Annotated in this window: 80 protein-coding genes and 1 pseudogene; 49 read left to right on the plus strand and 32 right to left on the minus strand. The window is 72.1% G+C overall.

The window, feature by feature from the left end:
* Nucleotides 1–1,732 precede the first annotated feature (1,732 nt).
* The 3 genes and pseudogenes from AC07AL_RS17825 to AC07AL_RS17835 form a co-directional block, all read left to right on the plus strand.
* A pseudogene (locus tag AC07AL_RS17825) lies at nucleotides 1,733–2,137 on the plus strand (DUF3710 domain-containing protein); the annotation flags it as partial.
* A 101-nt stretch (nucleotides 2,138–2,238) separates the two neighbouring features.
* Nucleotides 2,239–4,374, plus strand: a complete 2,136-nt coding sequence (gene malQ, locus AC07AL_RS17830; RefSeq protein WP_400986543.1) for a 4-alpha-glucanotransferase — start codon at nucleotides 2,239–2,241, stop codon at nucleotides 4,372–4,374.
* 106 nt (nucleotides 4,375–4,480) lie between these two features.
* Nucleotides 4,481–4,714, plus strand: a complete 234-nt coding sequence (locus AC07AL_RS17835; RefSeq protein ID WP_363580370.1) for a hypothetical protein — start codon at nucleotides 4,481–4,483, stop codon at nucleotides 4,712–4,714.
* A 183-nt stretch (nucleotides 4,715–4,897) separates the two neighbouring features.
* Here AC07AL_RS17835 and pepN read toward each other — a convergent pair whose 3' ends face one another.
* Nucleotides 4,898–7,480: an aminopeptidase N gene (gene pepN / locus AC07AL_RS17840; protein WP_363580372.1), complete on the minus strand. Its 2,583-nt coding sequence runs from the start codon at nucleotides 7,478–7,480 to the stop codon at nucleotides 4,898–4,900.
* 165 nt (nucleotides 7,481–7,645) lie between these two features.
* Nucleotides 7,646–9,364 carry an outer membrane protein assembly factor BamB family protein gene (locus tag AC07AL_RS17845; protein WP_363580374.1) on the minus strand — a complete coding sequence of 573 codons (1,719 nt, stop codon included), beginning with the start codon at nucleotides 9,362–9,364 and terminating at the stop codon, nucleotides 7,646–7,648.
* Between the two features lie 418 nt (nucleotides 9,365–9,782).
* Between AC07AL_RS17845 and AC07AL_RS17850 the strand changes: the two genes are divergently transcribed.
* The 3 genes from AC07AL_RS17850 (at nucleotide 9,783) to AC07AL_RS17860 (ending at nucleotide 14,781) form a co-directional block, all read left to right on the plus strand.
* Entirely contained in the window at nucleotides 9,783–10,961 is a 1,179-nt protein-coding gene (locus AC07AL_RS17850; RefSeq protein WP_063349467.1) for an ROK family transcriptional regulator, read from the plus strand.
* 245 nt (nucleotides 10,962–11,206) lie between these two features.
* Nucleotides 11,207–13,114, plus strand: coding sequence for a 1-deoxy-D-xylulose-5-phosphate synthase (gene dxs / locus AC07AL_RS17855; RefSeq protein WP_363580376.1), 1,908 nt, complete (start codon nucleotides 11,207–11,209; stop codon nucleotides 13,112–13,114).
* A gap of 137 nt (nucleotides 13,115–13,251) precedes the next feature.
* Entirely contained in the window at nucleotides 13,252–14,781 is a 1,530-nt protein-coding gene (locus AC07AL_RS17860) for an ArnT family glycosyltransferase (protein WP_363580378.1), read from the plus strand.
* A 225-nt stretch (nucleotides 14,782–15,006) separates the two neighbouring features.
* Here the strand turns inward: AC07AL_RS17860 and AC07AL_RS17865 are convergent, their stop codons facing one another.
* The 5 genes from AC07AL_RS17865 to AC07AL_RS17885 form a co-directional block, all read right to left on the minus strand.
* Nucleotides 15,007–17,136, minus strand: a complete 2,130-nt coding sequence (locus AC07AL_RS17865; RefSeq protein WP_363618750.1) for a 3-hydroxyacyl-CoA dehydrogenase NAD-binding domain-containing protein — start codon at nucleotides 17,134–17,136, stop codon at nucleotides 15,007–15,009.
* A gap of 2 nt (nucleotides 17,137–17,138) precedes the next feature.
* Nucleotides 17,139–18,383, minus strand: coding sequence for a thiolase family protein (locus tag AC07AL_RS17870; protein WP_363580382.1), 1,245 nt, complete (start codon nucleotides 18,381–18,383; stop codon nucleotides 17,139–17,141).
* 238 nt (nucleotides 18,384–18,621) lie between these two features.
* Nucleotides 18,622–19,866, minus strand: a complete 1,245-nt coding sequence (locus AC07AL_RS17875) for an HRDC domain-containing protein (RefSeq protein WP_363580384.1) — start codon at nucleotides 19,864–19,866, stop codon at nucleotides 18,622–18,624.
* Between the two features lie 163 nt (nucleotides 19,867–20,029).
* Entirely contained in the window at nucleotides 20,030–20,764 is a 735-nt protein-coding gene (locus AC07AL_RS17880) for a response regulator transcription factor (RefSeq protein WP_063349472.1), read from the minus strand.
* Between the two features lie 320 nt (nucleotides 20,765–21,084).
* A complete protein-coding gene (locus tag AC07AL_RS17885; RefSeq protein ID WP_363368843.1) occupies nucleotides 21,085–21,747 on the minus strand; it encodes a DUF3000 domain-containing protein in 663 nt (220 codons plus the stop codon).
* A 146-nt stretch (nucleotides 21,748–21,893) separates the two neighbouring features.
* Between AC07AL_RS17885 and hemE the strand changes: the two genes are divergently transcribed.
* A complete protein-coding gene (gene hemE, locus AC07AL_RS17890) occupies nucleotides 21,894–22,997 on the plus strand; it encodes a uroporphyrinogen decarboxylase (RefSeq protein ID WP_063349474.1) in 1,104 nt (367 codons plus the stop codon).
* A gap of 45 nt (nucleotides 22,998–23,042) precedes the next feature.
* Here hemE and AC07AL_RS17895 read toward each other — a convergent pair whose 3' ends face one another.
* Entirely contained in the window at nucleotides 23,043–24,038 is a 996-nt protein-coding gene (locus tag AC07AL_RS17895; protein ID WP_478317782.1) for a DUF4349 domain-containing protein, read from the minus strand.
* 88 nt (nucleotides 24,039–24,126) lie between these two features.
* Nucleotides 24,127–24,579, minus strand: a complete 453-nt coding sequence (locus tag AC07AL_RS17900; RefSeq protein ID WP_363580388.1) for a 2-thiouracil desulfurase family protein — start codon at nucleotides 24,577–24,579, stop codon at nucleotides 24,127–24,129.
* A 55-nt stretch (nucleotides 24,580–24,634) separates the two neighbouring features.
* Here AC07AL_RS17900 and AC07AL_RS17905 point away from each other — a divergent pair, with 55 nt between their 5' ends.
* Genes AC07AL_RS17905 through hemQ form a run of 3 tightly spaced genes read left to right on the plus strand, consistent with a single transcriptional unit; the run spans nucleotide 24,635 to nucleotide 27,397 of the window.
* Nucleotides 24,635–25,207 (plus strand): Uma2 family endonuclease, encoded by a 573-nt coding sequence (locus tag AC07AL_RS17905; protein WP_363580390.1) that lies wholly within the window; start codon nucleotides 24,635–24,637, stop codon nucleotides 25,205–25,207.
* Between the two features lie 34 nt (nucleotides 25,208–25,241).
* The gene (gene hemG, locus AC07AL_RS17910; protein ID WP_478317783.1) at nucleotides 25,242–26,675 is read left to right on the plus strand and encodes a protoporphyrinogen oxidase; all 1,434 of its coding nucleotides are present in this window, start codon (nucleotides 25,242–25,244) and stop codon (nucleotides 26,673–26,675) included.
* Entirely contained in the window at nucleotides 26,672–27,397 is a 726-nt protein-coding gene (gene hemQ / locus AC07AL_RS17915; protein WP_363580394.1) for a hydrogen peroxide-dependent heme synthase, read from the plus strand. The genes hemG and hemQ overlap by 4 nt, the downstream gene beginning before the upstream one ends.
* Nucleotides 27,398–27,448: 51 nt before the next feature.
* Here hemQ and AC07AL_RS17920 read toward each other — a convergent pair whose 3' ends face one another.
* The 3 genes from AC07AL_RS17920 to AC07AL_RS17930 all read right to left on the minus strand — a co-directional run bounded on the left by AC07AL_RS17920 (nucleotide 27,449) and on the right by AC07AL_RS17930 (nucleotide 30,731).
* Nucleotides 27,449–28,231 (minus strand): TIGR04222 domain-containing membrane protein, encoded by a 783-nt coding sequence (locus AC07AL_RS17920; protein ID WP_363580396.1) that lies wholly within the window; start codon nucleotides 28,229–28,231, stop codon nucleotides 27,449–27,451.
* A gap of 69 nt (nucleotides 28,232–28,300) precedes the next feature.
* Nucleotides 28,301–29,377 (minus strand): TIGR04222 domain-containing membrane protein, encoded by a 1,077-nt coding sequence (locus AC07AL_RS17925; RefSeq protein ID WP_478317784.1) that lies wholly within the window; start codon nucleotides 29,375–29,377, stop codon nucleotides 28,301–28,303.
* Nucleotides 29,378–29,417: 40 nt separating this feature from the next.
* On the minus strand, nucleotides 29,418–30,731 hold the full coding sequence (locus AC07AL_RS17930) for an MbnB/TglH/ChrH family RiPP precursor modification enzyme (protein ID WP_400986532.1): 1,314 nt from the start codon (nucleotides 30,729–30,731) through the stop codon (nucleotides 29,418–29,420).
* A gap of 266 nt (nucleotides 30,732–30,997) precedes the next feature.
* Between AC07AL_RS17930 and AC07AL_RS17935 the strand changes: the two genes are divergently transcribed.
* The 8 genes from AC07AL_RS17935 to AC07AL_RS17970 all read left to right on the plus strand — a co-directional run bounded on the left by AC07AL_RS17935 (nucleotide 30,998) and on the right by AC07AL_RS17970 (nucleotide 38,563).
* Complete coding sequence (locus AC07AL_RS17935; RefSeq protein WP_363580402.1) at nucleotides 30,998–31,918, plus strand: GNAT family N-acetyltransferase; 921 nt, start codon at nucleotides 30,998–31,000, stop codon at nucleotides 31,916–31,918.
* A gap of 116 nt (nucleotides 31,919–32,034) precedes the next feature.
* The gene (locus AC07AL_RS17940; RefSeq protein ID WP_363580404.1) at nucleotides 32,035–32,838 is read left to right on the plus strand and encodes a hypothetical protein; all 804 of its coding nucleotides are present in this window, start codon (nucleotides 32,035–32,037) and stop codon (nucleotides 32,836–32,838) included.
* Between the two features lie 121 nt (nucleotides 32,839–32,959).
* Nucleotides 32,960–33,973 (plus strand): MBL fold metallo-hydrolase, encoded by a 1,014-nt coding sequence (locus AC07AL_RS17945; protein WP_363580406.1) that lies wholly within the window; start codon nucleotides 32,960–32,962, stop codon nucleotides 33,971–33,973.
* Nucleotides 33,974–34,077: 104 nt separating this feature from the next.
* Complete coding sequence (locus AC07AL_RS17950; RefSeq protein WP_478317785.1) at nucleotides 34,078–35,907, plus strand: ATP-binding protein; 1,830 nt, start codon at nucleotides 34,078–34,080, stop codon at nucleotides 35,905–35,907.
* Nucleotides 35,904–36,335 carry a roadblock/LC7 domain-containing protein gene (locus AC07AL_RS17955; protein WP_363580410.1) on the plus strand — a complete coding sequence of 144 codons (432 nt, stop codon included), beginning with the start codon at nucleotides 35,904–35,906 and terminating at the stop codon, nucleotides 36,333–36,335. Before AC07AL_RS17950 ends, AC07AL_RS17955 begins: the two co-directional genes overlap by 4 nt.
* Nucleotides 36,332–36,685 carry a DUF742 domain-containing protein gene (locus AC07AL_RS17960; RefSeq protein WP_350885830.1) on the plus strand — a complete coding sequence of 118 codons (354 nt, stop codon included), beginning with the start codon at nucleotides 36,332–36,334 and terminating at the stop codon, nucleotides 36,683–36,685. Before AC07AL_RS17955 ends, AC07AL_RS17960 begins: the two co-directional genes overlap by 4 nt.
* 55 nt (nucleotides 36,686–36,740) lie before the next feature.
* Complete coding sequence (locus AC07AL_RS17965; protein WP_363580665.1) at nucleotides 36,741–37,376, plus strand: GTP-binding protein; 636 nt, start codon at nucleotides 36,741–36,743, stop codon at nucleotides 37,374–37,376.
* Entirely contained in the window at nucleotides 37,373–38,563 is a 1,191-nt protein-coding gene (locus tag AC07AL_RS17970) for a cytochrome P450 (protein ID WP_363580412.1), read from the plus strand. Before AC07AL_RS17965 ends, AC07AL_RS17970 begins: the two co-directional genes overlap by 4 nt.
* 141 nt (nucleotides 38,564–38,704) lie before the next feature.
* Here AC07AL_RS17970 and msrB read toward each other — a convergent pair whose 3' ends face one another.
* The 4 genes from msrB to AC07AL_RS17990 form a co-directional block, all read right to left on the minus strand.
* Nucleotides 38,705–39,109 (minus strand): peptide-methionine (R)-S-oxide reductase MsrB, encoded by a 405-nt coding sequence (msrB, locus tag AC07AL_RS17975; protein WP_063349491.1) that lies wholly within the window; start codon nucleotides 39,107–39,109, stop codon nucleotides 38,705–38,707.
* Nucleotides 39,110–39,131: 22 nt separating this feature from the next.
* Nucleotides 39,132–40,562: a UDP-N-acetylmuramate--L-alanine ligase gene (gene murC, locus AC07AL_RS17980; RefSeq protein WP_400986526.1), complete on the minus strand. Its 1,431-nt coding sequence runs from the start codon at nucleotides 40,560–40,562 to the stop codon at nucleotides 39,132–39,134.
* Between the two features lie 104 nt (nucleotides 40,563–40,666).
* The gene (locus AC07AL_RS17985) at nucleotides 40,667–41,128 is read right to left on the minus strand and encodes an indole-3-glycerol phosphate synthase (protein ID WP_350885822.1); all 462 of its coding nucleotides are present in this window, start codon (nucleotides 41,126–41,128) and stop codon (nucleotides 40,667–40,669) included.
* A gap of 66 nt (nucleotides 41,129–41,194) precedes the next feature.
* Nucleotides 41,195–41,962, minus strand: a complete 768-nt coding sequence (locus tag AC07AL_RS17990) for a pyrimidine reductase family protein (protein ID WP_363618730.1) — start codon at nucleotides 41,960–41,962, stop codon at nucleotides 41,195–41,197.
* A gap of 102 nt (nucleotides 41,963–42,064) precedes the next feature.
* Between AC07AL_RS17990 and zapE the strand changes: the two genes are divergently transcribed.
* The 6 genes from zapE (at nucleotide 42,065) to AC07AL_RS18020 (ending at nucleotide 47,756) form a co-directional block, all read left to right on the plus strand.
* A complete protein-coding gene (gene zapE / locus AC07AL_RS17995; RefSeq protein WP_363580667.1) occupies nucleotides 42,065–43,111 on the plus strand; it encodes a cell division protein ZapE in 1,047 nt (348 codons plus the stop codon).
* A 4-nt stretch (nucleotides 43,112–43,115) separates the two neighbouring features.
* Nucleotides 43,116–43,256: a hypothetical protein gene (locus AC07AL_RS18000; RefSeq protein ID WP_363627959.1), complete on the plus strand. Its 141-nt coding sequence runs from the start codon at nucleotides 43,116–43,118 to the stop codon at nucleotides 43,254–43,256.
* A 26-nt stretch (nucleotides 43,257–43,282) separates the two neighbouring features.
* Nucleotides 43,283–43,561, plus strand: a complete 279-nt coding sequence (locus tag AC07AL_RS18005) for a helix-turn-helix domain-containing protein (RefSeq protein ID WP_478317786.1) — start codon at nucleotides 43,283–43,285, stop codon at nucleotides 43,559–43,561.
* Nucleotides 43,562–43,604: 43 nt separating this feature from the next.
* The gene (gene uvrB / locus AC07AL_RS18010; RefSeq protein WP_363580420.1) at nucleotides 43,605–45,698 is read left to right on the plus strand and encodes an excinuclease ABC subunit UvrB; all 2,094 of its coding nucleotides are present in this window, start codon (nucleotides 43,605–43,607) and stop codon (nucleotides 45,696–45,698) included.
* 281 nt (nucleotides 45,699–45,979) lie between these two features.
* Nucleotides 45,980–46,558 (plus strand): TerD family protein, encoded by a 579-nt coding sequence (locus AC07AL_RS18015; RefSeq protein WP_363580422.1) that lies wholly within the window; start codon nucleotides 45,980–45,982, stop codon nucleotides 46,556–46,558.
* Nucleotides 46,559–46,775: 217 nt separating this feature from the next.
* Entirely contained in the window at nucleotides 46,776–47,756 is a 981-nt protein-coding gene (locus AC07AL_RS18020) for a TerC family protein (protein ID WP_363580424.1), read from the plus strand.
* A gap of 115 nt (nucleotides 47,757–47,871) precedes the next feature.
* Here AC07AL_RS18020 and AC07AL_RS18025 read toward each other — a convergent pair whose 3' ends face one another.
* Both AC07AL_RS18025 and AC07AL_RS18030 read right to left on the minus strand, forming a co-directional pair.
* Nucleotides 47,872–48,525: an MBL fold metallo-hydrolase gene (locus AC07AL_RS18025; protein ID WP_363580426.1), complete on the minus strand. Its 654-nt coding sequence runs from the start codon at nucleotides 48,523–48,525 to the stop codon at nucleotides 47,872–47,874.
* Nucleotides 48,526–48,573: 48 nt separating this feature from the next.
* The gene (locus AC07AL_RS18030) at nucleotides 48,574–49,308 is read right to left on the minus strand and encodes a maleylpyruvate isomerase family mycothiol-dependent enzyme (protein ID WP_363580428.1); all 735 of its coding nucleotides are present in this window, start codon (nucleotides 49,306–49,308) and stop codon (nucleotides 48,574–48,576) included.
* Nucleotides 49,309–49,576: 268 nt separating this feature from the next.
* Here AC07AL_RS18030 and uvrA point away from each other — a divergent pair, with 268 nt between their 5' ends.
* The 11 genes from uvrA (at nucleotide 49,577) to AC07AL_RS18085 (ending at nucleotide 62,638) form a co-directional block, all read left to right on the plus strand.
* Nucleotides 49,577–52,486 (plus strand): excinuclease ABC subunit UvrA, encoded by a 2,910-nt coding sequence (gene uvrA, locus AC07AL_RS18035; RefSeq protein ID WP_478317787.1) that lies wholly within the window; start codon nucleotides 49,577–49,579, stop codon nucleotides 52,484–52,486.
* Between the two features lie 111 nt (nucleotides 52,487–52,597).
* The gene (locus AC07AL_RS18040) at nucleotides 52,598–53,041 is read left to right on the plus strand and encodes a Rieske (2Fe-2S) protein (RefSeq protein ID WP_478317788.1); all 444 of its coding nucleotides are present in this window, start codon (nucleotides 52,598–52,600) and stop codon (nucleotides 53,039–53,041) included.
* A gap of 111 nt (nucleotides 53,042–53,152) precedes the next feature.
* Nucleotides 53,153–55,234, plus strand: coding sequence for an excinuclease ABC subunit UvrC (gene uvrC, locus AC07AL_RS18045; RefSeq protein WP_363580432.1), 2,082 nt, complete (start codon nucleotides 53,153–53,155; stop codon nucleotides 55,232–55,234).
* 118 nt (nucleotides 55,235–55,352) lie between these two features.
* Nucleotides 55,353–56,237, plus strand: a complete 885-nt coding sequence (gene rapZ / locus AC07AL_RS18050; RefSeq protein ID WP_350885802.1) for an RNase adapter RapZ — start codon at nucleotides 55,353–55,355, stop codon at nucleotides 56,235–56,237.
* A 63-nt stretch (nucleotides 56,238–56,300) separates the two neighbouring features.
* On the plus strand, nucleotides 56,301–57,398 hold the full coding sequence (locus AC07AL_RS18055) for a gluconeogenesis factor YvcK family protein (RefSeq protein WP_350885867.1): 1,098 nt from the start codon (nucleotides 56,301–56,303) through the stop codon (nucleotides 57,396–57,398).
* Nucleotides 57,389–58,369, plus strand: coding sequence for a DNA-binding protein WhiA (gene whiA / locus AC07AL_RS18060; RefSeq protein WP_063349505.1), 981 nt, complete (start codon nucleotides 57,389–57,391; stop codon nucleotides 58,367–58,369). The genes AC07AL_RS18055 and whiA overlap by 10 nt, the downstream gene beginning before the upstream one ends.
* 300 nt (nucleotides 58,370–58,669) lie before the next feature.
* The gene (gap, locus tag AC07AL_RS18065) at nucleotides 58,670–59,677 is read left to right on the plus strand and encodes a type I glyceraldehyde-3-phosphate dehydrogenase (RefSeq protein WP_363580434.1); all 1,008 of its coding nucleotides are present in this window, start codon (nucleotides 58,670–58,672) and stop codon (nucleotides 59,675–59,677) included.
* A gap of 150 nt (nucleotides 59,678–59,827) precedes the next feature.
* Nucleotides 59,828–61,030, plus strand: coding sequence for a phosphoglycerate kinase (locus tag AC07AL_RS18070; protein ID WP_363580436.1), 1,203 nt, complete (start codon nucleotides 59,828–59,830; stop codon nucleotides 61,028–61,030).
* A 5-nt stretch (nucleotides 61,031–61,035) separates the two neighbouring features.
* Nucleotides 61,036–61,821, plus strand: a complete 786-nt coding sequence (tpiA, locus tag AC07AL_RS18075) for a triose-phosphate isomerase (protein WP_350885798.1) — start codon at nucleotides 61,036–61,038, stop codon at nucleotides 61,819–61,821.
* Nucleotides 61,822–61,908: 87 nt separating this feature from the next.
* A complete protein-coding gene (gene secG, locus AC07AL_RS18080) occupies nucleotides 61,909–62,145 on the plus strand; it encodes a preprotein translocase subunit SecG (protein WP_063349509.1) in 237 nt (78 codons plus the stop codon).
* A 205-nt stretch (nucleotides 62,146–62,350) separates the two neighbouring features.
* On the plus strand, nucleotides 62,351–62,638 hold the full coding sequence (locus AC07AL_RS18085; protein WP_063349510.1) for an RNA polymerase-binding protein RbpA: 288 nt from the start codon (nucleotides 62,351–62,353) through the stop codon (nucleotides 62,636–62,638).
* Between the two features lie 68 nt (nucleotides 62,639–62,706).
* On the opposite strand, the gene pgl is transcribed toward AC07AL_RS18085, so the two are convergent.
* From pgl to tkt, 5 genes are all read right to left on the minus strand, one after another.
* Nucleotides 62,707–63,495, minus strand: a complete 789-nt coding sequence (pgl, locus tag AC07AL_RS18090; RefSeq protein WP_363580439.1) for a 6-phosphogluconolactonase — start codon at nucleotides 63,493–63,495, stop codon at nucleotides 62,707–62,709.
* On the minus strand, nucleotides 63,492–64,610 hold the full coding sequence (gene opcA, locus AC07AL_RS18095; protein WP_478317789.1) for a glucose-6-phosphate dehydrogenase assembly protein OpcA: 1,119 nt from the start codon (nucleotides 64,608–64,610) through the stop codon (nucleotides 63,492–63,494). The genes pgl and opcA overlap by 4 nt, the downstream gene beginning before the upstream one ends.
* The gene (zwf, locus tag AC07AL_RS18100) at nucleotides 64,607–66,163 is read right to left on the minus strand and encodes a glucose-6-phosphate dehydrogenase (RefSeq protein WP_363580670.1); all 1,557 of its coding nucleotides are present in this window, start codon (nucleotides 66,161–66,163) and stop codon (nucleotides 64,607–64,609) included. Before zwf ends, opcA begins: the two co-directional genes overlap by 4 nt.
* 64 nt (nucleotides 66,164–66,227) lie before the next feature.
* A complete protein-coding gene (tal, locus tag AC07AL_RS18105; protein WP_063349514.1) occupies nucleotides 66,228–67,367 on the minus strand; it encodes a transaldolase in 1,140 nt (379 codons plus the stop codon).
* Between the two features lie 89 nt (nucleotides 67,368–67,456).
* The gene (tkt, locus tag AC07AL_RS18110) at nucleotides 67,457–69,556 is read right to left on the minus strand and encodes a transketolase (protein WP_478317790.1); all 2,100 of its coding nucleotides are present in this window, start codon (nucleotides 69,554–69,556) and stop codon (nucleotides 67,457–67,459) included.
* Nucleotides 69,557–70,019: 463 nt separating this feature from the next.
* On the opposite strand from tkt, the gene AC07AL_RS18115 reads away from it, so the two are divergent.
* Nucleotides 70,020–70,967, plus strand: coding sequence for a heme o synthase (locus tag AC07AL_RS18115; RefSeq protein ID WP_363580445.1), 948 nt, complete (start codon nucleotides 70,020–70,022; stop codon nucleotides 70,965–70,967).
* A 54-nt stretch (nucleotides 70,968–71,021) separates the two neighbouring features.
* On the opposite strand, the gene AC07AL_RS18120 is transcribed toward AC07AL_RS18115, so the two are convergent.
* Complete coding sequence (locus AC07AL_RS18120; RefSeq protein ID WP_400807447.1) at nucleotides 71,022–71,663, minus strand: DUF2461 domain-containing protein; 642 nt, start codon at nucleotides 71,661–71,663, stop codon at nucleotides 71,022–71,024.
* Nucleotides 71,664–71,735: 72 nt separating this feature from the next.
* Between AC07AL_RS18120 and AC07AL_RS18125 the strand changes: the two genes are divergently transcribed.
* Complete coding sequence (locus tag AC07AL_RS18125) at nucleotides 71,736–72,074, plus strand: hypothetical protein (protein WP_350880471.1); 339 nt, start codon at nucleotides 71,736–71,738, stop codon at nucleotides 72,072–72,074.
* Nucleotides 72,075–72,140: 66 nt separating this feature from the next.
* On the opposite strand, the gene AC07AL_RS18130 is transcribed toward AC07AL_RS18125, so the two are convergent.
* Nucleotides 72,141–72,263: a hypothetical protein gene (locus AC07AL_RS18130; RefSeq protein ID WP_400332509.1), complete on the minus strand. Its 123-nt coding sequence runs from the start codon at nucleotides 72,261–72,263 to the stop codon at nucleotides 72,141–72,143.
* 259 nt (nucleotides 72,264–72,522) lie between these two features.
* Here AC07AL_RS18130 and AC07AL_RS18135 point away from each other — a divergent pair, with 259 nt between their 5' ends.
* Nucleotides 72,523–73,080 carry a GNAT family N-acetyltransferase gene (locus tag AC07AL_RS18135; protein ID WP_478317791.1) on the plus strand — a complete coding sequence of 186 codons (558 nt, stop codon included), beginning with the start codon at nucleotides 72,523–72,525 and terminating at the stop codon, nucleotides 73,078–73,080.
* 14 nt (nucleotides 73,081–73,094) lie between these two features.
* Complete coding sequence (locus AC07AL_RS18140) at nucleotides 73,095–73,499, plus strand: NUDIX hydrolase (protein WP_363627998.1); 405 nt, start codon at nucleotides 73,095–73,097, stop codon at nucleotides 73,497–73,499.
* 44 nt (nucleotides 73,500–73,543) lie between these two features.
* Here AC07AL_RS18140 and AC07AL_RS18145 read toward each other — a convergent pair whose 3' ends face one another.
* Nucleotides 73,544–74,464 carry a COX15/CtaA family protein gene (locus tag AC07AL_RS18145; RefSeq protein ID WP_478317794.1) on the minus strand — a complete coding sequence of 307 codons (921 nt, stop codon included), beginning with the start codon at nucleotides 74,462–74,464 and terminating at the stop codon, nucleotides 73,544–73,546.
* 267 nt (nucleotides 74,465–74,731) lie between these two features.
* Between AC07AL_RS18145 and AC07AL_RS18150 the strand changes: the two genes are divergently transcribed.
* Both AC07AL_RS18150 and AC07AL_RS18155 read left to right on the plus strand, forming a co-directional pair.
* Nucleotides 74,732–76,075, plus strand: coding sequence for a choice-of-anchor A family protein (locus tag AC07AL_RS18150; RefSeq protein ID WP_400986519.1), 1,344 nt, complete (start codon nucleotides 74,732–74,734; stop codon nucleotides 76,073–76,075).
* Nucleotides 76,076–76,376: 301 nt separating this feature from the next.
* A complete protein-coding gene (locus AC07AL_RS18155) occupies nucleotides 76,377–77,081 on the plus strand; it encodes an LAETG motif-containing sortase-dependent surface protein (protein WP_363580455.1) in 705 nt (234 codons plus the stop codon).
* Nucleotides 77,082–77,203: 122 nt separating this feature from the next.
* Here AC07AL_RS18155 and AC07AL_RS18160 read toward each other — a convergent pair whose 3' ends face one another.
* Together AC07AL_RS18160 and AC07AL_RS18165 are read right to left on the minus strand one after the other, a co-directional pair.
* Nucleotides 77,204–77,923 (minus strand): ABC transporter permease, encoded by a 720-nt coding sequence (locus AC07AL_RS18160; RefSeq protein WP_363580676.1) that lies wholly within the window; start codon nucleotides 77,921–77,923, stop codon nucleotides 77,204–77,206.
* A gap of 50 nt (nucleotides 77,924–77,973) precedes the next feature.
* The gene (locus AC07AL_RS18165) at nucleotides 77,974–78,900 is read right to left on the minus strand and encodes an ABC transporter ATP-binding protein (protein ID WP_363580457.1); all 927 of its coding nucleotides are present in this window, start codon (nucleotides 78,898–78,900) and stop codon (nucleotides 77,974–77,976) included.
* Nucleotides 78,901–79,064: 164 nt separating this feature from the next.
* Between AC07AL_RS18165 and AC07AL_RS18170 the strand changes: the two genes are divergently transcribed.
* The 8 genes from AC07AL_RS18170 to AC07AL_RS18205 all read left to right on the plus strand — a co-directional run bounded on the left by AC07AL_RS18170 (nucleotide 79,065) and on the right by AC07AL_RS18205 (nucleotide 85,849).
* Nucleotides 79,065–79,907 carry a helix-turn-helix transcriptional regulator gene (locus tag AC07AL_RS18170; protein WP_350880459.1) on the plus strand — a complete coding sequence of 281 codons (843 nt, stop codon included), beginning with the start codon at nucleotides 79,065–79,067 and terminating at the stop codon, nucleotides 79,905–79,907.
* Nucleotides 79,908–79,916: 9 nt separating this feature from the next.
* Nucleotides 79,917–81,332, plus strand: coding sequence for a Fe-S cluster assembly protein SufB (gene sufB, locus AC07AL_RS18175; protein ID WP_063349524.1), 1,416 nt, complete (start codon nucleotides 79,917–79,919; stop codon nucleotides 81,330–81,332).
* Nucleotides 81,333–81,396: 64 nt separating this feature from the next.
* Nucleotides 81,397–82,629 (plus strand): Fe-S cluster assembly protein SufD, encoded by a 1,233-nt coding sequence (gene sufD / locus AC07AL_RS18180; RefSeq protein WP_363627949.1) that lies wholly within the window; start codon nucleotides 81,397–81,399, stop codon nucleotides 82,627–82,629.
* A 5-nt stretch (nucleotides 82,630–82,634) separates the two neighbouring features.
* The gene (locus tag AC07AL_RS18185) at nucleotides 82,635–82,952 is read left to right on the plus strand and encodes a bifunctional 3-phenylpropionate/cinnamic acid dioxygenase ferredoxin subunit (RefSeq protein ID WP_063349526.1); all 318 of its coding nucleotides are present in this window, start codon (nucleotides 82,635–82,637) and stop codon (nucleotides 82,950–82,952) included.
* A 6-nt stretch (nucleotides 82,953–82,958) separates the two neighbouring features.
* Nucleotides 82,959–83,723, plus strand: a complete 765-nt coding sequence (gene sufC, locus AC07AL_RS18190) for a Fe-S cluster assembly ATPase SufC (RefSeq protein ID WP_030290237.1) — start codon at nucleotides 82,959–82,961, stop codon at nucleotides 83,721–83,723.
* Nucleotides 83,720–84,979 carry a cysteine desulfurase gene (locus tag AC07AL_RS18195; protein WP_350880453.1) on the plus strand — a complete coding sequence of 420 codons (1,260 nt, stop codon included), beginning with the start codon at nucleotides 83,720–83,722 and terminating at the stop codon, nucleotides 84,977–84,979. The genes sufC and AC07AL_RS18195 overlap by 4 nt, the downstream gene beginning before the upstream one ends.
* A 16-nt stretch (nucleotides 84,980–84,995) precedes the next feature.
* Nucleotides 84,996–85,448, plus strand: coding sequence for a Fe-S cluster assembly sulfur transfer protein SufU (gene sufU / locus AC07AL_RS18200; RefSeq protein WP_063349529.1), 453 nt, complete (start codon nucleotides 84,996–84,998; stop codon nucleotides 85,446–85,448).
* A 20-nt stretch (nucleotides 85,449–85,468) separates the two neighbouring features.
* Nucleotides 85,469–85,849 (plus strand): metal-sulfur cluster assembly factor, encoded by a 381-nt coding sequence (locus AC07AL_RS18205; RefSeq protein ID WP_350880450.1) that lies wholly within the window; start codon nucleotides 85,469–85,471, stop codon nucleotides 85,847–85,849.
* An 82-nt stretch (nucleotides 85,850–85,931) separates the two neighbouring features.
* Here the strand turns inward: AC07AL_RS18205 and AC07AL_RS18210 are convergent, their stop codons facing one another.
* Genes AC07AL_RS18210 through AC07AL_RS18225 form a run of 4 tightly spaced genes read right to left on the minus strand, consistent with a single transcriptional unit; the run spans nucleotide 85,932 to nucleotide 90,260 of the window.
* Entirely contained in the window at nucleotides 85,932–86,405 is a 474-nt protein-coding gene (locus AC07AL_RS18210; protein ID WP_478317793.1) for an NUDIX hydrolase, read from the minus strand.
* A 33-nt stretch (nucleotides 86,406–86,438) separates the two neighbouring features.
* The gene (locus AC07AL_RS18215) at nucleotides 86,439–87,233 is read right to left on the minus strand and encodes an SDR family NAD(P)-dependent oxidoreductase (RefSeq protein WP_363627948.1); all 795 of its coding nucleotides are present in this window, start codon (nucleotides 87,231–87,233) and stop codon (nucleotides 86,439–86,441) included.
* Nucleotides 87,211–88,341 (minus strand): hypothetical protein, encoded by a 1,131-nt coding sequence (locus AC07AL_RS18220; RefSeq protein ID WP_363627947.1) that lies wholly within the window; start codon nucleotides 88,339–88,341, stop codon nucleotides 87,211–87,213. The genes AC07AL_RS18215 and AC07AL_RS18220 overlap by 23 nt, the downstream gene beginning before the upstream one ends.
* Nucleotides 88,338–90,260, minus strand: coding sequence for a nucleotidyltransferase domain-containing protein (locus AC07AL_RS18225; RefSeq protein ID WP_363627946.1), 1,923 nt, complete (start codon nucleotides 90,258–90,260; stop codon nucleotides 88,338–88,340). Before AC07AL_RS18225 ends, AC07AL_RS18220 begins: the two co-directional genes overlap by 4 nt.
* Nucleotides 90,261–90,398: the final 138 nt, after the last annotated feature.

Below are 90,398 nucleotides of genomic sequence, written 5' to 3' on the forward strand. Positions count from 1 at the left end.
GCTTCTGTTTTTTTCCTCCCTTCACCCCCCCCCCCCTTCCCTCTCCCCTTTCCCCGCCTCCCTTGTCCCCCCCCTGGCCTCGGGGGGGGGGATCACCCGGGTGCGCAGGGTGGTGGTGGTCCACTGCTGGGAGGCGCCGGTTGGCAGTCCCAGAGCTGCAACTGATTGCCGTTGACGGTGTTCCAGCCGGGCAGGCGGCGGTCCTTGTAGGAAATTCTGGGACTTTTGACGACCATCCGACGCGCCTCCGGGGCGTGGCGTCCGTCAGAAGATCTGGCACTACCTCAGTACAAGGGCCGGTACGCACACAGGGGCGCGTGGGAGATTGCTGTGGATCGCGCATTTTCGGATATCACGATGGACGTTGCAGGACTCCGAGACGATGCGGGTGGCTCGGTCGCAGCCGCAGCGACCGAGCTGCTCCATGAATTGCAGATGGGGCCGGTCTTCAGTAAGTAAGAACTCCCTTGTACATCAGAGCCGCCCGGCGGCCACGCCATCGGGCGTTCTGGTTTCCGGTCGTCGTTCGCCCTGTCAGCAGTGCAGGCCCTAGAACTGCGCCCAGCGCTGGTATGCGCTTGTGGGGCCGCTGGCTCAGCAACCATTGATGGTCCTCAGCTTTCAATCGGGATTCGATTGCCTGAAATTCAGACCCTTTCGAGCTTCGCTCAGTTGCAGTGGGCGCCTTGAGGGATAGCTGATGTCGAATAGGTAAGGGAGTGTTGCCGAGCCCCGTCGGATAACCATCCGGCGGGGCCGCTTGTTGTCCCGACGACAGTAGTTGACGGCAAGCGTGGACGGACGGGGACTGCGTAAAGCGGTGGGGCATCATTGTCGCGGGACTCGCTGAAAGACTTCGGGGATTGGCCGAGAGCACGGCTGAGGAGGTCGATGGCGTCGCGCTGGAGCCGGAGTATGGCGGCGGTGACGCCGATGTGGGCGTGGTCGAGTAACTCCTTGATGACGACGGGCTCGGTGCCTTGTTGAAGAGAAGTGTGGCGAATTCCCCTGAGGGCAAGGCAAGATCGGTCGCGGCACCATCGAGGTGGTCCTGCGGTGGCGATCGCCGTGATGTGTGCCGTCGAGCCGTCCAGAGCGAGGGGGCATGGGTCAGCGGGCCGGATCCGCAGCGCGGGTCCTCCACAAGTTCCGTACGCGCGGCTCTCTGTCCGTCGAGAGCGAGACCGAGGCGGGCTGGGAAGACCGACCGACCCGGGTCACGCCCGCACTGGTCCTGCTGTTTGCGACGAAAATCCTTCTCCAACTGAGGCGGGAGGCCGGTGAGGAGTTCCCGGTGGAGGCGCCCGCGCTCGCCGCGCGTGGTCTCGGCAGGGACGAGACCGGCACGATGGTCGCAGCCCTGGTCGGGGATCTCCGCAGTCCGGGTCGGGCGCGGCGACGGCCTGTTCACGTTGCGGAACACCCTTCTCCTACTGGCGGTTCTGCTGGACGCCGGGACTGTGCGCGAGAGCGAGGTGACCGCGCTGCTCCAGGCTGTGGAGGAGACCACGGACGAGTTCCTCCGTGCCGAGGATCCGTTCCGCCTGGCGGCGCGGGGCGTGGAGGTCGGTCCGTGGGACGTGAGCGAGCGCGGCTGGCAGGGGACGGACCTCATCGACCTCGGAGGGCTCAGGGTTCCCCGGGAGCCGGGCGTCAGGATCGAGTTGAACAGGGCGCCGTCCGGTGATCTCGTGGAGGCCGTCGTCGTGAAGGGGGTCGCCAGACGGGGCTTCAACTCCAGGCGTATCACGCCACCCGGCCGGATGCCTGGGAAAGGGCACGTGAACGTCTGGCGGCCGGCGTCCTGGCGACGGGAGGCGAGGCCTGTGCCTGGGCGGGCCGGGCTGGGGTGGAGCTCAGGTGCGAGGTCCCCGTGGAGAAGGGGCCGGGTGTCAGGGGAGTCTCCGTCAACCGGGTGCTCGGCTGCGACGGCCCGGGCTGGTTGCTGAGGGGGATCGTGACCGGCGAAGGAGGCGCTGCCGAGACCCGTGACGAGTGGGTGTACGAGTTCTTCGAACGGATCGTGGTGGTCCCCTCCTTCCAGCCGCCTTCCGCCGCGCTCCTGTCCCCGAGTGGATTCGTCGGCCTGCAGTCGGTCTCGGACAATCAGCCGATCCCGTTGCGTCGACCCGACTGATCCACCCGCGCGGTCGTGTCGCGCAGCGTCGTCGGGCCGTCACCCGGGTAGGACTGTGGTCGTCCTGACCAGGCGTTGCCGAGACATCGCAGGAGCCGCGAGTGGCCGCTTATCTCGACCGTGACGGAGCCGACGGGCTGAGGGTGCCGACGCAGGACGCGCCGCCGCCACCGCCCGAACTGGTGGCGCTGGCGCAGGCGTACGGGGTGGACACCCGGTACCCCGGGCCGGGGGGTGTGGCCGTGGGGGCGCGAACGCTGGTCGCGGTGCTGGCGGCCCTGGGGGTGGCGGCGGGGACGCCGGAGCAGGCGCGCGAGGCGCTGGATCGTCACCGGGCCGCGCAGCAGGCCCGGTTGCTGCCGCCCTGCGTGGTGGTCCGTCAAGGGCGGCGGACGGCGCTGGACGTGCCGGCCGACGCGCGGCTGCACGTGGAGCTGGAGGACGGCGGGGTGTGGGAGCTGCCGCGCGGCCACTCGCACTGGCTGCCGCCGGACCTGCCGCTCGGGCGGCACGTGCTCAGGGCGGAGTGCGGCGAGGGCAAGGCCCAGGCGGCGCTGATCGTCGCACCGGAGAAGCTCCCCCCGCTGCCCGGCTACAGCTGGGGCTTCCTCGCCCAGCTGTACTCCGTCCTGTCCGACCGCTCCTGGGGCATGGGCGACCTCGGCGACCTCGCCGAGCTGGCCCAGTGGGCGGGCGCCGGCCTCGGCGCGGGCTTCGTCCAGATCAACCCGCTGCACCAGGCGCTGCCCGCCGCACCCGCCGCCCCCACCGACCCGTCCCCCTACCGCCCCTCCTCCCGCCGCTTCGCCGATCCGGTGCACCTGCGGGTCGAGGCCGTCCCCGAGTACGCCTACCTGACGGGCGACCAGCGCGCCGAGGCGGAGGAGCTGGGCCGCCGGGCCGCCCGGCTGCGCGACGAGGTGCTGGGGCACGACGGCCTGATCGACCGGGACGCCGTCTGGGCGCTCAAGCGCGAGGCGCTGGAACTGCTGCACGAGGTGCCGCGCGGCCCCGGCCGCCAGGCCGCGTACGAGGCCTACCAGCGCCGCGAGGGCGACTGGCTGCGCCGGCACGCGCTGTGGAACGCGCTCGCCGAGGTGCACGGCGCCGACTGGCACGGTTGGCCGAAGGGGCTGCGTCACCCGGACGGCCCACAGGTGGGGCACGCCTCCCGGGAGCTCGCCGACCGGGTCGAGTTCCACCGCTGGCTCGCCTGGCAGGTCGACCGGCAGCTCGCGGAGGCCCAGCGCGCGGCCCGGCAGGCCGGCATGCCGGTCGGCCTGATCCACGACCTGGCCGTCGGCGTCCACCCGGACGGCGCGGACGCCTGGGCGCTCCAGGACGTGCTGGCCGGCGGCATCTCCGTCGGCGCCCCGCCGGACGCCTTCAACGCCCACGGCCAGGACTGGGGCCTGCCGCCCTGGCGCCCGGACGCGCTGGCGGCGGCCGGCTACACCCCGTACGCGGAGCTGCTGCGCACGGCGGCCCGGCACGCGGGCGCGGTCCGGATCGACCACGTGATGGGCCTGTTCCGGCTCTGGTGGGTGCCGGACGGCCACCCGCCGACCGAGGGCGCGTACGTCCGCTACGACGCCGAGGCGATGCTCGGCGTGCTGGCCCTGGAGGCGCACCGGGCCGGGACGGCGGTGATCGGCGAGGACCTGGGCACGGTGGAGCCGGGCGTCCGGGAGGAGCTGGCGGCGCGCGGGATCCTCGGCACCTCCGTGCTCTGGTTCGAGCGGGACTGGCAGGGGGCGGGGGAGATCCTCGCCCCGGACCGCTGGCGCCCGGGCTGCCTGGCCACCCTCACCACCCACGACCTGCCGAGCACCGCCGCCCGGCTCTCCGGCGAGCACGTCGAGCTGCGGCACCGGCTCGGGCTGCTGGCCCGTCCGCTGGGCGAGGAGCAGGAGGAGGCGGTGGCCGAGCTGGCGGACTGGCGGGCCGAGCTGACCGCGCGGGGGCTGCTCGCGCCGGGCGAGCCGCTGTCGATGCCGGTGCTGTACCGCTTCCTGCGCGCGACCCCGGCGGAGCTGGTCGGCGTCTGGCTGCCGGACCTGGTCGGCGATCCGCGCCCGCAGAACCTGCCCGGCACCTGGGACCAGTACCCGAACTGGCGCCTGCCGGTCGCAGACGGGGCCGGCGACCCGGTCACCCTCGACCGGCTGGCCGCCACCCCGGCCGCCCGCCTGCTCGCCCACCTGCTGGCCCCGCCCGGCGCCCACCCCGCCGTCTGACCCCGCCGTGCGGCCCCGCCGCCTGACCCCGGCACCGCGGACGGCCCCCTTCCGGAAGGCCGACCCCGACGCGCGGGGGGTCATAAGCGGCGGGTAAGTTGGAAACGTGGACAAGAGGAACGCTTTGCGAGCCGGCGCGGTCTCCGCAACGGTCACGCTGATGATGCTGCTGTCGTCGCCCGCCATGGCCTTCACCAGGGACGACGGCGACGACCCGGGTCCTGGCCTGAGCGTCGGCCAGACCATCGGCCTGTACGTGCTGATCCCGATCGCCGCCTTCGTGATCATCGCCGCCCTCGCGGGCCTGCCGTACGGCAAGGGCAAGGGCAAGAAGAAGTAACCACCGCGTCCACCAGGACCTGCACGACCCTGAAGGGGCACCGGAGATCTCCGGTGCCCCTTCAGGCGTTTCCAGCGCACCTTGACGGCGCCCGACGGCGCCCGACGGCGCCCACCGCGACCCCGAAGGCGCCCACCGGAACCCCGACCGGGGCCCCGACGGGCGCCTCAACAGCTCAGCAGGTCAGCGGCCGGCGCCCGCCGCCCGGTCGACCGCCTGGGCCTTGAGCGCGCGCTCGATCCCGGCCCGGGCCTCGACGACCTGGCGCCGCAGCGCCGGGGCCGGCTCGGCCTCGGCCAGCCACGCGTCGGTCGCGTCCACGGTGGCCTGCGTGACCTGCAGCGCCGGGTACAGCCCGCCGATGATCTGCTGCGAGATCTCGTGGCTGCGGGTCTCCCAGACCTCCTTGACGGCGGCGAAGTACTTGGCCGCGTACGGCGCGAGCAGCTCCTGCTGGTCGGACTGCTGGAAGCCCGCGATGGTCGCTTCCTGGACGTAGTTGGTGAGGGTGTCCGACTCGACGACGGCGGTCCAGGCCTCGGCCTTGGCCTCGGCGGTGGGCCGGGCGGCGCGGCAGGTGGCGGCGTGCTCCTGGCCGGCCGCGGTGTTGTCGCGGGCCAGCTCGGCCGTCACGGCGGCCTCGTCGGCGCGCCCGGTGGCGCAGAGCCGGGTGAGCAGGGTCCAGCGCAGCTCGGTGTCGACGGCGAGGCCCTTGATCTCGGCGGTGCCGTCGAGCAGGCCGGCGAGCAGGCCGAGCTGCCCGTCGGTGCGGGCGACGGAGGCGAGGGTGCGGGCCCAGGAGAGCTGGTGGTCGCTGCCGGGCTCGGCGGCGCGCAGGTGCTCCTCGGCGGCGGCGGCCCACTGGGCGAGGCCCTGCTCGCGCCAGTCGGGGTCGGTGTAGGCGTCGAGGGCGAGCCGGACCTGGCGCTGCACGGACTGCACGACGCCGATGTCGCTCTCCCGCCCGATGCCGGAGAGGGCGAGCGCCAGGTAGTCGCGGGCGGCGAGTTCGCCGTCGCGGGTCATGTCCCAGGCGGAGGCCCAGCACAGGGCGCGCGGCAGCGACTCGGTGAAGCCGCCGAGGTGCTCGGTGACGACGGCCATCGAGTCCTCGTCGAGCCGGATCTTGGCGTACGAGAGGTCGTCGTCGTTGAGCAGCACGACGGCCGGGCGGTGCCGGCCGACGAGCTCGGGCACCTCGGTGCGCGGGCCGTCGACGTCGAGCTCGATCCGGTCGGTGCGCACCAGCGCGCCGTCGGCGAGCTCGTACAGGCCGATGGCGATGCGGTGCGGGCGCAGCACGGCCTCGCCCTTGGCGCCGGTGGGCAGCGCGGGGGCCTCCTGGAGGACGGCGAAGGACTCGATCTCGCCGTCGGTGTTCAGCGTGATGGCGGGCCGCAGCACGTTGATGCCGGCGGTCTCCAGCCAGGCCTGGGACCAGGTCCGCAGGTCGCGGCCGCTGGCCTCCTCCAGGGCCCCGAGCAGGTCGGTGAGCCGGGTGTTGCCCCAGGCGTGGCGCTTGAAGTAGGCCTGCACGCCCTGGAAGAAAGCGTCCTGGCCGACGTACGCCACCAGCTGCTTGAGCACCGAGGCGCCCTTGGCGTAGGTGATGCCGTCGAAGTTGACCTGGACGTCCTCCAGGTCGTTGATGTCCGCCATGATCGGGTGGGTGGAGGGCAGTTGGTCCTGCCGGTAGGCCCAGGTCTTCATCTGGTTGGCGAACGTGGTCCAGGAGTGCGGCCACTTGGAGCCGGGGGCCTCGGCCTGGCAGACGGCCTCGGCGAAGGTGGCGAAGGACTCGTTGAGCCAGAGGTCGTTCCACCACTCCATGGTGACGAGGTCGCCGAACCACATGTGGGCGAGCTCGTGCAGGATCGTCGCCGCGCGGGCCTCGTAGGCGGCGTCGGTGACCTTGGAGCGGAACACGTACTGGTCGCGCAGGGTGACGGCGCCCGCGTTCTCCATCGCGCCGGCGTTGAACTCCGGGACGAACAGCTGGTCGTACTTGGCGAACGGGTAGGGGAAGTCGAACTTCTCCTGGAAGTAGTCGAAGCCCTGCTTGGTGACGGCGAAGATGTCCTCGGCGTCCAGGAACTCGCGCAGCGAGGGGCGGCAGTAGACGCCCAGCGGCACCTTCTGCGCGCCGTTCTCGTAGGTGTCGAAGACGCCGACGTACGGGCCGGCGACGAGCGCGGTGATGTAGGTGGAGATCCGGCCGGTGGGCTCGAACGTCCAGACCTGCGAGGCGCCCTCGCCGACCGGGGTCGGGGTGGGCGAGTTGGAGACCACGACCCAGCCGGTGGGGGCGGTCACGGTGAACGCGAACGCGGCCTTCAGGTCGGGCTGTTCGAAGGAGGCGAAGACGCGGCGGGCGTCCGGCACCTCGAACTGGGTGTACAGGTAGGTCTCGCCGTCGACCGGGTCGACGAACCGGTGCAGGCCCTCACCGGTATTGGTGTAGGCGCAGTTGGCGACGACGCGCAGCTCGTTCTCGGCGGCCAGGTTCGGCAGCGGGATCCGGCTGTCGGCGAAGCTCTCCGGGTCGAGCGGCGCGCCGTTGAGGGTGATCTCCTCGACGCTCGGCGCGACGAGGTCGATGAACGTGTCCGCGCCGGGGGTCGTGGCCGTGAACCGGACCACGGTGGTGGACCGGAAGGTGCCTCCTTCGCGGGCCGAACTCAGGTCGAGCTCGATGTCGTACGCGTCCACGTGGAGGAGGTCGGCCCGGGTGCGGGCCTCCTCGCGGGTCAGGTTGGTGCCGGGCACTCGCTGCACTCCTTCGTCAGGCTGATGGGGCGAATCCTCCCATGACCCAACGGACGGGCTCCCGGAAAAATCGCAGGCGGGGCGGGTCCGGACAGATCGCCCGTTCCCGCCCCGCCAGGACGAGCCGCGAGGGCTCGTGTCCGAGGGGTGCTCAGCCCCCCGCCGTCACTTCTTCCACTTGGTCAGCGGTGCGTCGGAGCTGCCGCGGCGGAAGGCGTACACGGCGCTGCCGTCGCTGGAGAGGACGTACTCGGACATGCTCATCCCGATGTCCAGGCCGTTGGGCATGGCCATGGTGCCGAGGTCGGTCATCGAGCCGTCGGCCGGCGAGAGCGTCACCAGCCGGGCGGGCTTGTTGTAGCCCTGGCTGACGATGGCGCGGACCTTGCCGTCCTTGTCGGTGCCGGACACCAGCCGGATGTCCTGGTTGGACGTGGCGCTGGCGGCGGACCAGATCCGCTTGCCGGTGGTCAGGTCGTACGCGTTGACGGCCGACTTGGCGCCGGTGATCTGGGCGTACAGGGTGGTGCCGCTGACCACGTTCTGGCTGTAGGCGTCGGACTGGCCGGACAGCCGCAGGCTGTCCGCGCCGGGCTCCTTGACCGACATCTGGTTGCCGGGCTTGTTGCTCTTGTCGAACGGCAGGATGTAGTCGCCGTTGGGGCCGCTGCTCATCAGCAGCACCAGCGGCTGGTCCTGGACGACCTTGTCGATCCGCTCGATGCTGCCGGTGAGGGTGATCGGCGTGCTGGCGGCCTTGCCGCTGTCGGCGTCCACGATGACCAGCTGCGACTTCGGGCCGGAGCCGCCGTAGCAGCGGTCGCTGACCGCGATCTGGCTGCCGGCCGCGCGGCCGTAGAGGCTGCAGTCCTTGTCGCGCGGCTGGAACTGCCAGGCGGCCGAGCCGTTGTCGATGTTCAGGCCGCCGACCACGTTGCCGCCGATGGCGACCACCTTGTCGGTGACGCTGAGCGTCGGCGAGGACATCCGGTCGGTGGAGACCTTGACGCTCCAGAGCAGCTTGCCCTGGCTGACGTCGACGGCGCCGATGGTGGAGCAGTCGCTGTCACCGGTGTTGAAGGAGACGGCGGCGATGTTCTTCGAGTTGGCCGAGTAGGAGGCGGTGCACACCTCCTTGCTGCCGGCCGGGACCGGGATGTTCCAGGCCTCCTTGCCGTCGGAGGTGTTGAACGCCCGGATGCCGGTGCTGTCGGCGCGCACCGCGACCTTGTCGCTGCCCCAGATGCCGAGCAGCTGCGAGCCGCTGTCCGCGTTGGCGGCCTTGGGGGCGTTCCAGGCGATGTTGTAGCCGGCCCCGCCGGTGTTGCCACCGGTGGTGCTGCCGCTGGTGCTGTCGGCGGTCGGGGCGTTGGTGACGGTGCCTCCGGAAGTGGCGCCACCGGACGTGGTGGTGCCGCCGGAGCTGGCGTTCGGCGTGGGGTCGGGGTCGTTGCCCTTGAGGAGCACGACCAGCCCGGCGACGATGGCGATCGCCAGGACGCCGCCGATGATCCCGCCCCACAGCATCACGGGGTTGCGCTGCTTGGGCGCGGGGGGCAGCGGCGCGCCCGGGTAGTACCCGGGCTGCTGCTGCGGGTATCCGTAGCCGGCGCCGTAGGCCTGCCCGCCGTCCGGCGCGCCGTAGGCGCCACCGGGCATCGGGTCGTACGGGCCGACCGGCGCCCCGGCCGGCGGCGGCGGAGCCTGGCCGGGGAAGGCGGCCGCGGTCGGCGCGTACGGCTGGTAGCCGGCACCGGCACCGGCACCGGCACCGGCGGCGGGCGGCTGCGCGGGCGGAGCCGGCGGCTGGGCCGGCGGCGGCCCGGCGGGCGAGGCCGGGCCCGGGATCGCCGCGCCGTCGAGCTGTGTCACCTGGTCCGCCACGGCGGCCGGATCCACGCCGCCGGGCGGGCGCCCGAACGAGACGCCCCGATTGTCCTGCGGGCCGCTGCCCGGCACTGCGCCTGCCCCCGGCGTAGGGTGATCCCCTGCCATCTGATTCCCCGTCATTCCTGGAAGCGCCCCCCTGCCGATACCGCCCCGCGGTCCGGGGGGACGCGTGAGATAGGGCACCATGCTAGTGGTGGGTGTTTTTCGGTCGAACCCAGGACTCCGTCGGCCCGTTTCCGTCCGCTCCCCCGCCACCTCCCCCCGCCACTTTCCCCCGCCGCTCCCGGGCCCGCCGCCGGTCCCCGTCGCCCCGTCCCGGCCCGATCAGCGCCGATCCGCGGCACAGGCCCTACCCTTCAGGAGTTGAAGGGGACGTCCCGGCGGAGGGGTCCCCGCCCTGGGAGGGTGGATCATGTCGACGGACACACCGGGCTCGCAGTCGTCCTTGCACCGGGCGAACCTGGAGCGGGTGCTGCGCGCGGTGCGGACGGCCGGCTCGCTGACCCAGGCCGAGATCGCCCGCGGCACCGGTCTGTCCGCGGCCACCGTCTCCAACATCGTGCGGGAGTTGAAGGAGAGCGGCACCGTCGTGGTCGCCGACACCTCCTCCGGCGGCCGGCGGGCGCGCAGCGTCTCGCTCAGCGGGGACGCGGGCATCGTGGTGGGCATCGACTTCGGCCACACCCACCTGCGGGTCGCGGTCGGCAACCTCGCGCACCGGGTGCTCGCCGAGGAGAGCGCCCCGATCGACGTGGACGTCTCCGCCGCGCAGGGCTTCGACCGGGCCGAGGCGATGGTGGAACGGCTGCTCCGGCAGGCCGGGTTCCGCCCGGAGAAGGTGATCGGCGTCGGCCTCGGCGTGCCCGGCCCGATCGACGTGGAGACCGGCGCGCTGGGCTCCACCGCGATCCTGCCCGGCTGGACGGGCATCGCCCCGGGCCGGGAGCTGGCCGAACGGCTCGGCATGCCGGTGCACGTGGACAACGACGCCAACCTGGGCGCGCTCGGCGAACTGGTCTGGGGGGCCGGGCGGGGGCTGAGCGACCTCGCGTACATCAAGGTCGCCAGCGGGGTCGGCGCCGGACTGGTGGTCAACGGCCAGATCTACCGTGGGCCGGGCGGCACCGCCGGTGAGATCGGGCACATCACCCTGGACGAGGCCGGGCCGGTCTGCCGCTGCGGCAACCGCGGCTGCCTGGAGACCTTCGTGGGCTCCCGCTACCTGCTCTCCCTGCTGACCCCGACCCTCGGCCCGGACCTCACCCTGCCCCGGGTGGTCGAGCTGGCCCATCAGGGTGACCTCGGCTGCCGCCGGGTGATCGCCGACGCCGGCCGGCAGATCGGCACCGGCGTCGCCACCCTGTGCAACCTGCTCAACCCGCGCCGGGTGATCCTCGGCGGCGACCTCGCCGAGGCCGGTGAGCTGGTGCTCTCCCCGATCCGCGACTCGGTGGCCCGCTACGCCATCCCGAGCGCCGCCCGCCAGCTCTCGGTGGTCCCCGGCACGCTGGGCGGCCGGGCCGAGGTGCTCGGCGCGCTGGCCCTGGTGATGAGCGAGATGGGGGAGTCCGGGGCGCTGGGGCGGGGCTGAGCCGCTGCGGCCCGGATCTTTCCCGAACGTCCATTCGTCAATCCAGGGTGACGCGCGACCCCCGGGCCGACCTCCGGGAATGGCGGTAACGGGTCGGTGGCACCGGGCGCGCCGCTCGGTGTCCGGCAAGCGGACATTAGACTCGACCGGTCGGCACCGGCCGCGACCGCCGGCCCGCCGCCAGACCGGGCAGCGACGCCCGTCGGACCGCCCGCGGTCCGCGAACACTGAACGAGGAGGAACGGGTGGCCCTGCTGACCCGCATTCGGGGACCGCGTGATCTCGACCGGCTCACGCCGGGACAGCTGGCCGCACTGGCCCAGGAGATCCGGACCTTCCTGGTGACCGAGGTCGCCAAGACGGGCGGCCACCTCGGCCCCAACCTCGGCGTGGTGGAGCTCACCATCGCGCTGCACCGGGTCTTCGACTCGCCGCGCGACCGCATCCTCTTCGACACCGGCCACCAGAGCTACGTCCACAAGCTGCTCACCGGCCGCCAGGACTTCTCGATGCTGCGGATGAAGGGCGGCCTGTCCGGCTACCCGTCCCGCGCCGAGTCCGAGCACGACGTGATCGAGAACTCGCACGCCTCCACCGTGCTCTCCTACGCCGACGGCCTGGCCAAGGCCAACAAGATCCTCGGCAAGCCGGACCCGGTCGTCGCGGTCATCGGCGACGGCGCGCTCACCGGCGGCATGGCCTGGGAGGCGCTCAACAACATCGCCGACGCCAAGGACCGCCCGCTGGTCATCGTCGTCAACGACAACGAGCGCTCCTACTCGCCGACCATCGGCGGCCTGGCCAACCACCTCGCCACCCTGCGCACCACCCAGGGCTACGAGCGCTTCCTCTCCTGGGGCAAGGACGCGCTGCAGCGCACCCCGGTGGTCGGCCAGCAGCTGTTCGAGACGCTGCACGGCGCCAAGAAGGGCCTCAAGGACTTCATCGCCCCGCAGGGCATGTTCGAGGACCTCGGCCTCAAGTACATCGGCCCGATCGACGGCCACGACCTGACCGCCCTGGAGTCCGCGCTGACCAAGGCGCGCGGCTTCGGCGGCCCGGTGATCGTGCACTGCCTCACCGAGAAGGGCCGCGGCTACCACGCCGCGGAGAACAACGACGAGGACCGCTTCCACGCGGTCGGCAAGATCCACCCGGAGACCGGCCTGCCGATCAAGAACGCCGGCGGCCGGAGCTGGACCTCGGTCTTCGCCGAGGAGATGGTCGCGCTCGGCCACGAGCGGGACGACATCGTCGGCATCACCGCCGCCATGCTCCACCCGGTCGGCCTCGCGCCCTTCGCCGAGGCCTTCCCGGACCGCATCTTCGACGTCGGCATCGCCGAGCAGCACGCCGTCACCAGCGCCGCCGGCCTGGCCACCAACGGGCTCCACCCGGTCTTCGCGGTCTACGCGACCTTCCTGAACCGGGCCTTCGACCAGGTCCTGATGGACGTCGCCCTGCACAGGCTGGGCGTCACCTTCGTGCTCGACCGGGCCGGCGTCACCGGCGACGACGGCGCCTCGCACAACGGCATGTGGGACATGTCGATGCTGCAGATCGTCCCGACCCTGCGGCTGGCCGCCCCGCGCGACGCCGACCAGGTCCGCGCCCAGCTGCGCGAGGCCGTCGAGGTCAAGGACGCCCCGACCGTGGTCCGCTACTCCAAGGGCACCGTCGGCCCGGCCGTCCCGGCGGTCGGCCGGATCGGCGGCATGGACGTGCTGCGCGCCGCCGAGGAGCCGGGCGGCACGCACCGCGCGGACGTGCTGGTCGTCTCGGTCGGCGCGATGGCCGCCACCAGCCTGGAGGTCGCGGACCTGCTGGCCGCCCAGGGCATCACCGCCACCGTGGTGGACCCGCGCTGGGTCAAGCCGGTGGACGCCGCCCTGCCGGGCCTGGCGGCCGAGCACCGGGTGGTCGTCACGATCGAGGACAACGGCCGGGTGGGCGGTGTCGGCGCCGCCGTGGCGCAGGCGCTGCGCGACGCGGACGTGGATCTGCCGGTGCGCGACTTCGGGATTCCGCAGGAGTTCCTGGACCACGCGAGCCGGAACGAGATCCTGGCCGAGATCGGCCTGAACGCCCCGGACATCGCCCGAAAGGTGACGGCCCTGGTCGCCGGCCTGGACGCGGCTCGGGTCGAGGCCTGAGAACGGGCCCGGAACGCGTTCCACCGACGACCGTTCGTCGTAACTCCGTAACAGTTCGTCACGAAACAAGCTGACAATCGCACCGAAAGGCGGGACCGGCGCCGCCCGCGCCGATCCCGCCCGGTAGGTTGTCATCCGTGCCCACCCCCACCCGCTTCCGCTTCGCCGGAATGGCCGAGCGCCTGCCCGAGCGCGTCCGTACCCATGTGCAGACCGGGTACTGGACGAGGCTGGTGCCGGTGCTCGCGCTGGTCGCACTGCTCACCCACATCCCGTCCTTCGCCCGGCCCGTCTGGAGCCCCGACGAGGGGTTCCTGGCCACCCAGGCCCGGATGCTGGCCGACGGCGGAGTGCTGTACGACACCGTGGTGGACCGCAAGCCGCCGTTGCTCCCCTGGCTCTACCAGGCCTGCTTCACGATCTTCGGCTCCGCCTCGCTGTGGCCGCTGCGCACCCTGGCGGTGGGCGCCCACCTGGTCACCGCGATCCTGCTGGCGTCCATCGCCCGCGGCCGCTGGGGCAACCGGGCCGGGGCCGGTGCGGGGCTGCTCTACCTGCTGGTCTCCATCGGGCTCTCCCCGGAGGACACCCAGGCGGCGACCTTCGAGGTCTTCATGCTGCCCGCCATGGTGGCCGCGTTCCGGTACGCCGAGCGCCGCCGCTGGCTGGCCGCGGGCATCGCGGTGGCGCTCTGCTCGCTGACCAAGCAGACCGGCGGCGCGGTGCTGCTGCCCGTGCTCTGGATGCTGTTCCAGGACGCCCGCCGGCGCGGGGTGCGCTGGCCGCCCGCCCTGTTCAAGATCGGCTTCGGCTTCATCCTGCCGATAGCGCTGGTCGCGGTCATCCTGACCAAGCCCAAGGGCTTCCTGTTCTGGGTGGTCACCGGCAGCGGGGACTACGCCTCCTTCGGCGGCGCCTGGCTCCAGATGATCGGCCGCGCGCTCGGCAACTCGGCCATCCTGGTCGCGGCCGGGCTGGGCTTCCTGCTCCCGGTCGGGCGCCGGCTCTGGCTCAAGCACCGCCACCGGCCGCTGCCCGTCGCCGGGGAGGAGCACGGCTCCACCGGCGACCTGTGGGTCTGGCTGGCCTCCTCGGTCGTCGCGGTCAGCGTGGGCTTCCACTTCTTCGGCCACTACTACCTACAGCTGATCCCCCCGCTGGTGCTGCTGGGCACCGGGGCGGTGGCCACCTCGGCGGTCCGCTGGAAGCCCGTCCTGGTGTACACCACGGTCGCCTCGACGGTCTTCTGGGCGCTGGCCCTGGCCTGGCCGGGGGAGCGGCTCGACCGCACCACCGAGGTCGCCACCGCGGTCGCCGCCCAGACCACCCCCAAGGACACCGTCCTGGTCTGGGGCATGCACCCCGAGCTGTACTGGCTGGCCGACCGCAAGCCCGCCACCCGCTACCTGACCGCCGGCTTCCTGACCAACTACAGCGGCGGCAAGGACGGCAACGCCAACGTGGGCGAGCAGTTCAGCGTCAGCAACGCCTGGCAGACCTTCGACAAGGAGCTCGCCGACAACCTGCCCGAGGTCGTGGTGGACGACTCCGGCATCGCCCCGTACCAGCCGGTGCTGGTCCCGCGGATCGAGAACCTGCTGGACACCCACTACGAGATGGTCGGCGTCTTCGCCGACACCGTGGTCTACCGCCTCAAGAAGAGCTGACCGCCCCCGCACATGCCGGAGCCCCGGTGACCTGGACGGGGAACGGGGGTCTGGTAGGTGGGGGGGGGGTGGGGGGTCCTCGGGGACCAGGGACAAACAGGGGAGGAGAAAGAGCCTTTATTTCCCCCCCCCCCCCCCCCCCCCCCCCCCCCCCCCCCCCCCCCCCCCCCCCCCCCCCCCCCCCCCTCCCCTCCCCCCCCCCTCCCCCCCCCCCCCCGCTACGCGTTACGCGGGCACCGAGGCCACGCCGGGGGCGAGGAAGCGCTTGCCGTTCACCCGCTCCGAGACGCCCTCACGGTCCAGGTACGGGGTGATCCCGCCCAGGTGGAAGGGCCAGCCGGCGCCGGTGATCATGCAGAGGTCGATGTCCTGCGCCTCGGCGACGACACCCTCCTCCAGCATCAGGCCGATCTCCTGGGCCACGGCCTCCAGGGCGCGGTCCAGGACCTGCTCCTCGGTCAGCACGGTGTCGCCGAAGGTCAGCAGCTCCAGCACCTCGGGGTCGAGGACCTGCTTGCCGTCCACCCAGGTGTAGAAGCCGCGCTTGCCGGCCTTGACCACCTTGCCGAGGTTCTCGGAGACGGCGAACCGCTCCGGGAACGCGCCGTGCAGGGTCTCCGAGACGTGCAGCGCGATGGCCGGGCCGACCAGCTCCAGCAGCACGATCGGGGACATCGGCAGGCCGAGCGGCTCGACGCCCTTCTCGACGGTGGCGATCGGGGTGCCCTCGTCGATGATGGTCTGGATCTCGCCCATGAAGCGGGTCAGGATCCGGTTCACCACGAACGCCGGGGCGTCCTTGACCAGCACCGAGGTCTTCTTCAGCTTCTTCGAGACGCCGAAGGCGGTGGCCAGCGAGGCGTCGTCGGTCTGCTCGCCGCGGACGATCTCCAGCAGCGGCAGGATCGCGACCGGGTTGAAGAAGTGGAAGCCGACGACCCGCTCGGGGTGCTTCAGCTTCGAGGCCATCTCGGTGACCGACAGCGAGGAGGTGTTGGTCGCCAGCACGCAGGTCGGCGAGACCACGTTCTCCAGGTCCGCGAAGACGGTCTGCTTGACGCCCATCTCCTCGAACACGGCCTCGATCACGAAGTCCGCGTCGCCGAAGGCGGCGGCCTTGTCGAGCGAGCCGCTGACCAGGCCCTTGAGACGGTTGGCCTTGTCCTGGCCGATCCGGCCCTTGCCGAGCAGCTTGTCGATCTCGGCGTGGACGTAGCCGACGCCCTTGTCGACGCGCTCCTGGTCGATGTCGGTGAGGACCACCGGCACCTCCAGACGGCGGGCGAACAGCAGCGCCAGCTGCGAGGCCATCAGACCGGCGCCGACGACGCCGACCTTGCTGACCGGGCGGGCCAGCGACTTGTCCGGCGCGCCGACCGGGCGCTTCGCCCGGCGCTGCACCAGGTTGAAGGCGTAGATGCCGCTGCGCAGCTCGCCGCTCATGATGAGGTCGGCCAGGGCCGCGTCCTCGGCGTCGAAGCCGGCCTGGAGGTCGGAGTCCTTGACCTGCTGGATGATGTCCAGCGCCTTGTAGGCGGCCGGCGCGGCGCCGTGCACCTTGGCGTCGGCGACCAGGCGGCCCCAGGCGACGGCGTCGTCCCAGGCCTTGCCGCGGTCGATCTCCTCGCGCTCGACGACGACGTCGCCCTTGAGGACCTTGGCGGCCCACAGCAGCGACTGCTCCAGGAAGTCGGCCGGCTCGAAGATCGCGTCGGCGATCCCCAGCTCGAACACGTCCTTGCCCTTGAGCTGCTTGTTCTGGTTCATCGAGTTCTCGATGATGACCTTGATCGCCTTCGAGGGGCCGATCAGGTTCGGCAGCAGGGTGCAGCCGCCCCAGCCGGGGACGAGGCCCAGGAAGACCTCCGGCAGCGAGAACGCCGGGACGCCCGCGCTGACCGTGCGGTAGGTGGCGTGCAGGCCGACCTCGACGCCGCCGCCCATCGCCGCGCCGTTGTAGAAGGCGAAGGAGGGGACGGGCAGCGCGGCGATCCGCTTGAAGACCTCGTGGCCGCCCTTGCCGATGGCCAGCGCGTCCGCGTGCTCCTTGAGCAGCTCGACGCCCTTGAGGTCGGCGCCGACCGCGAAGATGAACGGCTTGCCGGTGACGGCGACGGCGACGACCTTGCCCTCGGCGGCCTCGGCCTCGACCTGGTCCAGCGCGGTGGACAGCTTCAGCAGCGAGCCCGGGCCGAAGGTGGTCGGCTTGGTGTGGTCGAAGCCGTTGTCCAGGGTGATCAGGGCCAGCTTGCCGGCCTGCAGCGGCAGGTCCAGGTGGCGCACGTGCGCGGTCGTGACGACCTCGCCGGGGAACAGCTCGGCGCCGTGCTGCAGCAGCTCAGTGGTGCTCGTCATGTTCACTTACCACCCTCGAGCTCGGACGACTTTTCCGCTCCGCTCCAGTGCGGGTTCTCCCAGATGACGGTCCCGCCCATGCCGAAGCCGATGCACATCGTGGTGAGGCCGTAGCGGACGTCCGGGCGCTGCTCGAAGCGGCGGGCCAGCTGGTTCATCAGGCGCACGCCGGAGGAGGCCAGCGGGTGGCCGAAGGCGATCGCGCCGCCGTACGGGTTGACCCGCTCGTCGTCGTCCGCGATGCCGTAGTGGTCGAGGAAGGACAGCACCTGGACGGCGAAGGCCTCGTTGACCTCGAAGGCCTGGATGTCGTCGATGGTCAGACCGGCCTTGGCCAGCGCCTTCTCGGTGGCCGGCACCGGGCCGATGCCCATGACCTCGGGCTCCACGCCCGCGAAGGCGTAGGAGACCAGGCGCATCTTGACCGGGAGGCCGAGCTCCTCGGCGACGTCCTCGGCGGCCAGCAGCGAGGCGGTGGCGCCGTCGTTGAGGCCGGCCGAGTTGCCCGCGGTGATGTTGCCGTGCGGGCGGAAGGGGGTCTTCAGACCGGCCAGGCTCTCCATCGTGGTGCCCGGGCGCATCGGCTCGTCCACGGTGGCCAGGCCCCAGCCGGTCTCGCCGACCTCGGGGTTGGTGTTGCGGATCGAGATCGGTACCAGGTCGGGCTGGATGTCGCCGTTGGCGTACGCCTTGGCGGCCTTCTCCTGCGAGCGCACGGCGTAGGCGTCGCAGCGCTCCTTGGTCAGGTGCGGGAACCGGTCGTGCAGGTTCTCCGCCGTCATGCCCATGAACAGGGCGGACTCGTCGACCAGCTTCTCGGAGACGAAGCGCGGGTTCGGGTCGACGCCCTCGCCCATCGGGTGGCGGCCCATGTGCTCGACGCCGCCGGCCACGACCACGTCGTACGCGCCGAAGGCGATGCCGCCGGCGGTGGCGGTCACGGCCGTGAGCGCACCGGCGCACATGCGGTCGATCGAGTAGCCGGGGACGGACTTGGGCAGGCCGGACAGCAGGGCGGCGGTGCGCCCGATGGTCAGACCCTGGTCGCCGATCTGCGTGGTGGCCGCGATGGCGACCTCGTCGATGCGCTCGACGGGCAGGTTCGGGTTACGGCGCACGAGCTCCCGGATGCACTTGACGACCAGGTCGTCGGCGCGCGTCTCGTGGTAGATGCCCTTCGGGCCGGCCTTGCCGAACGGGGTGCGGACGCCATCGACGAAGACGACGTCCCTCACGGTACGAGGCACGGGGGCTCTCCTCCCAGGGACCAACATTTGAGGTGGGCAGGCTGCCGCCGGTGAAGACCCGAGCGGCGCCGCTTCACCGTCATGCTACCGGTCGGTAACCAACCTGCCCAGGCCTCACGGAGGGTTCACCCCGTGTGTCCCGCGACACGTCCGACCGGCGGAGTTCGAAAGACGGACCCCGAATACGCCGAAGGGGGTGTCGTCACGAGGACGGCACCCCCTCCGGACGCGCTCCAGGTCAGTCCTGGGCGGCCGCGGCCTCGGCGAACGCGGCGGCCACCACCGGCGCCACCAGGTCGACCTGCCACTGCCGGGCGCCGAGCCGGCGCAGCGCGGCGGCCACGCCCGCGGCGGCCGGATCGGCCGGCGGCTCCCAGGAGACCCGGCGCACCAGGTCCGGGGTGATCAGGTTCTCGGCCGGCAGGTTGTGCCGCTCGGCGAGGTCCGCGACCGCGGCGCGCGCCCCGGACAGCCGGGCGGCGGCCACCGGGTCCTTCTCGGCCCAGGCCCGCGGCGGCGGCGGCCCGTCGTGCGGCGCGGAGGCCGGCGGCAGCTGGTTCTCCGGGACCTCCCGGCCCCGCTGGACGGCCGCCAGCCACTGCTCCAGCTGGCGCCGGTGCACCCGCGGCCCGAAGCCCTGGACGCCCTGCAGCGCGGCGATGTTCAGCGGCATGGCCAGTGCGGCGTTGACGATCGCGGCGTCCGAGAGCACCCGGCCCGGCGAGACGTCGCGCTCCTGCGCCAGCCGGTCCCGGGCCAGCCACAGCTCGCGCACCACGGCCAGCTGGCGGCGCCGGCGGACCTTGTGCAGCTGCGAGGTGCGGCGCCACGGGTCGGTGCGCGGAGCCGGGCGCGGTGCGGCGGCGATCGCCGCGAACTCCTCCAGGGCCCAGCCGAGCTTGCCCTGGGCGTCCAGCTCCTGTTCGAGTGCGTCGCGCAGCTCGACCAGCACCTCGACGTCCAGAGCGGCGTAGCGCAGCCACGGCTCGGGCAGCGGGCGGGTGGACCAGTCGACCGCGGAGTGCTCCTTGGCCAGGCTCAGCCCGAGCACGCTCTCGGTCATCGGCCCGAGGCCGACCCGGGCGAAGCCGGCGATCCGCCCGGCCAGCTCGGTGTCGAACAGCTGCCGGGGTCTCATGCCGACCTCGGCCAGGCAGGGCAGGTCCTGGGTGGCCGCGTGCACCACCCATTCGGTGTCGGCGAGGGCGTCGCCCAGGCCGCTGAGGTCGGGGCAGGCGATCGGGTCGATCAGCGCACTGCCGGCGCCCGCACGGCGCAGCTGAATGAGGTACGCGCGCTGCCCGTAGCGGTAGCCGGAGGCCCGCTCGGCGTCGACGGCGACCGGTCCGGTGCCCCCGGCGAAGGCGGCGACGGTGGCGGCCAGCGCCTGCTCGTCCGCCACGACGGGCGGGATCCCCTCCTTCGGTTCGAGGAGCGGGACCGGGGCTGCTTCTTCTGGGATGGCTGCTACGGCGTCGGTCACCCACCAAGGGTACGACGGTCCTCGCGGCCGGGAGTGTTGTCGGACTGGTCAGACCGGGTCCGTGACTATGCCACGGGGCCCGGGCGGTGGCCGAGGGGCACGGCTACGGCGGCCGAGGAGGAAACGTTCCTCCTCGACCGCCGTGGCGGGTCCGTCCGAGGACTCAGTGGATGATGCCGGTGCGCAGCGCGACCGCGACCATCCCGGCGCGGTCGCCGGTGCCCAGCTTGCGGGCGATCCGGGCGAGGTGGCTCTTGACGGTGAGCGCGGACAGGCCCATCGCCACCCCGATCGCCTTGTTCGACTGTCCTTCGGCGACCAGCCGCAGCACCTCGACCTCACGGCCCGACAGCTCGCGGTAGGCGGACTGCTGTGTGCCCGGCGCACCGGGCGCACCGGGGGCTCCGTGGGTTCCGTGGGCGCCCGGCGCACCCACGGCGCCCGGCATGCCCGGCATGCCGGGGCGGCGCATCCGCCCGGCCAGCCCGGCGGCGCCGAGCGGCAGACCCGGGCGGCCGGGCATCGCCACGTTGGTGCGGGTGCCCGTGACGACGTATCCCTTGACGCCGCCGGCCAGCGCGCTGCGGACGGCGCCGATGTCGTCGGCGGCGGACAGGGCCAGGCCGTTGGGCCAGCCCGCGGCGCGGGTCTCGGCCAGGATGGTCAGGCCGGAGCCGTCCGGCAGGTGTACGTCGGCGACGCAGATGTCGCGCGGAGTGGAGACCCGGGGGCGGGCCTCGGCGATCGAGGACACCTCGATCACGTCCCGGACGCCGAGCGCCCACAGGTGGCGGGTGACGGTGTTTCGGACACGGGGATCGGCGATGACCACCATGGCGGTGGGCTTGGTCGGCCGGTAGGCGACCACGTTTGCGGGGTGCTCAAGAAGGACCGACACCAGGCCTCCTGCGGGGAGTGGCGGACGGAACCCCGAGGGGGCGGTCGGAGTGTTCCGCGTTCGGAAAGGGTCACAGTCTGCTTCGGCAGCTACCGTGCCCGGCTTTAGCGAAAGATCACGATCTAGTGAGTAACAATACGGACAAATCGCGCATATGAGTGATACGACCCGTCCTGAATTCGCACAAAATCGATCAGATCTGGTGCTGATCGGTCGGTTTCAACCGGTTAATTGACCCAGAGCGGGTTCGAAGTCACACTCCGTCAGCCCTGGGGGTGGCATCGGGGCGGTCGGGGCCGCCCGGCCCGGTGCGCCACTCCTCAGTGCGAACGAGGACGCCGCCGCGCGGGCATCGGGACCACCCCACCGAGTGACGGCACATCGGCCGGCGCCTGCGGGGCCGGCGCGGCCGGCGGCAGGCCGGCGCTGATGCACAGCAGGTCCCCCCAGGCCGCCAGGTGCCGCTCGAACCGGCCGTCGGCCGGCGTCCAGGAGGCCCGGATCTCGATCTCGGTCGAGGACGGGCGGTCCGCCAGCCCGCCGAAGTACTGCGAGGCGCAGTGGCTCACCGTGCCGGACGGCTCCGCGTACCCGGCCCCGTGCGCCTGCAGCGAGTCCAGCAGCCAGGCCCAGCCGACCTCCGAGAGCATCGGGTCGCCGGCCATCTCCGGCTCCAGCTCCGCCCGGGTCATCGTCACCACCCGGAACTCCCCGTTCCAGGCCTCCTGCCCGGCCGGGTCGTACAGCAGCACCAGCCGGCCGTCCGCCAGTTCCTCGCCGTCCACCTCCACCGAGGCGGTCACCGCGAACGCGTACGGGGCCAGCCGGCGCGGGGCCGGCGCGGGGGAGAGCTGGATCTCGGGCCGCAGACGTGCTCCGTCGAGGGCCTCCACGGCGGCCCGGAACTCGCTCGGAGCCCCCTCCCGACCTGTTCCGCCACCTGCTCCGCCACCCTGCGCGGGGTGCCCGCCGACCGCTGCCATGACCCGAAGACTAGGTCGAAAACCGCGGTTAAGGCCGCAACTTCCGTCCGAGCGGCGTGCCGGAACGGCAAACCCGGCCAGATCTTGGAGGAACCGACGAGACCGGCCGGGAGGAGCGCCCCGAGGCGCATGCGAAGATTTGGACCGTGAGCGAGACTACGGCAGACACCACGGCGGCCACCCCCGACGGCAGGCCCACCCCCGCGCGCCGCGGCGCCGCGCACGACTCCGCGTTCCTGCGCGCCTGCCGGCACGAGCCCGTGCCGCACACCCCGGTGTGGTTCATGCGCCAGGCCGGCCGCTCGCTGCCCGAGTACCTGAAGGTCCGCGAGGGCATCCCCATGCTGGAGTCCTGCATGCGGCCCGAGCTGGTCAAGGAGATCACCCTCCAGCCGGTCCGCCGGCACAAGGTGGACGCGGCGATCTTCTTCAGCGACATCGTGGTGCCGCTCAAGGCCGTCGGCATCGACGTCGAGATCAAGCCCAACGTCGGCCCGGTCATCGCCGACCCGATCCGCACCGCCGAGGACCTCAAGCGGCTGCGCCCGCTGGAGCCCGACGACGTCCCCTACATCACCGAGGCCGTCGGCCTGCTGGTGGACGAACTCGGCGAGACCCCGCTGATCGGCTTCGCCGGCGCCCCCTACACGCTGGCCAGCTACCTGGTCGAGGGCGGCCCGTCCAAGAACCACGAGCACACCAAGGCCATGATGTACGGCCAGCCCGAGCTGTGGGCCGCCCTGGTCGACCGGCTCGCCGACATCACCTCCACCTTCCTGAAGGTGCAGATCGAGGCCGGCGCCTCGGCCGTCCAGCTCTTCGACTCCTGGGTCGGCTCGCTGGCCCCCGACGACTACCGCCGCTCGGTCATGCCGTCCAGCACCAAGGTCTTCGACGCCGTCGCCTCCTACGGCGTGCCGCGGATCCACTTCGGCGTCGGCACCGGCGAACTCCTCGGCCTGATGGGCCAGGCCGGCGCGGACATCGTCGGCGTCGACTGGCGGGTGCCGCTGAACGTCGCGGCCGAGCGCGTCGGCCCCGGCAAGGGCCTCCAGGGCAACCTCGACCCGGCCGTGCTGTTCGCCCCCACCAAGGTCGTCGAGACCAAGGCCCGCGAGGTGCTGCACGCCGCCCAGGCCCTCGGCACCAGCGGCCACATCTTCAACCTCGGCCACGGCGTCCTGCCGTCCATGGACCCGGACGCCCTCTCCCGCCTCGTCGCCTTCGTCCACGAGGCCAGCGCCCGCTGACCCCGGCGGCGTGCCCCCTCCCGACCGGGCGGGGGCACGCCGTGCTCAGTCCTCGCTCAGTCCTCCGCGGGCCCTTCCCGCGGGCCCTTCCCGCGGGCCGGACTCCGGGGGCAGCGCGGTCGCCGGGCGGCGCCGGCGCCGCAGCCGGTACACCAGCGCCGCCGGGACGCCCAGCACCAGCAGGAACGGCGCCACCGCCGCGAGCCCCACCGCCAGGGCGCGCACGATCGCCACCAGCACGTGCCAGCCGCCGCCCAGCGCGGAGCCGACCGACGCCCCGAAGCCCTCGCCGCCGCCCTTCGGCGGTGCCGGGGTGGGCGTCGGCGAGGCGGCCGCACGGCGCACGTCCAGCGTGACGGTCGAGAGCGAGGTCTTGCCGGCCAGCTCCTTCTGCTGCTTCTGGAGCGACTCCAGGTCGGCCTCCCGGCGGCTCAACTCGGCCTCCAGCGTGGTCACCTCGCTCAGCGACTTCGCCTGCCCCATCAGCGCCCGCACCCGCTCCACGCTCGCCTGCTGGGTCTGCACCCGGCTCGCCACGTCCGCGACCTGCTGGGTCAGATCGTCCGCCTGGCTCCTGCGGGACACCACCTGGCCCAGCGCGGCCAGCTGGTCCAGCGTCTGCTGGTAGGCGGCGGAGGGGATCCTCAGCGTCAGCTGGCCGCCCGCCTCGCCCCCCGCCGTGCTCCCCGGCCCGCCCTCCACCGCGCCGGAGACCGACTCGGCGCCGACGTAGCCACCCGCGGCCGCCGTCAACTCCCGGGCCTTCGCCAGCACCTGGGCGACGTCCCCGGTCCGCAGCGTCAACTGCGCGGTGTACGCGATCAGCCGGTTGTCCGCGACCGGCTGGGCACTCGCCCCCGCCGCCGGAGCCGTCCCGGCGACGCTCGGCGCGGCCGCCGGTGCCGCCGGTGCCGCCGGGGCGACGGCGTCCGCCTTCGCCGCCTCCCCCGCCCGGCCCGCACCGCCGGCGCTGCACGCCCCGACCAGCAGCACGCCCGCGGTCGCTACCGCCAGCGCCCCCGCTCCTGCCCGTCTCCCCATTCCGAAGCCCTCCCCAAGTCCGCTGTGAGATCTGCCCATTGGACGAAGGAACGCCCCGAGCGGACCCCGCCGGGAGGTCGCGACTCGATCACAGCTCGGCAGCGGACCGGACAACCTCGACGCCCGCCCGCCGCAGCAGCGCCGCCGTCACCCCGTCCCCGGGGCGCAGCTCCCCGGTGAACGTCCCGTCGTACACCCGCCCGCAGCCGCAGGACGGGCTGCGCGCCATCAGCACCGCCCGCCGCGCCCCCGCGGCGTCGGCCGCCGCCAGCGCCGCCCGGGCCCCGGCCACGAACTCCGCCGTACAGTCCGCGCCCGTCGCGTCCACCACCCGGGCCCGCCCGTCCAGCACGTCCGCCCCGTCCCCGCCGACGATCTCCGCCGCAGGGCGCGGGGTCGGCAGCCCGCCGGCCCCCTCCGGGCACACCACCACCGCCCGCCCCGCCTCGACCAGCCCCACCACGTCCGGCGAGGCCTTCGCCCGCCCGTCGTACCGGCACGGCACCCCGGCCAGACACGCACTCACCACGATCGGTTCCATAGCACACAGCCTAGGCAGCGGCTCGCAGGGCCTCGGAACTCGCTATCTTGGGAGCATGAGCGAGCTGCCGGACTGGATGTACGCGCCCAGAGACGAGGGCTGGTTTGCCGATGACCTCGACCACCTGCCGCAGGCGCCGCGCCACACCGAACTGATCGATGGGGCACTGGTCTTCGTGATGTCTCCGCAGCGCTGGTGGCACGGTGAAGTTGTCGACAACCTGAAGATGGCGCTGATTCCCCAGGTCCCGGAAGGGGTCAGGGTCGGGCGGGAGATGTCGATCAAGCTCGACAGGCGGAACCGTCCCGAGCCGGACGTTCTCGTCGTCAAGGCCAATTTCGAGAGAAAGCGCACGCAGTTCACTCCTGATGAAGTCCTGCTCGTCATCGAGGTCGTCTCGCCTGAGTCCGTAGACCGTGACCGTTTCGTCAAGGTCCGCAAGTATGCCGAGGCAGGGATCCCGCACTACTGGATCGTCGAGGAGGAAGAGGGCGGTCGGCCAGCCGTACACGTCTACGAGCTGGACCAGGCGACCTCGGCGTACGTGCCCGCCGGGATCTTCCGGGAGTCGTTGGAGCGCCCGGTGCCGTTCCCGATCATGATCGACCTGAACGCGCTGGCGGATTGAGGGCCCGGTGTAAAGACCTGCGAGACTGCGAGGCATGTCGGATGCACAGGTCGTCGTCGTCGGTGGTGGGATCGCGGGGCTGGCTGCGGCCGCCTTTCTGAGCGGGGCCGCCGGGGGGCCGGTGCGGGCGCGGGTGACGCTGCTGGAGGCGTCGGAGCGGGTCGGCGGGAAGCTGCGGGGCGGCGAGGTCGGCGGGGTCCGGGTGGACCTGGGGGCCGAGTCGATGCTCGCGCGGCGGCCGGAGGCGGTGGAGCTGGCACGGGCGGTCGGGCTGGGCGAGGAACTGGAGCCGCCGACCACCGCGAAGGCCTCGATCTGGACGCGGGGCGCACTGCGCCCGCTGCCGGGCGGGCAGGTGATGGGCGTCCCGGGCGACCTGGACGCGCTGGCGGCCTCCGGAGTGCTCACCGCCGCGGGGCTGGAGCGGGCCCGGCACGAGGGCGCCACCGAGGTCGGGGACGACGTGGCGATCGGCCGCTACGTCGCCGACCGGCTGGGCCAGGAAGTGGTGGACCGGCTGGTCGAGCCGCTGCTGGGCGGCGTCTACGCCGGGCGGGCCGAGGAGATCTCGCTGCGCGCCGCCGTGCCGCAGCTGCTGGCGATCGCGCGGGGCGGCGGCTCGCTGGTCGACGGGGTGCACGAGCTGGCCTCGCGGCCGAAGGTGGTCGGCACACCGGTGTTCCAGGGCCTGCGCGGCGGGCTCGGCACCCTGCCGGAGGCCGTCGCTGCCGCCTGCCGGAAGGCGGGCGTGGACCTGCGCACCGGTACGCCGGTGGACGGGCTGCACCGCACCCCCGGGGGCTGGCGGGTGGTGACCGGCGACGGCGAGGTGCTGCACGCGGACGCCGTGGTGCTGGCCGTCCCGGCGCCGGCCGCGGCCCGGCTGCTGCGCGCGGACGCGCCGGCGGCGGCCGCCGAGCTGGACGCCGTCGAGTACGCGGGCATGGCGCTGGTGACCCTGGCGTTCCGCCGGGCCGACCTGGCGGAGCTGCCGGCCGGCAGCGGGTTCCTGGTGCCGCCGGTGGACGGGCGGCGGATCAAGGCGTCGACCTTCTCCTCCAACAAGTGGGGCTGGCTGGAACGTTCCGCCCCGGACGCGTTCCTGCTGCGCACCTCGCTGGGCCGCTACCGCGAGGAGGAGGCACTGGAGCTGCCGGACGAGGAGCTGGTGGCCCGGTCGCTGGCGGACCTCCGGGAGGCGATCGGCCTGACCGCCCGGCCGTACGACACCGCCGTCTCGCGCTTCCGGGCGGGCCTGCCGCAGTACCCGGTGGGCCACCTGGACCGGGTGGCCCGGGTCCGGGCGGCGGCGGCCGGGGTGGGGGGACTGGCGCTGTGCGGCGCCGCGTACGACGGGGTCGGCATTCCGGCCTGCATCGGCTCGGCGGCCGCCGCGGTGGCCGCCCTCGACAAACTGTTGACCCCGGCAACCGGGGAAGGTTCCACGGAGAGGACAATGGGCGCATGACTGAGACCGTTGAGCGGCAGCCGGAGCAGCAGCCCGAGAAGAAGAAGGCGCGCGACCTGAACCAGGTCATCCGCTACACCATGTGGTCGGTGTTCAAGCTCAAGGGCACGCTGCCCGAGGACCGGACGGCGCTGGCCGCCGAGGTGGACGAGCTGTTCGCCCAGCTGGCCGCGAAGGACGTGACGGTGCGCGGCACGTACGACGTGTCCGGTCTGCGCGCGGACGCCGACCTCATGGTCTGGTGGCACGCCGAGGACTCGGACGACCTGCAGGAGGCGTACAACCGCTTCCGCCGCACCGGTCTGGGCCGTCAGCTGGAGCCGGTCTGGTCCAACATGGCGCTGCACCGCCCCGCCGAGTTCAACAAGTCGCACATCCCGGCGTTCCTCGCCGACGAGCGCGCGCGCGACTACGTCTGCGTGTACCCGTTCGTCCGCTCCTACGAGTGGTACCTGCTGCCGGACGCCGAGCGGCGCGCGATGCTCGCCGAGCACGGCCAGATGGCCCGCGGCTACCCGGACGTGCGGGCCAACACGGTGGCCTCGTTCGCGCTCGGCGACTACGAGTGGCTGCTCGCCTTCGAGGCGGACGAGCTGCACCGCATCGTCGACCTGATGCGCGACCTGCGCCCCTCCCGGGCCCGGCTGCACGTCCGCGAGGAGGTGCCGTTCTTCACCGGCCGCCGCAAGCCGGTCAGCGAGCTGCTCAACGGCCTGGCCTGAGTTCCGCGGGATCGGTGAACGGGGTCCGCTTCGGCGGGCCCCGTTTGCGTGTCACGTCCGGTGGGGGCGGAGGGCGGCGCGCAGGCGGGGGTCGGGGAGGACGGCGGGGCCGTTCATGGCGACGGCGGTGAGCAGTTCGCGCTCCTCGTCGTCCGCGAGGCCGTGCTGGCGGGCCGGGCGGACCTCGCGCAGCACCTCCTGGCCGACCGGGGACGCCCAGCGGGTGTAGGGGTAGACGTCGACCCGGGCCATCAGCAGGGTGCCCGAGGTGAGCACCAGCGGCAGCGAGAACCAGGCGAGCGGGGCGACGGTGTCACCGCCGGTGAAGCCGGTGAGGGTCAGCGCGGCGGCCAGCAGGAGGAGCGTCAGCAGCAGTGCGTGCCGCACCTGCCGGACCACCAGGACGGTGCTGCGCTGGACCAGGGCCGGGGTGGCCAGGCCGGCCAGCGAGAGCCGGGCGCCGATCTCCAGGACGGTCGGGTGCTCGGCCATCGCCCGGCGTAGCCCGTCGGTGCGGCACTGGCCGTCGGGGCCGACGGTGACGATGACCGCGCGCTCCAGGCGGCTGCGGCCCCGGGGGTCGACCACCGTGGTCCAGCCGGTGTGCGCCAGGTGCAGCCGGCCCCGGCCGGCCATCAGGACGAGGGCGAGTTCGACCACCCGGTCCGGGCCGCCGGCCAGGTAGGCCGTCTCGTACAGCCCGATCCCGACGGCCTCGGGCGGGCGCAGGCCGTCCGCCTCGGCCAGGGCGTCGGCGGTGGCGGTCGTCCGGACGAGCCGGAGACACGAGAGGACCGCCGCGACGCACGCCGGTATCAGGAACAGCAACCACATGGGCTTGTTGTATGCCTGGGCCGATGGCGCGGGGAACGGCTTCCCGGACCGCGATACCGAACTGTGACGTCAGGAGCCGCAGCCGCCGCCACCACCGCAGCTCGACGAGGACGACCCGCAGCTCGACGAGGAGGAGCCGCAACTGCTGGAGCCGGAGCCGCAGCTGGAGGACGAGGATCCGCAGCTGCTGCCGCTTCCCCCGCAGCCGGAGGAGCCGGAGTGGGAGGAGCCGCACCAGGCCGTGGAGCCCCCGCAGGAGGACCCGGACGAGCTGCACGAGCTGGGGGGAGAGCTGGTGGAGGAGCCCGTCGAGGAGGAGGCGGCGTAGGAGCTCGCGGCGGCCGACTTCATCGCCTCGTCCTGGGCGGACGCGGCCAGCATCGCGGACCGCAGCTCGTCGTCCTCCAGCCCGGCGGCGGCCAGCCCGCCGAGCGCGAGGGCGCCCAGCAGCACGCCGCCGGTCGCCTTCGGCGACAGGCCGGCGCTCGGCGTCCACGGCGTGCCGACCTTCATCAGGGAGAGCTGGCGCCGCCCGGCCGGGGTGATCCGGCCCTTGGCCGGCCAGGTGACGAGCAGGCTGATCCCGCCGAAGACCAGGAGCACCACCGGGATCCACAGCGCGGGGCGGTCGGAGCCGGCGCCGCCGTCGTCCAGCACGTGGGAGAGGACGGTCGAGACGGCGACGCCGAGCAGCGCGAGCCAGAGCAGCCGCCGGGCGGTGCGGGCCCGCCGCAGCCGCTCGGGGTGGCGCATCAGGCCGCGGTCGGCGAGCCGGTCGCCGATCTCCTGCACGGCGGCGGAGCGCATCACGGCGCGGCGCAGCGGGGCGAGTTCACGGCTGCCTCCCCGGCCGACGGCGTCCAGGACGGCCTGGTCGACGGCGTCGTACGGCTTGTGCCCGGTGAGGGTGACCAGGCCGGCGCGGCTGATCACGGCCCGCTCGGAGAGGTGCATCCGGATCAGGGCGGTGTCGAAGACCCGGCCGGGGCCGCCGGACAGGAAGGCGGCGTCCATCAGCGGCAGGCCGCGGCCCGGCAGGCCCTGGACGTGCGGGACGTGGCCGACCCGCTGCTTGGTCCGGGACGCGTACAGCGAGGCCGCCACCAGCAGGACGGCGGGGATGACGAAGTAGGTGTTGTGCCACATGGGCGGGTTCCCCCCGAAGGTGTGCGGTGAAGGCGGGTGCTCAGCGCCGCAGGGCTCGGCGCAGACGGGCGAACGCGCCGGGCGGCCGCTCGGCGGCCGGGTGGAGCCACTGCTCCAGGGACCGGCGGTGGTCGGCGGCGAGCGGGCCGCCGTCGGCGAGCGCCCAGGCGGCGAAGGCCCGGGCGTCGGCGCGGTAGCCGCCGGTCTGCGGGTGCCGGCGGGCGTAGTCGAGGAACAGCGGCCCGTACGGCCGGCCGAGCAGGCGGGGCAGTTCGGGGGCCACCTTGGCGACGGTGTCCCGCCGTTTGGTGGCCAGGCCGGTGGACTGGGCGCGGACCTGGTCCGGGTCGAAGCCGGGCGGGACGGGCCCGCCGGCCACCAGGGCGGCGAGCAGGTCCTCCTGGCGCCGCGCCAGCCGGGCGCGGGTGCCGCTCGGGCACGCGCCCGCCGCGGTCCCCCGGGGCTCGGCGCGGGGGGCCGGTGGGGCCGTCCGCGGGGTGCTCCCCTCCAGCACCCGGCGGACGGCGTCCAGTTCGCCGGCCAGCTCGCTGGGCGGCGGGAAGTCGGCGTCCCGTTCCAGCAGGACGCCGGGTGGTGCGACCCGTGCGCAGAGTTCGGCCAGGACCTCCAGCACCGGTTCGGTGACGGGGTGGGCGTGGGTGTCGTGCCAGACGCCGTCGACCAGGGTGCCGCCGGCGACGTGGACGTAGGCGAGCGCCTCCAGCGGCAGGCGGTCCAGTTCGGCGGCCGGGTCGATGCCGAGGTTGACCCGGTTGGTGTGCAGGTTGGCGACGTCGATCAGCAGCCGGACGCCGGTCCGCTCGACCAGTTCGGCGAGGAACTGCCCCTCGGTCAGCTCGTCGTCGGGCCAGGCCAGCTGGGCGGCGATGTTCTCCAGGGCGAGCGGCACCGGGAGCTGGTCCTGGGCGATCCGGACGTTCTCGGCGATCACCCGCAGCGAGTCCCGGGTGCGGGGGACGGGCAGCAGGTGGCCGGCCTCCAGGCCGCCGGCCCGGACGAACGCCAGGTGTTCGGTGACCAGCGGGGAGTCGAGGGCGAGTGCCGCCTCGGCGAGCTTGGCGAGCCGGGCGGGGTCGGGCAGGTCGGCGCCGCCGAGGCCGAGCGCCACGCCGTGCGGGACGACGGTGACGCCGCGGGCGCGCAGGACGGTCAGGGACTCGGGCAGGTGGTCGGCGCAGATGTTCTCGGCGACCACCTCGACCCAGTCCAGGCCGGGTTGGCGTTCGACGACGGTGTCGATCTCGCTGCGCCAGCCGAGGCCGACGCCGAGGCGGGGCGCGCCGTCCCGCGCCGGGGTGGCGGAGCCGGGCAGGTCCAGGGCAGGGGAGGTCATCGGTTCGCCCCCTTTCGGAGGGCCGGGTGGGGAGGCCGCCGGGTGGTGCGGGCTTCGTCGCCAGGACCGCGCGGCCGTGTGCTGAGGATGTCCCCGGGTGGGACGGCTGCCAAGCCCCGCCCGGTCTTCTCAGAGCATTATTTGAGCTTGCCGCTGCGGGGGTGAGGGACTTTGGTCCCGAGCCGGGGCCGTTGCCGCAGGTGAGGCGCACCGGCGAGGGGAAATTCGAAGGCGCCGGACGGGCGTCGGGGTTAGCGTGGGAACCCATGACTTCTTTGACGATCCGTGACTTCCGCCCCGACGACGCCGAGGCCGTGGCCGCCGCCCACCGGGCCGGGCGCGAGCACCTGGTGATGACCTCCGAGGCCCTGCTCTGGCTTAACGGCCGGCAGAGCCCGGGCGAGCACTTCCGCACCTTCGTCGCCGAGCTGGACGGCCGGGTGGTCGGCGCGGTGCGCTGCGCGGTGGTGCTCGGGACGACGACCACCGGCGTCGGGTACGCCAACGGCAGCGTGCTGCCGCAGTTCCGGCGGCGCGGCGCGGCCACCGCGCTGCTGGCCGCGGCCGAACGGCACCTGGCCGGGCACGGAGTGAGCGAGCTGCACACCTGGCTGGACGACGAGCCCGCCTCGCTGGCCTTCGCCGCCGCCCGTGGCTACGAGCTCGGGCGCGCGGCGCAGTTCGGCGGACGGGACTTGGCGCTGCCGCTGCCGCAGGCGCCCGTACGGCCGGCCGGCGTCGAGCTGCGCCCGGCCGGAGACTGGGCGGCCGACCCGCGCCCGCTGTTCCTGGTCGAGGCGGACGCCATCCAGGACGAGCCCGGCGAGGTGCCGATGGACGCCCTGGACTACGAGGACTGGCTGCGGGGCGACTGGGCCCGGCCGGACCTGGACCGGGCGCTGACCGTCGTCGCCGTGGTGGACGGCGAACCGGCCGCGTTCAGCATGGCGCAGACCGACGGGGTGGACCGCTACTGGTCCGCGTTCACCGCCTGCCGCCGGGAGTTCCGCGGGCGAGGGCTGAGCAAGCTGGCCAAGCTGGAGTCGCTGCGCCTGGCGGCCGCGGCGGGCTACCGGCGCGCGTACACCTCCAACGACGAGACCAATGCGCCGATGCTCGCGATCAACGCGTGGCTGGGGTACGAGCGGTGCGCGGGGGAACGCAAGGGGATCAAGCGCTTGAAGTGACACCGGGTGCGGCGATCCTGACGGTGGGAATTGCCGCGAGGGGGGTATTTCCGGCCACGGAGGGGACTTAACCAGGGCACACAGTTCGTGGTCGAGTCTTCCTCCGTGGGGATGATATGGAGATCCTGCTCCAGGTGTTCATCGCATCGGTTCCGGCCGTGATCGGATTCCTCGCGGCCCGCTCCCTCGCCCGGACCAGACTGTTCCTGCGCTACGGCTTCCTGCGGGCGCTGCTGGCGCCGTACAGCCGGGTGCAGATCATCACGCCGAGCATCGAGGTCGCGGAGTTCGCCTTCACCACGGACGGCTGCCAGCTGACCAGCCGCGGGCCGAAGAACGTGCTGTTCATGCCGATGGCCGAGGCCAGGGCGATAGCGGGGCTCACCGACCTGCTGCGGAAGGTCAACCGGAAGGCGACGATCGAACTGGTGGTGGCCGGCGCGCAGGATCCCCGGATGCCGACGTTCTCGATCGGGGGCCCGAGCGTCAACTCCTATTCCGGCGGCGTGCTGGACGCGGTGTTCCCGGATTTCGCCATCGAGTACCCGGACGAGGCCCGCGCCCGGTGGGGCGGAATGACCTTCGAGGCGCTGTACAACCCGGCCGGGGAGCTGATCCGCGACCACGGCTTCATCTTCGTGACCCGCACGCCCCGGCAGGCGCCCTGCATCGTGCTCTGCGGGGTGTTCGCCTTCGGCTCCGCGATGGCGGTGGAGGCGTTGACCGCGGCGAGCCGCAACTCCCCGCTGGCGGCGCTCTTCCGCTCGGGGGAGAAAGGATTCGTCGCGGTGGAGGGGCGGGTGATAGGCCTGGACACCGTCGACGTCACGGTCGAGGTCTGCCGCACCCTGCCCGCGCCCCGGTCCGACGTCCCGTCGGGATTCCGGGGCGAGGTGTCCACGGGTCGTCCCGACGGTTGAGACGATTGGTCTCGACCACGAGGGGCGAAACCGGACAGCTCGGGAGAGTCTGGGGCAGCAACTCCTGGCAGCCGTACAGGTTTTGCCCCGCCCCTGACACACTTTGGGCATAATCGCGCACATGACGATCAACCGTGCGAACGTGAGCGCGATTGCCGAGGACCTGTACGTGTGGCTCCCCCCGAAGCGGGGCTGGGGCCTGGCCAACTGCGGGCTGCTGGCCTCGGCGAAGACCGCGCTCTGGATCGACACCCCCTACGACCCCACCCTGGCCGGGGAGTTCCTCGCCGCCAGCCGCCGCCTGCTGCCGGCCGGGGTCGAGGTCGACCGGGTGATCGTCACCCACGCCAACGGCGACCACCTGTGGGGCGCCGGAGTCGTCCCGGACGCCGAGGTGATCTCCACCCGTGAGGCGCTGGAGCACATCCACTACGAGCCCACCCCGCAGCAGCAGCACGCCCTCGTCGTCGGCGGCGACCCGGACTCCCCGCTCGGCGGCTACCTCAGGGAGCACTTCGGACGGTTCGACTGGTCCGCCACCGACCCCGTGCACCCCGACACCGTCTTCACCGGCGAGCTGGAACTGCGGGTGGGGGAGTACCCGGTGCAGGTGACCGGCCTGCCCGCCGCCCACACCGGCGGCGACCTGATCGTCCACCTCCCGTACCAGCGCGCCGTCTTCACCGGCGACGTGATCTTCGGCTCGACCCCCGAGTACCCCGGCGACCACCCGGTGCACTGGGCCGGCCCGCTGGAGAACGTGATCACCGCCTGTGAGCGGATCCTGGCCACCGGCGCCGAGATCTTCGTCCCCGGCCACGGCCCTGTGCTCGACCGCGACGGGGTTCGCCACCACATCGCCTACCTGACGTACGTCCGGGAGCGCGCGCACGCCCTGCACACCGCCGGGATCCCCGCGCTGGACGCCGCCCGGCGGGTGATAGCCGAGCAGCGCCACCCCGAACTCGGCCTGCCCGAGCGGCTGGTGCTCACCGTCGCCGCCGAGTACCGACACCTGGACGGCACCGAGGTGCCGAACGTCCTGGTGGCCATGGGCCAGGTCGCCCAGGTGGCCCGCGAACTGGCCGAGGACGCCGCCCGCAGCCCGCGCCCGCGCGCCGCCGCCCGGGACTGACCGCCCGGGACCGACCGCCCGCCGCGCCCGGGCCGGACCACCGCCGGCCCCGGCCCCGGCAGCAGCCGACCAACCGGACCCCCAGAGGACTTCCGAGGACTTCGATGACGCAGATCGCGCAGATTGCGCTGATCGCCCTGGCGCTGGTCGCCGCCGCGACGGCGGGCGTGCTCGCCCGCGGCCGGGCCCGGGCCCTCACCCGGGCGGTCGCCGCCGAGACCGCCCGCGGCCACGGCGAGGAACGCGCCCGCGCCGCCGAAGGCCGGCTGGCCCGCGCCGAGCAGCAACTGCGCGAGGCGCAGGACGCCGCCCGGCGCGCCACCGAGGAGACCCACCACGCCGAGAGCCGCTACCGGGCCGCCGAGGAGCGCACCCGGGAGGCCGAGAGCCGGGCCCGCACCGCCGAGGGCGCCACCCGGGAGACCGACCAGCGGGCCGCCGCCGCGAACACCCGGGCCGGGGAGGCGGAACGGCGGCTCACCGCCGCCGAGGAGCACACCGCCGCCGTGCTCGCCGAGATCGGCCACCTCGCCCAGGAACGGGTGGCCGCCACCGCCGTCCGGCTCAGCCACGCCAACGCCCCGCTGGTCGGCCCGCTGGACGGGCAGGCCGTCGGCCCCGAGGCCGTCCGGGCGCTGCAGTCCGTCCTGGACGCCGCCTCCGCGGCCCTCACCGACGAGCGCGAACGCGTCGACGCCGCCGCCCGCGCCGCCATGCGCGGCGCCACCTCCCGGATCCAGACCCTGCTCTACCAGATCCAGAGCCTGGTCCAGCAGCTCCAGCACGACAACGACGACCCCCGGCTGCTGGAGGTCGACTTCCGCAACGAGGTCGCGCTGCGCCGGATCCAGACCGTCGCCGTGCTCTGCGAAGCCTGGCCCGGCCTGGCCCGCACCGACTCGCCGCTCGCCGAAGTGGTGGTCGGCGCGCTCTCCCGGGTGCCCGGCTACGCCCGGATCAAGGTCGCCAACCACCTGCGCGAGCAGCGGCTCGCCGTGGTCGCCCGGGCCGCCGAGCCGCTGGCCATCACCGTCGCCGAACTCCTCGCCAACGCCTCCGCCTACTCGCACCCGGAGACCGACATCCCGGTCACCGTCCAGCAGGGCGGCCGCGGCGCGCTGGTGATCATCGACGACAGCGGCATCGGCATGGACGACGACCAGCTGCGCCGGGCCCGCCGACTGCTGACCGGCCCGCCCGACGTCCTGCTCACCGAACTCGGCAACCCGCCCAAGACCGGCTTCGCGGTGATCGGCAAACTGGCCCGCCAGTACGGCTTCTCCTGCCACATCGAGCCCTCGCCGTACGGCGGGATGCGCACCATCCTGCGCATCCCGGCCGCGCTGGTGACCGTCGTCGACGACGAGCAGCCGCTGTCGGTGCTCACCCCGCTGCCGCTGCGGGCCGGCGCCGGCCCGGCCCCCGCGCCCACCGTCCAGGCCGTCCCGCCGATGCGCGACGCCGACGAGGGCGACGGGCCGCCCCCGCTCGCCGACCGGCACAACCAGCCGGGCCCGCACCCCGCGCCCGCCATCCACGCGGTGCCCGACGCACCGGCCGGCCCCGCCGACCCGGTCGATGACGGCACCGGCCTGCCCAGTCGGCGACGCCGCCGACCGGTCACCGCCGACGGCCCCGGAGCCCCCGAGCCCGCCGCCGGGCCGTCCGCCGCACCGGCCGAGCCGCCCGCCCGGGCCCCCGAGCGGACGCCCGAGCGCGCCGCCGCCCACTGGCAGGCGCTCCAGGAGGGCACCGACTCCGGCCGCGCCGCCGTGGCACAGGCCGCCCGCGGGACCAGCACGACCGGCGAGTCCAGCGCGACCGCCGGGACAAGCGCGACCGGCGGGAGCGGCCCGACCGCGGCCGCCCGCGACACCGGTGCCCGCACCACCGTCCGCCCGACCGCCCCGACCCCCGAAGGAGCCGAGCAGTGACCAGCACGCCCAGCCCGACCACCGCCGACGAGATCTCGTGGGTGCTGACCCCGCTGCTGGAGCTGCCGGGGGTGCTGCACGCGGTCATCGCCACCGGTGACGGCCTCGTCGAGGGAGCCTCGGACGGGCTCGACCGCGCCTCCGCCGAGCGGGTCGCCGCGATGACCGCCACCGTGCACGCCGCCGCCCGCGCGTTCACCAGCGCCTTCACCGACACCGAACGGCCCCGGCTGGCCCAGACCGTGGTCGAGTCCGACCTCGGCTACGCCGTCGTCGTCCCGGCCGGGGAGAACACCTCGCTTGCCGTGTTCACCTCCCCGGAGGCCCAACTCGGCAACGTGGCCTACCAGATGCAGGTACAGGTCGCCGCCCTGGGCCGTGCCCTCGCGAGTCCGACCCGGCAGCAGGACACCACCGTCCGATCATGACCGCCGTACCCCGCAGGCGGATGGTGCCCGCCTACCTGGCCACCGGCGGCCGCAGCCGCCCCGGTACCGCCGGCTTCGACCGGCTCACCGTGCTGTTCGCGGACCGCGTCGAACCGCCCCGCGAGCTGGAACCCGAACACCAGCGGCTCTGGGAACTGCTGCGGCCCGGCGCGCTGACCGTGGTGGAGGCCGCCGCGCACCTGCGCCTGCCGGTCAGCGCCACCGTCTTCCTCGCGGCCGATCTGGTCGAGGCGGGCTGCCTGCGCGCCCGCGCGCCGATCCCGCGCGCCCAGCAGACCGACCGCTCCATCGTCGAGAGGCTCCTCGTTGGACTCCGTGCGCTCCGGTAGCCCGGCCGACCGGCCGAGCCGGGTGGGCTACCTGCCCGACCGGGACCAGACGCTGATGAAGCTGGTGGTGGCCGGCCCGTTCGGGGTCGGCAAGACGACGCTCATCCGCACCCTCTCCGAGATCGCCACCCTGCACACCGAGGAGGCGATGACCGAGACCGGACGGCCGGTGGACGACCTGGCGGGCCTGCCCGAGAAGGCCACCACCACGGTCGCCGTCGACTTCGGCCGGCTGACCCTGCCCGGCAACCTCGTGCTCTACATGTTCGGCACCCCCGGCCAGCGCCGCTTCTTCCCGCTCTGGCAGGACATCGCCCGCGGCGCCCTCGGCGCGCTGGTGCTCGCCGACACCCGCCGGCTCGCCGACTCCTTCGAGATCATGGACATGGTCGAGGAGCAGGGCCTGCCCTACGCCGTCGCCGTCAACTGCTTCCCGGACGCGCCGGTCCACTCGATCGAGGTGCTGCGCGCCCACCTGGACCTGCACCCCACCACCCCGCTGCTGCTCTGCGACGCCCGCGAGCGCGGTGCCAGCCTGGACGCGCTGATCGCGCTGGCCGAGCACGTCCTCGACGGCCTGCCCGCCGCCCCCGCGGACGCCGCCGACCTCGCCACCCCGGCGGACGTCACCGAGCCCGCCGTCCCGGCAGCGACCGCCCCTGCCGCCTCCGCCGCCGAGGAGCGCCCGTGACCACCGACACCCGCCCGACCCCCATCTACGGCCCGGTCTTCGCCGCCGACCCGCAGCTGGTCTACGACCGGCTGCGCCGCTACGGCGCGGTCGCCCCGGTGGAGATCGCGCCCGGCGTCGAGGCCCTGCTGGTCACCGACTACCAGGCCGCCCTGGACCTGCTGCGCGACACCGACACCTTCTCCAAGGACTCCCGCGCCTGGCAGCGCACCGTCGCCCCCGACAACCCGCTGCTGCCGGTGCTCGGCTACCGCCCGACCGCCCTGTTCAGCGACGGCGAGGTGCACGCGCGCTACCGCGCGGTGATCACCGACGGCCTCGCCCTGCTCGAACCGCACCGGCTCCAGCGCCGGGTCGCCGAGGTCGCCCACCAGCTGGTCGACCGCTTCGAGGCGGCCGGCACCGCCGACCTGATCGCCGAGTACGCCCGCCAGCTGCCGGCCTTCGTCCTCACCACCTGGTTCGGCGTGCCGGGGGAGCACAGCGCCCGGCTGGTCGCCGGGATCGCCGGGATGATCGAGTCCACCGAGAAGGCCGTCGTCGCGTACGGGGACCTCGTCGCGGTGGTCACCGCCATGGTCGCCGAGCGGCGCGAGCGGCCCCGGCACGACCTCACCTCCTGGTTCGTCACCCACCCGGCCGGGCTGGAGGACGACGAGGTGATCCGGCAGATCACCCTCACCATGATCGCCGGGCACGAGCCGACCACCAACCTGATCGGCAACGCCCTGCTGCGCCTGCTCACCGACGCCCGCTACGCGGGCTCCCTCATCGGCGGCGCGATGACCGCCTACCAGGCGATCGACGAGGTGCTCTGGCACGAGCCGCCGCTGGCCAACCTCTCCGCCCACTACCCGCGCTACGACATCACCTTCCACGGCCGGGAGATCCCGGCCGGCACGCTGGTGCTGGTCTCCTACGCGGCCGCCAACTCGCAGGCCGCGCCGCCCACCGACGGCACCGAGCTGCGCAGCGGCGAGAGCGCCCACCTGGCCTGGGCGGCCGGCCCGCACGGCTGCCCGGCCCGCGACCCGGCGCTGCTGATCGCGATCACCGCGATCGAGCAGCTGACCAGCCGGCTCAGCGACCTGGAGCTGGCCACCCCGGCCGAGGACCTGCTCTGGCGCCCCGGCCCGTTCCACCGGGCCCTGGTCCACCTCCCGGTCCGCTTCGCCCCGACGGCCTGAGCCCCGGCGGCCTGAGCCCCGGCGGCCCGCCCCTCGGCGGCCCGGACCCTGCTGGTCCGGGCCCCGGCGGCCCGGGACGCACGAGGGCCCGGGCGTCCGTCCGTACGGAAACCCGGGCCCTCGCGGCGCGACCGGCCGGCCCTACTCGGCCGGCTTCAGCGTCAGCGAGACGCTGTTGATGCAGTACCGCTGGTCGGTCGGCGTGCCGTAGCCCTCGCCCTCGAAGACGTGGCCCAGGTGCCCGCCGCAGCGGGCGCAGCGCACCTCGACCCGGCGCATGCCGAGCGTGGTGTCCTCGATGTACTGGACCCGGTCCCCGGCCAGCGGCGCGTAGTACGACGGCCAGCCGCAGTGGCTGTCGAACTTGGTCTCGGAGCTGAACAGCTCCGCGCCGCAGGCCCGGCAGCCGTAGACGCCGACGGTCTTGGTGTCGGTGTACTCACCGGTGAACGGGCGCTCGGTGCCGGCCTCGCGGAGCACGTGGTACTCCTCGGGGCTCAGCTCGTCCCGCCACTCGGCCTCGGTCTTCTCGATCTCGTAGCTCATCACGGCTCCCGGTCGGGGTACGTCAGACGTTGGAGGCAACGTTCGAGAGGTGCTGCACGCTTCCCCGGATCTCCTCCAGGATGGCGGGGCCCAGGTTGGTGACGTCGCCGGCACCCATGGTGAGCAGCAGGTCGCCGGGGCGGGCCAGGCCGGCCAGCACGGCGGGGGCGGCGGCGAAGGAGTGCTCGGCGGTGACGTCGGCGCCGGCCCGGTGGGCGGCGTCGATGATCAGCTCGCTGGTCACGCCGGGGATCGGGTCCTCGCGGGCCGGGTAGATGTCCAGCACCACCGAGGCGTCGGCCAGCGCCAGGGCCCGGCCCATCTCCTCGGCGAGCTGCTGGGTGCGGCTGAACAGGTGCGGCTGGAAGACCACCAGCACCCGGCCCTCGCCCTCCAGGCCCTCCCGGATCGCCTCCAGGTCGGCGGTCATCTCGGTGGGGTGGTGGGCGTAGGAGTCGATCACCTGGACGCCGCCGGCCTCGCCCTTGAGCTGGAGGCGGCGCCGCACGCCGGTGTAGGCGCCCAGGGCCTTGGCCAGGTCGGCGGCCGGGACGCCCAGTGCGACGCCGGCGGCCAGCGCGGCGACCGCGTTGTGCGCGTAGTGCCGGCCGGGCACCGAGACGGTGAAGGACAGCTCGGCGCCGTCCAGCTCGACGGTGACCTCGCTGGTCATGCCGCGGGCGACCACCGAGCGGACCCGGACGTCGGCGTCCTCGGCGGCGCCGACGGTCACCACGGTGAGGCCCTCGCGGCCGGCCACCCGGGCGGTCAGTTCGCGGGCGCCGTCGTGGTCGGCGGAGACCACCAGGGTGCCGCCGGGGGTGATCCGGCCGACGAAGGTCTCGAAGGACTCGTAGATCTCCTCGATCGAGGCGTAGTTGGCGTGGTGGTCCAGCTCCACGTTGAGCACGATCGCCACCTCGGGCGCGTACTTGTGGAAGCTGCGGTCGCTCTCGTCGGCCTCGGCGACGAAGATCTCGCCGGCGCCGTGGTGGGCGTTGGAGCCGGGCGTGTCGAGGTCGCCGCCGATCGCGTAGGACGGGTCCAGGCCCAGTTCGCCGAGGGCGACGGCGAGCATGCTGGTGGTGGTGGTCTTGCCGTGGGTGCCGGCCACCGCCAGCGCCCGGCGGCCGCCCATCAGGGCGGCCAGCGCGTCGGAGCGGTGCACCACCGGGATGCCGCGCTCGTGGGCGGCGGCCAGCTCCGGGTTGTCGGCGCGGATCGCGCTGGAGACCACCACGCTGCTGGTGCCGTCCGGCACGTGCTCGGCGGCGTGGCCGACGTGCACGGTCGCGCCGAGGGCGCGCAGCGCGAGGACGGTCTCGGACTCCTTGGAGTCGCTGCCGGAGACGCTGGCGCCGCGCACCGCGAGGATCTTCGCCAGGCCGGACATCCCGGCGCCGCCGATGCCGATGAAGTGCGGGGCGTGCAGGTCGTGCGCGGCGTCGTTCAAGGCGGGGCTCCGTAGGGCGGGGGCGGAATGGTCGGGCGGACGGGATGGGGAATCGTCCTCGCGGGCGGACCGCAAGGACGATTCTGCACCACCGGCCGGGATCCCTAGGAGTCGCTGGCGAACAGCCGCAGCACCGGGACCCCCACCTTGTGCCGGGCCTGGGAGGCCCAGTCGCGGTGGAAGAACTCCTCGACGAAGTGCGGTGAGGTGAGCACCACCACCTCGTCCGCGCGGTGCTCCTCGACCGCCGCCCGCAGCCGGTCCAGCGGCTTCTCCTCGACCAGCTCGCCGACCGCCTCGGCCCCGGCCGCGCGCAGGTGGCGCAGGCTGTGTTCGAGCGACTCGGAGGCCACGGTCGGCCCGGACTCGGACTCGTCGTGCTCGTGCACCACCTTGTCGAGGTGGCCGAGCGCCACGTCGTCCAGCGCCCGCAGCAGCTCGTCCTGCTTGCCGCGCGGCTGCATCAGGACGACGAAGGAGACCTTCTCGTCGCTGTGGAGCGTGGTGACGAGTTCCACGTCCGCGTCGGAGAGAGCCTTTTCGATCATCAGTACCGTCTTGAACACGTGAGTCCCTTCCAGTGGCCGGCCCCCGGGCCCCGGCATCGCATTAACGGGATCACGACCCGTCGGTCACGGGGTCGGCGGACGCATGTAGCGGGTGAAGAGGAATCCTTTCTGCTCGATCAATGAGACCAGCCGCATCCGCTGCACGTCAGGCATTTCCGCATCGCGGATGATGCGCGGCGCGTCGCCGCCCGTGATCAACGGAGCCAGCGACAGGCACAACTCGTCCAGCAGACCCGCCGCCGCCAGCTGCCCCAGCAGCCGCGGGCCGCCCTCGCTCAGCAACCGCGTCCAGCCCCGCTCCGCCAGCGCCGACACGCCCGCCCGCAGGTCCACCGACCCCTCCCCGGCGAGCACCAGGTCGGCCACCTCGGCGACCGCCCGGCGGCGCTCCTCGGGCGCGTCCGCGGTGGTGATCACCACCGTTCTGACCAGCGGGGCGGTGAACAGCGGCGCGGTCAGGTCCAGGGTCAGCGAGCGGCTCACGATCGCGATCGCCGGAGCCGGGGCCTGCCCGGCCGCCGCCCGCGCCGCCGCGAACTCGGCCCGGGCCCGGGCCGGCCGGTAGCCCTCCGCGCGGACCGTCTCCGCGCCCACCAGCACCACGTCCGACAGCGCGCGCAGCACACCGAAGATCCGCTTGTCGGCGTCCCCGGACAGGCCCTCCGAGAGGCCCTCCAGCCTCGCCCCGCCGTCCAGACCGGCCACCATGTTGGCGCGCAGCCAGGGCCGCCCCCGATTCACCTGGTCGGGGTACGCGTAGACGGCGGCGAGCGACTCCAGCGAGGCCGGGTCCACGACCGGCTCGCCCAGCGGGCTGATCAACTGTTGCATGCCCTCAGTCTTCCACCGGCCGCCGTCCCGAGGGGCCTGGGACCAGGCGTACCCTCTACTAACGTGCCAGCAGCCCCCCGCCCCGACACCGCGACCGAGTCCATAGCCGCCGCGAGCGCGGCCGGCTCCCCGATCGCGCTCGCCGACCGCCGCCCCGTCGTGCCCGCCGAGCGGCTGGTCGCCGAGATGGTCCCGCCGCCCCGGTTCTCCGACGTGAGCTTCGGGACGTACATTCCGGACCCGAACCAGCCCAGCCAGTACGAGGCCGTCCAGGTCCTGGAGCAGTTCGCCACCACCCTCGGCGGGGGAAACGGTTCCGCACCCAAGCGCAGCTGGTTCCGCCGCTCCGCCCCGGCGCCCACCGGCCCGGCCGGTGTGTACCTCGACGGCGGCTACGGCGTCGGCAAGACCCACCTGCTCGCCTCGCTCTGGCACGCCGCCCCCGGCCCCAAGGCCTTCGGCACCTTCGTCGAGCTGACCAACCTGGTCGGTGCGCTCGGCTTCCAGCAGGCCGTCCGGACCCTCTCCGGGCACACGCTGCTGTGCATCGACGAGTTCGAGCTCGACGACCCGGGCGACACCGTCCTCGTCTCCACGCTGCTCGGCCGCCTCGTCGACAACGGCGTCAAGCTCTGCGCCACCTCGAACACCCTGCCGGAGAAGCTCGGCGAGGGCCGCTTCGCCGCCGCCGACTTCCTGCGCGAGATCCAGGGCCTGTCCGCGCACTTCCGCCCGATGCGGATCGACGGCCAGGACTACCGCCACCGCGGCCTCCCGGACGCCCCGCCGCCCTACCCCGACGCGGCCGTCGACGCCGTCGCCGCCCGGACCCCCGGCGCCTCCCTGGACGACTTCGACACCCTCCTCGCTCACCTCTCCGCCGTCCACCCCAGCCGCTACGGCGCGCTGCTCGACGACGTCACCACCGTCTGCCTGCGCGGCGTCCGCCAGGTCGACGACCAGTCCACCGCCCTGCGCCTGGTCGTCCTCGCCGACCGCATGTACGACCGCGAGCTCCCCATCACCGCCTCCGGCCTCCCCTTCGACCAGGTCTTCCCCGACGACATGCTCCGCGGCGGCTACCGCAAGAAGTACCTCCGCGCCATCTCCCGCCTGGTAGCCCTCGCCCGCGACAGCGCGAAGACCTGAGCCCGTGACCCCCGCCCCGGCCGGGCGCTGCTCCCGGGCCCTGTCCGGCAAGATCAGCCGGACAGGGCCCGGCGGAGCAGAGCGTGAGGCCGAGCATCTGCCCGCTGCCGACCACGACGTCTACGACCGGGAGGAGCAGCGGTGAGCAGCGGTTGTCACACGCGGTGGGTCGTGCCGCCGGAGCATCGGGAGAGCGAGCAGTACCGGCCGGCCGGGCGGCGGATGGCGCTGGCCGAGGCCGTGTACGCCCGCCGCTCCGCTCTCGGCTGGACGCTCGCCGAACTCGCGGAGCGGTCCGGGCTGGACGAGGCGACGGTCGAGAGCATCGAGGAGAGCGGCGTCGATCCGGCCCTGCCGCTGATCGAACGCCTCGCCGCCGCCTTCGACTCGGTCGTCCGCATCGACCCGGCCCGCGAGCCGGCCATGAGGTTCGAGGGGCACGCGGCCTGAGGGAGCCGCACCGCTTGTCGGTGGTGGGTCGTACGGTGGACTCGTGCGACCCATCACGAGTATTGAGCGGTCAGTGGCGCCCTTCGAGGTCGTCAGTCCCTTCCAGCCGAACGGGGACCAGCCGGCGGCGATCGCCGAGCTGGAGCGGCGGATCAAGGGCGGGGAGAAGGACGTCGTCCTGCTCGGTGCCACCGGTACCGGGAAGTCGGCCACCACGGCCTGGATGATCGAGCGGCTGCAGCGGCCCACCCTGGTGATGGCGCCGAACAAGACGCTGGCCGCCCAGCTGGCGAACGAGTTCCGCGAGCTGCTGCCGAACAACGCGGTCGAGTACTTCGTCTCGTACTACGACTACTACCAGCCCGAGGCGTACGTCCCGCAGACGGACACCTACATCGAGAAGGACTCCTCGATCAACGAGGAGGTCGAGCGGCTGCGGCACTCGGCGACCAACTCGCTGCTGACCAGGCGGGACGTGATCGTGGTCGCGTCGGTGTCCTGCATCTACGGCCTCGGCACCCCGCAGGAGTACGTGGACCGGATGGTCCCGCTCAAGGTCGGCGAGGAGATCGACCGGGACGTCCTGCTGCGCCGTTTCGTGGACATCCAGTACGCCCGCAACGACGTGGCGTTCACCCGGGGCACCTTCCGGGTCCGCGGCGACACCATCGAGATCTTCCCGGTCTACGAGGAGCTGGCCGTCCGGATCGAGATGTTCGGCGACGAGATCGAGGCGCTGTACACCCTGCACCCCCTCACCGGCGAGATCATCAGCCAGGACGAGTCGGTGTACGTCTTCCCCGCCTCGCACTACGTGGCCGGCCCGGAGCGCATGGAGCGGGCGATCACCGGCATCGAGAAGGAGCTGGAGGAGACGCTCGCCCGGCAGGAGAAGCAGGGCAAGCTGCTGGAGGCCCAGCGGCTGCGCATGCGCACCACCTACGACATCGAGATGCTGCGCCAGATCGGCACCTGCTCGGGCGTCGAGAACTACTCGATGCACTTCGACGGCCGCGAGCCCGGCTCCCCGCCGAACACCCTGCTCGACTACTTCCCGGAGGACTTCCTCCTGGTCATCGACGAGTCGCACGTCACGGTCCCGCAGATCGGCGCGATGTACGAGGGCGACGCCTCGCGCAAGCGCACCCTGGTGGAGCACGGCTTCCGGCTGCCCTCCGCGATGGACAACCGCCCGCTGAAGTGGGAGGAGTTCCTGGGGCGGATCGACCAGACGGTGTACCTGTCGGCGACGCCCGGCCCGTACGAGCTGTCCCGCGGCGACGGCCAGGTCGAGCAGATCATCCGCCCGACCGGTCTGATCGACCCGGAGGTGATCGTCAAGCCGACCGAGGGCCAGATCGACGACCTGGTGCACGAGGTCCGCAAGCGGGTGGAGCGGGACGAGCGCGTCCTGGTGACCACGCTGACCAAGAAGATGGCCGAGGACCTCACCGACTACATGCTCGGCCTGGACATCCGGGTCCGGTACCTGCACAGCGACGTGGACACCCTGCGCCGGGTGGAGCTGCTGCGCGAGCTGCGCGCGGGCAGGTACGACGTGCTGGTCGGCATCAACCTGCTGCGCGAGGGCCTGGACCTGCCGGAGGTGTCGCTGGTGGCGATCCTGGACGCGGACAAGGAGGGCTTCCTGCGCTCCGGCACCTCACTGATCCAGACGATCGGGCGGGCCGCCCGAAACGTCTCGGGCCAGGTGCACATGTACGCGGACCGGATCACCCCGTCGATGGAGAAGGCGATCGACGAGACCAACCGCCGCCGGGTCGTGCAGCAGGCGTACAACAAGAAGCACGGGATCGATCCGCAGCCGCTGCGGAAGAAGATCGGCGACATCCTGGACACCCTCGCCCGCGAGGACGTGGACACCGACGAGCTGCTGTCCACCGGCTACCGCGGGGCCGCCGGGAAGGGCAAGGCCCCGGTGCCGGCCCTGGGCATGGAGCGCAAGCAGGGCGAGAGCCTGCCGGCCGCCGAGCTGGCGGAGCTGATCCAGTCGATGACGGACCGGATGCACGCGGCCGCCGCCGACCTCCAGTTCGAGGTCGCGGCCCGGCTGCGCGACGAGGTGAAGGAGCTGAAGCGGGAGCTGCGCCAGATGAGGGAGGCCGGCGTGGCCTGAGCGGGGGCCGAGGGGCCGACGGGGGTCTGAGGCGGGTCGAGACGGCCGCCGGGCCGGGCCGGTGTGACACCGGTCAAGCCCGGCGGTGTCTCAGCCTTGCCACAATGCGGCGACCGCCGGGAGGTGCGGGGTGCCGCAGGCCCTAGGCTGGCCTGCGGCATCGACCTCGGGACGGGGTGGTGCGACAGCAACAGGGGGCCTCAGCCGGGGGACGGCACGGGGTGTTCCACCGTGGCGCCGCGCGGGGAGCGACCGCGTGGCCGGGTAGAGAGGACAACGCCGTGTCGGTGAACCTTGCCAAGGGACAGCGGGTCAGTCTCCAGAAGGGGCCGGGCGGCGCGTTGACCGTGGTCCGGATGGGGCTCGGCTGGCAGGCCGCGCCGAAGCGGGGCCTGTTCGGCAGCCGCACCAGGACGATCGACCTGGACGCGTCGGCGCTCCTGTACGCCGAGAAGACCCCGTCCGACGTGGTGTTCTTCCAGCACCTGGAGAGCACGGACGGTTCCGTCCGGCACACCGGGGACAACCTGGAGGGCGGCTCGGGCACGGAGGACGACGAGGCGATCCTGGTGGACCTGCTGCACGTGCCGGCGCACATCACCCAGGTGGTGTTCACGGTGAGCTCGTACACCGGGCAGACCTTCGCGGAGGTGCGGGGCGCCCACTGCCGGCTGGTGGACGAGACCACGGGCGAGGAGCTGGCCCGGTACGAGCTGGCCGGGGGAGGGTCGCACACCGGGCAGATCATGGCGAAGGTGTTCCGTGACGGGGCCGGCGGCTGGGAGATGCAGGCGATCGGCGCGCCGGCCAAGGGGCGGACCTTCCAGGACCTGCTGCCGGCGATCGAGCCGTACCTCTGACGGTTCTTTACCTTCTTTACCTTTCTTTGGGCTTCCTGTTACTCTCGATGGCAGCGGAGGGGAGTATTCCCCCGCAGTTGTCCCCGTCATCACGGGCGCCCACGAGCGGCGCCCCGGGGCGCTGGTCCGTGCGGACGCCCCGAGAGCGGGCCCGACGGGCGGAAGAGACCTCCGGCAGTGACGATGACTGTCTCGCCTACCTGCCGGAGGAGCAGTAGTGGACGTTTCCATAGCCATGTGGGTCACCACGATCGGTGTGTTGATCGCACTGATCGTGGCGGACTTCTTCATCGGAGGGCGCAAGCCGCACGAGGTCTCGGTCAAGGAAGCCGGGATCTGGACCGCGGTCTGGATCGTGCTGGCGCTGATCTTCGGCGGGTTCCTCTGGTGGCACTCCGGCGCGCAGCCGGCCGGTGAGTTCTTCGCCGGTTACATCACCGAGAAGTCGCTCAGTGTCGACAACCTGTTCGTCTTCATCCTGATCATGGGCAAGTTCGCGGTGCCGAGGATCTACCAGCAGCGCGTGCTGATGTTCGGTGTGATCATCGCGCTGGTGCTGCGGGCGGTCTTCATCGCCGGCGGCGCGGCGCTGGTCACCCAGTTCTCCTGGGTGTTCTTCATCTTCGGCGCCTTCCTGATCTGGACCGCCTGGAAGCTGATCAAGGAGGCCCGGGCGGGCGAGGAGGAGGACGAGTTCGAGGAGAACCGCCTGCTCAAGTCGATCGAGCGGCGCTTCCCGTCCACCGACACGTACCACGGCACCAAGCTCTTCATCCGGGAGAACGGCCGCCGGCTGATGACCCCGATGCTGATCGTGATGCTGGCGATCGGCACCACGGACGTGCTGTTCGCGCTGGACTCCATCCCGGCGATCTTCGGCCTCACCCAGGACCCGTACATCGTCTTCACCGCCAACGCCTTCGCCCTGATGGGCCTGCGCCAGCTGTACTTCCTGATCGGCGGCCTGCTGAAGAAGCTGGTCCACCTGTCGTACGGCCTGTCGGTGATCCTCGGCTTCATCGGCGTGAAGCTGGTGCTGCACGCGGCGCACGAGGCGGGCGCGAACGTGCCGGAGATCGGCATCCCGCTCTCGCTGGGCGTCATCGTGGTCGTGCTGGCCGTCACCACGGTGACCAGCCTGATCGCCTCGAAGAAGCAGGAACGGGCCGAGCGCGAGGCCCAGAAGCTGGACGCCTGACCCCCGCGTGACGGCCGAGGCCCCCGCGACCCGAAAGGGGTCGCGGGGGCCTCGTCGTGCCCGGTGCCCGGTGCCCGGTGCCCGGTGCCCGGTGCCCGGTGCCCGGAGGCCGAGGTCACCAGCCGCGCTCGCGCCACTCGTCGAGGTGCGGGCGCTCGGCGCCGAGGGTGGTGTCGTTGCCGTGGCCGGGGTAGACCCAGGCCTCGTCCGGCAGCACGTCGAAGACCTTCTCGGTGACGTCTCGCAAGAGCGTGCGGAAGGCCTCCGGGTCGCCCCAGGTGTTGCCGACGCCACCGGGGAAGAGGCAGTCGCCGGTGAAGACGTGCGGGTGGCCCTGCGGGTCGTCGTAGACCAGCACGATCGCGCCCGGGGTGTGTCCGACCAGGTGCCGGACGGTGAGTTCCACGTCGCCGACCCGCAGCTTGTCGCCGTCCGCGAGCAGCAGCTCGGTGGGCACGTCGACGCCCTCGGCGTCGTGCGCGCCGGCGGCGGTGCGAGCCCCCGTCACCGCGACCACCTCGGCGAGCGCGGCCCAGTGGTCGTGGTGCCGGTGGGTGGTGACCACGGTGGCCAGCTCGTCGCCGATGGTCTCCAGCAGCACCGGGGCGTCGGCGGCCGCGTCGATCAGCAGCTGCTCGTCGGTGGCCCGGCAGCGCAGCAGGTAGGCGTTGTTGTCGTACGGGCCGACGGCCACCTTGGTGATGATCAGGTGCGCCAGCTCCCGCACGTCCGGCGGCCCGCCGACCTTGACCGCTCCGTGGTACGTCATCCGTCCGCTCCTCGTCCGGTGAAGGGGTTCAGGATCATCTTCGCGCCGTCAGCCCAGCGGGGGAAGCTGGGGGAGGGCGGTGTCGGGGGTGGCCCGGAGGTCGGCGCCGTCGGAGCGGCCGGAGAGCCAGGCGAGCAGGGAGCGGAGGGGGCCCCGGACGGTGAGGGCGGGCTCGCCGGTGCCGATCAGGCCGATGTCCCCGGTGTCCTCGGCGACGAGCTCGACGCCGGGCAGGGCGGCGCCGTGCAGCTTGTTGGCGATCTTGTGGAACTCGGTGACGGCGAAGACCTCCGGCCAGTGCGCGGGGGTGTGGCCGGCGTCCAGGTCGACGTGGTGGTACTCGACCTCGGCGAGGCGCTTCCACGGGAGGTCGTGGGCGGGGAAGACGTAGCCGGTGCGGTGGCGGACCTCGACCGTCCAGGCATCGGCGGGCAGCAGCGCGGCGGCCGCGGCGAAGCGCTCGCGGGAGTCGCGCAGGTCGGCGAGCTGGACGTCGACCGGGCGGGGCGCGCCCTCCTCGATCTGCCGGTCGCGGGCCTCGGTGCTGGCGTACTGCGGGATGTCGGTGCCGGTGCGGGCGCCGTCCAGCAGGTTGACCAGGGAGTCGGCGTTGCGGGCGAGGTGGGCCAGCACGTGACCGCGGGTCCAGCCGGGCAGGGCGGAGGGCTCGGCGACGGCCTCGGGCTTCAGCTCGGCGACGGTGTGCAGCAGGTGCCGGGTGCTCTCCTCGACCAGGGCCAGGTACTGCGCGGCGGCCTCGGCGGCGGTCTGCGGGTCGGTCATCGGATCGGCCTTCTGTGGGAGACGGCGCGTTGCCCGCGGGGGGCTCCGCTCGTTGACCAGCTGACGCTATCGCCGAATCCGACCGCTGAGCAGGGCCTTTTTCGGTCCGGGTACGGAGGGTCCGAGAGGCGCTCTCACTCGTTCGGGTGGACTCCACTGGACACGGTCGATATTCGAACGTCTGAGCTAGTAGGCTGGCTGCCGCATCCTGGAAGAAGCACACATCTCCCCGCAAGTCCTCTCGCCCCGGAGAAAGGCGCCAGAAGCAGTGGCCGACCGCCTCATCGTCCGCGGTGCTCGCGAGCACAACCTCAAGAACGTCTCGCTCGACCTGCCCCGCGACTCCCTCATCGTCTTCACGGGCCTCTCCGGCTCCGGCAAGTCCTCGCTCGCCTTCGACACGATCTTCGCCGAGGGCCAGCGCCGCTACGTCGAGTCGCTGTCCTCCTACGCCCGCCAGTTCCTCGGGCAGATGGACAAGCCCGATGTGGACTTCATCGAAGGCCTCTCCCCGGCCGTCTCGATCGATCAGAAGTCCACCAACCGCAACCCCCGTTCGACCGTCGGCACGATCACCGAGGTCTACGACTACCTGCGCCTGCTGTTCGCCCGGATCGGCAAGCCGCACTGCCCGCACTGCGGTCGCCCGATCGCCAAGCAGTCGCCGCAGGCGATCGTCGACAAGGTGCTGGAGCTCGCCGAGGGCACCCGGTTCCAGGTGCTCAGCCCGGTGGTGCGCGAGCGCAAGGGCGAGTTCGTCGACCTCTTCGCCGACCTCCAGTCCAAGGGCTACTCGCGCGCCCGGGTGGACGGCGAGACGATCCAGCTCGCCGAGCCGCCGAAGCTCAAGAAGCAGGAGAAGCACACCGTCGAGGTGGTCATCGACCGCCTGACCGTCAAGGAGAGCGCCAAGCGGCGGCTCACCGACTCGGTGGAGACGGCCCTGCGGCTGTCCGGCGGCATGGTCGTGCTCGACTTCGTCGACCTCGCGGAGGACGACCCGGAGCGCGAGCGGATGTACTCCGAGCACCTCTACTGCCCGTACGACGACGTGTCGTTCGAGGAACTGGAGCCGCGCTCGTTCTCCTTCAACTCGCCGTTCGGCGCCTGCCCGGACTGCTCGGGCCTGGGCAACCGGATGGAGGTCGACCCGGAGCTGGTCGTCCCGGACCCCGAGCGCTCGCTGGAGGAGGGCGCGATCCACCCGTGGTCGGCGGGCCACGCCAAGGAGTACTTCCAGCGGCTGATCGACGCGCTCGCCGGGGAGCTCGGCTTCCGCACCGACATCCCGTGGGCCGGGCTGCCGGCCCGCGCCAAGAAGGCGCTGCTGTACGGGCACAAGCACCAGGTGCAGGTCAGCTACCGCAACCGCTTCGGGCGCGAGCGCTCGTACAGCACCGGCTTCGAGGGCGCCGTCCCGTTCATCCAGCGCCGGCACACCGAGGCGGAGAGCGACAGCAGCCGCGAGCGCTTCGAGGGCTACATGCGCGAGGTGCCCTGCCCGACGTGCGAGGGCACCCGGCTCAAGCCGGTGGTGCTCGCAGTCACCGTCGAGGAGAAGTCGATCGCCGACGTCTCGGCGATGTCGATCAGCGACTGCGCCGAGTTCCTGGGCGCGATGAAGCTGAACGACCGGGACAAGCAGATCGCCGAGCGCGTCCTGAAGGAGGTCAACGAGCGGCTGCGCTTCCTGGTCGACGTCGGCCTGGACTACCTCTCGCTGAACCGCGCGGCCGGCACCCTGTCCGGCGGCGAGGCCCAGCGCATCCGACTGGCCACCCAGATCGGCTCCGGCCTGGTCGGCGTGCTGTACGTGCTGGACGAGCCGTCCATCGGCCTGCACCAGCGGGACAACCACCGGCTGATCGAGACGCTGGTGCGGCTGCGCGACATCGGCAACACGCTGATCGTGGTCGAGCACGACGAGGACACCATCAAGACGGCGGACTGGGTGGTCGACATCGGCCCGGGCGCCGGCGAGCACGGCGGCAAGGTGGTGCACTCCGGCTCGTTGAAGGGGCTGCTGTCCAACAAGGAGTCGCTGACCGGCCAGTACCTCTCCGGCAAGCGGGCCATCCCGATCCCGGCGGGCCGCCGCGACCGGGACAAGAAGCGCCAGCTGACCGTCCACGGCGCCCGCGAGCACAACCTCAAGGACGTCACGGTCGGTTTCCCGCTCGGCACCTTCACCGCGATCACCGGCGTCTCCGGATCCGGCAAGTCGACGCTGGTCAACGACATCCTCTACACCCACCTCGCCCGGGAGCTGAACGGCGCCCGCAGCGTGCCCGGCCGGCACACCCGGATCACCGGCACCGACCTGGTGGACAAGGTGGTGCACGTCGACCAGTCGCCGATCGGGCGCACCCCGCGCTCCAACCCGGCCACCTACACCGGGGTGTTCGACCACGTGCGCCGGCTCTTCGCGGAGACGCAGGAGGCGAAGGTCCGCGGCTACCTGCCCGGCCGGTTCTCCTTCAACGTCAAGGGCGGCCGCTGCGAGAACTGCTCGGGCGACGGCACCATCAAGATCGAGATGAACTTCCTGCCGGACGTCTACGTGCCGTGCGAGGTCTGCCACGGCGCCCGGTACAACCGGGAGACGCTGGAGGTCCACTACAAGGGCAAGTCCATCTCCGAGGTGCTGGACATGCCGATCGAGGAGGCGCTGGCCTTCTTCGAGGCCGTCCCGGCGATCGCCCGGCACCTCAGGACGCTCAACGACGTCGGCCTCGGCTACGTCCGGCTCGGCCAGTCCGCGCCGACGCTCTCCGGCGGCGAGGCGCAGCGCGTCAAGCTCGCCTCCGAGCTGCAGAAGCGCTCCACCGGGCGGACGGTCTACGTGCTGGACGAGCCCACCACCGGCCTGCACTTCGAGGACATCAGCAAGCTGATCAAGGTGCTCAGCGGGCTGGTGGAGAAGGGCAACACGGTGATCGTCATCGAGCACAACCTCGATGTGATCAAGACCGCCGACTGGGTCGTCGACATGGGCCCCGAGGGCGGTTCCGGCGGCGGCATGGTGGTCGCCGAGGGCACCCCGGAGCAGATCGCCGCCGTCCCGGAGAGCCACACCGGCAAGTTCCTCCGGGACATCCTTCCGGGCGAGTTCGCGGACGCCCCGGTCGCCCCGGTGAAGAAGGCGCCGCGCAAGCGCGCCGCCGCGGCGAAGAAGTAGCGAAGAGGGAGAAGCGACCCGCTCCGCCGCCCCGCCCCCCGGGGCGGCGGAGCGGGTGCCGCATAGACTTCCGTGGTCCCTCGTAGGAAGCCGAACCGCAGGAGCGCACCGATGTCAGAGGCCCCCGAGACCAGCCCCGCCACCTCCCGCCGCACCGTGCTCTGCGGCGCCGCCGCCGTACTGGCGGCCGGCGGCACCGTGGCGGTCGCCGGCTGCGGTTCCTCCTCGGGCTCCTCCGGCGCCAGCAGCGCGGCCAAGAGCCCGGTGGACCTCGGCCCGGCCTCGGCGGTGCCGGAGGGCGGCGGCAAGGTCTTCCGCAACCAGAAGATCGTCGTGACCCAGCCGACCGCGGGGGAGTACAAGGCCTTCAGCGCCGTCTGCACCCACGCCGGCTGCGTCGTCGACCAGGTGAAGAGCCAGCAGATCCAGTGCCCCTGCCACGGCAGCCGGTTCGCCATCACCGACGGCGCCGTCCAGGACGGCCCGGCCCCCAGGCCGCTGCCCGCCTACGCCGTCACGGTCGACGGCGGGAACCTCAAGGTGACCCCGAGCTGAAGCAGTCGATCCCCGCCCAGTCGATCCCCGCCCCGTTGATCCCCGCCCCGTTGATCCCCGCCCCGTCGATCTCTCCTTCGCGGCCCCGGCCCCACTCGGTACGGTGGACCCATGGCTGACCCGAGCACCTACCGCCCGGCGCCGGGCGCGATCCCGACCTCACCGGGCGTCTACAAGTTCCGTGACGCCCACGGACGGGTCATCTACGTCGGCAAGGCCAAGAGCCTGCGGCCGCGCCTGTCGTCCTACTTCCAGGACCTGGCCGGCCTGCACCCGCGCACCGCGACCATGGTCACCACCGCCGCCTCGGTGGAGTGGACGGTGGTGGCCACCGAGGTCGAGGCGCTCCAGCTGGAGTACTCCTGGATCAAGGAGTTCGACCCGCGGTTCAACGTCAAGTACCGCGACGACAAGAGCTATCCGGAACTCGCCGTCACCCTCGACGAGGAATACCCGCGGGTCCAGGTGATGCGCGGGGCGCACAAGAAGGGCGTGCGCTACTTCGGCCCGTACGGGCACGCCTGGGCGATCCGCGAGACGGTCGACCTGCTGCTGCGCGTCTTCCCCGTCCGCACCTGCTCCAACGGCGTGTTCAAGCGCGCCCGGCAGGTCGGCCGGCCCTGCCTGCTCGGCTACATCGGCAAGTGCGCCGCGCCCTGCGTCGGCAAGGTCTCGCCGGACGAACACCGGGCGCTGGCCGAGGACTTCTGCGACTTCATGGCCGGGCGCACCGGCAACTACCTGCGCCGGCTGGAAGAGCAGATGCGGGAGGCCGCCGAGGAGATGGAGTACGAGAAGGCGGCCCGGCTGCGGGACGACATCGGCGCCCTCAAGCGCGCGATGGAGAAGAACGCCATCGTGCTCGCCGACGCCACCGACGCCGACCTGCTGGCCGTCGCCGAGGACGAACTGGAGGCCGCCGTCCAGATCTTCCACGTCCGCGGCGGCCGGGTGCGCGGCCAGCGCGGCTGGGTCACCGACAAGGTCGAGGACGTCGACACCGCCGGCCTGGTCGAGCACGCCCTCCAGCAGCTCTACGGTGGTGCCGGCGGCCCGGACGAGCGCAACGAGTCCGTCCCGCGCGAGGTGCTCGTCCCCGCGCTGCCCGAGCCGGCCGGTCCGGTCCGGGACTGGCTGAGCGGCCTGCGCGGCAGCCAGGTCGACCTGCGGATCCCGCAACGCGGCGACAAGAAGGACCTGATGGCCACCGTGCAGCGCAACGCCCAGCAGGCGCTGGCACTGCACAAGACCAAGCGCGCCTCCGACCTCACCACCCGCAGCCGCGCCCTGCAGGAGATCGCCGACGCGCTGGAGCTGGACTCGGTGCCGCTGCGCATCGAGTGCTTCGACATCTCCCACCTCCAGGGCGAGGACGTGGTCGCCTCGATGGTCGTCTTCGAGGACGGCCTGGCCCGCAAGAGCGAGTACCGGCGCTTCCAGATCAAGGGCTTCGAGGGCCAGGACGACGTCCGCTCGATGCACGAGGTGATCGGTCGGCGCTTCCGCCGCTACCTCCAGGAGCGCGAGCAGACCGGCGAGTGGGTCGTCCCCGAGGCCGACGACCCGGGCGCCGCCGCCGACGGCACCGGGGCCCCGGCCGGCCCGATCGACCCGGAGACGGGCCGTCCGCGCCGCTTCGCCTACCCGCCCCAACTGCTGGTCGTCGACGGCGGCCAGCCGCAGGTCGCCGCCGCCAAGCGCGCCCTGGACGAACTCGGCATCGACGACGTCGCGCTGTGCGGCCTGGCCAAGCGGCTGGAGGAGGTCTGGCTGCCCGGTGAGGACGACCCGGTCGTGCTGCCGCGCTCCAGCGAGGGCCTCTACCTGCTCCAGCGGGTCCGCGACGAGGCCCACCGCTTCGCGATCACCTACCAGCGCAGCAAGCGTTCCAAGCGACTCACCGCCGGGGAACTGGACTCCGTCCCGGGCCTCGGCGAGACTCGCCGCCAGGCGCTGCTCAAGCACTTCGGCTCGCTGAAGAGGCTCCGGGCCGCCACCGTCGACGAACTCTGCGCCGTACCCGGCATCGGACGCCGCACGGCGGAGACTGTTGCGGCGGCGTTGTCCTCCCGTACACCCGTCGCACCAGCGGTGAACACCGCTACCGGCGAGATCATCGAGGACGGGGCCGAACCGGCCGCCGAGCCGGTGGTCGCAGCATCCCAGACCGCACCATCCCAGGAGACGCCATGACGGTCGACGCCGACCGTCAGACGGCGCGCCCAGCCCCCGCCCGCCTGTCCGGGCAGGGGAAGGGCGGTCGCGCCGTGCGCGTTCTCCCCAGCAGAAAGACCGAGAGCGGGGAACCGAAGTGACCGTGTCAGACGTGGCCGAGAACGCGCCGGAGCTGGTGATCATCTCCGGCATGTCCGGAGCCGGCCGCTCCACCGCCGCGAAGTGCCTGGAGGACCTGGGCTGGTTCGTGGTGGACAACCTGCCACCGGCCCTGATCCCGACCATGGTCGACCTGGGCGCCCGCTCCCAGGGCAACGTCGCCCGGATCGGCGTGGTCGTGGACGTCCGGGGCCGCCAGTTCTTCGACGACCTGCTCACCTCGCTCGACGAGTTGGAGAAGCGCGGCGTCCGGCTCAGCGTGGTCTTCCTGGACTCCTCCGACGACGCGCTGGTCCGCCGCTTCGAGAGCGTGCGCCGCCCGCACCCGCTGCAGGCCGACGGCCGGATCGTCGACGGCATCGCCCAGGAGCGCGACCTGCTGCGCGACCTGCGCGGCGAGGCCGACCTGGTGATCGACACCTCCAACCTCAACGTGCACCAGCTGCGCGCCAAGCTGGACGCCCAGTTCGCCGACCACGACGAGCCCGAGCTGCGCGCCACCGTGATGTCCTTCGGCTTCAAGTACGGCCTGCCGGTCGACGCCGACCTGGTGGTGGACTGCCGCTTCCTGCCCAACCCGCACTGGGTGCCCGAGCTGCGCGCCCGCACCGGCACCGACGCGGACGTCGCCGACTACGTGTTCCAGCAGCCCGGTGCCAACGAGTTCCTGGACGGCTACGCCGAGCTCCTGCGCATCATCACCGAGGGGTACCGCCGCGAGGGGAAGCGCTACATGACGCTTGCCGTAGGCTGCACCGGTGGCAAGCACCGCAGCGTCGCGATGTCCGAGCGCCTGACCAAGCGTCTCATCGCCGACGGAGTGGAGACGGTGCTCGTCCACCGTGACATGGGACGGGAGTGACCGCCGCCTCCTAGCCGGGCCGCCGGCGGGGCCGGCGGCCGCGGCGAGGAACGCGAGGTGAGTGTGGCGGGATATGTGCCCGGGCGGCAGCCGCAGAACAGGAGTGCCGACCGGGCGGGTGGCCCGGCCCGGCCGCCGGTCCCGAGCCGGCCGCGCAGCAGCCCCGCCCGGGCCAACCCGGCCCCTCGGATCACCGCGCTCGGCGGCGGCCAGGGCCTGTCCGCCTCGCTCTCCGCGCTGCGCCGGCTCACCAGCGACCTGACCGCCGTGGTCACCGTCGCCGACGACGGCGGCTCCAGCGGCCGGCTCCGCACCGAGCTGGGCGTGCTGCCCCCCGGCGACCTGCGCAAGGCGCTGGCCGCGCTGTGCGGGGACGACGACTGGGGGCGCACCTGGTCCGAGGTGATCCAGCAGCGCTTCACCGGCACCGGCGAGCTGGGCGGCCACGCGGTCGGCAACCTGCTGATCGTCGCGCTCTGGGAGAAGCTCGGTGACCCGGTGGCCGCCCTGGACTGGGTCGGCCGGCTGCTGAACGTCCAGGGCCGGGTACTGCCGATGTCGGCGGTGCCGCTGGACATCGAGGCGACCGTGCGCGGCCACGACCCGGAGCGCCCCGGCGAGCTGTCGGCCGTCCGCGGCCAGGCCAGCGTCGCGGTCACGCCCGGCACCGTGCAGTCGATCCGGCTGCTGCCGGACGGGCCGCCGGCCGTCCCGGAGGCGGTCACCGCCGTCCGGGAGGCGGACTGGGTGGTGCTCGGTCCCGGCTCCTGGTTCACCAGCGTGCTGCCGCACCTGCTGGTCCCGGAGCTGGCCAAGGCGCTCACCGAGACCCGCGCCCGCCGCCTGCTCACCCTGAACCTGGCCCCCCAGCCCGGCGAGACCGAGGGCTTCACCCCGCAGCGCCACCTGGAGGTCATCGCCGACCACGCCCCGGGCCTCGCGGTGGATGCGATCCTGGTGGACGAGCGCGCCGTCACCGGCGGCGCCTTCGGCCAGGCGGATCTGGCCGGTCTGGAGAAGGCCGCCGAGCGGATGGGCGCCGCCCTGGTCCTGGGCCGGGTGGCCCGCACCGACGGCACCCCGCGACACGACCCGGAGCTGTTGGCGGCAGCGTACGACCGGATTTTCCGGACACATGGAAGGATCGGGCCATGGCGATGACTCCAGCGGTGAAGGACGAGATCAGCCGGCTCCCGGTCACCAGGGCCTGCTGCCGCAAGGCGGAGGTGTCGGCGATCCTGCGGTTCGCGGGCGGGCTGCACATCGTGAGCGGCCGGATCGTGATCGAGGCGGAGCTGGACACCGGCGCGGCGGCGCGGCGGCTGCGCAAGGACCTGCTGGAGATCTTCGGACACTCCTCCGACCTCGTGGTGATGGCCCCCGGCGGACTGCGGCGCGGCAGCCGCTTCGTCGTCCGGGTGGTCAAGGACGGCGAACTGCTCGCGCGCCAGACCGGCCTCGTGGACGGCCGGGGCCGGCCGATCCGGGGGCTGCCCCCGGCAGTCGTCTCCGGGGCCACCTGCGATGCCGAGGCGGCCTGGCGCGGGGCCTTCCTGGCGCACGGCTCGCTCACCGAGCCGGGCCGCTCCTCCTCGCTGGAGATCACCTGCCCCGGCTCCGAGGCCGCCCTCGCCCTGGTCGGCGCGGCCCGCCGGCTCGGCATCCCGGCCAAGGCCCGCGAGGTGCGCGGCGTGGACCGGGTGGTGATCCGCGACGGCGACGCTATCGGCGCGCTGCTGACCCGGCTCGGCGCGCACGAGTCGGTGCTCGCCTGGGAGGAGCGCCGGATGCGGCGCGAGGTCCGGGCCACCGCCAACCGCCTGGCCAACTTCGACGACGCCAACCTGCGCCGCTCGGCCCGCGCCGCGGTGGCGGCCGGCGCCCGGGTGGCGCGGGCGCTGGAGATCCTCGGCGAGGAGGTGCCCGAGCACCTGGCCGCGGCCGGTCAGCTGCGGATGCAGCACAAGCAGGCCTCGCTGGAGGAACTGGGCGCGCTCGCCGACCCGCCGCTGACCAAGGACGCGGTGGCCGGCCGGATCCGCCGCCTGCTGGCGATGGCGGACAAGCGCGCCTCCGAGCTCGGCCTGCCGAGCACCGAGGCCAACCTCACCGACGAGATGGCGATGAACTGACCGCCGCACCGAGTGGCTGTTCCGCGGCCGGTGTCCGGATTCCGGGCACCGGCCGCCGCCGTGTCCGGAGGGGATACCCGGACGCGCCCGGTGTGCGCAAATTGGTAGAGACCACTGACCGGGACCAACTGCCCTGACGGCCAAGGACGGTCGGCCTGATTTCGCGCCACGCCAGGTCGTCGCACGTGGCGCGATGTGCCCTCCCAGGCCTGGGAGGGGTAGGGTCATAGGCGGTCGGGGACTTCCCAAATCTCACCCCCGTCGGCTTAGCTCCGGCGTACCTAACGAGGAGATCGGTTCGTGACGATCCGGGTAGGCATCAACGGATTCGGCCGCATCGGCCGCAACTTCTTCCGCGCGGTCAAGGCGCAGGGCGCGGACATCGAGATCGTCGGTGTCAACGACCTCACTGACACGAAGACCCTGGCTCACCTGCTCAAGTACGACACCACCCTGGGCACCTTCCCGGGCGAGGTCTCGCACACCGAGGACAGCATCACCGTCGACGGCAAGACCTTCCAGGTCAGCGCCGAGCGTGACCCCGCCAACCTGCCGTGGGCCGCCCTGGGCGCCGACATCGTCGTCGAGTCCACCGGCATCTTCACCAAGGCCGAGGCCGCGAAGAAGCACCTCACCGCCGGCGCCAAGAAGGTCATCATCTCGGCGCCCGCGAGCGACGAGGACGTCACCATCGTCCTGGGCGTCAACGAGGACAAGTACGACGCCGCCAACCACTCGATCATCTCCAACGCCTCGTGCACCACCAACTGCGTGGCGCCGATGGCCAAGGTGCTGCACGAGAACTTCGGCATCGTCAAGGGCCTGATGACGACCGTCCACGCGTTCACCAACGACCAGGTGACCCTGGACTTCCCGCACAAGGACCTGCGTCGCGCCCGTGCCGCGTCGCAGAACATCATCCCGACCTCGACCGGTGCCGCCAAGGCGACCGCCCTGGTCCTGCCGGAGCTGAAGGGCAAGCTGGACGGCACCTCGCTGCGCGTCCCGGTCCCGACCGGCTCCATCACCGACCTGGTCGTCACCCTGGAGCGCGAGGTGACCAAGGACGAGGTCAACGCCGCCTTCCAGAAGGCCTCGCAGGAGGGCCCGCTCAAGGGCATCCTGACCTACACCGAGGACCCGATCGTCTCCTCGGACATCGTCAACGACCCGGCCTCCTGCATCTTCGACTCCCAGCTCACCATGGTCCAGGGCAACCAGGTCAAGGTGCTCGGCTGGTACGACAACGAGTGGGGCTACTCGAACCGCCTCGTCAACCTGACCTCCCTCGTCGGCGGCCAGCTCTGACGCAGCGGGAGCTGACGTGATGTAGGGGCGAGGGCCCGGCTGGCGCACTGTGCCGACCGGGCCCTCGCTCTGCGCACCAGGACTTCCCAGGCGGCCCCTGCGCCGTGCCGCCTCTGCGCATCAACCATCTCCCCAGGAGAGCCAATCCCCGTGAAGACCATCGAAGACCTCGACGTCGCCGGCAAGCGCGTGTTCGTCCGTGCCGACCTGAACGTCCCGCTGGACGGCACCACGATCACCGACGACGGCCGGATCCGCGCCGTCGCCCCGACCATCGCCAAGCTCGTCGAGCGCGGCGCCCGGGTCGTCGTCGCCTCCCACCTCGGCCGCCCCAAGGGCGCGCCGGACCCGCAGTTCTCCCTCGCGCCGGCGGCCGCGCGCCTCGGCGAGATCCTCGGCAAGAACGTCGCCTTCGCCACCGACACCGTGGGTGAGAGCGCCGAGTCCACCGTGGCCGCGCTGGGCGACGGCGAGGTCGCGCTGCTGGAGAACCTGCGCTTCAACGCCGGCGAGACCAGCAAGGACGACGCCGAGCGCAAGGCCTTCGCCGAGCAGCTGGCCGCCCTCGCGGACCTGTACGTCGGTGACGGCTTCGGCGCCGTGCACCGCAAGCACGCCTCGGTCTACGACCTGCCCGGCCTGCTGCCGCACGCGGCCGGCGACCTGATCGCCACCGAGGTCGGTGTGCTCAAGAAGCTCACCGAGGAGGTCGCGCGCCCGTACGTGGTCGTGCTCGGCGGCGCCAAGGTCTCCGACAAGCTCGGCGTGATCGACAACCTGCTGAAGAAGGCCGACCGGATCCTGATCGGCGGCGGCATGGCGTACACCTTCCTCAAGGCCAAGGGCCACGAGGTCGGCATCTCGCTGCTGCAGGAGGACCAGATCCCGGTCGTCCTGGACTACCTGAAGCGCGCCGAGGAGACGGGCGTCGAGTTCGTCCTGCCGGTGGACGTCCTGGTGTCGGTGGACTTCCCCGACCTCAAGACCAAGGCCCCGGCCAACCCCTCGCTCGTCGCCGCGGACGCGATCCCGGCCGACCAGGAGGGCCTGGACATCGGCCCGAAGACCCGCGAGCTGTACGCGGCGAAGCTGGCCGACGCGGGCACCGTGTTCTGGAACGGCCCGATGGGCGTCTTCGAGCACCCGGACTACGCGAACGGCACCAAGGCCGTGGCCCAGGCGCTGCTGGACAGCGACGCGTTCACCGTGGTCGGTGGCGGCGACTCCGCCGCGGCCGTCCGCATCCTGGGCTTCGACGAGAACGCATTCGGACACATCTCGACCGGCGGTGGCGCCAGCCTCGAGTACCTGGAGGGCAAGACCCTCCCCGGTCTCGCCGCCCTGGAAGGCTGAAAGCAATGACTGAGCGTCTCCCGCTGATGGCGGGCAACTGGAAGATGAACCTCAACCACCTTGAGGCCATCCAGCACACCCAGAAGCTGGCCTTCGCGCTGGCCGACAAGGACTACGAGGCCGTCGAGGTCGCCGTCCTGGTGCCGTTCACCGACCTGCGTTCGGTGCAGACCCTGGTCGACGGCGACAAGCTGAAGATCAAGTACGGCTCGCAGGACATCTCGCAGCACGACTCCGGTGCCTACACCGGCGAGGTCTCCGGCCCGATGCTGGCCAAGCTGAAGTGCACCTTCGCGGTGATCGGCCACTCGGAGCGCCGCCAGTACCACGGTGAGGACGAGGCGATCGTCAACGCCAAGGTCAAGGCCGCCTACCGGGCCGGGATCACCCCGATCCTGTGCATCGGCGAGCCGCTGGACGTCCGCAAGGCCGGCACCCACGTCGAGCACACCCTCGCCCAGCTGGACGGCGCCCTGGCGGACATCCCGGCCCACCAGGCCGAGTCCATCGTGGTCGCCTACGAGCCGGTCTGGGCGATCGGCACCGGCGAGGTGGCCACCCCGGAGGACGCGCAGGAGGTCTGCGCCGCCATCCGCAAGCGGATCGCCGAGCTGTACGACGCCGAGCTGGCCGACAAGGTCCGCGTGCTGTACGGCGGTTCGGTGAAGTCGTCGAGCGCGGCCGGTCTGATGGCCAAGCCCGACATCGACGGCGGCCTGATCGGCGGTGCCTCGCTGGACGCCGACGAGTTCGTCAAGATCGTGCGCTACCGTGAGCAGGCAGTAGGCTAACGCCGCTGCAGCAACGTAGGCTTTGGGGCCGGACCGCCGTCAGCGGTCCGGCCCCGTCGCCGAAGATACGAGAGAGTTGGTCCCGTCGTGGTTCTCGGGTTCTCGATTGCCCTGATCATCTTCAGTCTGCTGATGATCCTGCTGGTGCTGCTGCACAAGGGGAAGGGCGGCGGCCTGTCGGACATGTTCGGTGGCGGCGCGATGTCCACCGGCGGCGGCTCGGCGGTGGCCGAGCGCAACCTGGACCGCATCACGATCGTGGTCGGTCTCGCCTGGTTCGCCTGCATCATCGTGCTGGGCCTGGTGCTGAAGTACAAGAGCTGACGTAACCCTGACGCCCCGTCGCCCGAGCGCCTATCCTGGGACGGTCGGGGGCGGAGGCGATGGCGGTGGACGCTTAACTCCTGCTTACACTAGGACGACTTTCGCCACCGACGCGCACCGCGGAGGGTCGGCGCACCAGCACGCAGGGAGTCAGACCGTGGCAAGTGGCAACGCCATCCGTGGCAGCAGGGTCGGAGCGGGCCCGATGGGCGAGGCGGAGCGCGGCGAGTCCGCCCCGCGCAACCGGATCACCTTCTGGTGTGCCAACAAGCACGAGACCCGGCCGAGCTTCGCCGCCGAGGCCGTCATCCCGGACACCTGGGACTGCCCGCGGTGCGGTTTCCCGGCCGGACAGGACGAGCACAACCCGCCCGCGCCCTCGCGCAACGAGCCGTACAAGACCCACCTCGCCTACGTCCGCGAGCGGCGCACCGACGCCGACGGCGAGGCGATCCTCGCCGAGGCGCTGGCCAAGCTGCGCGGCGAGATCTGACCCGGACGACAGACAGCGAAGGGCGCCACCGTCGAGGACGGTGGCGCCCTTGTGCGTTGCCGGGCCCGTTACGCCGAGGCCGGCGGGTACAGCTGGGGCGGGATCTGCTCCGCCGCGGCCCGGTCCAGCAGCCACAGGGTGCGGCTGCGGCCGTACGCGCCGGAGGCGGGCGCCTGGAGCTCGCCCGGGCCGGACAGGGCCATCGCGACCGCGTCCGCCTTGTCCGCGCCGGCCGCCAGCAGCCAGACCTCGCGGGCCGCCCGGATCGCCGGGAGGGTGAGCGAGATCCGGGTCGGCGGGGGCTTGGGGGCCCCGCGCACGCCGATCACGGTCAGCTCGGTCTCCCGCACGCCCGGGTGCTCGGGGAAGAGCGAGGCGACGTGGGTGTCCGGGCCGACGCCGAGCAGCAGCACGTCGAAGGCCGGGACGCCGAGCCGGTCACCCGGGCCGGAGGCCTTCGCCAGCTCCTCCGCGTAGCGGGCGGCGGCGGCCTCCACGTCCGAGCCGTCCGCACCGTCCGAGGCGGGCATCTCGTGCACCCGCGCCGGGTCGAGCGGGACGGAGTCCAGCAGTTCGGCGCGGGCCTGGACGGCGTTGCGGTCCGGGTCCCCGGCGGGGACGAAGCGCTCGTCGCCCCACCAGAGGTCCAGCCGCGCCCAGTCGACCGCGTCGCGCGCCGGGGAGGCGGCGATCGCGGCCAGCAGGGCGTTGCCGTTGCGCCCGCCCGTGAGCACCACCGAGGCGGTGCCGCGGGCGGCCTGGGCGTCCACGATCCGGGTGATCAGCCGGGCCGCGGCCGCCTGGGCCATCAGCTCCTTGTCCCGGTGGACGACCAGCTGCGGGGTCGCGTTGGTCATGCGCTCCCCTTGGCGGCGCGCTTGGCGGGCTTCTTGGCGGGAGCCTTCTCGGCGGCCTCGGCCTCGGCCATGTCCTCGGACGCGGCCTCGGACGCGACCTTGGCGGTCACCCGGGCGGGGTTGGCCACCGCGGCCTCGGTGACCGCCGCGCGGGCGATCCGCTCGGCCGCCGCCGTCTCGGCGGTGTCCGGCTCGCGCAGCCGGTCGACGGGCGTGCGCACGGCCGTCGCGTAGATGTCGTCCGGGTCGAGCCGGCGCAGTTCCTCGGCGATCAGCTCCGAGGTCTCGCGCCGCTTGAGCGCCACCTGGCGGTCCGGGGAACCGACCATGGAGAGCGTGCCCATCAGGCCGTCCGGGCGGTCCAGGGTGATGTCGCCGTCCTTGGTGCGCAGGTGCACCGCGGTGATGCCGGGGCCGCCGGTGACGATCCGCTCGACCGGCACGTGCAGCCGGTTGTGCAGCCAGAGGCCGAGCAGTTCGACGCTGGGGTTGTAGGACTCGCCCTCGACCACCGCGGAGGTGATCGTGACCGGCCGCTGGTCCAGCGCGGCGGCCAGCATCGAGCGCCAGCCGGTGATCCGGGTCCAGGCCAGGTCGGTGTCGCCCGGGGTGTAGCTCTGGGCCCGCTGGGCGAGCTGGCCGACCGGGGACTCGGCGGTGACGGCGTCGGTGATCCGGCGCTGGGCGAGCGCGCCCAGCGGGTCCTGCGCCGGGTGCAGCGGCGCGTTGTCGGGCCACCAGACGACGACCGGGGCGTCCGGGAGCAGCAGTGGCAGGACCACCGACTGCGCGTGCGCGGCGAGTTCGCCGTGCATGCGCAGGATGACCGTCTCTCCCGAGCCGGCGTCGGTGCCGACGAGGATCTCGGCGTCCAGCCGGGTCTCGGCGCGGGCCCGGGGCGAGCGCCCGGCGCGCTTGATCACCGCGAGGGTGCGCGAGGGGTGCTCGCGGGAGGCGTCGTTGGCGGCCTTGAGGGCGTCGTACGCGCTGCCCTCGTCGGTCACGATCACCAGGGTGAGCACCATGCCGGCGGCGGTGGAGCCACTGGCCCGGCGCGCCTCCATCAGCGCGGCGTTGATCTTGCTGGACGTCGTGTTGGTGAGGTCGATCTTCATGGCCGGCGCCAGCTCCTGCCGTCTCGTGCGAGCATCTCGTCCGCCTCGGCCGGGCCCCAGGTCCCCGCGGAGTACTGGGCGGGCTTGCCGTGGGTGTCCCAGTACTTCTCGATCGGGTCGAGGATCTGCCAGGAGAGCTCGACCTCCTGGTGACGCGGGAACAGGTTGGCGTCGCCGAGCAGCACATCGAGGATGAGCCGCTCGTACGCCTCCGGGCTGGACTCGGTGAAGGACTCGCCGTAGGCGAAGTCCATCGTGACGTCCCGGACCTCGAAGGAGGTGCCCGGCACCTTGGAGCCGAACCGCACCGTCACGCCCTCGTCCGGCTGGACCCGGATGACCAGGGCGTTCTGCCCCAGCTCCTCGGTCGCGTAGGAGTCGAACGGCAGGTACGGGGCGCGCTGGAAGACCACCGCGATCTCGGTGACCCGGCGGCCCAGCCGCTTGCCGGTGCGCAGGTAGAACGGGACGCCCGCCCAGCGGCGGTTGTTGATCTCCAGCTTGATCGCCGCGAAGGTGTCGGTCTTGGAGTCCGGGTCGATGCCGTCCTCGTCCAGGTAGCCGACCACCTCCTCGCCGCCCTGCCAGCCGGCCGCGTACTGGCCGCGCACGGTGTGCCGGCCGAGGTCGGCCGGGAGCTTGACGGCGCTGAGCACCTTGAGCTTCTCGGCCACCAGCGCCTTCGGGTGGAAGGACGCCGGCTCCTCGATGGCGGTGAGCGCCATCAGCTGGAGCAGGTGGTTCTGGATGACGTCGCGGGCGGAGCCGATGCCGTCGTAGTAGCCGGCCCGGCCGCCGATGCCGATGTCCTCGGCCATGGTGATCTGCACGTGGTCGACGTACGACCGGTTCCAGATCGGCTCGAACATCTGGTTGGCGAAGCGCAGCGCCAGGATGTTCTGGACCGTCTCCTTGCCCAGGTAGTGGTCGATCCGGAAGACCTCGTCCCGGGGGAAGACCTCGTGGACGATCCGGTTCAGCTCCTGGGCGCTCTCCAGGTCGTGGCCGAAGGGCTTCTCGATGACCGCGCGACGCCACGAGCCCTGCGGGGGGTCGGCCAGGCCGTGCTTCTTGAGCTGCTGGACGACGGTCGGGAAGAACTTCGGCGGGACGGACAGGTAGAAGGCGAAGTTGCCGCCGGTGCCCTGCGCCTTGTCCAGCTCGTCGATGGTCTCGCGGAGCTTGTCGAAGGCGTCGTCGTCGTCGAAGGTGCCGTGGACGAAGCGCATGCCCTTGGCGAGCTGCTGCCAGACCTCCTCCCGGAACGGGGTGCGGGCGTGGTCCTTGACCGCGTCGTGGACCTCCTTGGCGAAGTCCTCGTCGTCCCACTCGCGCCGGGCGAAGCCGACGAGAGAGAAGCCCGGCGGCAGCAGACCGCGGTTGGCCAGGTCGTAGATGGCCGGCATGAGCTTCTTGCGGGACAGGTCGCCGGTGACTCCGAAGATGACCAGACCGGACGGCCCCGCGATGCGCGGGAGCCGTCGGTCGGCCGGGTCACGAAGCGGGTTGACGGGGGCCGGCGGGAGATCGTCCGCGTCCGACTCCGAGGTCAACTCGGGGAAATCAGTGCTCACTTGTTGGGCTCCGCTTTCGTGCGCTGGCTGTGTGAGCGAACGGTCACTTCTCGCCGGCGAAGGAGGCGAGCGAGGCGGTGACGGTGTCGAGCAGCTCGTTCCAGGACTGCTCGAACTTCTCCACGCCCTCGTCCTCCAGCACCTGGACCACGTCGTCGTAGTCCACGCCGGCGGCGGCGATGGCGTCCATCACGGCCTTGGCGTCGGCGTAGTTGGGGACGATGGTGCCGCCGGTGACCACGCCGTGGTCGGCGGTGGCCTCCAGGGTGGCCTCGGGCATGGTGTTGACCGTGCCGGGGGCGACCAGCTCGGTGACGTACAGGGTGTCCGGCAGAGCCGGGTCCTTGACACCGGTGGAGGCCCACAGCGGGCGCTGCGGCTTGGCGCCGGCGGCCTCCAGCGAGCGCCAGCGGGCGCTGCCGGCGGACTTGCCGTCGACCGAGCCGAAGACCTCCTCGTACGCCTGGTAGGCGAGGCGGGCGTTGGCCAGGGCGGCCTTGGAGCGAAGGTCCCGGGCGTCGCCGCCGATCTTCTCCAGGCGCTTGTCGATCTCGGTGTCCACGCGGGAGACGAAGAAGGAGGCGACCGACTCGATCTGGGAGAGGTCCAGGCCCTTGGCCTTGGCGGCCTCCAGGCCGGTCAGGTAGGCGTCGATGACGGCCTTGTAGCGCTCCAGCGAGAAGATCAGCGTGACGTTGACGCTGATGCCCCGGCCGATCACCTCGGCGATCGCGGGCAGGCCGGCCTTGGTGGCGGGGATCTTGATGAAGACGTTCGGGCGGTCGACCAGCCACCACAGCTGCTTGGCCTCGGCCACGGTGGCCGCGGTCTCGTGCGCCAGGCGCGGGTCGACCTCGATGGAGACCCGGCCGTCGCGGCCGTTGGAGGCGTCGTAGACCGGGCGCAGCACGTCGGCCGCGTCGCGCACGTCCGAGGTGGTGATCATGCGGACGGCCTCGTCGGTGGTGACCTTGCGGACGGCGAGGTCGCGCAGCTGGCCGTCGTAGGAGTCGTCGCCGCCGCCGATGGCCTTCTGGAAGATGGTCGGGTTGGTGGTAACGCCCACCACGTGCTTGTTCTGCACCAGCTCGGCGAGGTTGCCGGTGTTCAGCCGCTTGCGGCTGAGGTCGTCCAGCCAGATCGCCACGCCTTCGTCGCTGAGGCGCTTCAGTGCGTCAGTCATGGTGCTTCAGTCCTTTTTTGTTCTGCTTCGTGGGGTAGTCAGAGGGGGCCGTGCGCCCGCGTGCGGGCGGGCGCACGGCCCAGGGGGCGTCAGCGGTTGACGGCCTCAAGGGAACGGAGGGCGTTGTGGGCCTCGGCCACCACGCGCTCGGCGGTCAGGCCGAACTCCTCGAAGAGCACCTTGTAGTCGGCGGAGGCGCCGAAGTGCTCCAGCGAGACGATCCGGCCGTGGTCGCCGACCAGCTCGCGCCAGCCCTGGCCGATGCCGGCCTCGACCGACACCCGGGCCTTGACCGACGGCGGCAGCACGCTGTCACGGTAGGCCTGGTCCTGCTCCTGGAACCACTCGAAGGACGGCACCGAGACCACCCGGGTGGCGATGCCCTCGGCCTCCAGCACCTCGCGGGCCTTGACGGCCAGCTGGACCTCGGAGCCGGTGCCCAGCAGGATCACCTGCGGGTCGCCGCTGGAGGCCTCGGCCAGGATGTAGCCGCCCTTCGCGGTGCCCTCGGCGGAGCCGAAGACCTCGCGGTCGAAGGTCGGGACGTTCTGGCGGGTGAGCGCCAGGCCGACCGGGCCGGGGTGGGTGGTCTGGCGCTCGATGACGGTGCGCCAGGCGACGGCCGTCTCGTTGGCGTCGGCCGGGCGGACCATGGCCAGGCCCGGGATGGCGCGCAGCGAGGCCATGTGCTCGACCGGCTGGTGGGTCGGGCCGTCCTCGCCGAGGCCGATCGAGTCGTGCGTCCAGACGTAGGTGACCGGCAGCTTCATCAGCGCGGCCAGGCGAACGGCCGGGCGCATGTAGTCGGCGAAGACCAGGAAGGTGCCGCCGTACACGCGGGTCTTGCCGTGCAGGGCGATGCCGTTCATGGCCGAGCCCATGGCGTGCTCGCGGATGCCGAAGTGGATCGTCCGGCCGTACGGGCTGGCGCTCTTCAGCGGGTTGCCCTCGGGGAGGAACGAGCTGTCCTCGTCGATGGTGGTGAGGTTGGACTCGGCGAGGTCGGCCGAGCCGCCCCACAGCTCCGGGATGACCGCGCCGATCGCCTTGAGGGTCTCGCCGGAGGCCTTGCGGGTGGCGACGTCCTTGCCGGCGGGGAAGACCGGGACGGTCTTCTTCCAGCCCTCGGGAAGCTCGCCGGCCTGGATGCGGTCGAACTCGGCGGCGCGCTGCGGGTCGGCGGCGCGCCAGGCCTCCAGGGACTGCTCCCACTCGGCGTGGGCGGCCTTGCCGCGCTTGATGACCTCGCGGGCGTGCTCGATCACCTTGTCGGAGACCTCGAAGGTCTTCTCCGGGTCGAAGCCCAGGACCTTCTTGGTGGCGGCGATCTCGGCGGCGCCGAGCGCGGAGCCGTGCGCCTTGGCGGTGTTCTGGGCGTCCGGGGCCGGCCAGGCGATGATCGTGCGCATCGCGATGATCGACGGACGGGTGGTCTCGGCCTTGGCCGCGGCCAGCGCGTCGGCCAGGACGGCCACGTCGATGTCGCCGTTGGCCTTCGGGGCGACCCGCTGGACGTGCCAGCCGTACGCCTCGTAGCGCTTGAGGACGTCCTCGGAGAAGGCGGTCTCGGTGTCGCCCTCGATCGAGATGTGGTTGTCGTCGTACAGGGCGACCAGGTTGCCCAGCTTCTGGTGACCGGCCAGCGAGGAGGCCTCGGCGGAGATGCCCTCCTCCAGGTCGCCGTCGGAGACGATGGCCCAGATGGTGTGGTCGAAGGGGGACTCGCCGGCGGCGGCGTCCGGGTCGAACAGGCCGCGCTCGTAGCGGGCGGCCATCGCCATGCCCACCGCGTTGGCGATGCCCTGGCCGAGCGGGCCGGTGGTGGTCTCCACGCCCGCGGTGTGGCCGTGCTCCGGGTGGCCCGGGGTGCGGCTGCCCGCGACGCGGAAGGCCTTGAGGTCGTCCAGCTCCAGGCCGTAGCCCGACAGGTACAGCTGGGTGTAGAGGGTCAGGCTCGTGTGCCCGGGGGACAGCACGAACCGGTCGCGGCCGACCCAGGAGGGGTCGGTCGGGTCGTGGCGCAGGAAACGCTGGAAGATCAGGTACGCCGCGGGGGCCAGCGACATGGCCGTCCCGGGGTGTCCGTTGCCGACCTTCTGGACGGCGTCCATGGCCAGGACCCGCGCTGTGTCAACCGTGCGCTCATCCAGTTCGGACCACTCGAATGCGTTCGTCGGCGTCGTGCTCACCCTGTCTCAGGGCTCCTTCCGTTGTGAAGAGTGACCCCGTGAAAGGGGACCGGGTCGGCCACGGCGCTGTGGTCTCGACGCTGGGTGGTGCCGGTCACGGAGGGTAGATCCCGCTTCTGCGTGCGAGCCTACCGTCCGGCCCGGGGCTCACCCTCCGTGCTGGGACAACCAGGAAATCCGGATGGTGATTCCCACCAGGGCGGTCTGCCTGATTTTGTCCCAGGCTCTCCTGTTTTACGGCACCCTGCCGCTCCGGTGGTCAGGACGGGTTGCGGCGGCGCGCCGGAACGGCTCCGTGGCTTCACCCGGTCGGTTCACCCGGGGGTGTGCCATCGGCCTCGCCGGGGGACCCCGGAGCCGGATGGGATATATGGAGCGTCTAAGGTGGCGTGGTACGCGCAGAGCGGACGATTTGGGACCCTTCGTTCCTGTGGACGCCTGCGAGGATTCATCTTCAGTTGGGGTGTTAGTGACCGCCGTCGAAACCCGTCCCGCCGGGGTCACCGGGGCGACTCCTGCGCACCGGCCCATCGGGGCCCGTGTCGGCGCCTTCGTCGCACTGACCAAGCCACGGATCATCGAACTGCTGCTGATGAGCACGGTGCCGGTGATGTTCCTCGCCCAGCAGGGCGTCCCGAACATGCTGCTGGTGCTGAAGGTCGTGGTCGGCGGCTACCTCTCGGCGGGCGGCGCCAACGCCCTCAACATGTACATCGACCGCGACATCGACGCGGTGATGTCCCGCACCGAGCGCCGGCCGATCGTCACCGGGATGGTGTCGCCGCGCGAGGCGCTGGTGTTCGGCATCGCCCTCGCGATCGTCTCGACCCTGCTGCTGGGCTTCGGCGTCAACTGGCTCTCCTCCGGACTGGCGCTCGGCGCGCTGCTGTTCTACGTGTTCGTCTACACGCTGGGGCTCAAGCGGCGCACCTCGCAGAACATCGTCTGGGGCGGCATCGCCGGCTGCATGCCGGTGCTGATCGGCTGGTCCTCCGTCACCAACTCGCTGTCCTGGGCGGCGGTCGCGCTGTTCCTGGTGGTGTTCTTCTGGACGCCGCCGCACACCTGGGTGCTCTCGATGAAGGTGCGCGAGGACTACGAGCGGGCCGGCGTGCCGATGCTGCCGGTGGTCAAGGGCAACGTCGCGGTCGGCAAGCAGGTCGTCGCCTACTCCTGGGTGATGGTGGCGACCTCGCTGGCGGTGTGGCCGCTGGGGCACATGAGCTGGCTGTACCCCGTCGCGGCGGTGCTGCTCGGCGGGTTCTGGCTGCGCGAGGCGCACGCGCTGTACGGCCGGGCCAAGGCCGGCGTGGTGGGCGCGAAGCTGAAGGAGATGCGGCTGTTCCACTGGTCGATCACCTACCTGTCGCTGCTGTTCGTGGTGTGCGCGATCGACCCGTTCGTGAAGTAGGGCCCGTCCGACGTCGAAGAGCCCCGGTCCGGTGGACCGGGGCTCTTCGCGTTCTCACCGGGCCGGCAGCTCGGACGGGCCGACGTGGTCGTCCAGCCAGTCCCGGAGCGGCTGGGAGGCGCGCAGGAAGGTGGTGATCCGGGTGTGGGCGCCGCGGGTGCCGAGCCACTTCGCGGGCGCCCACTCCTGCCAGGCGACCAGGCCCTTGTGGCGCAGCAGCTCGATCCTCGGGTGGTCCTTGGGGAAGCCGCGCGGAGCGGTCTTGAGGGAGTCCCGGCCGTGCACCTGGGGGCCGTCCTGCTCCACCGCGGCGATCACCCGCTCCAGTTCGGCGCCGCTGACGTCCTCGGCGACGGCGGCGCGGTAGCGGTCCAGTTGGTCGGGGGCGAGCTGGTACATCCCGTTGCCGCAGGCCAGGCCGTCGGCGGAGAGCTGGACGTAGCCGCCGGTCTCCAGGTGGGCGCCGATGTGCGTCTTGTACGGAGACTTGTCGGCGCTGAACCGGACGTCGCGGTTGGGACGGAAGATCTTCCCAAGCCCGAACTCCGGCTCCAGCTCGGCGAGCAGCAGCTCCATCGGGGTCCGTACGTCGTTGTCGTACTGCTCCTTGTGGGCCTGCCAGAAGGTCTTGGAATTGTCGGCTTCGAGGTGCTCGTAGAAGTCGAGCGCCGCGGCCGGCCAGCCGGAGAAGGTCACGCCTCCAGTATGTGGCCCGGTGCACAGGGCGCTCCCGTCGCCAGCTCGACTACCGGTGGGTAGCATGCGGGCATGAGCAGCGCAGAGACCGCCACCGCCACCGCGCCGGACGCCCGTACCGAGCGCCGCGCCAAGCGCATCGCCAAGCACCTCAGCAGCTTCGCCCGCCAGCACGGGGGCGGCGCCGACGCGGTCGTCGAGTACGTCGGCGCCGTGGCCACCCGGATCGTCGTGGTGGGCGCGGACGGCGCCTGGGGCGACCAGGTGGCCCCGAGCTACGCCGTCGGTCGCCGGGCCGCCGAACTGGCCGGGCTGACCCTGCACGACGACTTCGAGGGCGAGCTGGCCCTCAAGGTGAAGACCGGCCCGTACGAGTGGAAGCGCATGGCCGGCATCCAGCTCGGCGGCTGATCACTTCGGCGCCCACGGCGACGGCCCGGCTCCCTCAGGCGGGGGAGCCGGGCCGTTGCCGTGGGCTCAACGGGGCAGCTCCTCGCGGTCGAGCACCCGGACGAGTCGGGCCGGTTGGTCCAGCCAGCCGGTGCCGGTGCCGATCTCCAGGACGTTCATTCCGGGTCGGACGTCGAGGTCGCGGAGCATGCGGACGACGATCGAGGGGCGGAGGCGGAGGAGGAGCGCCAAACGTCGGCTGGGTCGGGCGGATCGGCCGATGCCTGGCCGTCATTGACCTGGGTGACGACGGGGGCGTCGGTGTAGGCCGCCTCGAACCAGCGCTGGTGGTCGGTCGAGAGGCCGCAGGGCTCGTAGCCGCTGGTCGTCCTGTTGATACGGCGATGGCGCGAGACTGCGTCGAGGAACTTCGATCGCTCGGGGTTTCGGCCCGGAAACAGAGGACGGTGTGACGGTGGTGGTTCGGCTGTTGGACGGCGAGCAGGCGGTCGAGCTGGAGGGCCAGTTGAAGGAGGTGTTCTCGGAGGCGTTCGCGGAAGCCCCCTACGGCGAGGGGCCGACCGACGTGGAGCGGGCGTTTCGCCGGTTCCGCTCGCAGGCGCGTCGGCGGGGGTTCCAGGCGGCCATCGCCTTCGACGGCGACACCGTTGTGGGCATGGCGTACGGCTACCCGCTGTCGGCGGACACCGGATGGTGGGACACCCTGATCGATCCCGTGCCCGAGAACCCCAGGCATGAGGACGGAAAGCGCACGTTCGGTCTCTTCGAGTTGGCGGTTCGGCCCCGGTGGCGGCGCCAGGGCGTCGCCACTCGCATGCATCGCGTCCTCATCGAGGGCATCGACAACGCCCGGGTGATGCTGAACACCCGACCAGAGGCGGCTGCGGCCCGGGCGTCCTACCGAGTGTGGGGCTACCGGCGCGTCGGGTCGGCGATCCCGTGGGACGGCGCGGCTCGGCACGACGTGATGCTCCTCGATCTGATCCACCCGGTGGTGCGAGCGTGACGCCACTCCACTTGGTGTCCGTCGCGGGGGTGGTGGTGCGGGAGGACGGGCGGGTGCTGGCGATTCGGCGGGCTGACAACGGGGCTTGGGAGCCGCCGGGGGGCGTGCTGGAGCTGGGCGAGGGCATCGAAGACGGCGTGTGCCGGGAGGTCTACGAGGAGACCGGGATCCACGCCGGCGTGGAGCGGCTGACCGGTGTCTACAAGAACCTGCGTCGAGGGGTTGTCGCGCTGGTCTTCCGGTGTCGGCCTGAGGGCGGACAAGTACGGCTCTCGGATGAGTCGGTCGAGGTCGACTGGCTCACGGCGGACGAGGTCTCCGTGCGCATGGCGGAGGTCTATGCCGTGCGGGTGTTGGACGCGCTTCGGGGGGACACGTCGCCGAGTATCCGGAGCCACGACGGGCGGCGGCTGTTGTGACACGTCGAAGGCCCCCATCCGAGGATGGGGGCCTTCGACGAGGCTCAGACGGTGGCAGCCTGTGGGGTCTGGGCGGGCAGGGGCGCGGCGGGGGCCTCGACCTCGCGTACGCGCAGGGCGAGGGGGATGCGGAGGGCGGCGATCCAGGTGAGGGTGGCGCCGAGCATGTGGAGGCCGACCATCAGCTCGGGGGCGTCGGTGAAGTACTGGATGAAGCCCAGTACGCCCTGGAGGAGCAGGACCGCCAGCAGTTCCTTGGCGCGGGCCTTCGCCGCCGGCGGGGCCTTGACGGCGGCGAAGACGAAGAGCACCGCGATGGCCAGGCCGACCGACACGAACGCGAGGTCGGCGTGGAACTGGGCCAGCCTGTCGTAGTCGATCGGGATCCGGGGGACGATCTTGTTGTCCTTCGGCGTGCCCGGGTGGTGGCCGGCGCCGGTGACCAGGGTGCCGGCCGCGACCAGCAGGCCGACGACCAGGACCAGCACGTAGGAGAGCTGGTGGATCGGGCGGGCCACGGCGAGCTTGGGGACGCCGTCGCCCTCCTTCGACCGCTCCCACATCAGCAGCGCGACCCACACCAGCGCCATCGCGGCGATCATGTGCAGCGCGACGGTGTACGGGTTGAGGCCGGTCAGCACGGTGATGCCGCCGAGCACCGCGTTGCTCATCACCAGCCAGAACTGCGCCCAGCCGAGCCTGGTCATGCTGTGCCGCCAGGGGCGGTGGCAGCGGGCGGCCAGGATGGCCCAGCCGACGGCGGCGCTCAGCACGTAGGTGAGCATCCGGTTGGTGAACTCGACGACGCCGTGGAAGCCCATCTCGGCGGTCGGGGTCAGGCTGTCGGCGGTGCAGCGGGGCCACGTCGTACAGCCGAGGCCGGAGGCGGTGAGGCGGACGGCGCCGCCGGTGACGACGATCACCACGCTCATCACCAGCGCGGCGAACGCGGCGCGCCGGACCATCACGGCGGACGGCTGCCAGCGGTCGGCGAGCAGGGAGAAGGGATTAGGCACGGGGTCAATCGTAGGCGGCCTTACAGCCGATCTTGGGGCGGGGCGCGGGTGCCGCGTGGGCGTCGCCCGCACCGGGCCGGACGGGGCGCAAACCGGACTCTTCGGTCAAGGCGGTCATTGGTCTTGACCAATCACCTGCGAGGCCGAAAGAGTGCGGATTGGTCCATACCTTTTTCGGACCTCTCCCACTCCTCCCGCACAAGCGGAGACCTGCACATGCGCATACCCACGTCCGCCGCCGCGCTCGCAGTCGGCGGCTCGCTCGCACTGGCCGGCCTGATCGCCCCCGCCGCCGCCCACGCCGCCGACCCCGGCCAGGAGTGCCGCAGCCTCGGGGTCGCCAACCTCTACGGCGAGTTCATCGAGGGCGACGACACCCACACCCCCGACGCCGAGGGCGCCGTCGCGGTGGGCGGCAACGCCGACTTCACCGGCGGCTTCTCGGTCGGCCAGGAGCTGACCCCCGCCGAGGTCGACGCCCTGCCCGGCAAGAACGCGCTGGTGGTCGCCGGCCGCATCACCGGCCGCAACACCCAGGTGATGAAGGGCAGCGGCGTCTACGGTTCCAAGGCCGACGGCGCCGTCGTCCAGGCCCACCAGGGCGCCATCGCCCAGGGCGCCTCCCCGATCGACTTCAAGGCCGAGTTCGCCAAGCTGCGCGCCGCCTCCACCGCGCTGGCCGCCGCGCCGCAGACCGCCGGCGCCACCGTCCAGGCCGACGGGGCCAAGCTCACGTTCACCGGCGGCGACGCGAAGTACAACAGCTTCACCGTCGACGCCGCGAAGCTCCAGGGCGCCAAGGACGTCTTCCTCAAGGTGCCGGCCGGGTCCGTCACCGTGGTCACCGTGACCGGCGGCTCGTACGACATGGCGGCCGCCGGGACCACGGGCTTCCACCTGTGGGACGAGGCCAAGGCGTCCTTCGTCCTGGACGACAAGCTGCAGAGCGCGGCCGGCGGGGCGATCCGCGCCAAGCTGCTGTGGAACTTCCCCACCGCGACCAAGGTGGTCAAGAGCAGCAAGGCCGCCTGGGCCGGCACCGTGCTGGCGCCGAACGCCGCCTTCGACCTCGGCAGCGGCGGCCCGGTCAACGGTTCGGTCATCGCGGCCTCGCTGACCGGCAAGGGCGGGGCGGAGACGCACCACTACCCGTTCGCCGGCTGCCTGCCCGGCGTCGTCGTCCCGACGCCGTCCACCACGCCCACCGTGCCGCCGGTGGTGCCGAGCGGGACGCCGTCGGCCTCCACCACGCCCGGGACTCCCGGCACCTCGGCCACGCCCGGGACCTCGGCGAGCCCCTCGGACACGCCCTCCGCCCCGGTGAGCGGCAAGCCGAGCGCGGGTGCCTCGGCCAGCCCGTCGGCCACCGCCTCGGCGGGTGTGCCGGCCGCCTCGGCCTCGGCCTCGGCGAGCCCGTCCGCCCAGGCGAACGCGGGCGGCAACCTCGCGCACACCGGCTCCGGGCCCGTCGTGCCGCTGGCGATCGGCGGCGCGGTGGTGCTCGCGGCCGGTGGCGCGATCGTGGTCGTCACCCGGCGTCGGGCGGCGAAGAAGGCCTGATCATTTCGCCGGTCGACCGGTGTTGCGCCCTTGGTGATTGAACCTGATCACCGAGGGCGCACGTATTTCAGTCAGGTGACGAAGTTCATTCAAGTTTGCCGAATCCGCGTTCCGCGAGGTGGCAGCTGTGATGGGCTGGTCATACACATCAGACGACGGACCAACAGACGAAATTCGGTCGTACGGCGGGGTGTGGAGAGGTGCGGGAGTGCCGGTAGAGTCCCCCGGACAGTCGTAGCGGGCCACCGCGAAACCTTCAACACGCCTGCTGCGCAAGACCGTTCTGAGGGGAACAGCGTAAATGGCGCGACAGCAGCGGCACATGCGGATCGGCGCGGCGGCACTCGCCGGGACGGCGGCGGCCGGAATTCTCCTGCCTCTGGCGCTGGCAACCAACGCCTCGGCGCACGTGCCGAGTTGGTCGGTGACCTGCGACAAGATCGTGATCGATCTGATCAACTACAGCCCGAAGCCCGACGTGAAGAACACCGTCAGCCTCACCATCGACGGCGAGAAGGTCCTGGACGCCAAGGCCTTCCCCGCGGAGTTCCACGGCACCTTCCCGGTGAAGGACCACACGGCCCCCGTCAAGGCGAACCTCGTGGTGAACACGACGGAGACGCCCAACGAAAAGGGCTGGAACATCAACGAGACCAAGACGATCGAGCCGTGCCACACGCCGACTCCGACGCCGACTCCCACCCCCACGCCCACCAAGACCTCGACCCCGACTCCCACCCCGACCCCGTCGCAGACCACGACTCCGACGCCGACTCCCACGCCCACCAAGACCCCGACCCCGTCGGCCTCGCCCACCGCGAGCAAGACCGCGACCGCGACGCCGACCCCGACCCCGGTCCCGACGCCCACCACCAGTGGCCCGGCGCTCGCCCAGACCGGTAGCAACGACGCCACCCCGATGATCGCGGCGGCCGGCGGCGGCGTGCTGCTGGTCGGTGGCGCGCTCGTCCTGCTGGCCCGCAAGCGTCGCGGCAGCCAGAGCTGACGTTCCGTCGGTGACGTGAGACCGCCCCCCGGCCGAAGCGGCCGGGGGGCGGTTCCCGTGCGGTGCGGCCTCACGTGCGGTGCGGCCTCATGTACGTAGCGGTTCACGTGCGGGGCCGGGGGCTACTCCCAGCGGAAGAAGCGGGCCGCGGCGGCCAGGCCGAGGACGGCCCAGCCGGCCAGGATGCCGAGGTCGGACCAGGGCACCCCGGCGCCGTGCTGGAGGACCGACCGCAGGCCGTCCGAGAGCGCGGAGATCGGCAGCAGTTCCAGCACCGACTGCACGGCCGAGGGGAACCTGCTCAGCGGCACGATCACCCCGCCGGCCAGCAGCAGCAGGATGAACACCAGGTTGGCGGCGGCCAGCGTGGCCTCCGCCTTGAGCGTGCCGGCCATCAGCAGGCCCAGGCCGGAGAAGGCCGCGGTGCCGAGCACCAGCAGCGCGACGACCGACAGGGGGTTGCCGTGCGGGGACCAGCCGAGCGCCAGCGCGATCGCCGACAGCAGCGCGACCTGCAGCGCCTCGGTGACCAGGACGCAGCCGGTCTTGGCGGTCAGCAGTGCCCAGCGCGGGAGCGGGCTGGCGCCGAGCCGCTTCAGCACGCCGTAGCGGCGCTCGAAGCCGGTGGCGATGGCCTGCCCGGTGAAGGCGGTGGACATCACGGCCAGCGCGAGCAGGCCGGGGGCCAGGAAGTCGACCCGCTTGCCGGGCCCGTCCACCGCGACGATGTCCACGGCCGAGAACAGCACCAGCAGCACGGTCGGGATGACCACGGTGAGCAGCAGCTGTTCGCCGTTGCGCAGCAGCATCCTGGTCTCGAAGGCGGTCTGGGCGAGCAGCATCCGGCCGACCGGGGCCGCGCCGGGCTTGGGGGAGTAGTCGGTGGTCGTACTCACGAGCGCAGGTCCCGTCCGGTCAGGTCGAGGAAGACGTCTTCGAGGCTGCGGCGCTGGACGGACAGCCGTTCGGGCAGGACGCCGGAGGCCGCGCACCAGCCGGTGACGGTGGCCACCAGCTGCGGGTCGACGGGCGCCTCGACGCGGTAGCCGCCGGGGGTGGTCTCGGTGGCGGTGGCGCCCTCGGGCAGTTCCTTGAGCAGCGGGCCGAGGTCGAGCCCGGGCGGGCCGTCGAAGCGCAGGGCGTTCTCGGCGCCGCCGCGGCACAGCTCCTCGGGGCTTCCGGTGGCGATCACCCGGCCGCGGTCGATGACGGCGACCTGGTCGGCGAGCTGTTCGGCCTCGTCCATGTGGTGGGTGGTGACGACCACGGTGACGCCGTCCCGGCGCAGGTCGCGGACCAGTTCCCAGGTGGCGCGCCGGGCCTGCGGGTCGAGTCCGGCGGTGGGCTCGTCCAGGAAGACCAGCTCGGGGCGGCCGACGACGGCCATGGCCAGGGCGAGCCGCTGCTGCTGGCCGCCGGACAGGCGCCGGTAGGCGGTGCGGCCGCAGGAGCCGAGGCCGAGCCGTTCGACCAGCGCGTCGACGTCCAGCGGGTGGGCGTGCAGTGCGGCGGTGTGACGCAGCATCTCGACGGCGCGCGCGCCCGCGTACACGCCGCCCGACTGCAGCATGACGCCGATCCGGGGGCGCAGCGCGGCGTTCTGGGCGACCGGGTCGAGGCCGAGGACGCGGACGGTGCCGGCGTCGGGGCGGCGGTAGCCCTCGCAGGTCTCGATGGTGGTGGTCTTGCCGGCGCCGTTGGGGCCGAGGACGGCGGTGATCGCGCCGCGTGCGATGGTGAGGTCGAGGCCGTCCACCGCGGGCTTGTCGCCGTAGTGCTTGACCAGCCCGGCGATCTTCACCGCGGGTTCGGAGTGCATACCGGCGAGTGTAAGAGGCCCCGACGCCGGGCCCGGACGGCGCCCTCGATGATCGTTTTTGCAGGTCAGGTAAGGCTTACCTGCGTGACAGATGACACGAGTGAGGCCTGCATCACGGCTTGTCCTGTCGGAAGTAATTACGCAACACTGGTGTTGTGAAAAACATGCGCGAGCACGCCACGCCCCAGGAGGCCGAGTCGGCCCCCGGGTGCGACGTGCCCGTGACGGCGGCCGAGGTGCTGCTGGAGGGCCACCGGGCCACCCGGGACCGGGTCGCCCGGTCGATCCTCGACCACGGCCCCTCCTCCGCCGCCGACCTGGCGACCCGGCTCGGCCTCACCGCCGCCGCCGTCCGCCGCCACCTGGACGGACTAGCCGCCGCCGGCCTGGTCGAGTCCCGCGAGCAGCGGGTCTACGGCAGCCGTGGCCGGGGCCGCCCGGCCAAGGTCTTCGCCCTCACCGACGGCGGCCGGGACGCCTTCTACCAGGCGTACGACCAGCTCGCCGCCGACGCGCTGCGCTGGATCTCCGACTCGGTCGGCGGCGGCAAGGCGGGCGAGGAGGCGGTCGCCGCCTTCGCCCGGGCCCGGTTCGGCAAGCAGGGCGAGAGGTACCTGGAGCTCCTGCGGCTGGCCGAGGCGGGGGAGCGCACCGAGGCGCTCGCCCAGGCGCTGAGCGCGGACGGGTACGCTGCCACGGTGCGGCGGGTCCCGCCGGCCGTGGCGAAGGCCCCGGCAGGCGCCCAGCTCTGCCAGCACCACTGCCCGGTCGCGCACATCGCCGAGCAGTTCCCGCAGCTCTGCGAGGCGGAGACCGAGGTCTTCTCCCAGCTGCTGGGCACCCATGTGCAACGGCTGGCCACCATCGCCCACGGCGACGGGGTCTGCACCACCTATGTGCCGGCACCCGGTGCCGCATCGTCGCCTGCCCGGCGTTCCGCGGGCCGCGGCTCCGATGCAGTGCCGACTGCCGGTACGTCCACCGAAGATTCAGCGTCCGCGCGTTAGGAAGCTCGCATGACTGACACCGTTTCGCACCCCGAGCTCGAGGGCCTGGGCACCTACGAGTACGGCTGGGCCGACCCGGACACCGCCGGTGCCGCGGCCAAGCGCGGGCTCAGCGAGGAGGTCGTCCGCGACATCTCCGCGAAGAAGAACGAGTCCGAGTGGATGCTGAACCTGCGTCTCAAGGGCCTGAAGCTGTTCGGCAAGAAGCCCATGCCGACCTGGGGCTCCGACCTCTCCGGCATCGACTTCGACAACATCAAGTACTTCGTCCGCTCCACCGAGAAGCAGGCCGAGTCCTGGGAGGACCTGCCCGCGGACATCAAGGCCACCTACGACCGGCTGGGCATCCCGGAGGCCGAGAAGCAGCGCCTGGTCGCCGGTGTCGCCGCCCAGTACGAGTCCGAGGTCGTCTACCACCAGATCCGCGAGGACCTGGAGGAGCAGGGCGTCCTCTTCCTGGACACCGACACCGCGCTGCGCGAGCACCCGGAGATCTTCAAGGAGTACTTCGGCACCGTCATCCCGGCCGGCGACAACAAGTTCGCCGCGCTGAACACGGCGGTGTGGTCCGGCGGCTCGTTCATCTACGTGCCCAAGGGCGTCCACGTCGACATCCCGCTCCAGGCCTACTTCCGGATCAACACCGAGAACATGGGCCAGTTCGAGCGGACGCTGATCATCGTCGACGAGGACGCGTACGTCCACTACGTCGAGGGCTGCACCGCGCCGATCTACTCCTCCGACTCGCTGCACTCCGCGGTCGTGGAGATCATCGTCAAGAAGGGCGGCCGCTGCCGCTACACGACCATCCAGAACTGGTCGAACAACGTCTACAACCTGGTCACCAAGCGCGCCGTGGCGTACGAGGGCGCGACCATGGAGTGGGTCGACGGCAACATCGGCTCCAAGGTCACCATGAAGTACCCGGCCGTCTACCTGATGGGTGAGCACGCCAAGGGCGAGACCCTGTCGATCGCCTTCGCGGGCGAGGGCCAGCACCAGGACGCCGGCGCCAAGATGGTGCACATGGCGCCGAACACCTCCTCCAACATCGTCTCGAAGTCGGTGGCGCGCGGCGGCGGCCGGACCTCCTACCGCGGTCTGATCGAGATCGGCGAGGGCTCCAAGGGCGCCAAGTCCAACGTGCTGTGCGACGCGCTGCTGGTGGACACCATCTCCCGCTCGGACACCTACCCGTACGTGGACGTCCGCGAGGACGACGTGTCCATGGGCCACGAGGCGACGGTCTCCAAGGTCAGCGAGGACCAGCTGTTCTACCTGATGAGCCGGGGCATGACGGAGTTCGAGGCGATGGCGATGATCGTCCGCGGCTTCGTCGAGCCGATCGCGCGCGAGCTGCCGATGGAGTACGCGCTGGAGCTCAACCGGCTGATCGAGCTGCAGATGGAGGGTGCGGTCGGCTGACGTCCAGCCGCTGACCGCCCACCGACTTTTCGAGCTTTTCGAGGAAGAGAGCACTACGACAGCCATGGCTGACGTCAACACCACCACCGGCTCCACCACCGCCGGGTCGATCGAGGTCGGCACCGCCGGCGCCGGCGCCCAGCTCGCCGGCCCCGGCACCGGCCGCGCCACCGTCCAGCAGCCGATCGACGCCCGGGTCGCCGTCAAGCCCTCGTTCGAGGTCGGCGACTTCCCGGTGCCCACCGGCCGCGAGGAGGACTGGCGGTTCACCCCGATGCACCGCCTGGGCGGCCTGCACGACGGCACCGCCGCCGAGGCGGCCAAGGGCGAGGACAAGGTCGAGCTGAGCCTGCCGGACGGCGTCACCGCCGAGACCGTCGGCCGCGACGACGCCCGTCTGGGCAAGGCCGGCAAGCCCGTCGACCGGGTCGCCGCGCAGGCGTTCAGCGCCTTCGAGCAGGCGCTCGTGGTCACCGTCCCCCAGGACGCGGTGCTCACCGGGCCGGTCAAGATCGACGTGCACGGCGAGGGCGGCACCCGCTTCGCCCACGTGGTGGTCGACGTCAAGCCGTTCGCCGAGGCCGTCGTGGTGATCAACCACACCGGTACCGGCACCCGGGCCGCCAACGTCGAGCTGCTCGTCGGCGACGGTGCCAAGCTCACCTTCGTCTCCGTCCAGGACTGGGACCGCAACGCCGTCCACGTCGCCCAGCAGACCGCGCTGGTCGGCCGGGACGCCTCGCTGAAGTCCGTGGTCGTCACCTTCGGCGGCGACGTCGTCCGGATCCACCCGCGGGTCAACTACGCCGCGCCCGGCGGCGAGGCCGAGCTGTTCGGCCTCTACTTCGCCGACGCCGGCCAGCACCTGGAGCACCGTCTGGTCATCGACCACGACACCCCGCACTGCCGCTCCAACGTGGTCTACAAGGGCGCGCTGCAGGGCCAGGACGCCCACGTCGTCTGGGTCGGCGACGTGCTGATCCGCGCCGCCGCCGAGGGCACCGACACCTACGAGCTCAACCGCAACCTGGTGCTCACCGACGGCGCCCGGGTCGACTCGATCCCCAACCTGGAGATCGAGACCGGCGAGATCGTCGGCGCCGGCCACGCCTCCGCGACCGGCCGCTTCGACGACGAGCAGCTGTTCTACCTGCGGTCCCGCGGCATCCCGGCCGACGAGGCCCGCCGCCTGGTGGTCCGCGGCTTCTTCGCCGAACTCGTCCAGCAGATCGGCGTCGCCGAGATCCAGGACCAGCTGATGGAGAAGATCGAGGCCGAGCTGGAAGCGGCGGTCTGATCCAGATGACCTTCCTCCGTGCCTGCGCGCTGAGCGACCTCCAGGAGGACGTGCCCAAGCGCGTGGACCTCAACGGCGTGCCGGTCTCCGTCGTCCGCACCGACGAGGGGGTGTTCGCGATCAACGACACCTGCTCGCACGCGAACGTCTCGCTCTCCGAGGGCGAGGTCGAGGACTGCATGATCGAGTGCTGGCTGCACGGCTCCAGCTTCGACCTGCGCACCGGCAAGCCCTCCGGCCTGCCCGCCACCAAGCCGGTCGCTGTCTACCCCGTAAAGATCGAAGGGGACGATGTGCTCGTCTCCGTCAACCAGGAGTCCTGAGTACCCATGGCAACGCTTGAAATCCGCGACCTGCACGTCTCCGTCGAGGCCGAGAACGGCCCGCGCGAGATCCTCAAGGGCGTCGACCTGACCGTGAAGCAGGGCGAGACCCACGCGATCATGGGTCCGAACGGCTCCGGCAAGTCCACCCTGGCCTACTCGCTCGCCGGCCACCCCAAGTACACCGTCACCGGCGGCTCGGTGCTGCTGGACGGCGAGGACGTCCTGGAGATGTCCGTCGACGAGCGCGCCAAGGCCGGCGTCTTCCTGGCCATGCAGTACCCGGTCGAGGTCCCGGGCGTCTCGGTGAGCAACTTCCTGCGCACCGCCGCCACCGCCGTCCGCGGCGAGGCCCCCAAGCTGCGTCTGTGGGTGAAGGAGGTCAAGGAGGCGATGGCCGCCCTCCAGATGGACCCGGCCTTCGCCGAGCGCAACGTCAACGAGGGCTTCTCCGGCGGCGAGAAGAAGCGCCACGAGATCCTCCAGCTGGAGCTCCTCAAGCCGAAGATCGCGATCCTCGACGAGACCGACTCCGGCCTGGACGTCGACGCGCTGCGGATCGTCTCCGAGGGCATCAACCGGGTCCGCTCGACCGGCGAGGTCGGCACCCTGCTGGTGACCCACTACACCCGCATCCTGCGGTACATCAAGCCCGACTACGTCCACGTCTTCGCGGGCGGCCGCATCGTCGAGTCCGGCGGTGCCGAGCTGGCCGACAAGCTGGAGAACGAGGGCTACGAGGCGTATGTGAAGGGGGGCGCGTCCGAGTGACGCATCCGTTCACGGGTCTGCTCGACACCGACGCGATCCGCAAGGACTTTCCGATCCTGCAGCGTGTGCTGCACGAGGAGAAGCCGCTCGTCTACCTGGACAACGCGGCCACCTCGCAGAAGCCGCGCCAGGTGCTGGAAGCCCTGACCGCCTACTACGAGCGGCACAACGCCAACGTCCACCGCGGCGTGCACGTGCTCGCCGAAGAGGCCACGGCGCTCTATGAGGGCGCGCGGGACAAGGTCGCGGCCTTCGTCAACGCGCCCAGCCGCAACGAGGTGATCTTCACCAAGAACGCCTCCGAGTCGCTCAACCTCGTTGCCAACATGCTCGGTTGGGCCGACGAGCCGTACCGGGTGGACGCCGACTCCGAGATCGTCATCACGGAGATGGAGCACCACTCCAACATCGTTCCGTGGCAGCTGCTGTCGCAGCGCACCGGCGCGAAGCTGAAGTGGTTCGGGCTCACCGACGAGGGCCGGCTCGACCTGTCCGACATCGACGAGCTGATCACCGAGAAGACCAAGGTGGTCTCCTTCACCCTGGTCTCCAACCTGCTCGGCACCGTCAACCCGGTCGAGACGATCGTCCGCAAGGCCCAGTCGGTCGGCGCGCTGGTCGTCATCGACGCCTCGCAGGCCGCCCCGCACATGGTGCTGGACGTCCAGGCGCTGGAAGCCGACTTCGTCGCCTTCACCGGTCACAAGATGCTCGCCCCGACCGGCATCGGCGTGCTCTGGGGCCGCCAGGAGCTGCTGGAGGACCTCCCGCCGTTCCTCGGCGGCGGCGAGATGATCGAGACCGTCACCATGGGCTCGTCCACCTACGCCCCGGCGCCGCACAAGTTCGAGGCCGGCACCCCGCCGATCGCCCAGGCGGTCGGGCTCGGCGCGGCCATCGACTACCTGTCGGACATCGGCATGGAGAAGATCGCCGCGCACGAGCACGCGATCACCGCGTACGCGGTCGAGCGCCTGCTGGAGGTCCCGGATCTGCGGATCATCGGCCCGCGCACGGCCGTCGACCGCGGCGCCGCGATCTCCTTCACCCTCGGCGACATCCACCCGCACGACGTGGGCCAGGTGCTGGACGAGCAGGGCATCGCCGTGCGCGTCGGCCACCACTGCGCGCGGCCGGTCTGCCTGCGGTACGGAATTCCGGCGACCACGCGGGCGTCGTTCTACCTGTACTCGACGCCGGGCGAGGTCGACGCGCTGATCGACGGCCTGCACCACGTCCGGAACTTCTTCGGCTGACGGGACAGGGCAGGACATGAAGCTCGACTCGATGTACCAGGACATCATCCTGGACCACTACCGCAACCCCCACGGCAAGGGGCTGCGGGACGGCGACGCCGAGGTGCACCACGTCAACCCGACCTGCGGTGACGAGATCACCCTGCGGGTGCGGCTCGACGGCTCGACGGTCGCCGACGTCTCGTACGAGTCCCAGGGCTGCTCGATCAGCCAGGCCAGCGCCTCGGTGCTGAACGACCTGGTCGTGGGCAAGACCGTCGGCGAGGCGCAGACCGTCCAGGAGGCCTTCCTGGAGCTGATGCAGAGCAAGGGCCAGGGCGAGGGCGACGAGGAGGTGCTGGAGGACGCGGTCGCGTTCGCCGGCGTCTCCAAGTACCCCGCCCGGGTCAAGTGCGCCCTGCTCAGCTGGATGGCCTGGAAGGACGCCACCGCCCAGGCGCTCGCCCAGCACCCCGCCGTGAACGACTGACCCGCAGAGGAGGACAGACCATGAGTGACGAAACCCCCTCCGCTGCGGAGGACCAGCCGAACGGCGTCGTCATCGTCGGCACCACCGCCGGCACCGTGTCCGTGGAGGACCTGACCGAGGCCCTGATGGACGTCGTCGACCCCGAACTGGGCATCGACGTCGTCAACCTGGGCCTGATCTACGGCATCCACATCGACGAGTCCGACGTGGCCACCATCGACATGACGCTCACCTCGGCGGCCTGCCCGCTGACCGACGTCATCGAGGACCAGGCCAAGACCGCCACCGATGGCCTGGTCCAGGACCTGCGCATCAACTGGGTCTGGATGCCGCCGTGGGGCCCCGACAAGATCACCGACGACGGCCGCGACCAGCTCCGCGCCCTCGGCTTCAACGTCTGACGGACGGCTTTTCTGTCAACCCGCTGCCGCGCAAACCTCTCCTTCGGGGGAAAGGTTTGTGCGGCAGTGGTGTGTCCGTGCCTCAGTGGGCGCTGGCCTCGCTGCGACGGGAGCCGGGGAAGGGTGTTCCGGTTGCGAGGAGTGCCCCGCGCTCGACGGCTCCGCGTAGGACGGTGGCGATCTCCTGGGGCAGGAGGCTGATCGCGTCGAGCGCCTCGGTGGTGAGGGGGAGCTCCTCCAGGAGGTACTCGCCTCGGCCTTCCTGGCTGAACTCGGGACCGCTGCGGTCCTCGAAGCTCCACTTGTCGATGGTGGCGAGGTAGAAGTCCTGGCGCTCGTCGTCCGTCTCGATGGTGTGGAGGAGGCTGACGATCTCGGCTTCGCCGGCGATCTCCTCGTGGACCTCACGTCGGAGGGCGTCCTCGGGGCCGGCGTCGGTCGGCTCGATCTTGCCGCCGACGATCACCCAGTACGGGTCGATGCCTGGGCGGATGCGCTTGATCAGCAGCATGGTGTCGTTCGGGGTGAGGAGGACGGCGCGGACGCGGTGCTGCATGGTGGCCTGCTTCCTGTTCGGTGGGACGGCGGGTCAGTGAAGGATCCAGCCGCCGTCGACGTGCAACGACTGGCCGGTGATGAAGGACGCGCTGGGTCCGGCGAGGAAGGCGACCGCGGCGGCGACGTCCTCGGGGCGGCCCCGGCGCTGGACGCACTGGCGGTGGATCTGGTCCTCGGGGCGGGCACGGTGGTGGGTGGGCAGGCCGTTCTCCGCCTCGACCTGGATGGCCCCGGGTAGGACAGTGTTCACGCAGATTCCGTCCGGTCCAAGCTCCCTGGCCAGTGACCTGGTGAGGCCGAGCAGCCCGGCCTTGGCGGTGCTGTAGGCGGTGAGCCCTGGGCGGCCGGTGCGGGCGTTGACACTGCCGATGTTGACGATGCGCCCCCATCGGCGCTCAGCCATGCCGGGGGTGATGGCCCGGCAGGTCCGGTAGTGGATGGTCAGGTTGGACTCGATGGCGCGGGCCCACTCGTCTTCGCCGAGCTGGTCCCATGGGATGCGGGGGTAGGCGCCGGCGTTGTTGACGAGGATGTCGATCGGGCCGAGTTCGGACTCGACCTGGCTGGCGAGCGCGGCGACGGCGTTGGGGTCGGTGAGGTCGGCGCTGACCTCGATGCCGGTGCGGCCCTCGCGTCGCACGTCGCCGAGGACGGTACGGGCCTGGCGGATCTGGGCGAGGTGGTTGACGGCGACGGTGGCTCCGGCGGCGGCCAGGGCCCGGCTGGTCATGGCGCCGATCCCGGTGGCCCCGCCGGTCACGAGGGCGACCCTGCCTTGGAGCGGGAGGACGGCGATGGGCAGTTCAAGCGGCGTGAGTGCGGTCATCGTCGGTCCAATCATCGGGGCCGGTGGCCGGTGAGGGCTGGGTGTGGGCGAAGGTCTCGCCGACGGTCTCGGGGTGCTGGGTCTCGGCGAGCTTGGCCAGCAGCAGGAGCAGGTCGTGGCCGGTGAGACGGGCGGGCGGGATCACGCCGAGGATCCGCAGGGCGAGGAAGTGGCGGATCTGGGCGAGGAACCGATCCGGATTGAGGTCGGCGGCCGGGGCGAGGTCGGCTCGTACACGCTCCAGCAGACGGGTGATCGCCGCGTGGCGCCCGGCGCCGACCGGCCAGGTGTAGCGGACTTCCAGACGGCGGTGGCGCTCGTCGTGGTCGATGTGTTCGAGGTGCGGGGTGGCGACCGGTGGCAGGTGCAGCGGCAGGGTGCGGGCGTACACGTCGGGCTGGTAGGTCGGCACCAGCCAACCGCCCATGCCGAGCAGGTACCAGAGGAGGGTCGCGATCTCACCGGCGAGCGTGTTCCGTCCGGCGTACTCGAAGTCGAGCCAGCACAGCGGGTCGGCGATGTTCGGTTCGGTCGGGTCGCCCTGGGTGAGGGCGGTGACCCAGGTACGGCCGGGATGGAGCGCTTCACGGATCTCCCAGACGATGGCGGGCAGATCGAGCCGCAGCGGGACGCCGTTGACGACGAAGATGTGGCCCGTGAGGGTGTGCACCGGCGGCGGCTGGTCGGTACGCGGGGCGGGGACGGCGAGGTGACCGGACAGGTACCAGGAGTCGATCCGACCTCCGGGGCGAATACGGTCCTGGTAGAGGCCGGGCACGCAGGCTGACAGCGGCTCGGTCCGGCCGCTGTCAACCACTGTTGCAAGCAGGTTGTCGCAGACGGCATCGATCAGCGCGGTGACCCGGGGCAGGGTGCTCGGGTGGCGGTCGGCGGTCGAGATGACGTCGCCGAGCAGCATGCTGCACCGGCCGGTGGCGAACACGTCCTCGTAGGCCACGACGTGCTTGCCGGCTGTTTGGCCGCGGCCCAGCAGCCGTGGCACTGGCAGTGCGTGGGCGATGGCCTGCCAGCCCTGGACCTCGGCGTCCGCAGCGGCCGGGGCGAGGAGCTTGCGGAAGGCCGGCGTTGAAGTGGCAGGGGCGTTCATGCGCGGCTCGTGGGCAGGGCGATGGTCGACAGCCAGTGGCCCAGGACGATGTTGGCCAAGTAGATCGCTTTGTCACGGTGTTCGCGTGCCTCGCGACGCAGGCCGGGGTCAGCGCCGGGCTCGCGGTCGAGGAAGACGCCCAGCGCGTCGTCGTCGGAGGCCCGCTCGGTGCCCTCGAAGCGGAGCATCACCTTGGCCAGCAGCGCGGTGATCTTGAACAGGGCGCGGAGGTCGGGGGCACCCTTGACGAGCTGGCGCCGGATCTCGATGGCCGCCTGAACGCCTGCCTCGACGCTGGCCGCCACGTCGCTGGCCGCGTCCGGGGCGGGCAGGGCCAAACCAGGGCGGCACCACAGCGGCACGAGGCCGCCTGAGCCGATCAGCGCGAGGACGTGCAGCAGTCGGGAGGTGACCGCCCCGGTGCGGCACTCGTCCTGGGTCAGGACGGTTAGGCCGAGCTTGACGCCGCCGAGTTCGGCTTCGAGTTCGGCAAGAGCCCGCCGGATCCCGGGGATGCTCTCCTGCCCGGCGACCACGAAGACGTCCAGATCGGACCAGCCGTGCTGGTACTTCCCGCGTGCTCCGCTGCCGGTGACCGCGAGGAGGTCGATGACGGGCGGCTGCTGAAAGGTTGTGCGGTCCAGCAGCGCGGACAGGTAGGACTCCAGATGGACGGGCAGGCCCAGCGTGTTGACCGGCGCGCTGGACGGCTGCCGCAGCGGCCAGCGGTGGGCCAGCGCGATGCCGTCGAGGCGGCGCTCCAAGTGCAGGCGGCCGCGGTTGTTGTCGACGACCTCGTGCGCGAGCGCGGCGATCCCGGCAGCCCCGCGACGGGCTTTGACGGCGTCGCGCTCGACCACGTCCTCGGGCCCGGCGGTGCCGCGTTCTGCACGGACCTCCGGCGTCGCGTCGACGTACACGACGGTCAGCTGCTCGCCGAGCATCTTTCGAAGTTCGGTGGTCGCATCCTGGTCGTGCAGCGACTCGATGGTGACGTGGCCGAGGAAGTGGTGGGCCGCGCAGTACCGGTCGAGACCGTCGATCAGCAGCTCAGCCCGCACCACGGCCGGGATCTCGTACGGGTAGGCGATACCGGCGGGCTGGGCGGTGGCTTCGATCAGGTAGCCGATCTTGAGGCGGGCGTATCCGTGCCTCACCCGCAGGTACTCGCCCGCCGTGCTCTTGCCGCTCTCCGACATGCCGCCGAGCGCGATCACCCGGACCCCTGGCAGGGCGCGAGCCGGCACGAGCGGGGTGATCGGGTGCAGAAGCCGACGAATCTCGTCTTGGACGGCCACGACCCGGCGCTCGCCGATCACGATGGCCTCGGCCCACCGCCCTTCGTCGGCCAGGCGGTGCACCTGCAGGTGGAGGTGCCGCTGGTAGTCCGCGTAGATCGGGGTGACGTGCCGCTCGTGGGAGAGGCTGCGGGAGGTGCCGATCACCGGGTCGTCGTCGTGGAGGAGCACGATGCCGTGTTCGGCGGCCTCAGCGGAGCGCAGGTCGGCGGTGTAGGGCTCCAGCAGCTTGCCGGCCCGTTCCGCAGCCTCGGCGGGGCTGAGCCGTTCACGCACTGCGACGGTCGCTGCCAGCGAGGCTTCCAGCATCGGGATGCCCCGGTCCATCAGGCGCACCGGTGCGGTGGTGGGCCTGCGGGAGCGCTCCAGGTAGGAGCTGGCGAGCACGTCGACCACCTCCTCCATCGGGCCGCGCTCGAACCACCAGGCCCCCATGCCCGTGGACTTGATGCGGTCCCAGCGCGGGTCGTGGTCGTCCAGCGGCCCGGTGGCGTGGCCGCCGGGGCCGAGGCGGCGGGCCAGGATGCCGATCTGCTTGGTCTTGCCGACGTTGTCGGGACCGCTGAACGCGATGGTGACGGGCCGGGAAGACGTGGGGTCGTGCTCAGGGGAGATGGACACGATTTCCTCCAGGGGCTGCACAACGACTGTGGGGCAGGGGGGCGGGGGGGGGGGGGGGGGGGGGGGGGGGGGGGGGGGGGGGGGGGGGGGGGGGGGGGGGGGGGGGGGGGGGGGGGGGGGGGGGGGGGGTGGGGGGGG

The organism is Kitasatospora sp. NPDC043949 (assembly GCF_056435365.1).

Coding starts and splice junctions, on each gene's coding strand:
- AC07AL_RS17850 (WP_063349467.1), top strand. CDS start 9,783: ATGTCGACGGACACACCGGGCTCGCAGTCGTCCTTGCACCGGGCGAAC.
- AC07AL_RS17865 (WP_363618750.1), bottom strand. CDS start 17,136: ATGACGAGCACCACTGAGCTGCTGCAGCACGGCGCCGAGCTGTTCCCC.
- AC07AL_RS17885 (WP_363368843.1), bottom strand. CDS start 21,747: ATGGCAGCGGTCGGCGGGCACCCCGCGCAGGGTGGCGGAGCAGGTGGC.
- AC07AL_RS17895 (WP_478317782.1), bottom strand. CDS start 24,038: ATGGGGAGACGGGCAGGAGCGGGGGCGCTGGCGGTAGCGACCGCGGGC.
- AC07AL_RS17900 (WP_363580388.1), bottom strand. CDS start 24,579: ATGGAACCGATCGTGGTGAGTGCGTGTCTGGCCGGGGTGCCGTGCCGG.
- AC07AL_RS17905 (WP_363580390.1), top strand. CDS start 24,635: ATGAGCGAGCTGCCGGACTGGATGTACGCGCCCAGAGACGAGGGCTGG.
- hemG (WP_478317783.1), top strand. CDS start 25,242: ATGTCGGATGCACAGGTCGTCGTCGTCGGTGGTGGGATCGCGGGGCTG.
- hemQ (WP_363580394.1), top strand. CDS start 26,672: ATGACTGAGACCGTTGAGCGGCAGCCGGAGCAGCAGCCCGAGAAGAAG.
- AC07AL_RS17920 (WP_363580396.1), bottom strand. CDS start 28,231: ATGTGGTTGCTGTTCCTGATACCGGCGTGCGTCGCGGCGGTCCTCTCG.
- AC07AL_RS17925 (WP_478317784.1), bottom strand. CDS start 29,377: ATGTGGCACAACACCTACTTCGTCATCCCCGCCGTCCTGCTGGTGGCG.
- AC07AL_RS17930 (WP_400986532.1), bottom strand. CDS start 30,731: ATGACCTCCCCTGCCCTGGACCTGCCCGGCTCCGCCACCCCGGCGCGG.
- AC07AL_RS17935 (WP_363580402.1), top strand. CDS start 30,998: ATGACTTCTTTGACGATCCGTGACTTCCGCCCCGACGACGCCGAGGCC.
- AC07AL_RS17940 (WP_363580404.1), top strand. CDS start 32,035: ATGGAGATCCTGCTCCAGGTGTTCATCGCATCGGTTCCGGCCGTGATC.
- AC07AL_RS17945 (WP_363580406.1), top strand. CDS start 32,960: ATGACGATCAACCGTGCGAACGTGAGCGCGATTGCCGAGGACCTGTAC.
- AC07AL_RS17950 (WP_478317785.1), top strand. CDS start 34,078: ATGACGCAGATCGCGCAGATTGCGCTGATCGCCCTGGCGCTGGTCGCC.
- AC07AL_RS17960 (WP_350885830.1), top strand. CDS start 36,332: ATGACCGCCGTACCCCGCAGGCGGATGGTGCCCGCCTACCTGGCCACC.
- AC07AL_RS17965 (WP_363580665.1), top strand. CDS start 36,741: ATGAAGCTGGTGGTGGCCGGCCCGTTCGGGGTCGGCAAGACGACGCTC.
- msrB (WP_063349491.1), bottom strand. CDS start 39,109: ATGAGCTACGAGATCGAGAAGACCGAGGCCGAGTGGCGGGACGAGCTG.
- AC07AL_RS17990 (WP_363618730.1), bottom strand. CDS start 41,962: ATGCAACAGTTGATCAGCCCGCTGGGCGAGCCGGTCGTGGACCCGGCC.
- AC07AL_RS18025 (WP_363580426.1), bottom strand. CDS start 48,525: ATGACGTACCACGGAGCGGTCAAGGTCGGCGGGCCGCCGGACGTGCGG.
- AC07AL_RS18030 (WP_363580428.1), bottom strand. CDS start 49,308: ATGACCGACCCGCAGACCGCCGCCGAGGCCGCCGCGCAGTACCTGGCC.
- AC07AL_RS18040 (WP_478317788.1), top strand. CDS start 52,598: ATGTCAGAGGCCCCCGAGACCAGCCCCGCCACCTCCCGCCGCACCGTG.
- uvrC (WP_363580432.1), top strand. CDS start 53,153: ATGGCTGACCCGAGCACCTACCGCCCGGCGCCGGGCGCGATCCCGACC.
- whiA (WP_063349505.1), top strand. CDS start 57,389: ATGGCGATGACTCCAGCGGTGAAGGACGAGATCAGCCGGCTCCCGGTC.
- tpiA (WP_350885798.1), top strand. CDS start 61,036: ATGACTGAGCGTCTCCCGCTGATGGCGGGCAACTGGAAGATGAACCTC.
- AC07AL_RS18085 (WP_063349510.1), top strand. CDS start 62,351: ATGGGCGAGGCGGAGCGCGGCGAGTCCGCCCCGCGCAACCGGATCACC.
- pgl (WP_363580439.1), bottom strand. CDS start 63,495: ATGACCAACGCGACCCCGCAGCTGGTCGTCCACCGGGACAAGGAGCTG.
- opcA (WP_478317789.1), bottom strand. CDS start 64,610: ATGAAGATCGACCTCACCAACACGACGTCCAGCAAGATCAACGCCGCG.
- tal (WP_063349514.1), bottom strand. CDS start 67,367: ATGACTGACGCACTGAAGCGCCTCAGCGACGAAGGCGTGGCGATCTGG.
- AC07AL_RS18125 (WP_350880471.1), top strand. CDS start 71,736: ATGAGCAGCGCAGAGACCGCCACCGCCACCGCGCCGGACGCCCGTACC.
- AC07AL_RS18130 (WP_400332509.1), bottom strand. CDS start 72,263: ATGCTCCGCGACCTCGACGTCCGACCCGGAATGAACGTCCTGGAGATC.
- AC07AL_RS18145 (WP_478317794.1), bottom strand. CDS start 74,464: ATGGTCCGGCGCGCCGCGTTCGCCGCGCTGGTGATGAGCGTGGTGATC.
- AC07AL_RS18150 (WP_400986519.1), top strand. CDS start 74,732: ATGCGCATACCCACGTCCGCCGCCGCGCTCGCAGTCGGCGGCTCGCTC.
- AC07AL_RS18155 (WP_363580455.1), top strand. CDS start 76,377: ATGGCGCGACAGCAGCGGCACATGCGGATCGGCGCGGCGGCACTCGCC.
- AC07AL_RS18160 (WP_363580676.1), bottom strand. CDS start 77,923: ATGCTGCTCGCCCAGACCGCCTTCGAGACCAGGATGCTGCTGCGCAAC.
- AC07AL_RS18165 (WP_363580457.1), bottom strand. CDS start 78,900: ATGCACTCCGAACCCGCGGTGAAGATCGCCGGGCTGGTCAAGCACTAC.
- AC07AL_RS18170 (WP_350880459.1), top strand. CDS start 79,065: ATGCGCGAGCACGCCACGCCCCAGGAGGCCGAGTCGGCCCCCGGGTGC.
- sufB (WP_063349524.1), top strand. CDS start 79,917: ATGACTGACACCGTTTCGCACCCCGAGCTCGAGGGCCTGGGCACCTAC.
- sufD (WP_363627949.1), top strand. CDS start 81,397: ATGGCTGACGTCAACACCACCACCGGCTCCACCACCGCCGGGTCGATC.
- AC07AL_RS18185 (WP_063349526.1), top strand. CDS start 82,635: ATGACCTTCCTCCGTGCCTGCGCGCTGAGCGACCTCCAGGAGGACGTG.
- sufC (WP_030290237.1), top strand. CDS start 82,959: ATGGCAACGCTTGAAATCCGCGACCTGCACGTCTCCGTCGAGGCCGAG.
- sufU (WP_063349529.1), top strand. CDS start 84,996: ATGAAGCTCGACTCGATGTACCAGGACATCATCCTGGACCACTACCGC.
- AC07AL_RS18205 (WP_350880450.1), top strand. CDS start 85,469: ATGAGTGACGAAACCCCCTCCGCTGCGGAGGACCAGCCGAACGGCGTC.
- AC07AL_RS18210 (WP_478317793.1), bottom strand. CDS start 86,405: ATGCAGCACCGCGTCCGCGCCGTCCTCCTCACCCCGAACGACACCATG.
- AC07AL_RS18215 (WP_363627948.1), bottom strand. CDS start 87,233: ATGACCGCACTCACGCCGCTTGAACTGCCCATCGCCGTCCTCCCGCTC.
- AC07AL_RS18220 (WP_363627947.1), bottom strand. CDS start 88,341: ATGAACGCCCCTGCCACTTCAACGCCGGCCTTCCGCAAGCTCCTCGCC.